The organism is Bacillus sp. PSXD-155 (assembly GCF_049310765.1).
Taxonomy (GTDB): Bacteria; Bacillota; Bacilli; order Bacillales; family Bacillaceae_G; genus Bacillus_A; species Bacillus_A cereus.
Genome location: NZ_JBMOWC010000008.1, coordinates 173,014 through 260,148, shown reverse-complemented (window position 1 = coordinate 260,148; position 87,135 = coordinate 173,014). Strand labels below are relative to the sequence as shown.

Sequence of the window (87,135 nt, the reverse complement as noted above, 5' to 3'; positions counted from 1 at the left end):
TTATCCGGTATTAGCCCCGGTTTCCCGGAGTTATCCCAGTCTTATGGGCAGGTTACCCACGTGTTACTCACCCGTCCGCCGCTAACTTCTTGAGAGCAAGCTCTCAATCCATTCGCTCGACTTGCATGTATTAGGCACGCCGCCAGCGTTCATCCTGAGCCAGGATCAAACTCTCCAATAAAGTTAGTTTGTCTAGCATCTAAAAATAAAAATTGACGTTTCACGTTGTTTGTTTCGTTCAGTTTTCAAAGAACTACTTGGTCGCTCATTTGCGACTTCCTTATGTTAACATCTTCGTTTTTCGATGTCAACTAAGTTTTTCAATTTCTTTTTTTGTCGTTTTCTGCGTTTCCGCATCAGCGACGGTTATTAATATATCATGGTGAAAAATGAAATGCAACACCTTTTATAAACTTTTTTTAAAACTGCCCACATTTCTTTTTTAATATCATATACTTAAACGAAATATCTCTTTCATGTATGAGTAATTCCTACATATATTTTATATAAAGTTACTCTATCAAAAAACGTTTCTTTCTATACTAAGCGTTTTATTCATATACCATATCATACAAGGAGGAATATATATGGACTATACCGATTTATTAATCAAACTAGGTCTCTCGGCTATTTTAGGGTTTGCCATTGGTTTAGAACGCGAATTAAAACGGAAACCACTTGGTTTAAAAACGTGTTTAGTTATTTCTATTATTAGTTGCCTCCTAACGATTGTTTCTATTAAAGCAGCTTATAACTTACCACATACCGATCATATGAATATGGATCCACTTCGACTTGCCGCTCAAATTGTATCAGGAATTGGTTTTTTAGGTGCTGGCGTAATTTTAAGAAGAGGCAACGATAGCATTGCAGGACTCACGACTGCCGCTATGATCTGGGGTGCTTCTGGTATTGGTATTGCCGTTGGAGCTGGTTTCTATATCGAGGCGATTTTCGGAATGTGTTTCCTTATGATTAGTGTCGAACTTATACCACTCGCGATGAAATATGTAGGCCCTAGGTCATTTCGTCAACGTGATATCGCTGTGAAACTTGTTGTACGAAATATGGACAATATCCCAATCGTAATTGAAGAAATAAAGGAAATGGATATAAAAGTTAAGAATATGAAGCTTAAAACATTAGAAAACGGTTCTCACTATTTACATCTTAAACTGTCCATTGATCAAAAAAGACCTACTGCTGATGTTTACTATGCTCTTCAACATCTTGAAAGTGTCCAACAAACTGAAGTGGAAAGTATGTAGCATAAAACAAACTCTCTTTAATTAGAGAGTTTTTCTTTTTTCTATAATGGTAACAATGAATGTAGTCCTGCAAAACAAGGAGGAATTTACTATTGAAATCCCGTCCGAATTTAGTAGATACATTTCGTGATTCCATTATTTTTCGTTTAATTTGTTTTATTATTGTATTCACTGCTTTTTCTGGTTTTCTTATACATAGATTAGAACCCTCTCATTTCACTACATGGTTTGACGGAATTTGGTGGTCAATCGTTACCATTTTTACAGTTGGATATGGCGACTTTGCTCCCCATACAACGATAGGAAAACTAATAGGTATAAGTATTATTTTATTAGGAACTGGCTTTTGTTCTTATTATATGGTTCTATTCGCTACTGAGATGATCAGTAAACAATATATGAAAATTAAAGGTGAAGAAGCCGCTACCTCTAACGGTCATATGATTATCGTTGGCTGGAATGAGCGTGCAAAACATGTTGTAAAGCAAATGCATGTATTACAACCAAACCTTGATATCGTTTTAATTGATGAAACACTTTCTTTACTCCCAAAACCATTTCATCATTTAGAATTTATAAAAGGTTGTCCGCACCACGATCAAACTTTATTAAAAGCTAATATTAAAACGGCACACACCATATTAATAACAGCGGATAAAGAAAAGAACGAAAGCTTAGCAGATACACAATCCATTTTAAATATTTTAACTGCAAAAGGACTCAATCCAAACATTCACTGCATCGCAGAACTACTTACTACTGAACAAATTCAAAATGCAACGAGAGCTGGCGCGTCAGAAATTATAGAAGGAAATAAATTAACGAGTTATGTATTTACCGCTTCTCTTTTATTCCCTTCTATTTCAGGTGTACTATTCTCACTTTACGATGAAATCTCTGATAATAAATTACAACTGATGGAGCTTTCTCCGTCCTGCACCGGACAAACCTTTGCAAATTGTAGCTATACCCTTTTAAAACAAAACATTCTCTTACTAGGTATAAAGCGCGACGATCAATATATGATTAACCCAGTCCATACTTTCATTCTTATCGAAAGCGACGTACTCATTGTTATTCACCATTAAGAAAATGTTTTTCTAGTTCCCGCATGAGCACTTTTCCAATATTGATATATTTTCTTTTCACTTCTGCATCTGGATCTTTCGGTTCAGCAAATTGATCCATCCCACTCGTTCCCGCGGTTAAAGTATTCACATTATCATCTAGTTCGTCTTGATATACGTGCGAAAGAATATACGGCGTTTCAAGACGGACTACTACACCAGGTACATCTAGTTCACCATCTACTGCTGTAAACGGCACTCGTAAAAATTGATACCCATCTTCTTCATCGATTTTGTAATCGAAGCATCCTTTATCATAATCCCAATTACCACCAATACTATATCCAAGTGGTTTCATAACCTCTTCTAATTTATATAACGCATATGTACGTCCTTCTAAATTTGATTGAATCGGAATCAAGTCCATCCCTCCAAGACTTTTCCTTTAGCATACCCACTCTAGTTTGAATATACTGATGGACTTTTCGATAAAATAATAAAAAGCGACCGGAATCCGGTCGCTTTTTATTATTTTAAACGCTCTTCTAATTCTGCTTTTAATTCTTCAAATCCTGGTTTACCAAGTAAAGCAAACATGTTTTTCTTGTATGCTTCTACGCCAGGTTGGTCAAATGGATTTACGCCTAATAAGTAGCCGCTCATCGCACATGCTTTTTCGAAGAAGTATACAAGGTAACCGAATGTGTACTCATTTAATTCAGGAATATTTACGATTAAATTTGGTACTCCCCCGTCGCTATGTGCAAGTAATGTACCTTCGTATGCTTTTGTGTTTACGAAGTCTACAGTTTCACCAGCAAGGTAGTTTAATCCGTCTAAATCGTTGTCTTCTAATTCGATTGTTAGTTCATGTGTAGATTTACCTACTTTAAGAACTGTTTCAAATAAGTCACGACGACCTTCTTGAACGTATTGACCTAATGAGTGTAAGTCAGTTGAGAAGTTTGCTGAAGATGGGAAAATACCTTTTTGATCTTTTCCTTCACTTTCACCAAATAACTGTTTCCACCACTCAGCGAAGTATTGAAGTGCTGGCTCATAGTTAACAAGCATTTCAATTGTTTTTCCTTTATTGTATAAAGCGTTACGAACTACTGCGTATTGGTAAGCTGGGTTTTCTGCTAGTTCTGATGTTCCGAAGTCATCATGACCAGCAGCTGCACCTTTCATCATCTCTTCAATATTTAAGCCACTTACTGCGATTGGTAATAAACCAACTGGCGTTAATACAGAGAAACGTCCTCCAACATCATCTGGAATAACGAATGTTTCGTAACCTTCGTTATCAGCTAATGTTTTTAATGCACCACGTGCTTTATCTGTAGTTGCATAAATACGTTTGCGAGCTTCTTCTTTTCCATACTTCTCTTCTAATAACTTACGGAAAATACGGAATGCTAGTGCTGGCTCTGTTGTTGTACCTGATTTGGAAATAACGTTAATAGAGAAGTCTTTACCTTCTAATACGTCCATTAAATCTTTCATGTAAGTGGAGCTAATGTTTTGTCCAACAAATAGCACTTGTGGAGTTTTACGTTGTTCTTTAGATAGCGTGTTGTAGAAAGAATGGCTTAACATTTCGATTGCTGCGCGTGCTCCTAGGTAAGAACCACCAATACCTACAACAAGTAAAATGTCAGAGTCGTTTTTAATTTTTTCTGCGCATTTTTGAATGCGAGCGAATTCTTCTTTGTCATATTGAAGCGGAAGGTCTACCCACCCAAGGAAATCGTTCCCAGCTCCAGTTTTTTCGTGGATTGCATGATGTGTTACTTTCACTGCATCACGTAAATAAGTGATTTCATGTTCACCGATGAAGGATAACGCTTTAGAATAGTCGAACGTTACATGTGTACTCATCTTTTTCCCTCCAATTATGGATATGTATTTCTGTATTCACTTTAGCGAAACTGAAGTTGTAAATCAAGCGATTCAACCATTGTAAACGTAACCAATATATATTTTTTAGAAAAAGTTCATTTTTTGCATAAAAATTCGCATTTTTCGGTATAGATGTATATACATCCTCTTTCGAACATTTTTTATGTATAAAAACAACATAACTACCCCATTCTATAAAAGAGTTAATTAACTCATCGCTTGCTCATGCTTCACAATTAAGGGGGGCTTTTTCATGAGTACTTTGCAACGTATCGCATTAGTCTTTACTGTAATTGGCGCTGTGAACTGGGGACTAATCGGATTTTTCCAGTTTGACTTAGTAGCAGCCATTTTCGGCGGACAAAATTCAGCTCTTGCACGTATTATTTACGGCATCGTTGGTATATCTGGGCTTATCAACCTTGGTTTACTGTTTAAACCATCTGAAAATCTTGGTACGCACCCAGAAACAAACGAAATTCGATAATCAGTATGTCCTTTCACCTCCGACATACGAATATGATTGCATGCAATCATATTTGCAAATATATATCATAAGATAAAGTAAAAGAGGAACGCTCATATGCGTTCCTCTTTTACTTTGTTAACTCGGACTCTTCAATCCATTCTGCCAACTTTTCTCGCAGCGTATTAAATCCGTTTTCAGATGGGTTCGGTATAAGAATCCTTCCTTGTTTTCTTTTCGCCGCTTTTAACGATAAACTCATTTTTCTGTGCTCTTCATCAATTGAAAGTACCTTTACTTCTACTGTATCGCCGACTTTTAAAAAGTCATGAATATCCTTTACATATCCATTTGTAATTTCAGATATATGCACAAGTCCTTGTGTTTCTGCATCTAACGCTACAAATGCACCGTAATCTTGAATTCCAGTCACTTTCCCTGTTACAACCACTCCTGTTGTATATTGTTCTGACATATGAAACACTCCCATACGTTTACCATTCTCTCTACAATTATAGAGAGCAAAGCAGATATATTTATTTTAAATATCCGATTGGTTAGTACGCATTCTAGATAATGATATCTAGAATGCGTATACCTTATATTAGTAAATTATACCACTATGACAGAACTCATTCAAAATTCATGAAAAATTTCCCTTAAAGAAGTATAATTCTCCAATATTGGGATAGACTACTAACACATGGCTTTCTAGTATTCCCCCCCTTTTATGGACAAAGCGTATTACGTTTTGTCCTTTTTTTATTTTCTACAAATCGTTCCATTCTCTTCATCGCTTCCATAAGTTGTTCAAGCGACGTCGCATATGAACAACGAATAAATCCTTCACCACTTTCGCCAAATACGCTACCAGGGACAACGGCCACTTTTTCTTCCAACAATAACTGTTCTGCAAATTCCGCTGAAGATAATCCGGTTGAAGATATAGAAGGAAAAACATAAAATGCTCCGCCCGGCACATGACACGTTAAGCCCATTTCATTGAAAGATGTCGTCATGAAGTTACGACGCTTCTTATAGCTATCTCTCATTCGAATTACTTCATCGTTCCCTGCACGTAACGCCTCAAGTGCTGCAAACTGAGACATCGTCGGTGCACACATCATTGAATACTGATGGATTTTGAGCATTAATTCTGAAAATTGAACAGGAGATGCAATCATACCGAGGCGCCATCCTGTCATCGCAAATCCTTTTGAAAATCCTGAAATTAAAATCGTATGCTCACGCATATTTTTAATACTCGCGAAACTTGTATATACTTCGTCGTATACAAGTTCTGCATAAATTTCATCAGATAATACGATTAAATTGTACTTCTCAACAATCACTGCTATTTCTTCAAGCTCGGATTTATTTAGCATTGCACCTGTCGGGTTATTTGGTGAACAAAGCAAAATTGCCTTTGTTTTCGCTGTAATAGCTGCTTCAATTTGTTCTGGTTGTACTTTAAACTCGTTTTCTAACGTAGTCGCCACAGGAACCGGAACTCCTCCAGCTAATGTCACAAGTGGTGCATAAGAAACGAAGCTCGGTTCAATAATGAGCACTTCATCATCAGGATTTATAATGGCGCGCATCGCTACATCTAACGCCTGGCTCGCTCCAACTGTAACAATGATTTCATCACTTGGATCATAAGATACTGCAAATTGTTTTTTTAGATACTTTGCTATTTCTTGACGGAGCTCCAATAATCCTGCATTTGCTGTATATGACGTATACCCTTGTTCCAAAGAACGAATACATGCTTGCCTTACATTCCAAGGTGTAACAAAATCCGGCTCTCCTACCCCGAGGGAAATAACACCTTTCATATTTGCTGCTAAATCAAAAAATTTTCGAATACCAGATGGTTTTAAAGATTCTGCTGATCTAGATAGTTCAAATTGCTTCATGGTGTCACCACAATTCGCTTATCATCATCGTCTTTTTCATAAATAACACCCTCATGTTTATACTTCTTCAAAATGAAATGAGTAGTTGTAGAAACAACAGATTCAATTGTTGCTAATTTCTCAGAAACAAACATCGCTACTTCTCCCATCGTTTTCCCTTCTAATGTAATAGAAAGATCATATGTCCCTGACATTAAATAAACGGATTTCACTTCTGAATAACGATAAATTTGTTCAGCAACCGCATCAAACCCAACGCCATGCTTTGGCGTAACTTTCACATCGATCATTGCCGTTAAACCTGTATGTTCTTTCACCTTCGTCCAATCAATATGTGTTACATAATCCACAATAATCTTTTCATTTTCTAACCTCGCAACCATCTTCTTTACTTCTTCTACCTCTATATTTAACAGCTTCGCTAATGTATCTACAGATAATCGACTACTCTTTTCAAGACAAGCTAATAATTCTAATTCTTTTTCTGTCACCATATAAATCATCCTTCCTTTTCGTTTGTGTCTAAATTATACAAATACCCTTTCCAGTTTGAAAAGAAGATTTTTCTATTGAATTATGTCAAAATAAAGTGAAACTTTAATCAGCGGAAAAATGCGTGATAAAGCGAAAGGGGATGGAACCGTGAAACCAAAAGTTTATATTGCTGAACCAGTTCCAACATTTGTAGAAAACTATTTATCAGAACACTGTGATTATGAAAAATGGGATCAAAATGAGAAAGTACCTCGTGATGTTCTATTAGAGAAAATACAAGATAAAGATGGGTTATTAAATTTCGGATCTGCTATTAATGAAGAATTACTGACAGTGGCTCCTAACTTAAAAGTAGTGAGCAACATTTCTGTCGGTTACGATAATTTTGATTTACAAGCGATGAAAAACCGAAATGTTATCGGAACGAATACACCATACGTATTAGATGATACAGTAGCTGATCTCGTTTTCGCCCTTATGCTATCAGCTGGGCGCCGCGTTTGCGAACTCGATTCTTACGTGAAAAATGGTGAATGGAACGCTGAAATCGGAAAAGAACACTTCGGACTAGATGTACACCATAGCACAATTGGTATTATCGGTATGGGCCGAATTGGAGAAGCCGTTGCAAAACGAGCAAAATTCGGATTTGATATGAATGTTCTTTACTATAACCGCCGTCGTAAAGAAGAAGCTGAACAAAAATTCGATGCTACATATTGTGATTTACAAACGCTACTGAAGCAGTCTGACTTTATTGTTCTTCTTACTCCATTAACAGATGAAACATATCACCTTATTGGAGAAAAGGAATTTTCATTAATGAAAGAAACAGCAATCTTCATTAATGCTTCTCGCGGGAAAACAGTAGATGAAGAAGCGTTAATCCATGCTTTAACAGAAAAGAAAATCTTTGCAGCAGGTATCGATACATTTACACAAGAGCCGATTCAAAAAGATAATCCACTCTTATCATTACAAAATATTGTAACTTTACCACACATCGGATCTGCAACATTAAAAACTAGGCAGCAAATGGCTATGACCGCCGCTGAAAATTTAGTTGCAGGATTACAAGGAAAAACACCGCCTAATATTGTTCGCGGGTAATACTGAATAAACGAAAGGCAAGATGACGTCGTCATCTTGCCTTTTTTTGTTAACATATTTTCTTCTTCCTTGGAGATGATATGAACAAAAATCAATGGAGTGACAAAAAATGAATCACGAATATACTTGTCCTTATTTCACTTTTTCCACTCGCGGCACTACTATTCATTACGAATTGTATGAACACGATAACAAAACAGAACGTCCTACTTTCGTACTCGTTCACGGCTTTTTATCTTCCTCATTCAGTTACCGTCGTCTCATTCCCTTACTATCGAAAGCAGGAACAGTGATTGCTCTTGATTTACCACCGTTCGGAAAAAGTGATAAGTCTCATCTGTTTAAGTATTCTTATCACAATTTAGCAACGATTATTATTGATTTAATTGAACATTTATCTCTCTCAAACATTGTATTAGTTGGGCACTCTATGGGTGGGCAAATTTCTCTCTATGTAAACCGTATACGTCCTGAACTCATTTCAAAAACGATTTTACTATGCAGCTCTAGCTATTTAGCACGCGCAACCTTACCTTTACTATACTCTTCTTATTTACCGTTCTTTCATTTATACGTAAAGAACTGGATTATTAGACGCGGTATTGTTCATAACTTAATGAATGTCGTTCATGATCACTCATTAATTGACGATGAAATGAAAAAAGGTTACTCCGCTCCTTTTTATGACGACCGTATATTTCCCGCTTTAACTCGCATGATACGAGACCGTGAAGGTGACTTATCTTCAACTGAATTACAAAAAATCGAAACACCTACACTACTCATTTGGGGTGAAAAAGACCGCGTCGTCCCTGTACATGTAGGTCATCGTCTACACAAAGATTTACCGAATTCAAAATTTATTTCTTACGAAAATACAGGACATTTACTACCTGAAGAAAAGCCTGAACATGTTTATGAAGAAATTATCGCTTTTTCTGCGCAATAAAGTGAAACTTTAATTAGCCCCCACCTAACTTCTTTGCTTCTGCTGAATTTTGAGGTGGGGGTCTTACTCCCCGGCAAATAGTGGGATAATATAAAAAAGGCCGTCGGAAATTCCGACAGCCTATAATGAACAGCTTCCGCCTTCTTTTATTACAAGTAATTCCACAGCTAATTTCTCACATTTTTCAAGCGCAGGTACTTCCTCAAAAGACATAAAGTATATATGTTGAATCTTCTTTGCGATGTATTTTGGATCATCAAACACACTTATGACGTTCACAACATCGCTCGCTTCTGTTTCATAAAACTCCGGTCCCATTTGAAACGGATCCCAATTCTTCACAACCTCTATCATCTTTTCATATGTACCCATTCGCTTCCCGCCTTTTCACTTTTTAATACTTTTCTTTATCCTATCACATCAGCTATTCTATAAGAAGAGAGAGAACTTTCATAACTTATTGGTTTTACAGAAGAAGGGGGCAAACGTATGCAACTATTTCATAAAGCAATCAATCGACGTGGAACGCATAGTATAAAATGGGATACATATAAAAACGAAGAACTTATCCATGCTTGGATTGCTGATATGGATTTTGAAGTACCAACACAAATTCAAACTGCTTTAAAGAAACGTATTGAGCATCCTATTTTCGGCTATACACTTCCTCCCGAAAATATTGGAGATATTATTTGTAACTGGACAAAAAAACAATATAACTGGGACATTCAAAAAGAATGGATTGTTTTTAGCGCGGGGATCGTTCCAGCTCTTAGTACGAGCATACAGGCTTTCACAAAAGAAAACGAATCCGTTCTCGTACAACCACCTATTTATCCTCCATTTTTCGAAATGGTCACAACAAACAACAGGCAGTTATGCGTGAGTCCATTACAGAAACAAAATGATACATATGTGATAGACTTCGAGCATTTAGAAAAGCAGTTTCAGCAAGGTGTCAAACTCATGCTTCTTTGTAGCCCTCATAACCCAATCGGACGCGTTTGGACGAAAGAGGAACTTGTGCAGCTCGGATTGTTATGTACTAAATATGACGTTATCGTTGTCGCGGATGAAATTCATTCCGATATCATTTATGCAGACCATACACATACGCCGTTCGCTTCCTTATCTGAAGAATTAGCAGAGCGCACTATCACTTGTATGGCTCCAAGTAAAACATTTAATATCGCTGGATTACAAGCTTCGATTATTATCATTCCAAACGAAAAACTCCGTCACGCCTTTACAGCTATCCAATATAGACAAGGCTTCCACGGGTTAAATATCTTTGCCTACACAGCGATGCAAAGTGCCTATACAGAATGTAATGATTGGTTAAACGAAATTCGATTATATATAGAAGATAATGCTCAATTTGCTTGTGAATATATTAAAACTCACATACCTGCTCTTTCCGTAACGAAGCCAGAAGGTAGCTTTTTATTATGGATTGATTGTTCTCGTCTAAAGCTTTCTCAAAACGAGCGTACTGCATTACTTGAGGAAAAAGGAAAAATCATCGTTGAACCTGGTGAGAAATACGGGTTAGGTGGCGAAGAACATATTCGAATTAACATCGGCTGTCCACGATCTGTTTTAGAAGAAATTTTGAACAGACTGCGTCATACGTTTTCATAATAATAGAGGAGTCTGTCCCCTAATCATTCTTGGACAGACTCCTTTGTCATATTTTGTCGGTAAGTCGATATATTTCAAGTTACGGTCGATATATTCCAATAATCGCTGATATATTTTCACTTATACTACACAAAAAAAGCTACCAGCACGGTAGCTTTTACTTTTTCTTCATATCCGCTGCTTTTTTTACAATTACACCACAAGCAATTCGATCGCCTGATTTACCTGTCGGTTGTGTCATACCATCATCAGGGTTTTCTGTAATAATAATAGACGCTCCATCTTTTCTATGAATCGTCGTTTTTCCTTCTTCAAGTGTGATGTGAGGTGCATCGATTTCCGCTTTAATCTTCCCAGAACCATCTGCAACTACGTTCGGTAAATCACCGTTTTCTGCACCCTTCGGATTAAGAAGACCATGTTTTTTATCATCAGGATTAAAATGATTCCCGGATGATTCAAAACGAGGTGCCTTACACTCTCCGATTTCATGTACATGTAGTCCGTGTGGTCCTGGCGTGAAACCTTCTCCTTTAATCGTAATTTTCACGCCACTTGTTTGCTGCACTACTTTCGCAGTCCCTACTTCATCTCCTGAAGCATTATGTAATTTCACTTCAATTTCTTTCGGCTTTCCTTGGTCACAACCTGCCATCAGAAATAATAAACAACAACTGAAAAAAAGCCGTTTCTTCATTCCATTCCCTCCAAAATATATTCTGCCCTTAGATTGTCCGAGCATAGAGGGAAACATACAAAAATGCGTTACTGTTTCTTTTCAGCTAATAGTTTTTCTTCAACTTTCTGTAATCGCTCCGCTTCGCGTTTTGATACACGAATGAACATACGCCACGTAGCAACGGCACCAATTATAAATAGCACGCAAACAATCCCTGGAATAATATATTCTGTTTTATCTTCCGGAAAATATAAAGGCATCATATAGAACACTCCTTATTATAGGATTTGTAAAACATCAGAATTTTCTGTTATATAACTTTAAATTATAGTGGAACCTATCCATATTCTCAAGGGGGCGTTCCGAAAGTGAATGATTTCTTTGACTCCTTCTCCTACTTTCCTTACTATAAACTTGAGGTGAAAAATATGAGAGAAACATTTGAAATTGGTGAAATCGTTACTGGTATTTATAAAACTGGCAAATACATCGGCGAAGTTACAAATAGCCGCCCTGGCAGTTACGTCGTAAAAGTATTAGCTGTTTTAAAACATCCGGTGCAAGGTGACTTACATAACGTAAAACAAGCTGACGTACCATTTTTCCATGAAAGACGCGCTTTAGCTTTCCGTGAACAGACGAACATTCCAGAGCAAATGGTGAAAAAATATGAAGGAGAAATTCCGGATTATACCAAGTCACTAAAATTAGCATTAGAAACCCAAATGAATTCATTTTCTGAAGATGATTCACCTTTTGCAGAGCGTAGTCTAGAAACATTAGAACAGTTAAAGAAAGACTACAAACTTTAAAAAACAAAACGACCAAATTACATAATGTGCAATTTGGTCGTTACTGTGTGCTCACTTTCTTTAACACTTTTGAAAAATCAACGAGTTCTCCTAATGTTGGAGGTGCTGGTTTTACTAAATACTCTTTATCTTTTTCTACTAGTTTAAAAATATTGTACGTCGTCATCGCATCATCAAGCGCACAATGATGCTTCCCTGTCCCTACTTTTCCGTACGCCTCAATTGCTTTCCATAATCCTGTTTGATTTCTTTCTCCAAAAAACTTCTTATACTCAAGCGATAAATCACGACACTGTCCGAAGAATGGAAAAGCTATCCCTGCCATTTCACAATTATGCTTCAGCACTTTCATATCCATATTTCCCCACGTTACAATTGTCGGTTTACATTTCGTTTCGTATTCCGCAAGCTTCTTAACGAGTTCAGGAAATGAAATCCCTTTATCCACGACTTCTTGTTTTATTCCTAAAAACTTCTTACATCGATCCGTTAAAGAGGGAAATGTTTTCGGCCTGACATGTGATGAATACGTATCTTCCACCTTACGGCCAGCAACTGAAACGAGTCCTACCTCAATAATTTCCGGAAAAAATCCTTTCGGTTTCTTTCTATGCTGGGGCATCGTAAACTCAAAGTCTAAAAATAAAAATCGTTGTTCATCCATACGATCCCTTCCTTATCATTTTTATCATTCCTTTCTATTTGACACTCCTACACGAACAAGCTCGAATGCTAATTCCATTTTAAATATTCAGATTGGATGTATCTTATATATATGTCAAATGCCCACAAATATTTTAAAAAATAAGAAAAAATGACCTATGCAGAAAATATGACAAAATCCCTCCTTTCATTTACATCCGCAGTTTTTCTACTTTATAATGACGTTATGTGTGTTTCATCTAGTTAATATTTGACACACTAAGAAAAATGAATGAAAGGAGATGAGATTTTTGCACGAAACAACGCAAGAACTCGCTAACTGGCAGTATTATTTTGCTATCGCAGTCTTTTTAATTACATATGCCATTATTATTTCTGAAAAAATTAATCGCGCTGTCATCGCACTTCTTGGTGCAGCATTCATGGTAATTGTGGGGGTCGTCGATTTACATAACGCCTTTACGAAACATATTGAATGGGGAACGATTACGCTACTCATCGGTATGATGATTTTGGTGAACATTACGAGTAAATCAGGTGTTTTCCAATACGTTGCCATTAAAGCAGCAAAAGGGGCACAAGGAAATCCAATTAAAATTTTAATTTCCCTTTCCCTACTTACCGCGCTTGGCTCCGCATTTTTAGATAACGTTACAACTGTACTTCTTGTTGTTCCAGTTACTTTATCTATTACGCGCATACTGCAAGTAAATCCTGTTCCATATTTACTTTCTGAAATTATTTTTTCAAACATTGGGGGAACGGCAACATTAATTGGTGATCCACCTAACATTATGATTGGTTCTGCCAATAAGCATTTAGACTTCAATGCTTTCCTATTGAATCTAGCACCAATCGTAATTATTATTATTGGAGTTACAGCAACAATACTTTACTTCATGTACCGTAAACAATTAATTGCCGATCCTGTACAGGTTAAAAAATTAATGAGCTTAGATGAAAAACAATACATTAAAGATCCAGTATTAATGAAAAAATCTTTAACGGTGCTTGGACTTACGATTGTAGGTTTCATGACTCATTCTATTTTCCATATTGATGCGGCTATCATTGCCTTAACTGGTGCTACTGTACTTATGTTAATTGGTGTGAAAGAGCATGAAATTGAAGAAGTATTTGCAAGCGTAGAGTGGGTAACAATCTTCTTCTTCGCAGGGCTATTCGTACTTGTTGGAGGACTTATCGATATCGGTCTTATTAAAATGTTAGCTCAAAAAGTAATTGGTATAACAGGCGGAGATATTTCTTACGCATCCATCCTTATTTTATGGGTATCTGGTATCGCCTCTGCAACAATTGATAACATCCCATTCGTTGCAACAATGATTCCACTTATTAACGATATGGCAGTCGGGCTAGGCTTATCACCATCTGACGCACAAATCGATGTATTATGGTGGGCATTAGCACTAGGTGCTTGTCTCGGTGGAAACGGAACATTAATCGGAGCTTCTGCTAACGTAATCGTTGCAGGTATTGCGAGCCGCGAAGGACATAAATTTAGTTACATGGAATTCCTAAAAGTCGGTTTCCCAATTATGATCGTTTCATTAATCATTTCTCACATTTATATTTATTTACGCTACCTTATGTAGTAAAAAGAGCGCTCTGATAATCAGGGCGCTTTTTTACTTATATCTAAAATATATCGACTTATCAACAAAACGAAAAATCTACTCTTTATATCTCACCGGTTCATTTCGAATAATAAATAAATGAATCGGTAAGAACACCGAAAATGTGATTACATGAATAATCGTAAATAATATAGAGTTCGTTCCATATCTGTCTAAAATAGCGTAGATAAGATAAATAGACAATACAATCGATACAGCTGTTGCTAGTAAACTTATAATTGGTACGAAATTAAAAATGAAACATGCAACATATATACCGAATACTTTCCACCCTGCTTCTTCTTTCAAAAAATCTGGTAATTTATCTTTCGCTAAGTCACCCCACGTCTTACTATTCAAAAACGGAATAAACGCAAGCACCCCGTCCGTTGCACCATCATTTTTCGCCATCGAATAAAGTGCAAAAGCCGTTAACAAATATGAAATAATTGCCCAAATCAATATAACAAGAATAAACGCAAAACTAAGAGCAAAGAAACCTGCTAGTACGCCTTGATCCTCCATCTTATCCTCTCCTCTCTACTTTCAACATATTTCATTACATTGCAAGTTATGTTTTAAAATTTATCCAAACTCTTTGTATAATAAGAGAAGAAAGAGAATAAGAGAGGAGAAACACTTATGCATCCATTTGTAAAAGCATTACAAGAGCATTTCACAGCTCATAAAAATCCTGAAAAAGCAGAACCTATGGCTCGTTATATGAAAAATCACTTCCCATTTCTAGGTATTCAAACACCGGAAAGACGCCAATTATTAAAAGACGTCATTCAAATACATACTCTCCCAGATAAAAAAGACTTCCAAATTATCGTACGTGAGCTTTGGGACTTACCAGAACGTGAATTCCAAGCGGCCGCACTTGATATTATGCAAAAATATAAAAAGCATATAAACGAAACTCATATCCCCTTCTTAGAAAAACTTATTGTCACAAAATCTTGGTGGGACTCTGTCGATAGCATCGTCCCTACATTCTTAGGTACTATCTTTTTAAAACACCCAGAATTGATTTCTGCTTATATTCCAAAATGGATTGCATCAGATAACATATGGTTACAACGCGCCGCTATTTTATTCCAACTGAAATATAAACAAAAGATGGATGAAGAACTTCTTTTCTGGATTATTGGACAACTACATTCTTCAAAAGAATTTTTCATTCAAAAAGCGATTGGCTGGGTCCTTCGTGAATATGCAAAAACAAATCCGGATGTAGTTTGGGAATACGTGCAAAACAACGAGCTCGCTCCATTAAGTAAGCGTGAAGCAATTAAGCATATTAAAGAAAATTACGGAATAAATAATGAAAAAATAGGCGAGACTCTATCATAGATAGACGCGTTCCTCTATTGAGATTTAAAAAAGAACGTGTTAGAATATGTTCATTATTACTAATATAAGTAGCGATGACGGACTTATAAGTACTTGCATAAAAAGCGATTCAGGGATAGTGAAAGCCTGAAGCCGCAAGGAAACGGCAGTCCCGAGCAATACATGATAAAGTGGATGCACCTTTTGTGTATCAACTAGGGTGGAACCGCGGGCAAACGCTCGTCCCTAGGCAAATAAGCCTTGGGATGAGCGTTTTTTTATGTTCTTTTTAGCTATACTGCTCGTTTCCAAAGTATCAGAGTATGTCATCGCCAATACGTTAACTTTCAAAAGGAGGATTTTCTTATGTATTCAATGGAACAAGTTGTAAACTTAGCGAAACATCGCGGTTTTGTTTTCCCTGGTTCTGAAATTTACGGTGGTCTTGCAAACACTTGGGATTACGGTCCACTTGGAATCGAATTAAAAAATAACGTTAAAAAAGCTTGGTGGAAAAAATTCATTCAAGAATCTCCATACAACGTTGGTTTAGACGCAGCTATTTTAATGAACCCTAAAACTTGGATCGCTTCTGGTCACGTTGGTAACTTCAACGATCCAATGATCGACTGTAAAAAATGTAAAGCTCGTCACCGTGCTGACAAATTAATTGAGGATGCTTTAGATGCAAAAGGCATCGAAATGGTTGTTGATGGTCTTACTTTCGACCAAATGGCTGACTTAATGAAAGAACATGAAGTAAAATGTCCTGATTGCGGTAGTGAAGAATTCACTGAAATCCGTCAGTTCAACTTAATGTTCAAAACATTCCAAGGTGTTACAGAGTCTAGCACAAACGAAATCTTCCTTCGTCCTGAAACAGCACAAGGTATTTTCGTAAACTTCAAAAACGTTCAACGCTCTATGCGTAAAAAGCTTCCATTTGGTATTGGCCAAATCGGTAAGAGTTTCCGTAACGAAATCACGCCTGGTAACTTCACATTCCGTACACGTGAATTCGAACAAATGGAACTTGAATTCTTCTGTAAGCCTGGTGAAGATTTAGAGTGGTTCGCATTCTGGCGTGAAACTTGTAAAAACTGGTTACTTTCACTTGGTATGACTGAAGAGAGCATGCGTCTTCGTGACCACGGTGAAGAAGAGTTATCTCACTATAGTAATGCAACAACTGACATTGAATTCAAATTCCCATTCGGTTGGGGCGAACTTTGGGGCGTTGCATCTCGTACAGACTTCGACTTAAAACGTCACATGGAACACTCAAACGAAGACTTTAACTATATCGATCCACAAACGAATGAGCGTTACGTACCATACTGCATCGAGCCATCTTTAGGCGCAGACCGTGTAACATTAGCATTCTTATGTGATGCATATGAAGAAGAGCAATTAGAAAACGATTCTCGTACAGTTCTTCGTTTCCACCCTGCTTTAGCACCATACAAAGCAGCTATCTTACCATTATCTAAAAAGCTATCTGAAGGTGCTACTGAAGTATTCGCAGAATTAGCTAAAGACTTCATGGTAGACTTTGATGAAACTGGTTCTATCGGTAAACGTTACCGTCGTCAAGACGAAATCGGTACACCATTCTGTATCACATACGACTTCGACTCAGTTGAAGACAAAGCTGTTACAGTACGTGACCGTGATACAATGGAACAAGTTCGTATGCCAATTAGCGAACTAAAAGGTTTCTTAGAGAAGAAAATCCAGTTCTAATTATAAGAAAAAGAGGCTGCTCATAAGAGCGCCTCTTTTTTACTTTTCACGTTTTTCTTTAATTGCTACTGTACATCTTGATATACATAGTAAATCATCATTTTCATCAATAATACGAACATCCCAAACCATTGTCGATTGTCCTCTATGTATCGGTGTTCCGATCGCTGTTACAATTCCATCTTTCTTTGAGCGAATGTGGTTTGCATTAATTTCTAATCCGAAACAAATACATTTTTCTTGATCAATTAAATTGTATGAACCAACACTTGCCACTGTTTCTGCTAATGCAACCGATGCACCGCCATGTAAAAATCCAAATGGCTGATGCGTACGCTCATCAACAGGCATCGTAGCAACCACCTTATCTTCTGTCATCTCTAACAACTCAATTCCAAGTGAATCCATTAAAGTTTTTGCCATATCGCTTCCTCCTTCTCTTGCTTTAATTAAATGTATAATTTTACCTATTTATTTTCAAACTACTTATAACACTTATATAAGGAGGCTTCACCTAAATGAAACAGAAATTTTGTATATTACTGCTTATGTTCTCCTTGCTGACTATTGTACCAAATTGTGCAATAACAGCCAAAGCATCTAACCTGACAATCGATGTTAAGACTGTAACGCAAAAAGGTAAGAAACCTTATATAGAATATCAAATAAATAGGCCTTCTTTTCACAACTTTTCTGACTCTACATTTCAAAATAAGCTCAATTTATACTACAAAAAATCCACTGACAAATTTAAAAACAAATTAGAAAAAGAAGCAAAAAAATACTATAAAGAGACAGAAGGATCTAGTACACCATTTCATCCGTACGTAGCAAATGTTGATTATAAAGTCTCTTTAAACAAACCACCTTTTCTTAGCCTATATGTGAATTACTATCAATATACTGGCGGAGCACACGGTCTTTATACGTGGAAGGCAAATACATTTGATTTAAAAGAAAAAAAGCTACTGCACTTAGACGATTTATTTCAACAAAAAGATAAATATAAAGATGTAATCCGTGCAGAGATTGTAAGACAAATTAAACAAAATGAAAGTATTTATTTTCCTGATGCAACTGAAAAGGTAATGAGTATGAAAAAGTTTCACTTCTTTTTAGAGCCAGACAATCTCGTCATTTATTTCCCTTTATATGAGATTGCTCCGTATTCAAGTGGAATTCCGCAATTTCGTATTCCATATACGTTGTTAAGAGACTATTTAAAGCCTTCTTATCAAAATATTTTGATTGACAACAAGTAAATATTTTAGCTACGATAATGTTAACCTAAAAACAACAGGAGGTTAACATTATGAGAAGATTACATGTTTTAGATTTAGCATTAGCTGCCATGTTCGTTGCTCTTATGGCCATCGGTGCAAATATTGTATCTTGGGCACCTTTCTTACAAGTAGCAGGCATCCCATTATCTATGCAACCATTTTTCGCAATTTTAGCAGGTCTTCTTCTTGGAAGTAGACTTGGTGCCTTATCCATGACTGTATATATGCTCGTTGGCTTAGCCGGCGCACCAATTTTCGCTAACTTCAAAGCTGGATTTGGAGCACTTTTAGATCCTACTGGTGGTTTTATTATCGCATTTATTATCGTTGCTTACGTATCAGGAAAATTAGTAGAACAAAAAGAAAGACCAACATTCATTACATTTGCGATTGCCTCTTTCACAGGAATTATTTTAACTTATATAATCGGTACTACTTACATGTACGGGGCAGTCAATCTCTTTATGGGCGGTAATATGAGCTATAAAGCTGCTTGGATGATTATGATGTGGTTTGCAGTAAAAGATATTGCATTTACAATTATCGGTGCTATTATCGCCCCTCGCATATACTATGCTGTGCGTCGTTCTGCTTATCAGCATTCTCATTCGACGATTTCATAATAAAAAAAATGAGTTATTTCAGTATACTGAAATAACTCATTTTTTATTTTCGACAATATACGACACATATTAAAAATAAATTTTGTTATGATAGTCCAGAAAATCTTATATTTTGTACATTTAATTAAAACAATGTTCTGGAGGAAAGTCAGTGAAACTATCAAAAAACACACTTATTAAAATAGGTGTAGGCGTACTATCTTTACTTTTCATGCTATGTATATACAGAAGTTATACATTATATGGAAACGGCGAGTTAGGAATGAACTATATGCTTGGAAACGGTATAGCATTCTTCTTGCTATTTCTTACTATAATTAGTTTATGCGCGGCTGTAATCTTTATTATCATCGGATTAATTAAGAAAATACGAAAAGTAGCAGCAAAAAAAGTTTTTATAACATCTATAATACTATTTCTTACATCAGTTATATCAATCCTTATTTTCCTCTTCACTATATCAAAAGTAACGAATATAGAGGAAGAATATCAGGCTATTCAAGTTCAAAAGAAAAAAGAAGCTGATTACTTAAAGGCTGCAGCATCTTTTTATAACACCATAGAAACTTTCGAATACTCTGCATCATATGTATTGTCCGAGTATTCAACTACATGGTCAAACGCAATAAATAACCGAAGTGATTTCAATACTGCTCTTAGATCTAAGAAAAAAGAAATTGATCATATGGTTGTAGCTGTAGATGTATTTTATAACGGCATGGGAAGAGATTTAAGGTTGGTCTCTGAGGCTGCAAAAGAACAGCCAAGTAAGTACAAAGAAACCTATGAAGAATATAAAAAAATGTATGGTATTGTGACTGCACTTAATGAACAATCTCAATCTCCAAGCGGTAGTTTAATTACATTTAATCAAAATGTTAATACATTAATTCAAGAATACAAAAAATCTGCCGGAAATATTAATATCGCTATTTCTAATGAAATTAAATCAAAAGCTAATGAATTGAAGCCGACCGATAAAAACTTAAGTTCTAATTAAAGACACTCTCTCTAGAGTGTCTTTTTTTCATAAAAAGTCCCCTTTAGATTGCACAGTAAATTACATATCTCTACTGTACATCCAAAAGGGACTTTACCTATAAATTAAGACTCTTGATTCACTTGTTCTTCTAAAATTTTCTTCATCATTACAACCATGTCATCACGTAATTCTGGGTGTTGCAGGGCCATTTCAATTGTCGTTTGAACGAATCCTAGCTTTTCACCTACGTCGTAGCGCTTTCCTTCGAAATCGTAAGCAAATACACGTTGGATTTCATTTAAGCTTTGGATTGCATCTGTTAATTGAATTTCACCACCAGCACCGACATGTTGCTGTTCTAAGAACATAAAGATTTCAGGCGTTAAAATGTAACGGCCCATAATTGCTAAGTTTGAAGGAGCTGTACCTTGTGCTGGTTTCTCAACGAAATTGCGAACTTGGTAACGACGACCTTCTTGTTCTAATGGATCGATAATTCCATAGCGATGTGTTTCCGACTCTGGAACAGTTTGTACACCAATAACAGAAGAAAGTGTTTTTTCATACTCATCCATTAATTGACGTAAACACGGTTTCTCAGCTTGGACAATATCATCACCTAGTAACACTGCAAACGGCTCATCACCAATGAATTTACGCGCACACCAAACAGCATGTCCTAGTCCCTTCGGCTCTTTTTGACGGATATAATGAATATCTACCATTTTTGAAGAGGCTTGTACTTTTTCAAGCAACTCATATTTTTTCTTCTCTAATAAGTTTTGTTCTAGTTCAAATGCATTATCAAAATGATCTTCAATAGAACGCTTTGTTTTACCAGTAACGATAATAATATCTTCGATACCCGATTTCACTGCTTCTTCTACAATGTATTGGATCGTTGGTTTATCTACTATTGGTAACATTTCTTTCGGCATTGCTTTCGTTGCTGGTAAAAAACGTGTTCCTAATCCAGCTGCTGGGATTATCGCTTTTCTTACTTTTTTCATCACAAAATACCCTCTCTCCTGTCGGAATCAATAGCAATTATTTCCTACATAAAACAAAAGGGAGATTTCGCTCCCTTTTGTTCCTTACTACTTAAAATTACTTTGTATTATAAACGATTCATAATGTCTTCTTTAATAGTAAGTAACTTTTGTTCACTATTTTGTAAAGAACTATCTTTTACACCAAAGTAAAACTTAATCTTCGGCTCAGTTCCAGATGGACGTAGGCAGAACCATGAACCATCCTCTAATTGATATTTTAACACATTTGATTTCGGTAAGTGAATCTCTTCTTTATGTCCATCTTGTAAAGATGTAACGATGCTTGCTTTATAGTCTTCCACTGCTACGACTGTTAAGCCCGCTACTTCTTTCGGAGGATTCTCACGGAACGTTGCCATCATCTCTTGGATTTTTTCAGCTCCATCTTTTCCTTTTAACGTTAACGATACAAGGTCTTCACGGAAGAAACCGTACTTCTCAAATACTTCTAATAGACCGTCATATAACGTTTTCCCTTGTGATTTGTAGTATGCAGCTACTTCACATGCAAATAGGACAGATTGTACTGCATCTTTATCACGGCAGAATGGGCGGATTAAATAACCATAGCTTTCCTCATAACCGAATTGGAATTCATATTGTCCGCTTTCTTCATACTGCCTAATTTTCTCACCGATAAATTTAAATCCAGTTAACGTATCAACTGTATCTAAACCGTATGCTTTCGCAATTGTACGACCAATCTCAGACGTTACGATTGTTTTTAATACGACACCGTTCTCCGGAAGCGTTCCGTTTTCTTTCTTTTGAGATAGTAAGTAATCAAGCATTAATGCACCTGTTTGGTTTCCTGTTAATACTTGGAACTCACCATTATGATTACGCACTGCTACACCTAGACGATCTGCGTCAGGATCAGTTGCGATTAATACATCTGCGCCTACCTTTTCACCATCACGAATGGCATACTCAAACGCTGCGTGCTCTTCTGGGTTCGGTGATTTTACTGTAGAGAAGTTGGGATCTGGTAACTCTTGCTCTTTTACAACTGTTACATCTGTAAATCCAACTTCTTTTAAACCACGGCGTACAGAAATATTTGATGTTCCGTGTAATGGTGTAAAGACGATTTTTAAGTCTTTGCCGACCTTTTGCACCATTTCTTTATTAATGATGACATTGTTCAATTCTGCAGCATATGCATCATCTACTTCTTGTCCAATAATATGTAATAAACCGTCAGCTTTTAATTGCTCTACATCAGCGACTTCAACTGTTAATTCATCTTCTACTGCATTTACGTAGCTAATTAACTCATCTGCTTCTTTTGGAGGTAACTGTCCACCATCTTCACCGTATACTTTGTATCCGTTATATTCAGGTGGATTATGGCTTGCCGTAAGAACGATTCCACTTACTGTATATAAATGACGAACTGCGAAAGAAAGTACTGGCGTTGGACGTAAGCTTTCAAACACATATGTTGTAATACCGCGTGCCCCAAGTGTAGCAGCAACTTCCATTGCGAACTCAGGTGATTTATGACGAGAATCATAGGCTACAACAACACCGCGTTTTTTCGCTTCCTCACCTAATTTTTCAATAAAGCTTGCTAATCCTTTTGTTGCTTTACGAACTGTATATACGTTTAAACGGTTCGTACCAGCACCAAGTTCACCACGCATACCACCTGTGCCAAACTCTAGATTTTTATAAAAGCTATCCTCGATTTTCTTCTCATCTTGCTTCATATTTTCTAGCTGTTCTTTTAATTCTGCATCTAATTGTGCGTAAGAAAGCCAGCGACTAAATTCTTGTTTCCAATTCATTCTTCTCTCTCCTCTCGCTCGTCATACCTTTATTATATGAAAAAAACATGCTGTATCTCAATATTTTATAAAATCTAGCAGGATTTTACTAGGAATATTTGTATACACTATGGTTAAATACTCCACTAAAGGGAATGAGGATTATGCACGAATGGGGCTTGTCAGAAGAGCTCAAAATACAAACAAAGCAAATGATTGAAATTGCTGAAAAAGAACTATCGATTATGAGAAACGCAATCGATAAAGAAGACGAATGTATTTTATGCAAAATGGAAGATATTCATCATATGTTAGCAAATGTACAAACATTGGCAGCTACATACTATATTCAGGCATATTTATCACCTTATACGGAAAGTTCATCTTTTATTACGACAGCTATCCAACATTTAAGCGCTAGAAAACATGGTGCTCTTATCGTTGTGGAACGAAATGAGACGCTTGAAGCTTTCATTCAAACTGGAACGACATTAAACGCTCATTTAACTGCGCCATTACTCGAATCAATATTTTACCCAGGTAACCCTCTTCATGACGGTGCCGTTCTCGTAAAAAATAATCATATAGTCTCAGCTGCTAATATTCTTCCTTTAACGAAAAGTACAGAAGTTGATCCTGAGCTAGGAACACGTCACAGAGCTGCAATAGGCTTATCAGAAAAGAGTGATGCACTTATATTAGTTGTCTCTGAAGAAACGGGCCGTACTTCTTTTGCTTTAAATGGGATTTTGTATACGATTTCTTTATAAACACTTTTTAGCACTTTTTTGAACAGCGCGGTAGTAAATGAAGTTATATCGAATTACCAACAAATACACCTACCACATCAATAAAAAAGGCTGTCTCCAAAATTTGAGACAGCTTTTTCTTCAAAAAATTATTCTTCTACAAAATGCTCGAAAAGTATACGAATTACCTACACCATTGCTCGAGCTGACCTTAAATTATGCGCTCACAGGGATGTCTAAGTACAATAATTATCTCTTCATGGTTTGCTACTCTTGTTGTACTCAAAACATGTTTAGACCTCTTTCATAGCAACTATATTTTTTCTAAAATGCTTCACTTCCAGCTATTATTTTTTATCTATTTTTAAGAAATAGTAAAAAAGGGTACTTTAGAAATCCTATCTAAAGTACCCTTTTATTAAAAATCTATTTTATTATAAAGAATAATTGGAGACTGCAAAATGATAAAAATATAGCATACTTTCAAAGTTATTTATAATTATTAATATTAATATTAAACATAAAGCAACTACTTTTACACGTCTCATCACTTTAAAACCATATGCCAATAATAACGGTATTGTAAACAGCATATGTGCGCCATAAATAAATGCTTCAGATGCCCCAAAACCAACAATTCCATGTAAAACAATATTAAATAGTAAACAGAAACTTAAAAACCTTACGAAAGGCTCTGTTCTAAAGTTTTTCCATACAGCTACTATTATAAAAGCATACACAGATACAATCACAATCCACCCGATCATAGTATGCGATGGAAGCATATTTAATTGTGCGAATTGCTCACCTTGTCTTAAAGTAACTTCCGAGAATGGTCCAAAGATGAATGAAGATCCTAATAATAGATGAAATACTAATATACCTGATGGCTTAACGTATTCTGGTGAAAAATTCTGTCCTTGCGCAGCAAAGTCCATACTACCCTTTAATCCTTCGATAAGAACTACATTATTTGCGTTCATTACTAATACAAACAGGACCACGACAATAACAATCGAAATACCAGTCCAAATAATTTTTTTCCGTAGTTTCTTATAACTCATCACACTACCTAAAAACCACATAAACGAATTGGTTAATGTAACCCCTGTTATTCCTATTGCCAACAATACATTCGCAATACTAAATCCTATTTTCGCTTCTTTTTCCCCTGTAATAAATGGATAGCATACAAAGCACATAAGTACCAATGTGAAATTTGCATAGCTAAAAGATTCTGGTGTCCACGTAATAACTAACATAGTAGCTGAAAATCCATACATGACCGCTAGTAAAAAAGAAACAATCGTATTCTTACAAATTTTACAGCATAATGTATAAATCATCACTACACTGAGCGCACTTAAAAACGTTTGAATGAATATAATACCATGTACAATATTCCCTACTTTTACTGTCTCCAGCATCCACATGAATTGTTGAATAAAATAATAAAGGAATGGATGTCGGAACCAGGTCGCCGCTGCTATATCTACTTTTTCAAGAAAAAAGGAGATGATATAATACCCTTGATCAAAAGAAAAATAGGTATCAACCACCCACGCTTCATTAAGAAGCTTAGAGTGAGTATCCATTTTCCAACCGATAAAAAAATAAAATGACCAATAAAAAATGAAAAGGACAAGGGCTAATATCCCCTTTCCTTTATAACCATTCCAAATATTCAATACTTCTTCTCCTCTCTACGGTAGAAATAACATAATTAGATGTGCCACGTACCCAATAACTGTTCCTAACACAAGTCCACCAAAAATCTCATGCCAATGATGTCCTTGACGCTCTCTTAATTTTTCTTCTTCCGAACTTATATGTTTATTCAACATTCTTGCATGTTTACCAACTGTACGGCGAAGTCCTGTGGCATCAATGATAACAATTGTTAAAATTGCCATCCCGATTCCAAACATCGGTGTATTAAACCCTTCATGAAACCCTATTGTCATGACCATACTTGATAAAATCGTTGTATGCGTACTAGGAAATCCACCATTTCCAACTAAACGAAAAGCATCTTTTCCAGAACGAAGATAATTCACTAAAAATTTCAATACTCCCGAAGCTACCCAAGCTATAAATGGAAGTATACAATATAAATATGTTCCCATTGCTTTACCTCCTATGATTTTGCAATAAATAAGATGCCAGCTACTATACATACCATTCCAGCAATTTTCATGAAATTGATTGTTTCACCAAATAATAATGCTGACGCAATAATAACAAATACATATCCGAAACTCACCATTGGGTATGCATAACTTAAATCAACCTTTCTCAGCACAATCATCCATAATAATGCACTTAAACCGTAAAAAGCTAGTCCGAAAAAGTTCGGTACGTTAATGAAATTCATAATACCTACAGCCGCTGAACTTTGTGATTTCATTGCACCAAATTTTAATAAAATTTGCCCTACAACTCCCATACCAACTGATAAAATAATCATTAAAAATTGTTGCATCTCTATACTCCTTAACTGTTTATATTCAAAAAATGTTTTATTCCAAATAAAAAACGTTTAAGACACTCCTCTTAAACGTTTTAACAAACCCGAATAGAGTAATTAAAAGTTCAATAGTATAATAATAACTGTTATCGCATATAACAACACTGTTATTAAAATATGCTGATCCTCTAATAAAACTTTATCTGGTTCTCCACCTTTATCTTCCATGTGAACTAAATATAAATAACGAAAAATCCCGTAAATTACAAATGGGATTGTCCACATTAAATAGATACTTTTCCCTGCATTAAAAGTAAAGATAGCATAAGTTACAATAGTTGCCGATGTAACAATTGTACTTAATTGGTCTAACAAAGCAGGAGAATAACTTTCTAATACTTTTCTATGAGAACCTTTATTATTCTGTAACAATACTAATTCATGTCTTCTTTTATTAATAGCCAAGAATAGTGACAGTAATAATGTACATAATAAAAACCACGGTGTAAATGGCACTTGAATAACTAATCCACCGGCCAATGCTCGTAAAACAAATCCAGCTGCAATAATTAAAATATCAATGATTACAACGTGTTTTAAACGAATTGAATACGCTACATTTAAAATAAAATAGACTGCTAATACTAAGCACAACAACGGATTTAATATATATGAAACTACTAAAGACGCTACTAAAATAACACAACCTGCCGTAATAGCAAAGTACGGATTTAATGCCCCCGATGCCATCGGTCGATATCGCTTAACAGGGTGTTGTCGATCTGCCTCAATATCCATAAAATCATTTAAAATATAGACACAGCCAGATATTGCACAAAATAGCGCAAAACAAATTGCAGCTTGTGCCACCATAGTTAAAGATACTTGTTTTATTGAAAAGACTAACGCTGCAAATACAAGCAAGTTTTTAGTCCACTGTTTCGGGCGTAACTGTTTAAAAAACAATACAACTATATTTTGTTGAGATAAAGTTCCTTCCCTCATAATAATAAGAGTGCTTCTATTTTTGTCACTCTCTTCTTTCCCTCCCTATTCAATTGTTATTTACTTCTAATACAGGAAAGATTATTTCACATAAGTATAACATTGAAAATCAACTATTAAATACCAATAAAAAAGGCTGCCTCAAAAATTTGAGACAGCCTTTTCTTCAAAAAATTATTCTTCTCCAAAACGCTCCACAAGTGTTGCAAGTGTACGTACCATTGCACCAGTTGCTCCAGCTGGACCTAAGTCGTGCGCGCCTTTTGTTTCTGATGTTCCAGCGATATCTAAGTGTACCCACGGTGTATCTTCAGCGAATTCGCCTAGGAATGTACCTGCCATAACCGCATGTCCTTCACGGCCTGGTGAGTTATTTAAATCAGCAAACTTACTGTTTCTCACACGTTCTTTATCACGATCAAAAATCGGTAGTTGCCAAATTGGTTCATCTGTTTCCATAGAGGCCTCTAGTACTTGCTCAAACAACTCTTCATTATTTGTCATTGCGCCTGTCGTATGGTTTCCAAGTGCAACAATTACACCGCCTGTTAATGTTGCAACATCAACAAGGTAGTTTGCGCCAAGTTTTTTCGCATACGTAATACCATCAGCTAAAGCTAGACGACCTTCTGCATCCGTATTTAATACTTCAATTGTTTTTCCACTCATAGATGTGATTACATCGTCTGGCTTAAATGCCGTACCACTTACAACGTTATCAGTTGAAGGAATAACAGCGATCACATTTTGTTCTGGGCGCAGTTCTCCGATAATTTCCATCGCACCTAATACAGCAGCTGCACCGCCCATATCACCTTTCATACCAACCATGCCTTCACGTGGTTTTAAAGAATAACCACCTGTATCGTATGTAATACCTTTTCCAACGAATCCAATGACATCTGTCCACTCTTCTTTTCCTTTATAAATAAGAGCAATCATTTTGGGTGGCTCTGTACTACCTTGGTTTACTGCAAGTAACGCACCCATACCAAGATCTTCCATCTCTTCTTTTTCAAGAACTTTATAGTCCATATCATACTTCTCCGCTAACTCAACAGCATACTCAGCAAGCTTTGTCGCTGTTAATACGTTTGGCGGCATATTTACAAGTGTACGAGCTGAATTTGTTGCACGTCCATGTACGTAGCCAACTGTTAATGCGGCTTCAATTTCTTGTGCATCTTCCGCTGTAATAGCCGTGAACTTCTCTAACTCTACACGATCCTTTTTATCTGATTTATACGTTTTTAATTCATATGTACCAAGGCCTTGTACCTCTGCTGCAATATGAGCGACATCAATCGCGTCTAATTTCTCTGTTACGAAAGAATCAAGTAAGATTGCTGCATCTTGTACTTTTGCTGCTTGTAGTGTTTTAAACGTTTTTCCAAGAGCCACACGTAACGTTTCTGTCGTATAAGACTCTTTCTTGCCTAAACCAACAAAGTAATACCGTTTCACATTTGTTTTTCCTAAGCTATGTACTTTCGAAATGGCCTTTTTCTTCGTAGATAATTCTTTCTCTTCTAGTAAAACTTGTAATTGTCCTTCAAACGCTTTGTCCAGTTCTTGTACAAAACTACTCATTTTCTCTTCTTCAAATAAAGCGACAATTACTGCTTCGTGACCTGCTAATTCTTTTTGTACTTGAAACATGTTCAGACCCCCTAAATTTCTCTACCACCATTATAACTTTATTTTCGATAAAATGCGACAATTCTAACTACAGTTATATGACGTGTAAAATCTCCTCTATTATGAAATAAGCCAAGAAAAAAAGTCTAGCGTAATTACGACTAGACTATCTTTGCTTTAAATATTGACCACGAAACACTTGCATCGTTTCGTCTTGATTTAACATCGTTAACTCTTCTTCTGTAAACTTACCTTTTCCTACTTTTACTACATACACATTTACTTTTTTCTTACCCCATTGGCTATAAACATCTTTCACCGTATCATAATATAAATCAAGACGGTTTCCTTTTATTGCTCCGCCCTTATCAGCTACTACACCATACCCGTAACCTGGCACGAAGAGAATCGTTCCAATCGGGAATACGCGTAAGTCCGCAGCAATTGTGGAATATAAATCCCTTTTCACTTTAACACCTGAATATGTAATACCATACTCTGGATGCCCTGGCCTCTTACCTGTTGACTCAATCCCCGATGTATAACCTGTTGCAGTCATTTCAATTGAACGATATTTAGACCAGTCGTTTGCCTGCTCTAAAGCATTTATCACTTCTTTACTCGGAGCAACATTTCTCTTAACTTCTGCTGCATGTACTTCTTTTGCACTCATTCCTTCATATGTCTTTACAATCTCTAATAAAGAAACTCCAGTGAAAGCCTTCCATGTTACGCATAATGCAAATGCAAGTAAACAAGTCATCATAATGCGAATACAATATCGTTTTAACATTTTTATATTCCACACTCCTTCATCGTTAATCATTCCCTATACGATGAAGGAATATGCAAAAAATAATCTCCAACTTAGTTGGAGATTAAAACATTTGATATCCGCTTTTCCGAAGTTTCTTGATTACGACTCCTGCTAAAGCAGCCCCTACTAATCCAGTAGATAGAATAAACACGTCTGCTTGTCCTAAGTGCGATACACTTGTCCCAAATGAAGAAAATGTTTCTTTCGGTTTTGAAAAATAATCCCACATACTCGCTTTATTAATAATAAGCATACAAACAATCGGATACACAATAACCATTACCCAAGTAGCTCGCAAAATCATGTTGAGTAAAAATCCAATTCCAAAGAACAAAATAAAAAATAACATCATTGAAATAAGTAGTACCGGTATACTCACTCTTTCTCCCTCTCCTTCGCACGTGCCGTAAATACGTGATAGGCTGTATAACCAAATGGTTCTCCTGGATTTAATGTTTTGTCCACTTCAAGATGTAGTTCTGATCTTCCTTCTAACAAATATTTAATAAGTACAGACGTATTCGGATCGTCCGCAATCTTATCTGGATGTAAGAACGCCACTTCAGACAATTCTTTCTCCTGTACAATAATATTTTCTCCTTCAGGCTCCAAAAGGAAAATAATCATATTATCACTAATTTCATCACGAATAACACCCGATCGAACACCAATGATCCCCTTCACATGAGCGACAATGCCTGTCTCTTCTAACACTTCGCGTTTCACAGCTTCATCAACTGTCTCACCTTCATTTACAAAACCAGCCGGTAAAGACCATTTCCCTTTTAATCCACTGTATTTCTTCTTAACGAATAGCCACCTGCCATCTTTTGTAGCTACTAAGCCACTAACAGCTAACCATACTTTCCCGCGCTTCCCCATGATGCATCCTCCTCCATCCTAACGGACAGAATATTCTTTCTTTTCTATATATTATACTATACTTTTTAATTCGCTGTGAAATTTCCTTTTTTCAAAAAGTGAAAAAACCCATTTTGTCGATATACTGTTAACAAAAAAATATCAAGATGCAGAAATGTAATTATGAAGAAAATAAAACATTGGATTCATCCATTTCATGATACGGCAATGTTCAAATAAAACATTTCTCCCATCTTTCTATTGTTATATCGAAAACATGTATTATATGAAAAAAAGCAGAAACGGCGCTTAGCCGTTTCTGCTTTTTCTACTATATATTAAAAGAACTTTAATTTACCTTTTTTAAGAACTAATAAAGGTCCACCTAATAAGAATAAGTAGCGGTTATCGATTACTTTCTTCATGAAGGAAGCTTTCCAACCTGTTAACTTTTTACCCATAACAACGCCCATTGCATCGTCATGACCTAAAGAACATACAGATCCTTTATTATCGAATGCGAATTTTTTCATTTCGCCCTTGCCACGAACTAATACAGTTAAGTTGTGTGCAATATTGTAACCTTGTTGAATTGCAATTTGTGCTGTTGGTGGATAAGGACGGTTAATTTCTTCGTTAATGATTAACGCTGCATCACCAACCATGAATACCTCTTCGTATCCTGGAGCGTGCATGTACTCATCAACTTTTACACGTCCGCGCATTGCTTCAAAGCCAGACTCTTCCACAATACCATTACCACGAACACCTGCAGCCCAAACTACTGTTTCAGACTTAATTAATTCAGTATCATCACCATTTGCAACAATAATACCTTCTTCAGTTGCTTCTTTAATTGCTGTACCGATGCGGAATTCTACGCCTTTTTTCTCAAGTTGTTTTACAGCATATTCTACTAATGCTGGATCGAAACCTGGAAGTGCTGTTGGAGCAGCTTCTACACAGATGATACGTGCTTTTTCACGTGGTACATTGTACTGTTTGCAAAGTTCAGGAACACGGTTTGCAAGCTCACCTACGTACTCGATACCAGTAAATCCAGCACCACCAACAACGATTGTTACTAACTCATCGCGCTTTTCATCTGCATATTTAGCGAAACTAGCTTCCATATGCTCACGAATTTCACGAGTTGCATTAATGTTAGCGATTGAGAATGCATGCTCTTTTAATCCTGTAATTCCGAATGTTTCTGATTCGAAACCAAGACCGATTACTAAGTAGTCATACTCTAACTCGCCGTCTTTTAAGATAATACGTTTTTCAGCAGCTTTAATTTCTACTACTGTGTCTTGTACAAAGTTCACTTTATTTGTATCAATAACGTCTTGAATATCTAGACAGATTTTTTCATCTTGTAATGTACCAGCTGCGCTCTCGTGTAACCAAGTCGCTTGGTAGTGATAGCTGTTGTTGTTTACTAACGTAATTTCAGCTTCATTTACAGATAATGCTTTTTGCAGACGAACAGTCGTAATCATCCCGCCATAACCTGCACCTAAAACTACGATTTTTGGAGTCTTCACCAAATCACAACCCTTTTCTTTATATAATAGTAATGAGAAATAATACCAAGTACTAAAAACTCTATTTGTCAAGAATGTGGAATTTATCACATTCTATATCATAACAAAACGCAGTCAAAAAATCGTACGAATTTTGTCATAGAAATTTAACATAATACTTCCCTATATTAGTCGGTTTTATTCCAGAATTCAAGCTTCTGGAGAATTATCAATATTTTAAAATAACATAGCGTTTTCAAGGGTTTTTCAGCCTTTTTTTCATGTATTTTCCTTTCTGTATATTTTATACAATACAAAAAGCATCTATGCGAAAACTTACACACAATTCAGTCGTTTTCAGAAGTATTATGAACTCAAATATGCTATCATTTATTTGAAAGTGTCATCATTTGCAGGATTTTCGTGTACATATGAACAATATATGAAATCAATATCAAAATTCCATCTATAGGGGGAATGAAAGTGGCAGAAAATCAAAAAGTTTACGACATAACAATTATTGGTGGTGGTCCAACAGGACTATTCACAGCATTTTATGGCGGGATGAGACAAGCAAGTGTAAAAATCATTGAAAGCCTACCTCAACTTGGAGGACAATTATCAGCACTCTACCCTGAAAAATACATTTATGATGTAGCTGGTTTCCCGAAAGTGCGTGCACAAGAGTTAGTTGATAACTTAAAAGAGCAAATGAAGAAATTTGATCCAACCGTTTGCTTAGAAGAAGCGGTTGATACGCTTGAAAGACAAGCTGATGGTATATTTAAACTTGTTACGAATAAACAAACTCACTATTCTAAATCAGTCATTATTACTGCCGGCAATGGTGCTTTCCAACCACGCCGCTTAGAATTAGAAGGTACAGCAAAATACGAAAAGAAAAACTTACATTATTTCGTTGATGATATGAATAAATTTGCTGGCAAGCGCGTCGTAGTATTTGGCGGTGGCGACTCAGCAGTAGACTGGACGATGATGTTAGAACCGATCGCTGACAAAGTTACAATCGTTCATCGCCGTGATAAATTCCGTGCACATGAACATAGCGTTGAAAACTTAATGAATTCTCGTGCAGAAGTAAGTACACCGTATGTTCCAGTTGAACTCGTTGGTGATGACAAAATTGAACAAGTCGTTCTTCAGCACGTAAAAACTGAAGAAAAAGTTATCATCGATGTTGATGATGTAATTGTAAACTACGGCTTCGTTTCCTCTCTTGGCCCAATTAAAAACTGGGGCTTAGATATACAAAAAAATAGCATCCTTGTGAATTCAAAAATGGAAACAAATATTCCTGGCATTTACGCTGCTGGTGACATTTGTACATATGAAGGAAAAGTAAAACTTATCGCTTGTGGATTTGGCGAAGCACCGACAGCAGTAAACAATGCAAAAGCTTACTTCGATCCAAATGCAAAACTTCAACCGATGCATAGCTCAAGCATGTTTTAATATATAAAATAAAAGCTCCTTCCATACGCGGAAGGAGCTTTTATTTTATATACCACGAAAGCACACTGAATTCGATAAACTATCGAACTCAGTGTGCTTTTCGTCTAAAAAAATTATTGTTTTCTTCTTCTACCTAATACGAATAATACTCCGCCAACTAAGAATGAAATTCCCGCACCAACTGACATCATCCATGGAGACGCTGCCCCTGTTTTCGGTAATTCTCTTTCTGTTTTTACTTGTGGTTCTTTAATTAACTTTTCAAGTCTTACTTCCGGTTTCTTCAGATCTTTCGGGTCTTCCGGTTTCACTTCTGGCTCCTTCGGTTCTTTCGGGTCTTCCGGTTTCACTTCTGGTTCCTTCGGTTCTTTCGGATCTTCCGGTTTCACTTCTGGTTCCTTCGGTTCTTTCGGATCTTCCGGTTTCACTTCTGGTTCCTTCGGTTCTTTCGGATCTTCCGGTTTCACTTCTGGCTCCTTCGGTTCTTTCGGATCTTCCGGTTTCACTTCTGGTTCCTTCGGTTCTTTCGGATCTTCCGGTTTCACTTCTGGTTCCTTCGGTTCTTTCGGATCTTCCGGTTTCACTTCTGGCTCCTTCGGTTCTTTCGGGTCCTCCGGTTTCACTTCTGGCTCCTTCGGTTCTTTCGGATCTTCCGGTTTCACTTCTGGGTCCTTCGGTTCTTTCGGGTCTTCCGGTTTCACTTCTGGTTCCTTCGGCTCTTTCGGATCTTCCGGTTTCACTTCTGGTTCTTTCGGATCTTTCGGATCTTTCGGTTCTTTCGGTTCTTTCGGTTCTTTCGGTTCTTTCGGTTCTTTCGGTTCTTTCGGATCTTCCGGTTTCACTTCTGGTTCTTTCGGTTCTTTCGGATCTTCTGGTATCTTAAAATCTTCTTTTGTTTTCGGTAAAATTGTAACTGTAGGCTCAAGTGGTGGATTTATTCTATCGTCCACTATCGCTCTATTTGTTATCCCTTTACTTGATGCTGCTTTTACCTTCGCTTTAAAAATAATACTACGTTCTTTTGTATCTGTAATTTCTAGATACTTCGCTATTACTTTTCCAAACTCCATTTTTAACTCTACTGGATTTGGTTCAGCCCCTTCAAATCGAATACTATCTTGCACGTACTCTAAACCGGCTGGAATTTCATCTTCTATCTTTACCTCTGCTATTTTTCCGTTTTCTACCGTATTTTCAAAGCTAATTCGGTATTCGATTTCTTCTCCTAGCTTCGGTTCTTTATTACTTACTGTCTTCGTTGCTTTTACCTTACCATCTTTATATTGTGGCTTTATTGTCGCTGTCGGTTCCATAACTGGATGATTTGGATCATCTACGTGAATAATCGCTTTATTTGTTATTTCCTCTCCAACTTTTACTGATTCTTTTACCTTTACTTTAAAGATGATACTTCTTTCTTTCGTATCCGTAATTTCTGGATACTTCACTGTTACTTTTCCATTTTCAACTTTAAGTTCTGTTGGTACAGGCTTATCACCTACAGCCTTCAGACTATCTTTCACATACTCTAAACCAGACGGAATTTCATCTTCAATCTTTACATCAACTAACTTCCCGCCATCTACTATGCCGTTAAAAGTAATTCGATATTCGATTTCTTCCCCTAGCTTTGGTTCATGATTACTTACTTCTTTCCTTGCCTCTAGTTTCCCATCTTTATATTGCGGTGTAATTGGTACAAGTGACTCAATCGGTGGATTTGTCGGATTATTATCATCCACAACCGCCTTGTTTATAATTTCTTTTCCTACTTGTACCGTTTCTTGTACTTTCGCTTTAAAGATGATACTTCTTTTTTTCGTATCCGTAATTTCTGGATACTTTGCTGTTACTTTTCCATTCTCTACTTTAAGTTCCACCGGATGTGGTTCCGGCCCATCAGACTTTATACTATCTTGTACGTATTCTAAACCGGCTGGAATTTCATCTTCTACCTTTACCTCAGTTAGTTTTCCGTTCTCTACCGTATTTTCAAAGCTAATTCGATATTCTACTTCTTCTCCTAACTTTGGTTCATGATTACTTACTGTTTTTTCTACTTGTAATGCACCATCTTTATATTGAGGCTGAATAGAGATATTCGGTTGCTCTGGTGGATTTATTGTATCTTCCACAATCGCCTTGTTCACAATCTCTTCGCCTACTTTAGCTTTTTCTTTCACTTTCACTTTAAAGACGATACTTCTTTCTTTCATATCCGTAATTTCTGGATATTCCGCAAGGACGATTCCGTTTTTCACTTTCACATACAACGGTTTCGGATTCTCTCCCTCGGCTCTTTCACTACCTTCTACAAACTCTAAGCCAGTTGGTAATTCATCCTTAATCTTCACCTTCGCTACTTTTCCATGCTCTACTACGTTACGGAAAGTAATTCGATACTCTACTTCTTCTCCTAATTTTGGAGCTGGATTATTTACTGTTTTCTCAGCTTTTAGTTTTCCGTCCTTATACTCCGGCGTAATAATCGCTTCTGGTTTTTGCGGAGGATTCTTCGGATTGTCATCATCCACAATTGCCGTATTCACGATTTTCTTACCGACTTTTGCTACTTCCGTTACTTTCACTTTAAAGCTAATACTACGCTCAGCTGTATCAGTAATATTTTCATACTTCGCTGTAATTTTCCCAGCTTCTTCTTTTAACTCTACTGGCGCTGGCTCATTACCTTCTGATTTTAAACTATCCTTCACATACTCTAAACCAGACGGAATTTCATCCTCAATTTTCACTTCTGCTAGTTTTCCGTTTTCTACCGTATTTTTAAAACTAATTCGGTACTCTACTTCTTCTCCTAGCTTTGGATCTTTTTTATTTACCTTTTTATCAGCTTTAATTTTACCGTCTTTATGCTGCGGTGTAATATCTACTTCCGGTCGCTCTGGTGGATTTTTTGTATCATCAACAATTGCTTTATTTACAATTACTTTGTCCACTTCAACAGAATCTTTCACCTTCACTTTAAAGATAATACTTCTTTCTTTCACGTCAGTGATATTTTCATACTTCGCACTAACCTTACCAGCTTCTTCTTTCAACTCTACTGGGGCTGGCTTATCACCTTCTGCTTTTAGACTATTTTTCACATACTCTAAACCAGACGGAATTTCATCCTCAATTTTTACCTCTGCCAGCTTTCCATCTTTCACCGTATTATTAAATGAAATTCGGTATTCGATTTCTTCCCCTAGCTTCGGTTTATGATTATTCACCTTTTTATGAGCAGCAATTTTACCGTCTTTATATTGCGGTGTAATTTTTGCTGTCGGATCAATTACTGGATGGTTCGGATCATCAACATGGATAATCGCTTTATTTGTAATGTCTTTACCTATTGCAACTGAATCTTTCACCTTCACTTTAAAGACGATACTTCTTTCTTTCGTATCCATAATCTCTGAATACTTTGCCATTACCTTACCATTTTCTACTTTCAACTCCACTGGTTTTGGCTCTTCACCTTCAGCCTTTTCGCTTCCTTCTACAAACTCTAATCCAGCTGGAATTTCATCCTCAATTTTTACCTCTGCTAGTTTTCCATCTTTCACCGTATTATTAAAAATAATTCGATATTCGATTTCCTCACCTAACTTCGGTTCATGATTACTTACTTCTTTTCTTGCCTCAATTTTCCCATCTTTATATTGTGGTGTAATCGGTACATAAGGCTCTTCTGGCAGATTCTTTGTATCATCTATAATTGCCTTATTTACGATTTCTTCTCCCACTTTTACGCTTTCTTTTACCTTCGCTTTAAAGACAATGCTTCTTTCCTCTGTATCTGTAATTTCTGGATACTTTGCCATTACCTTATTATTTTTCACCTGTAGCTCTACTGGATTCGGTTTAGAACCTTCTGCTGTGATGCTTCCTTCTACATACTCTAAACCATTTGGTAATGTATCCTTTATATTTACCTCTGCTAGTTTTCCGTTTTCTACCGTGTTTTTAAAACTAATCCGGTATTCTACTTCTTCTCCTAGTTTCGGTTTATGATTATTTGCTACTTTCTGCGCAACAATTTTACCATCTTTATATTGCGGAGTAATTTCCACATGAGGCTCTTCTGGCTCATTTTTTGTATCTACTACGATTGCTTTATTAACAATCTCCTTGCCTATTTCTGCCTCTTCTTTTACTTTCACTTTAAAAATAATACTTCTTTCTTTTGTATCCGCAATTTCTAGATACTTTGCCATTACCTTGCCGTTTTCAAATTTCAATTCTACTGGACTAGGCTTAAATCCTTCTGCTTGTAAACTGTTCTCTACATACTCTAATCCAGCTGGAATTTCATCTTCTACTGTAACCTCTACTAGTTTTCCGTTTTCTACCGTGTTTTTAAAACTAATTCGGTATTCTACTTCTTCTCCTAATTTCGGTTTTTTATTGTTTACAAATTTCTCCGCTTTAAGCTTACCGTCTTTATATTCTGGCGTAATTGTTACTTCTGAAGTTGTTGGATCTTTTGTATCATCAACAACTACTTTATTGACAATGCCTTCACCAACCTTAAATTCTTCTTTTACTTTTGCTTTAAAGACGATACTTCTTTCTTCTATATCCGTAATTTCTGGATATTTTGCGATTACTTTTCCATCTTTCACTTTCAGTTCTACCGGATCTGGCTTAGAACCTTCTGCTCGTAAACTATCTTTCACATACTCTAATCCATTTGGTAAATCATCTTTTATTGTTACCTCTGCTAGCTTTCCGTTTTCTACCGTGTTTTTAAAACTGATTCGGTATTCCACTTCTTCTCCTAACTTCGGCGTTTCATTATTTACCGTCTTCTTCGCTTCCACTTTTCCGTATTTATGCTGTGGAGTAATTTCTGCCGTCGGTGTTTCTGGCTCATTTTTCGTATCATCAATAATTGCTTTATTGACGATTTTTTTACCGACTTTCACTTCATCTTTTACTTTCACTTTAAAAGTGATACTTCTTTCTTCTGTATCCGTAATCTCTGGATACTTCGCCATTACCTTACCATTTTCCACTTTCAATTCTACTGGATCCGGCTTAGAACCTTCTGCTTTCACACTGTTTTCTACGTACTCTAAACCTTCGGGTAAAGTATCTTCTATTTTCACCTCTGCTAGTTTTCCGTCTTCTACCGTGTTTTTAAAACTAATTCGGTATTCTACTTCTTCTCCTAACTTCGGCGTTTCATTATTTACCGTCTTCTTCGCTTTCACTTTTCCGTCTTTATGTTGCGGAATAATTTCTGCTGTCGGTGTTTCTGGCGGATGTTTCGTATCGCTCACAATCGCTTCATTAACAATCGAATCGCTCACTTTACCTTTTACTTTCACTTTAAAGGTAATACTTCTCTCTTTTGTATCTGTAATCTCAGGATACTTCGCCATTACCTTACCGTTTTCAAATTTCAATTCCACTGGAGCTGGCTTAGCACCTACTGCTTTTACACTATCTTTCACATACTCTAATCCATTTGGTAAATCATCTTCTATCTTTACCTCTGTTAGCTTTCCATGTTCTACCGTATTTTTAAAGCTGATTCGGTATTCCACTTCTTCTCCTAACTTCGGCGTTTCATTATTTACCATCTTTTTCGCTTCAAGTTTTCCATCTTTATACTGAGGAATAATTTCCGCAGTCGGATTAACTGGCTTATTTTGCGAATCATCAATAGTTGCTTTATTAATGATTTTTTTACCGACTGTTACTCCTTCTTTTACTTTCACTTTAAAAACGATACTTCTTTCTTCTATATCCGTAATTTCTGGATATTTTGCCATTACCTTACCGTTTTCAAATTTCAGCTCTACTAAATCTGTTCCGGCACCTTCTGCTTTCAAACTATTTTCTACATACTCTAAACCTTCTGGTAAAGTATCCTCTATTGTCACGTCTGTTAGCTTTCCGTTCTTTACCGTATTTTTCATACTAATTCGGTATTCTACTTCTTCTCCTAACTTCGGTGTTTCATTATTTACGATTTTCTTCGCTTTAATTTTTCCATCTTTGTGTAATGGTGTAATTTTTGCTTCTGGTTCTTTCGGATGCTTCATATCATCAACAATTGCTTTATTGATGATTTCCTTACCTACTTCCGCTTCTTCCTTCACCTTTACCTTAAAGACAATACTTCTTTCTTTCATATCCGTAATATTTTCGTATTCAGCAATGACTTTTCCATCTTTCACACTTAACTTTAATGGAGCTGGTTTATCACCTTCAGCCTTTTCACTGCCTTTTACATACTCTAAACCGTTAGGAATTGTATCCTCTATCGTTACCTTTTCTAGTTTTCCGTTTTCTACCGTATTTTTAAAGCTAATTCGGTATTCTACTTCTTCTCCTAGTTTTGGTGATGGATTATCTACTGTCTTCTTCGAATCAATTATTCCATCCTTATATTGCGGAGTAATTCTTTCTTCCGGCTCAATCGGTGGATTTTTCGTATCATCAACAATTGCTTTATTGACAATCTCTTTATCTACTTTTGCTTCTTCCTTCACCTTTACTTTAAAGACGATACTTCTTTCTTCCATATCCATAATATCGATATACTTAGCTTTGACTATTCCATTTTCAACAGCTAATTCTACTGGTCCAGGTGCTTCTCCTTCGGCCTTGATACTATTTTCTACATATTCAAGACCTTTTGGAATTGTATCTTCCACTCGCACCTCTTCTAGTTTTCCGTTCTCAACCGTATTATGAAAACTAATGCGGTACTCGATTTCTTCGCCTAGCTTCGGTTTCTTATTATTAACTACCTTTGTAGCAGCAACTTCACCTTTTTTACTTTGCGGTGTAATAACAACCTTCGATTCAACAGGCTCATTTTTCGGATCTTTTGCAATTGCTTTATTTAGGATTGCCTCCCCTACTTTTGCCGAATCTTTTACTTTCACTTTAAAAACAATACTTCTTTTTTCTGTATCCGTAATTTCTGGATACTTTGCCATTACTTTGCCGTCTTCCACTTTTAGTTCTACTGGCTCTGGTTTTATACCTTCAGCTTTCAAACTATCTTTCACGTATTCAACACCTTTAGGTAGTGTATCTTCTACTAGCACCTTTTCTAGTTTTCCGTTTTCTACCGTATTATAAAATGTAATTCGGTATTCCACTTCTTCTCCTAGTTTTGGTGTTTGATTCGTTACGCTTTTTTCAACATCCACTTTACCGTATTTATAATCCGGCGTAATCTTTTCTTCTGGATGCTCAGTTTGTCCATTTGGCTCACTCACAACCGCTTTATTAACAATCGTTTCTCCGGCTTTTGCCTCTTCTTTTACTTTCACTTTAAAGGCAATGCTTCGCTCTTTTGTATCCATAATCTCTGGATATTTGGCGATTACCTTACCATTTTCTACTTTTAACTCTACTGGATTTGGTTCAGCACCTTCAGCTCGCTCACTGCCTTGAACAAATTCTAAGTTAGCTGGAATTTCATCTTCTATTGTAACTGCATCTAGTTTTCCGTTTTCCACCGTATTTTTGAAGCTAATTTGATATTCAATTTCTTCTCCTAGCTTCGGCTTTTTATTTGTTGCTTTTTTCTTTGCAGCAATTTTACCAGCCTTATGCTGTGGTGTAATCTTCTCTTCTAAATCCTTTGGTGGATTTGTTTTATCACTAACGGTTGCTTTATTAACAATTTCTTCACCAATTTTTGCAGTTTCTTTTACTTTTGTTTTAAAGACGATACTTCTTTCTTCCATATCCATAATTTCTGGATACTTTGCAATTACTTTTCCATTTTCAAACTTCAGCTCTACTGGCTCTGGTTTTGCACCTTCTGCTTTCAAACTATCTTTCACGTATTCAAGATTGCTTGGTAATTCATCTTCAATCGTCAATACATCTAGACGTCCATCTTTTGTCTTATTTTTAAATGTAATACGATACTCTACTTCGTCACCTAGTTTCGGTGTTTTATTAGATGCTATTTTTTTAGCTTCTATTTCTCCAGGGATCTCTTTTGGAGTCGTAACCGTAATATCTGCATCATCTGCAGTTTCATAATTTACCTCGGTACTATCTTGTCCCTTTACAACAACGATATTTTTTACTGTTGTATCTGATTGTACAGAAGCTTTCACTTTTACTTTGAATGTAATAATAGCACTCTCACCAGGCTTTAAAACACCGCCGTCTTTAGCATCTGCCCCTTCACCAATACGGAAATCAATTTGATTATTTACAAACTCTGCTTCATCATCGCTTGCACTATCTGTTTTATTTCCTTTATTACTTCCAGAAATATATTGTATAGATTCCGGAACATACTCTAAACGATCATCTAATTTATCAAAGCCTTTTACATTAGATACAGGCGCTTGATTATTTTTCGTATCATTTTTCACTTCAATTTGATACGTAAACTCTTCACCGGCTTTAATTTCCTTAACTTCTTTACCGGTACTATCTAATGCCTTTTTATCAACTTGTAAGTTTGGAGCATTATGTTCTGTAACAAATGTGGCGTTGTTTAATACGTAAATATCACCAGTACCAGCATATGCTCTAAAACGCATTTTTCCTTCTTTCAAATCATTCTTTACTTGAGTCGGTCCTTCAAGATGATACGTATGAATGTCAGTACTGAATGAATTTGTCCAATCCGGGTTATATCCTGGATATTTTTTTGTAACAAACTCGTTAGTACCGTCTACTTGTACTTCTGTCATAGATGAGTCATTAACATCATTATCTTTACCTTTAATATTTTTAAACTTTTGATACCCTAACCCAAAATCATACTCTCCATAATCATAGGCATACACATCATTATCAGCTGGATCACCTTGCGATGAAAAATAACTAAATTTCGCCTTAAAAGCACCTTCTTTTGGTGTGTTTATTTTATTAACACTAATATCTGTCCAAGCTGTACTTTTTTGAGAAACTAAACCTTCCCAAATTTTCATATCTTTTACTGTTTCTTTATAGTTTTCATAAACTAATATAAGATTCCAGTTGCCCCAGTAGTAACCACTGCCCTTTTCAAATTTAATTTGTGGTACATTCGCAACTGTCACCGTTTGAGAAAGACCTTGTTGTGCAATTACATTTGTTACGTCAGCATATGCAACATATCCTGCGCCACTGCTATAGTGATTTGCAATATACGGTAAATAATCCGCTTTTCGTATACTATCAGCACTTACTTCAGCATATTGCTTATTTCCCATCTTCATTTTAACGGGTTCTCTTACATCTTCATCGCTAACTCTATAATCTGTCCTTGCATCACTTGGAGTCCCCATAGCTGCTGTCCAAAATAAATACGCCTTTTTCACTTTACTTCCAGCAGGGATGTTAGGAAAAGCTCCTGTTGATGAATTAAATGTAGTGTCATCATTATCAATATCTACAGCTTTTTTATTTACTTTCCCCCCGACACTTTGCCTCGTATAATAATTATCTGTTAGCCCAAGCGTAACATTACCAGTCTGTACTAAATTTCCAGGAGCAATTGTAGAATACAGTGGATCTCCAAACCCTTGTTTATCTCCTGTTTGGATTTGAACCTTCGAAGCATTTTCTGATGCAGCTTGTACTTCTGCATCACTCTGCTTTACTGCTAAAGGTGATTGCTTTTTCTCTTTTTCTAGTTGCTTCTCAGCTTCAGATTGTTTTATCTTCTCTATTTCTGTTTTTCGTGCAAGTTTATTTTTATCCTCTGCAGATACTTTTGCATCCACTTCTTTAACTTTTGAATCAGTTGTTGATCCGATAGCTTTCTTACTACTGTCAGCCTCATCATCGGTATTAGCTTCTAACTTCTCTTCAGAAGGAAGCCCTTCAACATCTACAGACATGTTTCCTATTTGTAGTTGATCCTTTTGCACACTAATTTTTTGCTTATACTCTTTATTAAAATGTTGTGCACGACGAGCTTTTATTAAAACAGTCATTTTTTCATGTGATTTTAAATCTTGAATTTTAAGATTAGAAGAAAGAACCTTTCCTCCCTTATCTTTTTCCTCTACATAGAAATCCGCTACCTTATTTTCAGGTAACTTCTCTCCGTTTACTTTCACAGATTGCGAAGGGAACGTAATTTCATTTTCATTATTTTGTTTAAGCACCAATTCTTGAATTGGTGTAGCTCCCGTATTTTCAATCGTATATTGAAATACGTGCTCCCTCTCCGCTACTTCTCCCTTATATATTTCAGCATTTACTTGCTCTGCCTTAATTTTCACATCATTTCTTTGTAACTCATCCCAGCTTTTTTTATTTATCTCTGTAGCAAAAGCGCTAGGTGAAGGCAATATGATGGATAGGAGAAGTGTGATCATCGTTACGACATTAAAACACTTCAATACTTGCTTCATATTTTCTACCTTTCTCCTTTCTATATACTTGCTATCCGTCTACTTAATTTCAGTAACCCTTTCATTTAGTAGCCGGAGGCATAGCAATATATATCCACTCGCAACAATCCGCCCTACGAAAATGTATCGTTGAAATCCCAATTTCAACAATATAAATCTCATAGAATATTACTATTTTAATTTATCAAAAATAGCATATATATCGGACACTTATACAAACCTTTACCATTTTCTAATATAGTAAAAACACTCTACTGTATAGGCTTATATAACAGTTAAAGGATACATAAAAATCTTAACATACTCCCTAACCTATTCATACATACAATAGAATTTTTACCATTTTTTAGTTATTTCAGTTTGTTGTTTATGATTAAAATTTTCAAAAAATAATAACCGATACATGTAAAAATATGTTACATTATCAAAGAACGTATGTTCTTAATTTAGAGGAGGAATTGTTAATGATAAACGAACCCATTATCGTAAAAAAAGAAGCTTTCCAAGCAATCGGCGTTTCGATTACGACGACTAACGAAAAAGAGGCATCTACTGAAGGAAACATTCCCGAGCTTTGGAACCGATACTTTCAAGAACAAATGATGCATCACATCCCAAATCAACAAACGAAAGAAACATTCGCTTTCTACTCAAACTACGAATCAGATGAAACCGGTACATATACATTTACAATCGGTATGCCTGTTTCTTCATTAGAAGATGTTCCTGAAAATATGACAACTTTAACAATACCTGCCGCTACGTATGCGGTATTTACAACGAGAAAGGGACCAGTTGCTGAAGTCGTTTGCGAAGCTTGGGAATATATTTGGCAATGGTCGAAAGAAAATAAACGTGCCTTCACAACAGACTTTGAGCTTTATGACGAAAGAGCATTAGACCCAAATCATGCACAATTGGATATTTATATTGCGTTAGCCTAAAAAAAGATGCCCATTCGGCATCTTTTTTTGTCGTTAAATAGCTACTGGGCAAATCCATTATTATTGTCTACAATGAGAAAGTGCAGTATAGAAATATTAGAAACTGTATAAAGTGAAACTATACTCAGCGGAGGGCATCTCCCATTGAGTATTAGCCCTAACCAATCGGGCGTTTACTGGTTTTTCAGTTTAAATTTGTCACATAGAAAGGAAGCAATATGGAGGAACTACAACAAAATAAAACTGCTTTAGAAGGAAGCGGAAAACCGTTATTAAAAAATACGAATTTCCTTTTTCTTTGGGCAGCTACTCTTTTTTCAAGCTTTGCTTTAGCCTTTTTTACTTTTTCACAAACGTGGTACATAGCAAAAACATTAAACCTTGAAGCTTCACTCGGTGTTGTTTTCGTAGCCCTTAGTGTTCCAAGGCTTATTTTTATGATTATCGGCGGCGCTGTAGCTGATAAATTCCCGAAAAAAAACATTATGTTTTACTCCAATATTATTCGAGCGATTCTTGTCGCAACCATTCTCACATGGTTTATCGTTGGTGATGTAACACTATATACATTTGCTTTATTCGCTTTATTCTTTGGACTTGCTGATGCTTTCTTCTGGTCAGCAGATGGATCTATCTTACCTGAATTGGTAGAAAAAAGCCGGTTAACACAAGCGAATTCACTTACACAAATGACGAACCAAGCATCGGTCATCTTAGGCCCTGTACTTGGCGGAATTCTGATCAAATTTACAAACTACGAGACAATATTTTCTATTACAATTTTATTACTGATTGTCGCAGCCATACTCGTTCAAAAAATACAATTTACGATGCCAGAACTAAAAGATACAGATAAAGGTATGTTCACTTCCATTAAAGAAGGAATCTTATATGTAAAGGAATCGCCATTCCTTTCAACTTTCCTTCTTTGTAGCGCCTTTTTAAATTTATTTTTAATTGGTCCGATGCAAGTCGGTTTCCCGCTTTTCGTTAAAAATGTTCTGCACGGTGACTCGCTCCATTTCAGTTACTTAGAAGCATCTGTAGGCGGCGGAATGGCAATAGGCGCTGTCATTGTCGGTTTAAAAAATATTAATCGTAGACGCGGACTATTTTGCATTATCATGATGCTACTGTCTGGTGTATTCTTCTTATCCATCAACTTTAGCACCGTACTTTGGCAAGCATTATTAGCCGGCATGTTTTACGGTATTACAATCGCAATGGCTATCGTTCCGCTTATGGCGATGATTCAATCGACAGTAAAAGAGGAAATGATGGGACGCGTAATGAGCTTACTTATGCTATCATCAATGGGCTTTATCCCGCTCTCTTATGCATTCACATCAATCGCACTTGCAATGGGAATTCCAATCGTAACCGTTATGAAAAGCGGTGCAATTGCTGTTATCGTCTTCGTACTATTTGTAGCGATTCGTGTTCCAGTTGTAAGAAAGTTCGACTAGCTACTTGGAGTCATGTATTATACGCATGGCTCTTTTTTAAATGGGTCAAACAGCACTATCCCCTTACTTCTCCTTAATGCAGCTCCCCACTCTAATCCAACCTCTAAAAATAGATCTCGCACTGTACTATATAAAAGTGCCTTCACATTTTTACGGATTTCCCCATATTTATAAGCTCTCACAACACTCTTCACTCGCCAAATGAAATTTCCATACACTTCTTCATCAGCTAATATTTGCTCTAGTAAAACACCTTGTTCTAGTAACCCGCTCTTTTTATACGCAAGCTCGACCTTACTCCAAAATATATTAATTTTCTGCGGATTACTCGTCATCGGTACCAGTGCGTATATAAAAGGCTTCGGTATATCATGACGGCAATATGTCTCATCAAGCTCGTACGTTATTTTTCTTTTCTCTTTTATTTGTGGAATGTTTTTAGAAAGAATTGTTTCCCTTTCGCTTTTTTGCTCCTTTCCGCTACAGCCAGCTGTATAATCCTCACTTTCACATGCGGACATTTTCATACGGTCATCCATGCGGTCAATTGCAGATATAAGAAAAATATATAAGTTCGCACTATACCCGCCGCGCTTATGTCTTTCTTTTGTTGCAACACGCTTTATAATTCCTAGTTCCTCTAACTTTGCAATTGAACGGCGTACTGTACGAATACTCTTTCCAACATTCTTCGCAATCGTCTCCATTAACGGACAGGCGACTCCTACTGTTTTTTGTTTCTCATTCACCGCATACTTTCCTAAAAAATGAATAATGGTAGCATCCGTTTTATTCAATTGAAATCGATAGCACTTCAAAACTTGTTTTTGATATGTATTAAACTCTTCTTTACTTCGAAATTCACTGTATGGTTTCATTAAATTATATAAGCTTCCCATTTATATCACCTCATTTATAAGTAAGAGGCAGGAAGAGAATTTGGCGTGGAATTTAATATTTTTTTAATGGAGATGAAAATATGATCGTAATTAGCGCTTGTTTAGGTGGTATAGCTTGTCGATATGACGGAAATGACAATCTCGTTTCAAAAATAGAGGAGCTACTACAAAAAGAAGATACAGTCCTCATTTGTCCTGAAGTATTAGGAGGACTGCCAACACCTCGTCCTTCTGCTGAAATTATTGGCGGGAATGGCGACGACGTTTTGGACGGAAAAGCGAAAGTGATGACAAAAGATGGTGAAGATGTCACAGAAGCTTTCGTAAATGGTGCTTATAAAGCATTAGAACAAATTAAAGATTTACACCCAGAATATATTATTTTAAAAGAACGTAGTCCATCTTGTGGCAGTTCTACGATTTACACTGGTGAATTTAATGGCAATAAGCAAACTGGTTACGGGGTAACTACTGCTTTATTTAAAAGACACGGATTTAAAGTCATTTCAGAAGAAGAATTTGAAAGCAAAAAAAGGAATTGACCCTGTTCGTCAATTCCTTTTCTATCTGTCTTATTTCACACTTAATTTTTCTTTCACTTTCGCTGGAAGCTCGTCTTTTTTCACTTCTTCCCAAGCTGTTACACCTTTTTTATCTGAATTGTATACGCGTAAGAATGCATCTTTACGAAGATTTTTTGGAGCTGTGAATTCTAATTCTTTTACTTCTCCACCTTTATCGAATCCTTTTAATTTATACTCGAAATATTTATGTGGCTCTCCGTTATCAAACTTCTCATTTTTTTCAATTCCATCAGTTGTAATTTGAACGTAGTACTCATCTTTACCCATACGGTTTAAATCACAACCAACTAACAAGCTTGCGAATACAACTAAAATACTAAATAGTGCAATGTATTTTTTCATTTCCTTCACCTCATATGTTTTTTCTTATATTCTTATCTTAAAGCCCAGAGCTTAAAGAAGAAATTCAAAAACATGACATGAACATTACACTTTTGTAAGATAATAATTATTTCTTCACTTTAGAAATTGTCATTCCATCACCAATTGGAACGAGTACAGATTCTAAATGCGGGTGGTTTGCTATCATTTCATTAAACTTCTTCATAACTTCTGTATAACGTTTTTATTTCACACTCTCATCAGCTATACTACCGCCAATAACGTCTTTCACGCCAATTTCGCCACTTATCACGTAATTTCCTTATACCGTTTATTACGCCTTCTATTATGCCCTCAATTATAATCTCTATTACAAGATATCTTACTAAAATGATGATAGGTTTAATTACGTATCTCCTTATGAATTCAAAAATATCCTCCATCATATTTTCCTCCTTCTTTCAAAAGGAAGCTGCTACTCCTCCGCGTCCTTTTACGTCCAGTTACAATTGCTGCCCTACTGCGGTATATATCAACAAAAATAATACGACAACAACATCCACAATAACGCTATTGAATTTGGAAGAAACTTCGGTAAATACTAATACTATAGTTAACATGGCTAAGAGAATTATTTTTCCACCTATATTCGGAGATGCTCCCAAAAACTTTATAAAATCAAAGACAACTTTACTACAACTCTTCCCGTAACTAATTTATTATCGTGGTAAACCGTCTTCCACTACATCCGTAACAGTTCCATTCGGTTCAAAGATTACACGTAATGATCCTTCTCCACCATAACCAGTATAGTCATATACTGAATAAGATTTATATTTCTCAATCACATGTGGCTGTCCAATTGTAGCTTTTACCTGATTCGCGGGCATACCTTTTTTTATTTTCAAATATTGATTGTAACTTACTGCTGCCGAATTGTTATTTACATCTTTATACCACGGTACACGATCGTTTTTTTCTTCATATTCCTTTACAGGCTCTTCAATACGTTTCGTAGATACCTCATTCTCCTTATCTGTATCCTTTATAGCAGTACGTTCAATATTCACAACGTAACCATATGTATTTAATTCAACCATAATTTCATATGTACCATCCGTATCTTTTTCAGTATAAAATACGCGTTTTTCATTGTTATTATAATGTTTTATATTCTCACCACCGTAGTCAATCGTATTAAGAATATCCGTATACGTCATACCTTCCTCAATCTTTTGAGATTCGTCATGAGAAATATAACGCTTCTTTGATGATGGAGCATCCTCATTTTTAATACTTTCACGTTTGCTCGTGGTCATAGGTGTTTTCTTCTGATCTTTTAATACTTCACCTTCAGCCTTCGCTGGTTGCTTTGCTCCTACTTTTGTTAATACGTCTGTATCGCTAGAACAAGCTCCCAAAATCGATACTGTAGTCAACGCCATCCCTACTATAAGTACTCTCTTAAATGACTTCACTCTAATCCCCCCGGTATTTTTTAATATCTAGTAATCAACGTATTTTAATTAATACGGAACTATTCAGTTCTATACAATTTGCTATAGCCTTCTCTCTCATGCACCTTTTTTATATAAAGTGAAACTTTAATCAGCCCTCACCAATCATCTTCGTTACAAATATTAACATTAAATATAACTAATAAATAGTATATTTCTGCTATTCATTTACATTTCTGTTGCATAATATTTTCCGAAACGAACAATATGAAACTCGAATTAACAATACTTATCATGAATTACATATATAATAATATTAAAATTTAATTTAAAAGTCACTTTGCATGTATTTTCTGTTTTAACGCCAAAAGAAAAGACCTTTCTAACGATTTTATTCTATCGTTAAAAAGGTCTTTCCTATTTTGGCTAAAAACTTAGTACTCTTCTGGCCTACCAGCATTCGTCGCTGTACGGAAAGATGATCCAAATCTGCATGATGCGATTGCGTTTAGATAATCAATCGTGAATTATGCGTTCAATTTAAAGCAGGTTAAAAAATAATAATTCCTTATTCAATTAACATATGCATTAGTTTAACAGCCTAATGCTGCTGTACCAAATGATAGTTTAGTTTTCAATATGTGAAAAGGGATTTCTAAATGATGAATTGAATATATATTTATTGTTTACGCGTTTTTGAGAGGTTCCTTTATGGGAGATAAGCTTTACTATATTCCTGTACTTCGCACAGTTCTATAATAACTAATAGTGATGCTGTGACGTGATTTTCTATTAGTGAGATAAAGTATTTTTCAATTCATTTATTATAAATTGCAACTCTCGTCCTCCAGAATTATTTCTTTTGGGTGAAAGTTTTTTTATGATATAAGTTTCATTCTGTCCTAATTTAAAGTTTTCGAGAGGAGAAATGATATGAACCCTATTTTATTAGATGTTCCGTTACAAATAGAAACAGACAGACTCATTCTTCGAGCACCACTTCAAGCTGGTGAAGGGGATATAGTACAACAAGCTATTAAAGATTCCATTAATGAATTAAAGCAATGGTTGTCTTTATTTCAGTCCATTCCTACTGTTGAAGAAACGGAAATTCTTCTGAGAAATGCACATATAGATTTTTTGAAAAGAGAAAGCTTTCGCTATCTTATCTATCATAAAGAGACGAATGATTTTGTTGGAACAGCTAGCCTTCATCGAATTGATTGGAAGGTTTCTAAATGTGAAATTGGATACTGGATTAACACGCAATTTAGTGGCAGTGGATATATGACAGAAACAGTAAGTGCGTTAACAAACCTTGGATTTCAGTTATTCAAATTTAGAAGGATTGAAATACGATGTGAATGTAATAACACGAAAAGTCGTGCACTCCCTGAAAAACTAGGCTTTGAACTTGAAGGGATATTACGTAATGAAGATTTTTCAGCTGACGGCAAACAACTAACTGATACTTGCATCTATGCAAAAATAAAGTGAAATATTGATTAGCCTTGGTAATCGGGCTTTTACGGCAAAAGAAAAGACCTCCTTAACGATTTTATTCCATCGCTAAAAAGGTCTTTTTCTATTTCGGCTAAAAACTTAGCACTCTTCTGGCTTACCAGCATTCGTCGCTGTACGGAAAGATGATCCACATCCGCATGATGCGATTGCGTTTGGATTGTCGATTGTGAATCCGCCACCAAGCATAGATTGTTTATAATCAATTTTTACTCCTTTAACAATTGGAGCACTTTCTGTATCGATAACAAATTCAACACCGAAAAACTCAAGAACTGTGTCGTCTTCTTTTGGTTCTACTTCAAATCCTAAGCCGTAAGAAAGGCCAGTACATCCGCCGCCATGTACAGCAAGGCGCACGTACTTCTCTCCATCTTCAGCATCTTTTAACATATCTTTAATTTGAAAAGCTGCCTGTTCTGTTACTTCAATCATGAAATACACCATCCTTTCTGTTCTCATTCTATTATACATCTTTACGCTTCTATCTTGTACTCATACACTCCGCGGCAAATTACTTCCGCAGGTCCTTTCATTAACACGTTTCCTTCTTCTGTCCACGCAATCATTAAATCGCCGCCAGCTAAATGAACGGTAATTTCTTTACCACGTTCCATCTTCCCATTCAAAATAGCAGCTACAACGGCAGCGCATGCCCCTGTTCCGCAAGCTTGCGTTACACCTGAACCACGTTCCCAAACGCGGAAATTCATTTCTTCATCGTTTAAAATCTCGATAAATTCAACATTCACTCGCTCTGGGAACATTTCATGTGTCTCAAGAACTGGACCAAGTGTTGTAAGAGGTGCCTTCTCTACATCCTCAACAAAAATAACCGCGTGCGGGTTCCCCATTGAAACAGCCGTAAATGCATAACGATGATTATTATATAAGAAGTTTTCACGAATAAATGGTGTTTCACCTTCACCGAGCATCGGTATTTCTGCACGTGTTAGACGCGGTGCTCCCATATCAATTTTCGCTAATGTCACGAAACCATCTTCTACTGTTACTTCAGCCGTTACAATACCAGCTAACGTTTCAATTGTGAAAACTGTTTCTTCTACTAGTTTATGCTCATACGCATATTTCGCTACGCAGCGCAAACCATTACCACAGCTCTTTCCTTCTGATCCGTCATTATTAAACATACGCATTTTCACCGGAGCTACATCAGACGGACAAATTAAAATCATTCCGTCTGCTCCAATACCAGTATTAATATTTGAAACCTTTTCCGCCACAAGAGCTAAATCTTCTTCAGGAATTTGCTCTTCAAACATATTTACATATATATAACTATTGCCAAGACCATGCATTTTTGTAAAAGAAAATTGGCTCATTTGTATTCACTCCAAAAATAATTTGTTATTTTAAGTATAGAATGCATGCTTTTAGAACACAATATGAATGTCCCCCGTTTCTCATATTTAACAACGTTTGGCGATGAGCCACTCTTACACAAATTGTGTAAGAAAAAAGCCCTTCTAAAAAGGGCCTTTTTTTATTTATCTATAGTATTAAACTACCCTCCAAAATAACGTTTTATCTAAAATAAAATGAAAAAGGCGTTGCTCATTCGCAACACCTTAAAACATTGGATTTTCATCCAAATACTCATATACATTATTAACAAGCTCTTCTACTGTTGCACCTTGTACAACTTCACCATTTACAAGTGCAAACGGTCCTTCAAAACAAATACCACAATATCCTAAACAACCATACTCCATTACATCTAAATTTGGATCTTTTTCTAACTTTTCTAGAGCTGCTTGTGAACCACTTGCAAGGTTACCTACACAAAATTCAATTAATGGTTTAATCAAAATTCTCCCCCCTGTACTACAAAACAAATTACCTTCTGACTTCATCTATAAGAAGAAAACTAAGCTGTCTCTTGTTGTTTTCGTTATATATCCTAAACTATTTAGTTACTTCACTATTTCACTTCAAAGTAGATGATTTTATTTTATATAACATGCTACTTGCAATGAAATAGTAACTAAAAAGGCAAAACAGTTTACTTTACTTTTCTTCTTATTGTACAACAGAGTATTCATTCATGCATTGTTATTTGTTCACAAATTCGATATAATTTGATTGAGTAAAGTCAAAATATTTTATTAATATAAAATTTTATGATTAGGGGATATTTCAACAGAAAAGGGGTAATCCATCATGAAACACCTCGTAATACTAGGTGGCGGCTACGGTGGAATGAGAATTCTACAAAGGCTACTTCCAAGCAACCAACTTCCAGATGATGTACAAGTGACATTAATCGACAAAGTACCATATCATTGCTTCAAAACTGAATATTATGCATTAGTTGCGGGTACTATTTCAGAAACGCATATTCGTATACCGTTTCCTGAGCACCCACGCCTCAATATTCAATACGGCACAATAACAAATATTGATCTCGAAGAAAAAGCGGTTCATCTCGATGGCGGCGAAGCAATCCAATATGATGATTTAATTATCGGACTTGGCTGTGAAGATAAATATCATAACGTTCCTGGGGCGAAGGAATATACACATAGTCTACAATCAATTGAACAAACACGTAAAACATATGAACAATTAAATAGTCTAGAACCAAATGCAACAGTAGCTGTCGTTGGTGCTGGCTTAAGTGGTGTAGAAGTTGCAAGTGAACTTCGCGAAAGCCGTTCTGATTTAAAAATCTATTTATTTGATAGAAAAGATAGAATTTTATTCCCGTATCCAGAGAAATTAAGTAGATACGTAGAAGAATGGTTCGTAAAACATAAAGTTAATATTATAAGAAACTCTAACATTACAAAAGTGGAACCAAATATTGTGTATAATCACGATGAACCACTTGAATGTGATGCAATTGTCTGGACAGCTGGTATTCAAGCAAATGAAGTTGTTCGAAACCTTCCAGTTGAACAAGATGGTAGCGGACGGGTTGTCTTAACGAAATATCACAATATTCCAAACAACAAGCACGTTTACGTTGTAGGAGATTGCGCAGCACTTCCACATGCACCATCTGCCCAACTTGCTGAAGGTCAAGGAGAACAAATTGTCCAAATATTATTAAAACGTTGGAATAATGAACCACTCCCTGATGAACTACCTGTTATTAAATTAAAAGGTGTTCTAGGATCTCTTGGTAAGAAACATGGATTCGGTTTACTCGCAAATCAACCGTTAATGGGACGTGTACCAAGATTATTAAAATCCGGCCTTCTTTGGATGTACAAATATCATAAAGGTTAATACTTTACAGGCTGTCTACTATGTAGTCAGCTTCTTTGCATCAGTTTTTAAAAATTATCAGACACATCTTTCTCAATATGTATAATGATTTATTTTTCATTTTTATATTAAAAACTATTGATAAACAGTGTATGCTATTTGTAAGTTGTTTTATTATTTCCTTGAAGACCGAATTCATTCGGTCTTATTTTTTATGTTATAAATACTTTTGTAGGAGGCATTACATTCCACTTATGAACTTATCGAAACTAAACAATCGAATAGAAGCGAAAAAGAAAGAGTTAATCTATCTCGTTGAACGATACGGATTCACTCATGATAAAGTGATTTCTTTCAGCCAAGAATTAGATCGTTTACTTAACTTATTAATAAAACTCAAGACGAAGAAAAAACGTTGTTCGTTATAACCATTTCCCCCTCTTTTTTGATACGATATAACTAGAATCAGAAAGGAGCGATTTATGTTTATATTAAAAGACGTTATATATAAAGATATACTACACATTCCTTATTTACAGATTCAAAAAGAAAAGATCACTTGCATTATCGGTGAAAGCGGAAGCGGAAAAAGCACATTGCTTCGCATGTTAAACGATTTACAATCTCCAACATCCGGCACAATTGAATATAACGGAAAGTTAATTTCTGATTATCCGCCTATTCAATTACGTCGTGACGTAGTTATGCTTGGGCAAACTCCACCTCTTTTTGATGGAACCGTTAAAGAAAATCTATTAATGGGACTTCGTCTTTCTGAAAAACCATTTCCAAATGATGATGCCCTGCGGAGCGCACTACAAACCGTTAGCTTAGACAAGCAATTAAAAGATAGCGCCTCCTCATTATCCGGCGGTGAAAAACAAAGACTTGCCTTTGCACGTATCGTACTTATGGATCCGCCTGTCTATTTATTAGATGAACCAACTTCAGCATTAGACAGTGATACAGAACGCCGCGTTATGAAACAATTTACTGAACTAGCACGAAAAAAGAAAAAAACAATTATCTTCATCACACACTCACAACAACTTCCAGAAGAAATTGCAGACGACATTATTGAGATTAGTAAAGCAAACGGTGCAACTAGAAAGGAAGTGCTCTCTGTTGAAGGGCGTTATTGAACTCCAAATTTGGCAACTTGCAGCTGCCTATATTTTTATTCTTATTTTAATTGGACTTGTAAAATTAAAAGGAATACCTCGCGAAAAACAAATCGCGCTCGCAACATTCCGTATGACCATTCAGCTCGTACTTGTTGCATATGTCCTTACATACGTATTTGAAAACAGTAATCCATTTTATACAATTGCTCTCATTACTTCTATTACTACCTTTGCAATTTTTAATATTTATAAACGAGTTAACATCCCGATGTCTAAAGAATTAAAACGAGTAGCCGCCCTTTCCATGGTCGCCGGATCAATTGGGCCACTTCTACTATTTATCTTCGTTATTATCGGTCATGACCCTTGGTATGCTCCGCAATATATCGTCCCTATTACAGGAATGTTAGTTGGGAATGCCATGACTGGTGTTTCTCTCGGCGCAAATACGTTCTTAAACAATATGAAATCGCAAAGAGGTCAAATTGAAGGTGCACTTATGCTCGGCGCAACACCGAAAGAAGCAGCTGCTCCGCTCATTCGAGATGCTTTTGACTCTGCTATTTTACCAACAATTAATTCTATGGTCGGAATGGGAATTATAAGCTTACCAGGCATGATGACTGGTCAAATATTATCCGGTGTATCACCATTCACAGCCATTCAATATCAAATCGCCATCATACTCGGTATTTCTGGAAGTACTGCCTTTGCTGTCATTATCTTTTTACAGCTTGGATATAAAACGTTCTTTAATAAGCGATGTCAATTGAAAGAAATTGACTATGGTGCACGGTGAATCGTGCGTAGTTCACGATGAATGAAATTATATTAACGATTTTTTCAATATATCTATCATAACTTGCAATATATCAACGATTTTTCAAATATATCTATCATAACTCAGAATATATCAACGATTTTGTACGAAATATCGATTTACCGACAAAAAGTGACATAATAAAAAGAGGAGGCTATTCGCCCCCTCTTTTTATTGTCTTACGCCTTCTTAACGAACTGTGATTTTAACTTCATAGCTCCGAAACCGTCGATTTTGCAATCGATATCGTGATCGCCATCAACTAGACGGATACTTTTTACTTTCGTACCGATCTTCACAACTGAAGAAGTTCCTTTTACTTTTAAGTCTTTAATAACAGTAACTGCATCGCCATCTTGAAGAACGTTTCCGTTCGCATCTTTTACAACTTTTGCACCATCATTATTTTCAGCTTCTGCGTCTTGGCCCCACTCATGAGCACATTCTGGACATACGAAAAGAACGCCATCCTCATACGTATATTCTGAATTACATTTTGGACAATTTGGTAAAGTAGCCATAAATTCATTTCCTCCGTTCATTATTTATACGTAAAAATCAAAATTGATGTTTACATCTCGATAAATAAAATTTGTATAGCATTTCTTTATAGTGCCATAGTCTCACGTTATTGACAAGCCTACCTCAAATTCTCATTTTTTATTGTATTTTACAAAATTTCAATTCGTATGCCTTTTTTCTATTTGTTCTTCTACTAATTTTAAAAATCTTCGTTGTGCATTTTTACTTTTTACGAGCAATCGAACTCTTAACTTACTTTGTAAATATGAGCGAACTTTGTAGTTCGTAATAAATAAATTTCGATACTTTTCGTCTTCATATATGATTCGAAACCATTCATACTGCTGCAAGTAAAGTATGTTAGCATCAATCTTTTTCGTGTGTAAACCCGTACTTAAACTAATAGATCCTATTAGAGCTTCTATTAATGCTGAAATTATTTCTCTTCCCCTAATAAATAAAAGAAGAACCTTCACAAGATTCTTCTTTTCAAAATGAACGAGTTCCCTCTAGAAACCCCAATTATTTTCTTCAATGTAAATTTGATATTCTTCTACTTCTTCTTCACTTAACTTCTTATTATTTTCATATACCTCTTGCCACTCGAAATAATCTTCATCGAAATAAACAGCAAATTTAATTTTCACGTTTTTCTTCTCTGTATAATCATAACCAGTAAACTCTACTACATCATAATCTTTTTCTTTCTTCACAAACTTCCAGGTTGGATTATCAGTCATAATCTCTAAAGTAACCCCTTCACCAGTTGAACGAACAACGTTTTTAATATTCGGCTCAGTTGGTAAAAGAGAAAGTCCGAGCATAGCTCCGCCAAACACAATCCCGACTATAACTTGTAAACCAATCATACCAGCTACACTAACGCCGCCCTTTGATTGTAAGAAATACGCCTTCTCATGATCAGACGCATCTTCTCCCTTACGAAAAACACGAACAGCATGCTTATAATATAAACGGTTTCCTTGCCATCCAGTAAATATCATCATTCCTAATTGAAGAGCTAAACTAAATGTTACATAAATCCCCTCTGGAATATCTATAAAAGGGGTTATAACTATACTAGGTATAGCCAATAACGCAAATATAATAAATAACTTATACATTTTACGATAAGCTAACCAAAAGGTTGGGAAGAAAAAGGCTACCCAATTCCACGTATTCCCTTGCGCAGGGTTTTCTACTTTACCCCACTTAAAATCATAATAAGCTGTATTCTTTTGAACAACTTTATGTAATTCTTGTGGAGAAATCGTTTCTTGTAAAACAGTGTCCTTCACGTACATCATCCTTTTCTTATTTCTATATACATTTATTGTATATGCACAAAATAAAGGAATCTAACAAAAAGTACACATATTTCATAAAAATGAACGGAAATCGAATATATTCCGACAATTATCCGTTTCTTATTTCATTTTACTTTTAAATATATTAGAATACTTATGAATGATACGTTTAATACACTAAGTTAATCATTTTGTATATTTGATAATAAAAATGTTTCACATGAAACTATTTATATTTTGTATTACCTTGCCTCTACACAATGAGTGTAAAGCCCTTTCTACTTACTACAAAATACGAAAGACGCCCTTTTCAAAAAGGCGTCTTTTTATAGTTGAAAATTCAATAATAAATAAAACGAATTATTTAATAAATGAATCCCAATTGGAACGAGTAAATTCTTCGTTTTCTTATATGTGTATGCTAAACATATACCCATACCAAAAATATATAAAATACTACCTACTGTAAGGGGATGGCCAAAAGTAAATATGAAAGCACTTATAACGGCACTAGTAAGTGCAGTAAAGCGCTGGGATAATTTCGTAAAAAACATCCCCCGAAATAAAAGTTCTTCCCAAATCGGTGCAAAAATGGTGAGCACAACTACGTATAAAATGATTTCACTTTTAGTAGGCTTTATTACTATACTAGACTCGTCCACACCAATCCCATGTGGTAAAACTAAATTTAATATTGCAAGATATATAAGCATTACAATCGCTGTCATTACTATCATTACATAGTGTTTAAAATTATTGAATTGTAATGATTTTATTAAATGTAAGCAGCAATTTCTTGCCGGTGCATACATTACGATAATCATACAAAACGTGAAAGGTGGAATAAGATGATCTACATACCATGGATATAAGGAAGAATCATATAAAAGGTTCAAAAAACCAATTCCATGCATGACCCCAAAAATAATTACTAGAATGCTAATTACTTGGCGCATACTCATTTGTTCATTCTTTTCTTCATATGTAGCTAATTCTATATTCATCCTATCCCCTCCAGTATAATTAAACCTTTTAAACCATTATATACCAAATTCAACATAAAAAAAGACAATACACCCCACTGTATTGTCCATTTTCTTCCCTACCATTTCTCTCTACACGTCTCAATTAAATGCAGTAAGTACCTCTTCGTCATATCTGCTCTTCTCCACCTTGAGAGCATTCGCTTTTCTTTTGGATTGTGCCGTATTCTCGCTACTTCTTTTAATAAGAGCTCCCATTCTTCCGCTGAACGTTCTGACAAGTATTGCAATCCTCTATCTTTTGAAACGATTGTTTTATAATCTAGTGTATATAAAATGCGTCCCATCGTAACGACAGCTGATTCTACCCACTCTTCTATAAAAAATAAATATGGCTTCTTCACCTTTTCACTCCAGTACTGTTCTACGTTGTATTTCATCGTATTTACTACATCATTCCATTGTATTTGCAGCGGAAGATCTTCTGCTTCTTTTCCTGTAACTGTAATGCCTTGATTTTTCAACGTCCACCATGTGACCGCATTAATGTCCCAATGACCAACATTAGCTTTACCATCTGCACAATACACGTACTCGTTCATTTCATCATTGTATTTCCCTAAGTCAGCAAGCGGAATATACATACCGTCCATTCTTTTACCTAGCGTATTATCACTAAGTTTCTTATGTAGTTCCACAAGCTGCTGTTTTTCGGCTTCATTCACGGAATCACTTATCACTGTAACAAAATCAACATCGCTCGTTTCTGCATAAAATGCACCAAGTGCGATGGAGCCGTAAATATATACCCCTACTATTTTTTCATCTAAAAAAATTTCTTTTAATTCTACTGTGTACCGCTCCATTAACTGTTGTACTTCCGTTGGTAACGCATGCTTCACTCCATTTTTCATATCTATCCCTCCAATAAAAAAAGCCTTTGCAAATTCGCAAAGACTTCTTGTTTTATAAATATTTCTCGATTTCTTCATAAACATCCTTCAAACGAGGATTTCCTTCTCCAACAATTTCTCCATTTACAAGAACGACCGGATAAAATAAATCTTCTTCCACTACGCGCTCTGCGAATGCTTTTTTATCTGCATCTTCTTGTTCTTCTTGGAAATCAATATACTCGAAATTAAATTTATTTTCTTGTCCTTCATATTTACGACCAATTGCCGCTTGTAACCATTCAAACGTTTCTGTTGAAGATGGCATTCCGACGCAGCTCGCACAAATTACTTTCGTCCCATACACTTGAACATTAACCATTTCTTCTCCCCCACTTCTTGTTCCAACAGTATATTCAGATGTCTTATTACATAAGCACATCATTTTACAATCTTATCCCATACCCCTATACTGAAAAAACACGATACAATATTTCGACAATAAAACAAGAAGAGAAAAAATAGATTTTCCCCTCTATCTTGATTATAATAAAACTGATGAAAGGAGTCGATAAAAATGGAAAACCCACATATGCAAGAACAAGTATTAGAAGTATTAGATAAATTACGTCCATTCTTACTTCGCGATGGCGGAGACGTTGAATTAGTAGACATTGAAGAAGGTATCGTAAAACTACGCCTTATGGGTGCATGCGGAAGCTGCCCAAGTTCTACAATCACACTAAAAGCTGGTATCGAGCGCGCGTTACTTGAAGAAGTACCAGGCGTTATCGAAGTAGAACAAGTATTTTAATTAAAAGCGGAAGCGGCTCGTTCAGAACAGGAGGTCATTGGAGCTCCTGACGAAGAGGCGCTTTTTGCCTCACAGGAAGGCGCGAAATGGCCGACTGTTCTAGCCGCTGGAGCTAGATATTAATCTAAAAGCGGAAGCGGCTCGTTCAGAATCGCCTTCTAAAAGGAGACCAAATTTGGTCTCCTTTTTTTATTCAAATCACATTTATCCGTTAACATCATAAAACAAAATTGGAAATCCCTCTCAAAAAATGCGATAATTAATACTATATAGTGAATCGTTCACACATATACAGTAAAAAAACATAGGGGGACGACAAATGCCAAAAATGGGGAACACTTTTGTAACAATTCAAGAACTAGAAAAGAAAAAAGAGTATTTATTAGGCCTTTCATCCGTTATACCAACATGGAATACAAGCTATCAATTTTTATTTAAAGAAATCCAGCAAGAATTATTAGGTAAAGTAAATGAAAAGCTCGAAAGGCATCAATTCGTTTTAAATATATGTACAGATCAGCAGGTAGGGGCATAATGTATTACATAAAATTGTGGTATATAAAAAAGAGACCTCACTCGGTCTCTTTTTTATATTTTTAAGATAGCCAATCTAATTTTCTAATCCCGAGCTTATCTACTGGTAAACGAAGTGAGCCATAAAAATGCTTCATAAATTGCTCTGAGCGGTTCACATCGTGTAAAATGGCTTCTAAGCGATCTCTATATATGCTTTTTTGTTCTTCGTTTCCAGTTTGGTAATATCGTTCGACCGTTTCAAAATAGTGAAGCGGGAACAGGAGCCTTGCAAATAATAAGCGCCAACCAAATGAGGACAGCGAGTAATTTCGTTCATAATCTGTAACAAATTGAACGATTGTTTGATCCCAGTCTTTCTTTTTTTCAATCATCATATAGCGAATCCATTCTGCTATATCTCGAGTTGGGTGATCATACACCCAATCAAAAGGGAGTTTGAGACGCTTCGTTTGATGCCATAATAAAGGTGTGAATCGTTCTTGGCAAATTGTCGCTGCATCCGTTAGTTGCGGCGTATCATCCATTTCTGTATCAACAACATATTGAATGGCATTTTCTGCAACTCCTAAGTAATACGGGAAGGATTCAATAAACAATTGATCGAATACGTCTGTAGGGTGGTTCATCACTTGCGATTGCCAAAACTTTTCTAACTGATCGAGTCTCTTTTCCCATAACGCTTTCCATTCACCAATGCGGCTTAATTGCTCGATTTCTTCTGGAAAGAATGCACCTCGTTTATGGAATATAGAAAGTTCATTTCCTAATGACATAGCATGTCGTTCTAACGTGCGCATACCTTTTAATAAGCAATAATTTTGTTCTTCTATCTCACTTACATAGTAGCCGTGTATAGTCGGAACGAAAGTCGCTACAGTTATATCCCCTTGCTGGTTCATATAATCACTGAGCTTTTTCATCTCTACAAGTACTTCTTCCTCCATTTCTCCAATTGGAACAAGTACATAAATTTTGTTGCGAATCCAAAAGCTTTTATAGGGGCCAAGGGGGATTAATTCTTTAACATGCATGTGATAATGCTCATAAATATGCTGAATCATCGCAGTCGCCACCTATGGTTTTTCTTTATATATATGAGCTTGTGCTCGCCTTTCATTCCTATGCACATGATAAAGCAACGAAACGTATACAAATACTAAAAAGAAAAAAAGGTGATAAACATGAAAGAATCAAATCAACTACAAGAAAGAGCATTACAACTATTACAAGAACGCGGTGTAACAATTGACGATATTGCTGAACTTGTTCATTTTCTTCAAAAAAAATACCATCCAAATTTAGAGATGTCAGAATGCCGTTACAATGTAGAACGTGTACTATCAAAACGTGAAGTACAAAACGCACTGATTACAGGTATCGAACTTGATGTCCTTGCTGAAAAGGGAATGCTAAGTGAACCGTTACAAGATATTGTAAAACGTGATGAAGGCTTATACGGAATTGATGAAGTTATCGCACTTTCTATCGTGAACGTGTACGGCTCTATCGGTTTCACAAACTTTGGATATATTGATAAATTAAAACCTGGTATTTTAGAATACTTAAATGATAAATCAACTGGAAAGGTGCACACGTTCCTTGATGATATCGTTGGCGGAATCGCTGCCGCTGCATCAAGTCGTTTAGCGCACCGAGCTGAGCACTCAGAATAATAATGTTTTCTAGGCCGTCAGTTTCATGCTGACGGTCTTTCGTATTCCATAAGCATAAATTCTCTTCCGCGGCTCAAAAAAATAAGCCCTTGCTTAAATCCGATATTTTTATATAACGTAATCGCTCTTGTATTAAATGTTGCTACACTTAATCGAAACATGTTTGCGTTAAACTCTTTCGTGGCAAACGCTATTCCAGCTTGGAAAAATTCTTTCCCCATTCCTTTCCCAGTTAACGCCGGCTTCATACCAAGTCCGATATCAATCGCTTCTTCTCCACCATATAAATTAGCATCTCTGCCACCTGGTACTTGTGCATTTTCTCCAAAACAAAAATAGCCGATGAACTCTCCTTGATCATCACAACAGCCATAATACGTTCCATCTAATAGCTCTTCTATTACTTCTTTCTCGCCTGAAAAACTATATAAACTATATGGTTCCTCGTACGTCCACGTATTTATCTCATTTGCTTCTTCCTCTGTTAACTTATGTATATCCACATTCTCTTTCCTCCTATTATATTTCTATTAACAATATTCGATATTCATCTTATAATTCATCTTTCTCAATATATTTTTTAATTTATCGCTTCATTTTTATGGAAGATTTTTCTTATTATGTTACGATTAAACAGAATCATTACAAATAAGGTGGTGACAATTTGAATTACTTTTCTTACCTCTCCTTAGAAGAACGGCAAAATTTTTTCTATAAAGAACCTCTTAGTTTTTCAAAAAATATAGGGAAAGAACAACTAGCTTACGCACTAGGCGCCACACTATATACTCCTGGCACGAAAGAAACGATTGCGGAAGATATAATTAGAAAGAAACATGTGGATGCTACCTCAATTATTCTTTGTCTAGAGGACGCTATCAGCGATGAGGAAGTAAAACTTGCAGAGCAAAACATCGTCGTTCAAATACAGCAAATCGCTAACTTAGTCAGTGCCAACATACTAAATCAAGCAGACATCCCGCTTCTTTTTATTAGAGTTCGACAGCCAAGTCAACTGAAGACAATTGTTACTGAATTAGGTAGTGCTGTTCATTGTTTATGTGGTTTTGTCTTTCCAAAATTCACACCGATTAACGGAAAGACTTATATCGATCAGCTTGCATATATAAACGAGGTATACTCATTATCGCTATATGGCATGCCGATTTTAGAATCCCCCGAAATTATGTATAAGGAAACACGGGCAGAATCATTATTACAAATAAAGGATTTACTAGATTCTTATCACGATTACATCTTAAATGTACGTATTGGTGCTACTGATTTTTCAAGTATATTTAGTATTCGGCGTAATAAATACACACCTATCTATCATATTACTGTTGTTCGTGATTGTATTTCGGACATTATTAACGTTTTCTCAAGGGCAACAAATGAATATATTATTTCAGGATGTGTATGGGAATATTTTTCTAATGATTATGAAGAAGGGCTCATCCAAGAGGTATCACTCGACCATGCAAATGGATTAATCGGAAAGACAGTTATTCACCCATCTCATATTAAAGTTGTACAGGCAATGCACATTGTCACAATGGAAGATTATTTAGATGCGAGATCAATTTTACAAAATGCAGATACGTATAATGGAGTGCTAAAAAGCAGTTTTTCTAACAAAATGAATGAAGTAAAACCTCATTATGGCTGGGCTCGCAAAACCATTTTAAAATCTAATATTTACGGGGTGCTACATGAAAACAAACAATTCACCGATCTCCTTATTACAAACGCAAAGCAACACGTATAACGTTTTAAATAATATACAAGTCCATGTAGAAGTACGTGATAATCCATATAATTTAGCGCTAGACAAGCTTTTTCAAATGGCTGCGAGAATAAATAAGAAACGTAGTTTTTTATTTGTGAGTACAATCCTTGGAAAGCATCTTCCTATTAAACCTGCAGTCTCCCTATCAAGTGGAGTTGCTCTCGCTGCAAGATATATGGAAATACTACATAATATTTCTCATCCATTTCAAAAAGAAATTTTAAATCTCATTTCATTAGAAATTGATGAAATCCCAGAGGAAGTATTTCGTTATCAATATCCTCTGCAAGAAGAAGTTTTGTTCATCGGATTCGCTGAAACAGCGACAGCACTTGGTCATTCTATGTTTCAATGCTTTCAAAATGCAAAGTATGTGCATACAACTAGGGAATCGATACCCCACCTAGAATCTGTCATTACATTTGAGGAAGAACATTCTCATGCAACATCGCACCGTTGTTATGTAGATGAAAGCTTTTTTCAAAATAACAATCCAATTGTTCTCGTAGATGATGAGATGACAACAGGAAAAACAGCATTAAATATTATTAGATCTATTCAAAATAAATTCCCAAGAGGAGAATATATAATTGCTTCTTTATTAGACTGGCGTTCTCATACTAATAGAAAACAATTTAAACAATTAGAAGAAGAACTTCAAATTAAGATTCATGTTATTTCTTTATTAGAAGGCAGTATTCATACAACTGGCCAACCATTAAATATTGCAAAAACAGATATTCAAATTAAAGAAATAAAACCTGATTTCAAAAAGCATACCCTTACCTGCCCAAAATCACCCTATACATCAAATTATATAAAATATACTGGGCGATTTGGCATTTCAGCATATGAACAAAAGCACATTCATTCTTTCGCTCAAGAAGCAGGAAAAGCTTTAAAAAGAGAAAGAGTTGGAAAACGAACACTCTGTCTCGGAACGGGTGAATTTATGTATATCCCAATGAAAATTGCTGCTGAAATGGGTGAAAATATTTTATATCAATCTACAACAAGAAGCCCTATCCATCCTGTTTCAAATGATGTGAACTATGCCATTCATAATCATTTCTCATATCCAAGTCCTGAAGATTCTACTATTACAAATTACTTTTATAATATTTCACCTCATGATTACGATGAAGTATTTGTTTTTATTGAGCGTGATTTAGGAGAAAAAGCCCTGTTTCCTCTTCTACAGCAGTTACAAACAGTTATTCCCTTTATTCATATCGTCTCATTTTCAAATAGTATAGAAAAGGAAGGTTGATAATTATGGTAAAAGTAAATTCTCATATTAGTAGTTACAATCCAAATGATGCTATTTTTCTATTAAAAGATATTAGTGATTTAATGAAAGAAAGTTCCACGGAAACTAGAGAACAAGCAATTCAAGCTGGCACACATTATTCCGAAATGTTACCAATGGAATATAAGCCATCTAAAGCGTATATGGATTTATTCTTTTCTTCCCTGCAACAATACAAACACAAACTAGCCATCGCTGTTGGAGTTGTCGCCGAACAGATTATACAAACTAAAGGAACTAACCTTGTCCTCGTTTCATTAGCTCGTGCTGGTACACCTATTGGCATTCTTATCAAACGCTACATACGCTATCAATACAACCTTGATGTACCTCACTATTGTATTTCAATTGTTCGCGGACGCGGTATTGATGAAAATGCACTCCATTATATTTTAGAACATCACCCTAAAGAAACAATTCAATTCATTGATGGATGGACTGGGAAAGGTGCAATAAAAAAAGAATTAGAATATGCAGTACACACATTTAACGAACGAAATAATACACACATTTCTCATTGTATGGCTGTGCTTGCTGATCCCGGTTACTGTACTTCAATTTACGGTACACGTGAAGATTTTCTTATTCCTAGCGCTTGCTTAAATGCAACAGTCTCTGGACTAATTAGCCGCACTGTACTAAATGACACCTATATCGGTCCAAATGATTTTCATGGTGTTAAATATTATAAAGAGCTAGAACAAGAAGACTTATCAAATTTCTTCGTTGATGAGGTAACAGATTTATTCCCTTCTGTTCATTCTCATATAGATAATCAATTACGTTATATTACTTCAACTTACACTGATCCATCTTGGCAAGGATTAAAAGATATACAGTCTATCCAAAATCACTTTAAAATTGACGATATTAACTTAATTAAGCCAGGAGTCGGTGAAACAACTCGCGTATTACTCCGGAGAATACCGTGGAAAATTTTAATACGCCAGCAAAACAATCCCGATTTAAAGCATATTTTACTTCTCGCTAAAGAAAAGAATGTCCCTATTGAAATCTATGAGAATATGGCTTATTCATGTTGCGGGCTCATTAAGCCTCTTAGGAAGGAAACAATATGATTTTCGCCAGTGATCTTGATCAAACGCTTATTTATTCCCGGAAATCGTTTCGTGCCCCTATAGAAGATGAATCAATTCAACTCATTGAAACTTTAGATGGAAAAGAAATTTCTTTCATATCACATAAAACCATTTCACTACTAAAAAAATTAAAACTGCACTCACATTTCATCCCAGTTACAACAAGAACTATTGAGCAGTTTCAGCGTATTGCTTTATTCCAAAACGAAATCATTCCCGAATACGCCATTACAAGTAACGGCGGCAATATCCTTCATAACGGTAAACAAGATGGTACTTGGAACAGGACAGTAAAAGAAAGACTATCGGTTGAATGTATAGAGAGAAACGACATACTAAAGGAATTTGGACAAATAGCTCATAAAGATTGGGTTATATCACAAAAAACAGCTGATGATCTATTCCATTATTGCATTATTAAACGGGAGAACATTCCTTATGATGAATTATCATCCTTCACTTCCTGGTTAGACAAACAAGGCTGGAATCATTCACTTCAAGGTAGAAAGCTATACTTTGTACCAAAACCAATTAATAAATGGGACGCCGTGCAATATATAAAAGAAATTTTGCAAATAGATACGATTATTACAGCTGGGGATTCTTTACTTGATTTATGCATGCTTGAAAAGGCGAACCATGCCTTCGCACCACTTCATGGTGAGTTAGGGGCAATGCATGATAACTTACAACCCCATATTTTAAAAACAGACGCAATCGGCATATATGCCGCAGAAGAAATCGTAAATAAATCACTTCAAATTATTCACAGTTCATTACCTACCTCATGATCATAATATGCACAATTGCATACGCACCGCGATTAAACAGATGGTACAATTTATTTGAATCGCTGTTGCTACACTTCTTGATTAAAGAAAAGGCGTTAACACGGAAATTAGCGTCTTATCAACCTCAAGCAATTGGCACATTTTGTCATCTTAAAAGACACTCGAACGAGTGTCTTTTTTTCTATATCCAACAAGGACTTACTCATTTCAAAGTATAAATACATAAAATAATGTAAATCATTACACGCATGAATCACTTTCTAAAAGTTATAAAGTAGATTCAAAATAAAAAAAGCACTCTTAACTAGAGTGCTTTTTACTTTCAAACAAGGAGGCTACATATATGGATAGTACTCTCGTATTTAACTTTGGCATTGGTATTGTTATCATTTTATTCGTCTTCTTTGTACTTTGTATGAGCGGGGTATAAAAAGGCGATTTTCGAGCGTCTTTTTATACATACATATGTATTACTTGACTTCTATAAAAGCAGTAACCATAATAGTTACAGATATACAAATAGCTATTCACATATCCACAAATAGGAGGAAGAACAATGAAACATGTAATCGTTTATGCACACCCAAATACAGAAAGCTTCAACCATGCGATTTTAGAAACGGTAAAACGTGAATTAGAAGAAAAAGGTCATGAAGTACGCGTTCGCGATCTATACGAATTAAACTTCAATCCAGTATTAGGCGCTTCCGATTTCATCTCATTTTCTCAAGGAAACACACCCGAAGATATTAAAGAAGAACAAGAGCATATCTCTTGGGCTGATAGCATTACATTCATTTATCCAGTGTGGTGGGCGGGACTTCCTGCTATTTTAAAAGGATACGTTGACCGTGTGTTTAGCCATGGATTTGCTTATGCTTACGTTGAAAACGGCATTGAAAAGTTATTAAGCGGTAAAAAAGGATTGTTATTATCTACAATGGGCAATACGAAAGAGGCATACACAGCAGGCGGCATGTTTGATGCAATGAAGAAAACAGCGGATGTTGGTATTTTTGAATTCACAGGTATTGAAACACTTGAGCATACATTCTATACAAGTGTCCCTTCTGTGGATAATGATGTGCGTAAACAATATCTTGAAGAAGTAAAAGACGTTGTGAATCGTGCATTCTAATAAAATTATATCAGCGATTTTTTTAATATATCAGCGCAACTCAGATTATATCAGCGATTTTCTAAATATATCGGCGTAACTCAGATTATATCGGCGATTTTTCAAATATATCGACTTACCGACAAAAATCGACACTAGTCACAACGAAATAAAAAAAGCTGTTCCAAAGTTTGGAACAGCTTTTTTCATTACATCTTCTCAATCCACTCCGTCAAGTTATGCACAACTTGCGTCGGTTGAACTTCGTATTCTGTTAACTTCTCCACAGTTGTGACTCCAGTGTGGACAAGAAGCGTATGCATACCAGCATTTACTCCTGCTAAAATGTCTGTATCATAGTTATCCCCAACCATTAATGCTTCATCTTTTCCTATACCAAGAACTTTTAAAGCTTGTTCCATAATGATTGATTCTGGTTTTCCGATAAAGATTGGATCCACACCTGTCGATACTGCTACAACCGATGTTAATGAACCGTTACCTGGTAATAACCCGCGCTCAGTTGGGATGGCAATGTCCCCATTTGTGGAAATAAACGTTGCACCGTTACGCACAGCAAGACACGCTTTTGCTAACTTTTCATATGTGATGTCACGATCTAAACCAACAACAACGAAATCAGGATTTTCATCCACAAGTTCAAATCCTTTTTCCACAAGTGCATCGTGTAAGCCTTCTTCACCAATCATATATACAGTTGCATCTTGTTTACGTTCATAAATGAAGTTCGCAGTCGCCATACTCGTTGTGAATACTTGCTCTGCTTTCGCTGGAATATCGAAACGAACAAGTTTTTCTGCCACTTGTTCTGGTTTACGCGTTGAGTTATTCGTAACGAATAAATAAGGAATGCCGCGCTCTCCTAAAGCTTTTACGAAGTCGCTCGCTTCTTCAATTTGTTCTTCTCCGCGATACATCGTACCGTCTAAGTCAATTAAGTAACCTTTATACATCATTATGTCTCTCCTTCTATGCTAACGTTCTCACCTATCATACCACTCTTATATTACCCGCTTTTTCCAAAGAAAAAAACGCTTTACCTTAAAGCGCCCCATAACGTTCATTTTTTCTCTTTTATTTGGTAAGAACAACTACAATCGCCCTCGCACATGTTTGCTAGCGTTTTCACATCTGCGTTCGTAAATAAACGCTTATACATCTCTTTTTCATCTTCACATACTTGTGGGAATCTCTCTGCAATTTCTTTTAACGGACAGTTTTGTTTTTCAATTACGAAAGAGTTCTCTCCATCTCTCTTTATTTGAACCATATAACCATTTTTCTCTTGCATAGCTGCTATCTCTTGCACTTTATATGCTAAATTCTTTTGATTACTTACTCTCTTTTGCAACTGTTCTTCCATTCGCTTCGTTCTCTCTTTTAAAACGTAACGAAGTATTTTTTCATCGCCCATTCGAGCTAAATCTTCTAGCATATCAATCGCAAATTGCTTATACTCTTTCGGGAATGTATCTTCTCCCTTTTCACTTAATCCATACAAATAAGTTGGTCTTCCGACATGTTGCCTTACCATCTTAGAATAAATGAGTCCATCTTTCTCAAGATTACTTAAATGTCTTCTGATTGCCATTTCTGTAATCTCTAAAACGTCAGCTAGTTCAGCTACTGTGTGCTCTCCCTTTACTTTCAACAATTGTACAATCTCGTCTTTCGTAGTACGTGCTTCCCCCATACTTCACCCTTCTCCCTTTTCTTTCTCACATACAATATAAGATCCCCAAAAGGTATTCTCTGGGGATCTTATAAGCATAATTATTCTGGTACAAATGCAGATACAGGTCCTAATTCCTTTTCTAAATAACTGCGAATATTTGCTGGGTACTTTTCCACCACTGCAATATGTTTTTGAATCGTCTTATATAATTCATCATGATTCATTTGAATATAATCTTGCGTAAGCATTTTTCGAAGAAGGATAATTTCTTTCATCCCTTGGCCATCTTCTTCACTTATCACTCGCTCGTCCATTAAAATATCAATAATATCTTCATAGCTTCCTGGATCGCGCATAATAAATCCATCGATCATCGCATTTCCTACATCTAATACAGTATCAATAATAAGATGGGCTATGCGCTCTAATGCGTAAAATTCAAACTCGGTTTCATATATCTTTTTCTCTTGAAATGTACTTGTTGCTCGTTCTAAACATACTAGCATTTGTTCTATTTTCTTTCTGTCTACAAAATACATGAATGTCACCTACCTGGAAATTAAAGCATTTACATTTTAATTGTAACGCTTTCTTCTGAAAAAATCGACAATTTTTCGAATTCACCTTTTCTCCGTTATTTGTTATAGTTATATTTGTATGATTTTTGAAATTGGAGGAATGGAATCTTGGAACGTGAACTCGCACTAGAAATTGTCCGTGTAACAGAAGCAGCAGCCTTAGCATCCGCACAGTGGATGGGCCGCGGAAAGAAAAATGAAGCAGATGATGCAGCAACTACAGCAATGCGTGATATGTTCGATTCAGTAAACATGGCAGGTACAGTTGTAATTGGTGAAGGAGAACTTGATGAAGCACCGATGTTGTATATTGGTGAAGAACTAGGAACAGGTAACGGTCCGGAAGTAGACATCGCCGTTGATCCATTAGAAGGTACAAACATCGTTGCAAAAGGTCTTGCAAATGCAATGGCAGTTATTGCAATCGCAGACAAAGGGAACCTTCTTCATGCTCCTGATATGTACATGGAAAAAATCGCGGTTGGTCCAAAAGCAGCTGGTAAAATTAGCTTAGATGATCCAATTGAAAAAACAATTGAAATTGTAGCAGAAGCTAACAATAAAAAGATTCGTGACCTAACGGTTATCGTTCAAGAACGTGAACGTCATCAAGATATTATTGACCGTGTTCGTGCAAAAGGTGCACGCGTAAAATTATTTGGTGACGGTGATGTTGGTGCGTCAATCGCAACAGCACTACCTGGAACGGGTATCGACTTATTCGTAGGTATTGGCGGAGCTCCAGAAGGTGTTATTTCTGCAGCAGCATTAAAGTGCCTTGAAGGTGAAATGCAAGCTCGCTTAGTTCCAATGAACGAAGAAGAAGAAGCTCGTTGTCGTGAAATGGGATTAGAAGACCCTCGTCAACTTCTTATGTTAGATGACTTAGTATCTGGGGATGATGCAATCTTCTCAGCAACTGGTGTATCTGCTGGTGAGTTATTAGACGGTGTTAAATTCCTTGGCGGCGATTTAGCTGAAACATACTCTATCGTAATGCGTTACAAAACAAGAACAGTACGATTCATTAAAACGCATCACCATTTAGATCATAAACCACACTTAAACTTAGATATTTAATAAAGGAGCCATGTGTATGGAAGAACGTTTCTTTCTGTACGACGACACTGTCGCTACAAAAACTCGTTTCGTTAGCTTTATGGGAGAAAATGAGCGTCATGATTTAGCGCTTTTATACTCCGATCGTCATTACGGTAAAACAATTGTACTTGATATGCAAAGTAATAAATTTGCAATTATCGGTGCTGACGATTTAAACGAACCAGGCTACTTAGAGCACGCATTTTCTATGACTGAAGAAATTGCAGAAGAATTACGCTCATTTTTATTTGAACTTATATAATTTATCGTATGCACCAGCTATTTTAGCTGGTGTTTTTCCGCCTTTATTATTTTGAATTTTCAGTATTATATGTTATAATGAAGAATAAATCTATTTGGATAGAAAGGACGTTATCTACGTATGCCAACATTTACTTTGTAATGGACCAGCAATTGGATAGCATTACTCTCAAAAAAGCACCACGCTTTTTCAAGGGAGTAGTCTGCCCATTCCCATTACAAAGGAACGTATTGCATCTGTAGTATGATGTTTACGGAGGTTCCTCTTTGGGGAACCTCCTTTTATTTTTGTCTTTTTCTCATGTCTTCATACTACAAGACATCCAAATAGCTGTATTACGTTTCTTTGCCACTACTATAAGAGGTGAAGGAAAATGCAGAAAGTACAACTTTCTTGGAGTTTATATGAAAATCAGCAACACACAATCGAAAAATATTGTAAAAATTGCGGACGTACTACCCTATTTACTGATACGAATATTCGTAGGCATAACGCCAATGGAAAAAATATATACCGCTTTGCCATTTATAAATGTCCGAAAGATCATACGTGGAATCAAAAACTGCGTATTTATAAATCATTTACTGATCACGTTGAAACGATCGATATGACTCAGCAAGATCAAACGGAAACAAGTACTACTATTTCTATTACGCAACATAAAGAAAGTGGAGTAGCTGAAATCACGATCGTATTAGACCTCATTTTCGGTTCCCACCGCATTGATAAAGCCTTATCCACATATATTTCCGACTGGAGCCGTACACGCATTGTGGATAAAATTAAAAATGGGGATATTCAATTAAATGGACAACAAATGAAACCAAATGCAATACTTTCTGAAGGCGATTCTATTTCAATTTGTTTATAAGGGGGAGTTTCATGCTAAATGTGAGAAAAGGTACGATGAATTTATTAGACGAATTAGATGCAATGTATACAGAATGTAAAAAAGCACTCTTACAAAAGAAAATTTATCAATGGGATGATTCATATCCGACTCGAGAACATATTTCCTATCACTTAGAACAAGGTGAACTCTATTGCCTATTTGAGCATGATTCGCTTGTTGGTGCTGTTGTATTGAACGAATGGCAATCTCCCGAATACGCGCTTATTGATTGGTCAGAAACAGATGGATGTTTTCTTATCGTCCACTCTTTCGTCATCCATCCTTTCGCCCAAGGAAAAGGATATAGCAAAGTACTTTTATCCTTTTTGGAAAGTGAAGCGAAACGAAAAAACTATACCGGCATACGATTAGATGCTTTCACTGGCAATCCTGTTTCATTACGTTTGTATGAAAAGAATCATTATATTTGCCGAGGTGCTGTTTACTTTTCAAGTAAACAGCCTCCTCACAATTGGTATAACTGCTATGAAAAAATCCTCTTACAATTGTAAGAGGATTTTTTTATTTCTTCACTTTTCGTAATACGAAGTGTGCACAACCGAAGTTACAGTACTCGTATAAATACTCCGTTAACGTACTAATTTTCGTATCATATGTCGCACGTTGGTTACTATCATCAAAGAATCCTCGCAGTCTAAGTTGCTCATATCCCCAGTCTCCAACGATATAATCATATTTATTTAAAATTTCTGCATAGCGCTCTTTAAATGCTTCTTCACTAAAACCGTCACGAAAGTTTTTAATTACTTCGTACTGAACATTATTAATGCTCACCGTAGCATGAATCTCTTGCTCTTGCTTTTGCTCCATCATTAACTTCCTCTCTAAGCATTCTTCTTTTTATCGTATCACAAAGCATAACAACCAACAATTTCAAATACAAAAAATTGCAAATTAGTACATGCTATGGAGAAGGAGGTGATACATCGTGAAAAAACAAATTTTACTTTCCCTTCTCACTCTTTCCTTATTTGCAGGCTGCCAATCAGCGAACAAAGCTGAAATGGAACGTGAAGAAGGAAGCCGTGTTCTTGTTTCCAATAAAAACGACATGTATCATACGGAAAATACAAATACAAGACTCACAAGAGTCGGTTATTCTTCTAAACAAAAGCATGAAGTATCTAACAAACAAGTAGGGGCCATTAATCGCGAGAAAGTCGCTGAAATGATTACAAGCATGACAGTCAAACTTCCTGACGTTACAAACGCTGCTACACTCGTTACCGATGATGAAGTGTTCGTTGTATATCGTGCAAACACAACGGATCCAAAACTCGTAGCGGATCAAGTATATAGAGCTGCTTTGTCCATCGTCCCTCGCTATTATAAAGCATATGTATCAACAGACCAAAAGTTGATTTCCCAAATTCAAGGTCTTCAATCTGGCGCATTAAATGATACAGAATATACGCAAAGCCTCGATATGCTAAAACGTGAAATGAGTAAAAATCCTCATTTGAACAATACGGGGGATCAGACTTTAAATAATATGATTAAAAAGTAAAACAGGTGGAGAGAACCTCCACCTGTTTTACTTTTTATTTTTTATTACGATCCGCATAAATCTCCATCGCATCACACATAAACTGCGCTAACCCCTCGCCAAACTTATCGATATTTTTCGTGAAGCGCTCATCAGCGACGTACATTTGACCGAGTCCCTTAAAAGCGTCTAATGAATAGTGACTAAAGTTTTGCAAGTAATCGTACCATACTTTGATAGCTGCCTGCGCCTCTTTAGAATCTGGTGCATCGTGTCTAAGCGTTGCTAAATTTCTATAAATAGCATTAAACTCCTCTTGGTTCTCTTTTGACATACCTTTTGCATATTCGTTCGCTTTATCTACAGCTGCATCTCCCCATTTTTCACGTGCTTCTTCTTCATATGGGTTATGGCTGAAATCGAATCCTTCAAATTTCTCTTTATTCGTCATTTCAATCTCTCCTTTTGTATGCTGAATTGTTTTATCAATCGTCGCAATCACCTTATCTAATCTGGCACGCTTTTCAAGAAGCATCTTCTTATGAAGCTGTAGTGCCTCTTCGCGATCAAATGATGGACTCATGATAATCTCTTTAATTTTCTTCAAAGGGAAGCCAAGCTCTTTAAAAAACAAAATTTGCTGCAATGTCTCTAAATTCTCATTGGAATACAGACGATATCCAGACTCTGTCGTCTCGTCTGGGGTTAACAACCCAATTTCATCGTAATGATGCAGTGTGCGCACACTAATTCCAACTAAATCAGCTACTTCTTTTACTCTCATTGTCATTTGTATCTCCCCCTTAGTACATACGATAAAGTATGACGCAACGTTAGAGTCAATAAGTAAATTCATTTTCTTTCTAAAAGTTTCATCTCTCCCCTATTTCATGCATAATAGATATGTACATATATTAGAAAGCGGTGAAAGTATGGTTTCAAATACTGTAATTGCCAGCATCATTTTTCAACTCATTGTCTCGATTCTGGTCCCAATTATCGTACTCGTTTATTTCCGTAAAAAATATAATATTAATTGGAAAGTAGTCGGCGTTGGTGTTCTTATCTTTATCGGATTCACCCAAATTCTTGAAACACCATTCCACCTATTTATGCGCGGTAATCCAACAATCGCTCCATTTTTAGAAAATCCGTTTGTCTTCGCAATTTATGGCGGATTGACTGCTGGTATTTTTGAAGAATTAGGACGCTTCGTTGCCTTCTTCTTCTTACTAAAAAAATATCTAGAATATAAAGATGGCTTCGCTTATGGAATTGGTCACGGCGGAATTGAATCTATTTTAATTGGCGGTTTTTCTGCATTACAAGCATTAATTTTTGCTAATTCTATTAACGATGGTAGCTTCTCTCGACTGATTGAACAAAAACCCGAGCTCAGTATTTTACAGGACATGTTAATTCAGCAACCTGCCTACTTATACTTCCTTGGTAGCTTAGAAAGAATTATGGCACTCGTGCTTCAAATCGCCTTTACAATGCTTGTTTTATACGCAGTAAAACAGAAGAAATACATCTTCCTAGTATACGCTATACTATTCCACGCATTTGTAGACTTTTTCGCGGCACTTTACCAAACAAAAACAATCAACATCTTCGTTGCCGAAGGAATTACACTTCTGTGTACAATTGGCGCTGTCGTTCTTATTCGCAAAATGAAAGAGAAATTAATGAGTGTACCGGAGTAAAAAATAAACCACCAAAATTGGTGGTTTATTTTTTATATGGATGATAACTTTTGCCCTCTTGCAGCTCCCTCTTTGTTTCTGCATCTATAACGATGTACTTATGAAACGCTTCTACTTCATTTTGAGTAAAAGAAGCGAAAAAATAAACTTGGCGATCAGGGTGAACAAAAAAATCTTGAAGCACCACTCTACTTCGACAACCGACAGCTGTTTTTTGCAGGAAAGAAAGTTCCTCATCAGCCACTTCTTTAAATGAAATTTTTTTACGAACACTATATGCTGCATTTTTGTACTCTTTATAAATTTTCTTATCTAACTGTTTATAAAAAACATCCCCACTCACAAATGACTTATTTTGATTGCTTGGATAATTTAGTTTTCGGTTGGATTCTGCATATGTTGTGGACAATTGCGCAAGAAAACAAATAATGAATACGATACATATCATTTTTTTCATCATTGCACCTCAATTTTTTATTATCCACATTACTTTTCCACATATTTAAATCCATATGCTGTTTCCAATAAAAAGGAATTATTTCCACATTTGTCGAAGTATATAGCGTCAACTTGAAAGATGGGGATGAATTATGAAGAAAATTATTTTAATACGACATTGTTCAGCAACTGGGCAAGAATGTGATGCTGAATTAACGACCGATGGAAAAGACCAAGCAAATACCCTTGCTACATTCCTCTTAGAAAATACTCTACAAATCGATCATATTATTTCAAGCCCATTTGTCCGAGCTATCGATTCCATTCGGCCCTATGCACTCCAAGCTAACTTATCTATCCAAGAAGATGAACGATTAACTGAACGCATATTGAGCAACGTTCCAATGGATGATTGGATGCAAAAACTAGAATCCACTTTTACGAATATAGATATTGCCTTTTCAGGCGGAGAGTCAACAAAACAAGCAACAGACCGTGCCATATCGCTTATTCAAGACGTTTTACAATTAAACCATACGACAACACTACTTGTTACACATGGCAATTTACTTACGCTCATTTTAAAGCATTTTGATCATACGATTGGCTTTAATGAATGGAGAACTTTAACGAATCCTGATATTTACGAAATTACAATCGACGAACAATGTATCATAACACGCTTATGGGAAGCATCGTCCAAGTAATATCCCTTTCCAAAACATTCAGTTGACGCCACGAGAAGAGACTGTTCTAACAATAGAAAGGGGTATCATTTCATATGTACGAAGACGTACTTGCTTTACTACATAAAACAAATGTTTCTTATGAAAAATTCGAACACGAACCAGTACTCGATTATGAGACGGATCGGATCGTACGCGAGAGACTTGGCTTACAAGGCACTCCAAGTAAAAGCTTATTTTTAAAATCAAAGTCTGGAGATTATTACGTATTTTTTACGTTAGAGGGCACAAGGCTCAACCGGGGAGAGATGAAAGAACTAACAGGAGAACGCTTATCTCTCTGTTCTCCTGATGAACTGCGAGACAAAACTGGTTGTACGCCGGGATGTGTGGCTCCTTTCGGATATTCACACGATGTAACAATTATTGTGGATAACGCTATTTATACGTACGATAAAATTTTAATTACACCTGGTGTACCTGAATTTACAATTGAATTATCCACAGAAGAATTAAAAAAGATTTTATTAACATGTACAAATACCGTTTTAGAGTACAAACAAAAAGAGAGCTGATCGTTAGCTCTCTTTTTTCATTATTTAGCTTCTGCTGTTTTTTCTTTTGCAGAACGTACTTGCTCGTCCGCATGGTAAGAAGAACGCACAAGTGGGCCAGCTTCACAGTGGCTAAATCCTTTGCTAAGTGCAATTTCTTTAAGCTCTGCAAATTCTGCTGGTGGATAATATTTAATAACTGGTAAATGCTTCTTAGATGGTTGTAAATATTGTCCAAGAGTTAAAATATCCACATTGTTTGCACGTAAGTCATCCATTGCTTCAATTAAATCTTCTCTTGTTTCACCTAAGCCGACCATAATGCTCGATTTAGTTGGAATATCAGGCTGCATTTCTTTTGCTCGACGTAAAAACTCTAATGAACGGTCATACTTTGCTCTAGCGCGAACTCGGTTAGATAATCGACGTACTGTTTCAATGTTATGGTTTAAAATATCTGGTTTTGCATCCATTAACATTTTTAAGTTTTCTTCTACCCCAGCCATATCAGATGGTAATACTTCGATAGACGTGAATGGGTTTTTACGACGTACTGCTCGTACTGTTTCAGCAAAAACAGCTGCTCCGCCGTCCTTTAAATCATCACGTGCAACCGCTGTTATAACAACGTGCTTTAAGCCCATTTGTACTACTGAATCTGCTACGCGTTCTGGTTCTTGTAAATCAAGCTCAGTTGGTAAGCCTGTTTTAACCGCACAAAAACGACAAGCACGTGTACAAACCGCACCTAAAATCATAAATGTTGCTGTTTTTCTTACAGCCCAGCATTCATGAATATTCGGACATTTTGCCTCTTCACAAACGGTATGAAGATTCTTAGAACGCATCATTTTCTTTAAGCCTGTATAGTTTTCATTCGTGTTTAACTTAATTTTCAACCATTCGGGCTTGCGCTTATATTCTGTTTGTTTTGTCATGGTTATCAACTCCGCACAATATGAAATAGTTTACCGTGTTCGCTTCTTTCAATGTAACATATCTATTCTAACGTATGAAAGCGATTTGCTCAAATGAAGATTCTAAGATTTTTTCCAATCGTTCCCTATAATGAAATACTCCGTATATCCCACACTAAAAAGAGTGATGTTGTGAAAGGAGTCTATTTCATGCTTCGAAAAATTTCTCTTTTGCTTTCTATTTGTTTTCTTCTACACCAAAACATCGCTTACGGTGAAGATAATCAGCAAAGCATATACGAAAAGCGCATGGCACTATATAAAGAAACCGAGCAATCTTCAGGCATTCCATGGTATTACTTAGCTGCAATGGATCAATATGAAAGAAATATACGGAGCGTAAGAAAAGATATTCCAAAAAAACCAGATGCCATCATTTCCCTTTATTTCAAACCAGAAATATGGGCTGGACCTGTTAATAGTAACGATACTCTCCCCCATACAATTTCTCTATTTGGCGGAATAGGTTTAGATGGTGACAAAGATGGATTTGCAAATGCAAATAGCGACCGTGATCTTCTGCATACTGCAGCGACTATTTTAAGGAAACAAGGAACGTCAGAAGACCGTATTAAAATTATGCTTTGGGAATATTATAGACGTGCAAAAACAGTTGATTTAATTAGCGAGTACGCCCAAATTTATAAACATTATGGACGTATTAATTTAGAAGGAAATGCTTTTCCTCTTCCGATTCGTAGTGACCATAGCTACCGTAGTACTTTCGGCGCTGGAAGAAGTTTTGGCGGAAGACGAATTCATGAAGGAACCGATATTTTCGCCGGATATGGCGTGCCAGTAAGATCGACTTGCTATGGCATTATTGAAACAAAAGGCTGGAACCGCCTTGGTGGATGGCGCATTGGTATTCGTGACCTTCATAATAATTACCATTATTACGCTCATTTAGGCGGGTTCTCAAAAGAAATACAGCTTGGACAAATTGTTGAGCCAGGAAAAGTAATTGGATTTGTTGGTAGCACTGGTTATGGACCTCCTGGTACAGCCGGAAAATTCCCACCCCACTTACATTTTGGCATATATAAAGACAATGGCTATACAGAATGGGCCTTCGATCCATACATGCATTTAAGCCTTTGGGAACGCAAAGAACGAGCAAATACAAAAAGATAACCGTAGCTGCATTGCTACGGTTATTTTTTATCCAGTAAAAGCCCGGCTCAGCCGAGCTTTACTTTATATGCAACTAACTATCTGTTTTCTTTTTATCAGGTACAGCAACACTTCCGCTTCCATAATACGTAGGCACTTCCCCTTGAACGATACGCGTCGCAATCGGAACATTTTGTTTCACAGTTATCTCTTTCGTATGAAATGGAATAATTACTTGCAATGTTACTTCCATTTCCATAACAATTTGAATCGCTGTAGTATTAATTCCATGCGGCTCAATTTTTTGTTTAATATCTGTATTCACATGCCCAATTGGCGTGAAATGAATCGGAATATCTGGTCCTATATTACCAAGAAGTGTATTATCAGTTACACGCCCAAAAGGAACTGCCATAGTCGCCCCGTTTTTTTCAGAAATACCTAGCTCCTTCAACTTCCCTTGTTCTACTTGTTGCAAATATTTTTCTATGTACGTGGTCGTTGACGTTACGATTTCATTTACTTGCTTCGTATTTAAATTAATTGTGGATACTTTTCCGTTTTTATCATTCTGTACTTTCATTAATGAATCGACATCGAATCCTTCATTAATTCTATCCTTTACCGCCTTCGTCATAATTGCTGTCGCCATTTTATGTGTCTCTACTTCCCCATATTTAATTAAGGTCGGCTGAATACTATTATTCACAATCCACAACCCTTGCGTAAGTAATATAACAAAAAGAATAAACGACATAAGCAGTATATACCGAAAGGCAATAGGTCCCCTTCGAAACCGCGAGTTTTTCGAGCGAAATATACTCATAAAAAAACCTCCTTCTTATATCATTTCTATGCAAGAAGGAGGGACGATATATGCTTATCTCATTTTTAATAATGCTTCTTTTCCAATCGTTCCTACTGGAATGCCTAACGCTTCAGCTCCAGTCGTTACCGATTCTAGTGGCGCTTCAAGAAGTTGTTCAATCGTTCTTACACCAACCGCACGGCCAGCAATAATTCCTCGATCACCTAATTTCTCATTTAAAAGACCTACATCTAATGCACCACACATAATATATCCTTTATCGCTCATTACAGCTAGCAAATTCGTCTTTGGAAGTTTCACGCTAACCGCAATAAACGTATAATTATCAATTATAATTGGCTCCACATTAACCATAGTTCACACTCCTCTCTTTCTTATCTGTATGACAAGAGAAAAATGAGTGTTACAAGTTAACTAGCCTATAGTTTAACGGAAGTTGTATGAGTTATTAACATATCCGTTAACACATCTCTAAGTAGTTCTGGCATATAATATTGTTTGCCAGAAAGTGTGGATAGCTCTGGGTATAAGTATCCAAACGTAAACATATCGATTGTTCCTACCGTATATATACGGTCTAACTCCAGCGATTCGCCGTTAATCAATACATCTTCTAATAAAATTTTATTGCCAGGAATCGTATCTGGAATGACTTCTACACCAGCATAAATCATTTTCCCCATCACTTTCCCCCGAAATCCGAATCCTTTCACCTCAAGATTCTCCATGTTCGGTTTACGTGCTTTCAAAATAACTTCTCTTAATATCTTTCCTGGAACTTTCAAAGCACACGGATTAATTGGATGTGGACAAATTCTGTGAATATCTCCGCGCGTTACAACACCCTCTTCTAGCCCTTCAAGAAGTACACCGGCGTTCACCATGCCAATCTCTGCATCGCACCATGTTTTCAGCGCACTTGCTAACATATGAGAAAACGGCGTCTCCTGAAACCAATCAACCGGTAATGACTCTTTTAAATGAACGACAGGCTCTGCCATTATATGCTTACTTTCTTCCTGCAGTATTTCAATTGTGGATAACGGATCGCTATAAGCACCTAACCGTTCCGTCTTAATCGCTCTACCGTCCTTTTCCAACAACTTCTTCGTCTCTTTATCCACAGTAAGCTGAACGTGGCCAACGTAACGTCCCCACTTTTCACAACAGCAAAGTAAAGTATTGTTCAGTAGAACACCACGCTCAAATAAATGATGCGTATGTGCACCTAAAATAACATCTATATCATAATGCTCTGCCATATACTCATCCATACTTTTTCCAAGGTGAGATAGGACAACGGTAATATGCGCCTCATCTTTCACTTCTTCTAAAATAGACTCTAAATGGATAAGCGGATCTTCAATATGCCAATCGAGCATATGATAAAACTCTGGATAAGCTACCGTTAATCCGATAAAAGCAATGATAATCCCATCTGTCGTCGTATGTAATTTATAAGGCTTCGCCCACGCTGGACGTACCCCTTCTTTTTCAAATAAATTCGCAACGAGCACCTCAAATCCAGCATCATCATATAGACGATTCAAATGCTCCTTCGCTAACGTAATGCCTTCATTATTTCCGATCGTTACATAATCATATAACGCCTCATTTAAAAGCTTCGTATTCCCAAGGCCATTTGTCGCTTCCGAAATACTATGAAAACGATCCACATGATCACCGATATCAACCGTCAAAACAGTCTCTCCCGCTTCCTGTCTTCGCTTTTTCTCCCCTAGAACAAACCGAGAAATTTGCGGCCAATTTTCAAAATGACTATGTATATCGTTTGTATGATAAAGGTGGATGATTGTTTCTTTATTTGTATTCAGAGAAAAAACCTCCTCTCAGTTCCTTACTGCCATTTACGCTATGCGCACACAATAATCCTGTAAATACTTTTCGTCTTTTCTTGCTATTTTACATTGTACTCGCATTGTGAGAAAAAGCAAAAGATTGTCCTTTTCATATGAGAAACTTTTGCTAATGCAGGAAAGAATTCCAGATAGTGGAGGGAGGGGTGGATTTGTCAAAAAGTTTAATAGAGAATTCAGTGAGTGGTTGTTCAAGTGGATTTGTCAGTATCTTTGTCTTAAACCTAGTCGTTCTCTGTTCTTATAAAATGTTTGGGGTATGTGAGGATTTTCTTTTGTCTTATCTTGTCGACAAATCGATATTCCTTGTCGAAACGTTGATATATTCCCATTTATGATCGATATATTTGAAAAATCGTTGATATATTTAGCTGAACACCCACCCGGGTATCCTCTCCCAAGCCAAGACAAATCCGCAAAACAAAAAAGCGCCCTGCACAGCAGGGCGCTTCTACTTTATCTATTAACCAATAGAACCTTCCATCTCAAACTTGATTAGACGGTTCATTTCAACTGCGTATTCCATTGGAAGTTCGCGAGTGAATGGCTCGATGAAGCCCATTACGATCATTTCTGTAGCTTCTTGCTCAGAAATACCGCGGCTCATTAGGTAGAATAATTGTTCTTCTGATACTTTCGATACTTTCGCTTCGTGCTCAAGTGAAACGTAATCGTTTTTGATTTCGTTGTAAGGAATTGTATCAGATGTAGATTGGTTATCCATGATTAACGTGTCACACTCGATGTTAGAGCGAGAGTTTTTCGCTTTTGGTCCGAAGTGTACGATACCACGGTAAGTTACTTTACCACCATGCTTCGCAATCGATTTAGAAACGATTGTTGAAGACGTGTTTGGTGCTAAGTGAATCATTTTCGCACCAGCATCTTGGTGTTGGCCTTTACCAGCAATCGCGATTGATAATGTTAAACCACGAGCGCCTTCGCCTTTTAAGATAACTGCTGGGTATTTCATCGTTAATTTAGAACCGATGTTACCATCAATCCATTCCATCGTTGCGTTTTCTTCACAAACCGCACGTTTTGTAACTAGGTTGTATACGTTGTTCGCCCAGTTTTGGATTGTTGTATAACGGCAATACGCATCTTTTTTAATGATGATTTCTACTACCGCACTGTGAAGTGAGTTAGTAGTGTAAACAGGTGCTGTACAACCTTCTACGTAGTGTACGTGTGCGCCTTCGTCTACGATGATAAGCGTACGCTCGAATTGTCCCATATTTTCAGAGTTAATACGGAAATACGCTTGAAGTGGTGTATCAACTTTAATACCTTTTGGAACGTAGATGAATGATCCACCAGACCAAACTGCAGAGTTTAATGCAGAGAATTTGTTGTCTGTTGGTGGAATTACTTTTCCGAAATGCTCACGGAAAATATCTTCGTTCTCTTTTAATGCGCTATCTGTATCTTTGAAGACGATTCCTAGAGCTTCTAGGTCTTCTTTCATGTTGTGGTATACAACTTCAGATTCGTACTGTGCAGATACACCAGCTAAATATTTTTGCTCAGCTTCTGGAATACCTAATTTATCAAATGTTGCTTTAATTTCATCAGGTACTTCATCCCAAGACTTCTCAGATTTCTCAGATGGTTTTACGTAGTACGTAATTTCATCGAAATCTAAGTCGTTTAAGTCGCCGCCCCATTGTGGCATTGGCATTTCATAGAACTTATCCAGTGATTTTAAACGGAAGTCTAACATCCACTGTGGTTCTTCTTTCATACGTGAAATCTCTTCAACGATCTCTTTTGTTAAACCGCGTCCAGCACGGAAAATCGAAACGTCTTTGTCTTTGAAACCATATTTGTAATCGCCGATATCTGGCAGTTGCTTCGCCATGTTGGTGTGTCCCTCCTTAGATAACCTCATTTTTAGGAACCTTTAACATTACTTATCTTCGTTTAAGCCCTTTTCTAACGCTTTCCACGCTAATGTTGCACATTTAATACGTGCAGGGAACTTGCATACGCCTTGTAATGCTTCAATATCTCCTAAATCGATGCTGTCATCGTACTCTTTTCCTAGCATCATGTCAGAGAAAATTTTCGAAAGCTGAAGTGCTTCTTCAATTTTCTTACCTTTTACTGCTTGTGTCATCATTGAAGCTGAAGACATTGAGATTGAACATCCTTCGCCTTCAAACTTCGCCTCTTGCACAATACCTTCTTCTACTTTCATCGTAAGTTGAATACGATCGCCGCAAGTTGGATTGTTCAAGTTAACGGTAACACTATCTTCTAACACGCCATGGTTACGAGGATTTTTGTAATGATCCATAATAACTTGACGATATAACGTATCTAAATTATTAAATGACATTTGTGAAATACTCCTTTGTCTTGATTAGCGATTCAACAAATGTATCAATTTCTTCTTTTGTATTATATAAATAGAAGCTCGCACGTGCTGTTGAAGAAGCTTTTAGCCACTTCATAAGCGGTTGTGCACAGTGATGTCCTGCGCGAACTGCAATGCCTTCTACATCTAATACAGTCGCTACATCGTGAGGATGTACGTCTTCAATATTAAATGTAACAAGACCAGCGCGATGCTTTGGACCATAAATTGTAACGCCATCTACTTCTGATAGTCTTTCTAAAGCGTATTGCGCTAATTCATGCTCATGCTTTTCAATATTATCAAGACCGATTTCTTCTAGGAAATCAATTGCCGCACCAAGTCCGATTGCATTACCGATAATCGGTGTACCCGCTTCAAACTTCCACGGAAGCTCTTTCCAAGTAGATTCTTGTAAATCTACGAAATCAATCATTTCACCACCAAATTCAATTGGCTCCATATTGTTTAGCAATTCTTTCTTACCATATAATACGCCGATACCTGTAGGTCCGCACATCTTATGAGCAGATAATGCGTAGAAATCACAGTTTAAATCTTGTACATCCACTTTCATGTGAGGTGTACTTTGTGCACCATCAACGACCATAATTGCTCCGTTTTCGTGTGCGATTGCTCCGATTTCTTTTACAGGGTTAATCGTTCCAAGTACGTTTGATACTTGCATAATAGAAACGATTTTTGTATTCGGTGTAACAGTTTGACGAACATCTTCTAAAGAAATTGTACCGTCTGGTTGAAGCGGAAGGTATTTCAAAGTTGCACCAGTTTTCTTCGCAACTTGTTGCCACGGAATGATGTTACTATGGTGTTCCATGTAAGAAATAACGATTTCATCGCCTTCTTTTACATTTTCAAGGCCATAGCTAGCCGCTACTGTATTTAATGCAGTTGTCGTTCCGCGCGTGAAAATAATCTCTTCCATTGATTTCGCGTTAATAAACTTGCGAACTTTCTCACGTGCACCTTCATACGCGTCGGTAGCTTTTGTACCGAGCGTATGAACACCGCGATGCACGTTAGAATTATATTCTTTATAGTAACGTTCTAACGTTTCAATGACTTG

90 protein-coding genes, 1 rRNA gene and 3 pseudogenes (1 of these 94 only partly in view) are annotated in these 87,135 nt (G+C 36.3%); 40 read left to right on the top strand and 54 right to left on the bottom strand.

Annotation, left to right across the window (positions count from 1 at the left end; all coding sequences use genetic code 11):
• Nucleotides 1–181 (bottom strand): 16S ribosomal RNA (locus ACO6VI_RS12500); the annotation flags it as partial.
• Nucleotides 182–587: 406 nt separating this feature from the next.
• Between ACO6VI_RS12500 and ACO6VI_RS12495 the strand changes: the two genes are divergently transcribed.
• Together ACO6VI_RS12495 and ACO6VI_RS12490 are read left to right on the top strand one after the other, a co-directional pair.
• Nucleotides 588–1,268 (top strand): MgtC/SapB family protein, encoded by a 681-nt coding sequence (locus tag ACO6VI_RS12495; RefSeq protein WP_000386677.1) that lies wholly within the window; start codon nucleotides 588–590, stop codon nucleotides 1,266–1,268.
• A 92-nt stretch (nucleotides 1,269–1,360) separates the two neighbouring features.
• Nucleotides 1,361–2,356, top strand: coding sequence for a potassium channel family protein (locus ACO6VI_RS12490; RefSeq protein WP_000842316.1), 996 nt, complete (start codon nucleotides 1,361–1,363; stop codon nucleotides 2,354–2,356).
• On the opposite strand, the gene ACO6VI_RS12485 is transcribed toward ACO6VI_RS12490, so the two are convergent.
• Together ACO6VI_RS12485 and ACO6VI_RS12480 are read right to left on the bottom strand one after the other, a co-directional pair.
• Entirely contained in the window at nucleotides 2,343–2,756 is a 414-nt protein-coding gene (locus ACO6VI_RS12485) for a YugN-like family protein (protein WP_000612347.1), read from the bottom strand. The genes ACO6VI_RS12490 and ACO6VI_RS12485 overlap by 14 nt on opposite strands.
• A gap of 107 nt (nucleotides 2,757–2,863) precedes the next feature.
• A complete protein-coding gene (locus ACO6VI_RS12480; RefSeq protein WP_000103663.1) occupies nucleotides 2,864–4,216 on the bottom strand; it encodes a glucose-6-phosphate isomerase in 1,353 nt (450 codons plus the stop codon).
• Nucleotides 4,217–4,490: 274 nt separating this feature from the next.
• Here ACO6VI_RS12480 and ACO6VI_RS12475 point away from each other — a divergent pair, with 274 nt between their 5' ends.
• Entirely contained in the window at nucleotides 4,491–4,724 is a 234-nt protein-coding gene (locus tag ACO6VI_RS12475) for a DUF378 domain-containing protein (RefSeq protein WP_000105788.1), read from the top strand.
• A gap of 109 nt (nucleotides 4,725–4,833) precedes the next feature.
• Here the strand turns inward: ACO6VI_RS12475 and yugI are convergent, their stop codons facing one another.
• The 3 genes from yugI to ACO6VI_RS12460 form a co-directional block, all read right to left on the bottom strand.
• Nucleotides 4,834–5,178, bottom strand: a complete 345-nt coding sequence (yugI, locus tag ACO6VI_RS12470; RefSeq protein WP_000003764.1) for a S1 domain-containing post-transcriptional regulator GSP13 — start codon at nucleotides 5,176–5,178, stop codon at nucleotides 4,834–4,836.
• Nucleotides 5,179–5,431: 253 nt separating this feature from the next.
• Nucleotides 5,432–6,622, bottom strand: a complete 1,191-nt coding sequence (locus ACO6VI_RS12465) for an aminotransferase (RefSeq protein WP_063548921.1) — start codon at nucleotides 6,620–6,622, stop codon at nucleotides 5,432–5,434.
• Nucleotides 6,619–7,116 (bottom strand): Lrp/AsnC family transcriptional regulator, encoded by a 498-nt coding sequence (locus ACO6VI_RS12460; RefSeq protein ID WP_000255696.1) that lies wholly within the window; start codon nucleotides 7,114–7,116, stop codon nucleotides 6,619–6,621. The genes ACO6VI_RS12465 and ACO6VI_RS12460 overlap by 4 nt, the downstream gene beginning before the upstream one ends.
• 118 nt (nucleotides 7,117–7,234) lie before the next feature.
• Between ACO6VI_RS12460 and ACO6VI_RS12455 the strand changes: the two genes are divergently transcribed.
• Complete coding sequence (locus tag ACO6VI_RS12455; protein ID WP_063548923.1) at nucleotides 7,235–8,227, top strand: 2-hydroxyacid dehydrogenase; 993 nt, start codon at nucleotides 7,235–7,237, stop codon at nucleotides 8,225–8,227.
• A gap of 109 nt (nucleotides 8,228–8,336) precedes the next feature.
• Nucleotides 8,337–9,176: an alpha/beta fold hydrolase gene (locus ACO6VI_RS12450; RefSeq protein ID WP_001015204.1), complete on the top strand. Its 840-nt coding sequence runs from the start codon at nucleotides 8,337–8,339 to the stop codon at nucleotides 9,174–9,176.
• Between the two features lie 120 nt (nucleotides 9,177–9,296).
• Here ACO6VI_RS12450 and ACO6VI_RS12445 read toward each other — a convergent pair whose 3' ends face one another.
• On the bottom strand, nucleotides 9,297–9,548 hold the full coding sequence (locus ACO6VI_RS12445; RefSeq protein ID WP_000537641.1) for a YugE family protein: 252 nt from the start codon (nucleotides 9,546–9,548) through the stop codon (nucleotides 9,297–9,299).
• A gap of 117 nt (nucleotides 9,549–9,665) precedes the next feature.
• On the opposite strand from ACO6VI_RS12445, the gene ACO6VI_RS12440 reads away from it, so the two are divergent.
• Nucleotides 9,666–10,817: a MalY/PatB family protein gene (locus ACO6VI_RS12440; protein ID WP_001175830.1), complete on the top strand. Its 1,152-nt coding sequence runs from the start codon at nucleotides 9,666–9,668 to the stop codon at nucleotides 10,815–10,817.
• Between the two features lie 157 nt (nucleotides 10,818–10,974).
• On the opposite strand, the gene sodC is transcribed toward ACO6VI_RS12440, so the two are convergent.
• Together sodC and ACO6VI_RS12430 are read right to left on the bottom strand one after the other, a co-directional pair.
• Complete coding sequence (sodC, locus tag ACO6VI_RS12435; protein WP_023523265.1) at nucleotides 10,975–11,514, bottom strand: superoxide dismutase [Cu-Zn]; 540 nt, start codon at nucleotides 11,512–11,514, stop codon at nucleotides 10,975–10,977.
• Nucleotides 11,515–11,582: 68 nt separating this feature from the next.
• On the bottom strand, nucleotides 11,583–11,759 hold the full coding sequence (locus tag ACO6VI_RS12430) for a hypothetical protein (protein WP_000982763.1): 177 nt from the start codon (nucleotides 11,757–11,759) through the stop codon (nucleotides 11,583–11,585).
• Nucleotides 11,760–11,924: 165 nt separating this feature from the next.
• Between ACO6VI_RS12430 and ACO6VI_RS12425 the strand changes: the two genes are divergently transcribed.
• Nucleotides 11,925–12,308, top strand: coding sequence for a kinase-associated lipoprotein B (locus tag ACO6VI_RS12425; RefSeq protein WP_063549376.1), 384 nt, complete (start codon nucleotides 11,925–11,927; stop codon nucleotides 12,306–12,308).
• Between the two features lie 40 nt (nucleotides 12,309–12,348).
• Here the strand turns inward: ACO6VI_RS12425 and kapD are convergent, their stop codons facing one another.
• Nucleotides 12,349–12,972, bottom strand: coding sequence for a 3'-5' exonuclease KapD (gene kapD, locus ACO6VI_RS12420; protein WP_000344360.1), 624 nt, complete (start codon nucleotides 12,970–12,972; stop codon nucleotides 12,349–12,351).
• A gap of 289 nt (nucleotides 12,973–13,261) precedes the next feature.
• Between kapD and ACO6VI_RS12415 the strand changes: the two genes are divergently transcribed.
• The gene (locus ACO6VI_RS12415; RefSeq protein ID WP_000545210.1) at nucleotides 13,262–14,587 is read left to right on the top strand and encodes an ArsB/NhaD family transporter; all 1,326 of its coding nucleotides are present in this window, start codon (nucleotides 13,262–13,264) and stop codon (nucleotides 14,585–14,587) included.
• Between the two features lie 78 nt (nucleotides 14,588–14,665).
• On the opposite strand, the gene ACO6VI_RS12410 is transcribed toward ACO6VI_RS12415, so the two are convergent.
• Complete coding sequence (locus ACO6VI_RS12410) at nucleotides 14,666–15,133, bottom strand: hypothetical protein (protein ID WP_000390061.1); 468 nt, start codon at nucleotides 15,131–15,133, stop codon at nucleotides 14,666–14,668.
• A 117-nt stretch (nucleotides 15,134–15,250) separates the two neighbouring features.
• On the opposite strand from ACO6VI_RS12410, the gene ACO6VI_RS12405 reads away from it, so the two are divergent.
• The gene (locus ACO6VI_RS12405) at nucleotides 15,251–15,964 is read left to right on the top strand and encodes a DNA alkylation repair protein (RefSeq protein WP_000553300.1); all 714 of its coding nucleotides are present in this window, start codon (nucleotides 15,251–15,253) and stop codon (nucleotides 15,962–15,964) included.
• Nucleotides 15,965–16,309: 345 nt separating this feature from the next.
• Nucleotides 16,310–17,686 (top strand): glycine--tRNA ligase, encoded by a 1,377-nt coding sequence (locus ACO6VI_RS12400; protein ID WP_000287154.1) that lies wholly within the window; start codon nucleotides 16,310–16,312, stop codon nucleotides 17,684–17,686.
• A gap of 39 nt (nucleotides 17,687–17,725) precedes the next feature.
• Here ACO6VI_RS12400 and ACO6VI_RS12395 read toward each other — a convergent pair whose 3' ends face one another.
• Nucleotides 17,726–18,109, bottom strand: coding sequence for a hotdog fold thioesterase (locus tag ACO6VI_RS12395; protein ID WP_001140612.1), 384 nt, complete (start codon nucleotides 18,107–18,109; stop codon nucleotides 17,726–17,728).
• Nucleotides 18,110–18,204: 95 nt separating this feature from the next.
• Between ACO6VI_RS12395 and ACO6VI_RS12390 the strand changes: the two genes are divergently transcribed.
• From ACO6VI_RS12390 to ACO6VI_RS12380, 3 genes are all read left to right on the top strand, one after another.
• Nucleotides 18,205–18,948, top strand: a complete 744-nt coding sequence (locus tag ACO6VI_RS12390) for a DUF3298 and DUF4163 domain-containing protein (RefSeq protein WP_000810334.1) — start codon at nucleotides 18,205–18,207, stop codon at nucleotides 18,946–18,948.
• Nucleotides 18,949–18,998: 50 nt separating this feature from the next.
• A complete protein-coding gene (locus ACO6VI_RS12385; protein ID WP_001253379.1) occupies nucleotides 18,999–19,592 on the top strand; it encodes a biotin transporter BioY in 594 nt (197 codons plus the stop codon).
• Between the two features lie 151 nt (nucleotides 19,593–19,743).
• Nucleotides 19,744–20,592, top strand: a complete 849-nt coding sequence (locus ACO6VI_RS12380) for a hypothetical protein (RefSeq protein WP_048538404.1) — start codon at nucleotides 19,744–19,746, stop codon at nucleotides 20,590–20,592.
• A gap of 104 nt (nucleotides 20,593–20,696) precedes the next feature.
• Here ACO6VI_RS12380 and galU read toward each other — a convergent pair whose 3' ends face one another.
• A complete protein-coding gene (gene galU, locus ACO6VI_RS12375) occupies nucleotides 20,697–21,584 on the bottom strand; it encodes a UTP--glucose-1-phosphate uridylyltransferase GalU (RefSeq protein ID WP_000757822.1) in 888 nt (295 codons plus the stop codon).
• A gap of 107 nt (nucleotides 21,585–21,691) precedes the next feature.
• Nucleotides 21,692–23,416 (bottom strand): phospho-sugar mutase, encoded by a 1,725-nt coding sequence (locus ACO6VI_RS12370; RefSeq protein ID WP_001104228.1) that lies wholly within the window; start codon nucleotides 23,414–23,416, stop codon nucleotides 21,692–21,694.
• A 143-nt stretch (nucleotides 23,417–23,559) separates the two neighbouring features.
• Here ACO6VI_RS12370 and cdaS point away from each other — a divergent pair, with 143 nt between their 5' ends.
• The gene (cdaS, locus tag ACO6VI_RS12365; protein ID WP_000545250.1) at nucleotides 23,560–24,165 is read left to right on the top strand and encodes a sporulation-specific diadenylate cyclase CdaS; all 606 of its coding nucleotides are present in this window, start codon (nucleotides 23,560–23,562) and stop codon (nucleotides 24,163–24,165) included.
• A 413-nt stretch (nucleotides 24,166–24,578) separates the two neighbouring features.
• Here cdaS and ACO6VI_RS12360 read toward each other — a convergent pair whose 3' ends face one another.
• The 9 genes from ACO6VI_RS12360 to ACO6VI_RS12320 form a co-directional block, all read right to left on the bottom strand.
• Nucleotides 24,579–25,832 carry a DUF6080 domain-containing protein gene (locus ACO6VI_RS12360; protein ID WP_001028674.1) on the bottom strand — a complete coding sequence of 418 codons (1,254 nt, stop codon included), beginning with the start codon at nucleotides 25,830–25,832 and terminating at the stop codon, nucleotides 24,579–24,581.
• A gap of 15 nt (nucleotides 25,833–25,847) precedes the next feature.
• The gene (locus tag ACO6VI_RS12355; protein WP_000537660.1) at nucleotides 25,848–26,270 is read right to left on the bottom strand and encodes a divergent PAP2 family protein; all 423 of its coding nucleotides are present in this window, start codon (nucleotides 26,268–26,270) and stop codon (nucleotides 25,848–25,850) included.
• 11 nt (nucleotides 26,271–26,281) lie between these two features.
• Nucleotides 26,282–26,626 carry an EamA family transporter gene (locus tag ACO6VI_RS12350; protein WP_001183889.1) on the bottom strand — a complete coding sequence of 115 codons (345 nt, stop codon included), beginning with the start codon at nucleotides 26,624–26,626 and terminating at the stop codon, nucleotides 26,282–26,284.
• Between the two features lie 102 nt (nucleotides 26,627–26,728).
• Entirely contained in the window at nucleotides 26,729–27,616 is an 888-nt protein-coding gene (locus tag ACO6VI_RS12345) for a decaprenyl-phosphate phosphoribosyltransferase (protein ID WP_001206693.1), read from the bottom strand.
• A gap of 174 nt (nucleotides 27,617–27,790) precedes the next feature.
• On the bottom strand, nucleotides 27,791–29,275 hold the full coding sequence (gene pepA / locus ACO6VI_RS12340; RefSeq protein ID WP_063548925.1) for a cytosol aminopeptidase: 1,485 nt from the start codon (nucleotides 29,273–29,275) through the stop codon (nucleotides 27,791–27,793).
• Nucleotides 29,276–29,420: 145 nt separating this feature from the next.
• Entirely contained in the window at nucleotides 29,421–30,047 is a 627-nt protein-coding gene (locus ACO6VI_RS12335) for a 3D domain-containing protein (RefSeq protein ID WP_002094181.1), read from the bottom strand.
• Nucleotides 30,048–30,132: 85 nt separating this feature from the next.
• On the bottom strand, nucleotides 30,133–30,450 hold the full coding sequence (locus ACO6VI_RS12330) for a YuiB family protein (RefSeq protein ID WP_000027016.1): 318 nt from the start codon (nucleotides 30,448–30,450) through the stop codon (nucleotides 30,133–30,135).
• Complete coding sequence (locus tag ACO6VI_RS12325; RefSeq protein ID WP_000517993.1) at nucleotides 30,447–30,953, bottom strand: NUDIX hydrolase; 507 nt, start codon at nucleotides 30,951–30,953, stop codon at nucleotides 30,447–30,449. Before ACO6VI_RS12325 ends, ACO6VI_RS12330 begins: the two co-directional genes overlap by 4 nt.
• Before the next feature lie 317 nt (nucleotides 30,954–31,270).
• Entirely contained in the window at nucleotides 31,271–32,479 is a 1,209-nt protein-coding gene (locus ACO6VI_RS12320; RefSeq protein WP_000856602.1) for an NAD(P)/FAD-dependent oxidoreductase, read from the bottom strand.
• A 462-nt stretch (nucleotides 32,480–32,941) separates the two neighbouring features.
• Here ACO6VI_RS12320 and ACO6VI_RS12315 point away from each other — a divergent pair, with 462 nt between their 5' ends.
• Complete coding sequence (locus tag ACO6VI_RS12315; RefSeq protein ID WP_000829790.1) at nucleotides 32,942–33,931, top strand: NAD(P)/FAD-dependent oxidoreductase; 990 nt, start codon at nucleotides 32,942–32,944, stop codon at nucleotides 33,929–33,931.
• Nucleotides 33,932–34,044: 113 nt separating this feature from the next.
• Here the strand turns inward: ACO6VI_RS12315 and ACO6VI_RS12310 are convergent, their stop codons facing one another.
• Nucleotides 34,045–44,271: an isopeptide-forming domain-containing fimbrial protein gene (locus ACO6VI_RS12310; RefSeq protein ID WP_422423405.1), complete on the bottom strand. Its 10,227-nt coding sequence runs from the start codon at nucleotides 44,269–44,271 to the stop codon at nucleotides 34,045–34,047.
• A 464-nt stretch (nucleotides 44,272–44,735) separates the two neighbouring features.
• Between ACO6VI_RS12310 and ACO6VI_RS12305 the strand changes: the two genes are divergently transcribed.
• Both ACO6VI_RS12305 and ACO6VI_RS12300 read left to right on the top strand, forming a co-directional pair.
• Nucleotides 44,736–45,215 carry a GyrI-like domain-containing protein gene (locus ACO6VI_RS12305; RefSeq protein WP_000606660.1) on the top strand — a complete coding sequence of 160 codons (480 nt, stop codon included), beginning with the start codon at nucleotides 44,736–44,738 and terminating at the stop codon, nucleotides 45,213–45,215.
• A 218-nt stretch (nucleotides 45,216–45,433) separates the two neighbouring features.
• Entirely contained in the window at nucleotides 45,434–46,681 is a 1,248-nt protein-coding gene (locus ACO6VI_RS12300) for an MFS transporter (RefSeq protein WP_000391931.1), read from the top strand.
• Nucleotides 46,682–46,698: 17 nt separating this feature from the next.
• Here ACO6VI_RS12300 and ACO6VI_RS12295 read toward each other — a convergent pair whose 3' ends face one another.
• Complete coding sequence (locus tag ACO6VI_RS12295) at nucleotides 46,699–47,580, bottom strand: helix-turn-helix domain-containing protein (RefSeq protein ID WP_000535246.1); 882 nt, start codon at nucleotides 47,578–47,580, stop codon at nucleotides 46,699–46,701.
• A gap of 80 nt (nucleotides 47,581–47,660) precedes the next feature.
• Between ACO6VI_RS12295 and ACO6VI_RS12290 the strand changes: the two genes are divergently transcribed.
• The gene (locus ACO6VI_RS12290) at nucleotides 47,661–48,122 is read left to right on the top strand and encodes a DUF523 domain-containing protein (RefSeq protein ID WP_078994164.1); all 462 of its coding nucleotides are present in this window, start codon (nucleotides 47,661–47,663) and stop codon (nucleotides 48,120–48,122) included.
• Between the two features lie 30 nt (nucleotides 48,123–48,152).
• Here the strand turns inward: ACO6VI_RS12290 and ACO6VI_RS12285 are convergent, their stop codons facing one another.
• From ACO6VI_RS12285 to ACO6VI_RS12265, 5 genes and pseudogenes are all read right to left on the bottom strand, one after another.
• Complete coding sequence (locus ACO6VI_RS12285) at nucleotides 48,153–48,506, bottom strand: YxeA family protein (protein ID WP_000759860.1); 354 nt, start codon at nucleotides 48,504–48,506, stop codon at nucleotides 48,153–48,155.
• 106 nt (nucleotides 48,507–48,612) lie between these two features.
• Nucleotides 48,613–48,762: pseudogene (locus ACO6VI_RS12280) on the bottom strand (methyltransferase); the annotation flags it as partial.
• A 149-nt stretch (nucleotides 48,763–48,911) separates the two neighbouring features.
• Nucleotides 48,912–49,105 (bottom strand): annotated as a pseudogene (locus ACO6VI_RS12275) (hypothetical protein).
• A gap of 99 nt (nucleotides 49,106–49,204) precedes the next feature.
• Nucleotides 49,205–49,963 (bottom strand): hypothetical protein, encoded by a 759-nt coding sequence (locus tag ACO6VI_RS12270; protein WP_098840336.1) that lies wholly within the window; start codon nucleotides 49,961–49,963, stop codon nucleotides 49,205–49,207.
• A 413-nt stretch (nucleotides 49,964–50,376) separates the two neighbouring features.
• Nucleotides 50,377–50,469: pseudogene (locus ACO6VI_RS12265) on the bottom strand (iron-sulfur cluster assembly accessory protein); the annotation flags it as partial.
• Nucleotides 50,470–50,875: 406 nt separating this feature from the next.
• Between ACO6VI_RS12265 and ACO6VI_RS12260 the strand changes: the two are divergent.
• Nucleotides 50,876–51,439 (top strand): GNAT family N-acetyltransferase, encoded by a 564-nt coding sequence (locus ACO6VI_RS12260; protein WP_001068190.1) that lies wholly within the window; start codon nucleotides 50,876–50,878, stop codon nucleotides 51,437–51,439.
• 105 nt (nucleotides 51,440–51,544) lie between these two features.
• Here ACO6VI_RS12260 and ACO6VI_RS12255 read toward each other — a convergent pair whose 3' ends face one another.
• The 3 genes from ACO6VI_RS12255 to ACO6VI_RS12245 all read right to left on the bottom strand — a co-directional run bounded on the left by ACO6VI_RS12255 (nucleotide 51,545) and on the right by ACO6VI_RS12245 (nucleotide 53,292).
• On the bottom strand, nucleotides 51,545–51,898 hold the full coding sequence (locus tag ACO6VI_RS12255; protein ID WP_000573830.1) for a HesB/IscA family protein: 354 nt from the start codon (nucleotides 51,896–51,898) through the stop codon (nucleotides 51,545–51,547).
• Between the two features lie 41 nt (nucleotides 51,899–51,939).
• Nucleotides 51,940–52,806, bottom strand: a complete 867-nt coding sequence (dapF, locus tag ACO6VI_RS12250) for a diaminopimelate epimerase (RefSeq protein ID WP_000077392.1) — start codon at nucleotides 52,804–52,806, stop codon at nucleotides 51,940–51,942.
• Nucleotides 52,807–53,052: 246 nt separating this feature from the next.
• A complete protein-coding gene (locus tag ACO6VI_RS12245) occupies nucleotides 53,053–53,292 on the bottom strand; it encodes a YuzB family protein (protein ID WP_000595026.1) in 240 nt (79 codons plus the stop codon).
• A 352-nt stretch (nucleotides 53,293–53,644) separates the two neighbouring features.
• On the opposite strand from ACO6VI_RS12245, the gene ACO6VI_RS12240 reads away from it, so the two are divergent.
• The 4 genes from ACO6VI_RS12240 to ACO6VI_RS12225 all read left to right on the top strand — a co-directional run bounded on the left by ACO6VI_RS12240 (nucleotide 53,645) and on the right by ACO6VI_RS12225 (nucleotide 56,617).
• On the top strand, nucleotides 53,645–54,715 hold the full coding sequence (locus ACO6VI_RS12240) for an NAD(P)/FAD-dependent oxidoreductase (protein ID WP_078994162.1): 1,071 nt from the start codon (nucleotides 53,645–53,647) through the stop codon (nucleotides 54,713–54,715).
• Nucleotides 54,716–54,948: 233 nt separating this feature from the next.
• Nucleotides 54,949–55,122: an aspartyl-phosphate phosphatase Spo0E family protein gene (locus ACO6VI_RS12235; RefSeq protein WP_001054089.1), complete on the top strand. Its 174-nt coding sequence runs from the start codon at nucleotides 54,949–54,951 to the stop codon at nucleotides 55,120–55,122.
• Between the two features lie 54 nt (nucleotides 55,123–55,176).
• On the top strand, nucleotides 55,177–55,836 hold the full coding sequence (locus ACO6VI_RS12230) for an ABC transporter ATP-binding protein (protein ID WP_023523331.1): 660 nt from the start codon (nucleotides 55,177–55,179) through the stop codon (nucleotides 55,834–55,836).
• Nucleotides 55,820–56,617 (top strand): ABC transporter permease, encoded by a 798-nt coding sequence (locus ACO6VI_RS12225; protein ID WP_000679254.1) that lies wholly within the window; start codon nucleotides 55,820–55,822, stop codon nucleotides 56,615–56,617. The genes ACO6VI_RS12230 and ACO6VI_RS12225 overlap by 17 nt, the downstream gene beginning before the upstream one ends.
• Before the next feature lie 200 nt (nucleotides 56,618–56,817).
• On the opposite strand, the gene phnA is transcribed toward ACO6VI_RS12225, so the two are convergent.
• From phnA to ACO6VI_RS12195, 6 genes are all read right to left on the bottom strand, one after another.
• On the bottom strand, nucleotides 56,818–57,159 hold the full coding sequence (gene phnA / locus ACO6VI_RS12220) for an alkylphosphonate utilization operon protein PhnA (RefSeq protein WP_000212735.1): 342 nt from the start codon (nucleotides 57,157–57,159) through the stop codon (nucleotides 56,818–56,820).
• A gap of 159 nt (nucleotides 57,160–57,318) precedes the next feature.
• Entirely contained in the window at nucleotides 57,319–57,600 is a 282-nt protein-coding gene (locus tag ACO6VI_RS12215; RefSeq protein WP_024927875.1) for a hypothetical protein, read from the bottom strand.
• A gap of 69 nt (nucleotides 57,601–57,669) precedes the next feature.
• Entirely contained in the window at nucleotides 57,670–58,467 is a 798-nt protein-coding gene (locus tag ACO6VI_RS12210; RefSeq protein ID WP_003272364.1) for a DUF2628 domain-containing protein, read from the bottom strand.
• Between the two features lie 326 nt (nucleotides 58,468–58,793).
• Complete coding sequence (locus tag ACO6VI_RS12205) at nucleotides 58,794–59,471, bottom strand: CPBP family intramembrane glutamic endopeptidase (protein WP_161520110.1); 678 nt, start codon at nucleotides 59,469–59,471, stop codon at nucleotides 58,794–58,796.
• A 98-nt stretch (nucleotides 59,472–59,569) separates the two neighbouring features.
• Nucleotides 59,570–60,364 (bottom strand): nucleotidyltransferase domain-containing protein, encoded by a 795-nt coding sequence (locus tag ACO6VI_RS12200; RefSeq protein ID WP_003272363.1) that lies wholly within the window; start codon nucleotides 60,362–60,364, stop codon nucleotides 59,570–59,572.
• Between the two features lie 52 nt (nucleotides 60,365–60,416).
• On the bottom strand, nucleotides 60,417–60,725 hold the full coding sequence (locus ACO6VI_RS12195; protein WP_000248588.1) for a YuzD family protein: 309 nt from the start codon (nucleotides 60,723–60,725) through the stop codon (nucleotides 60,417–60,419).
• A gap of 195 nt (nucleotides 60,726–60,920) precedes the next feature.
• Here ACO6VI_RS12195 and ACO6VI_RS12190 point away from each other — a divergent pair, with 195 nt between their 5' ends.
• Both ACO6VI_RS12190 and ACO6VI_RS12185 read left to right on the top strand, forming a co-directional pair.
• Nucleotides 60,921–61,157, top strand: coding sequence for a NifU family protein (locus ACO6VI_RS12190; RefSeq protein ID WP_000431159.1), 237 nt, complete (start codon nucleotides 60,921–60,923; stop codon nucleotides 61,155–61,157).
• A 319-nt stretch (nucleotides 61,158–61,476) separates the two neighbouring features.
• Complete coding sequence (locus ACO6VI_RS12185) at nucleotides 61,477–61,692, top strand: hypothetical protein (RefSeq protein WP_001125507.1); 216 nt, start codon at nucleotides 61,477–61,479, stop codon at nucleotides 61,690–61,692.
• A 61-nt stretch (nucleotides 61,693–61,753) separates the two neighbouring features.
• On the opposite strand, the gene yutH is transcribed toward ACO6VI_RS12185, so the two are convergent.
• A complete protein-coding gene (gene yutH / locus ACO6VI_RS12180; protein ID WP_000614216.1) occupies nucleotides 61,754–62,755 on the bottom strand; it encodes a spore coat putative kinase YutH in 1,002 nt (333 codons plus the stop codon).
• A gap of 120 nt (nucleotides 62,756–62,875) precedes the next feature.
• On the opposite strand from yutH, the gene ACO6VI_RS12175 reads away from it, so the two are divergent.
• Entirely contained in the window at nucleotides 62,876–63,367 is a 492-nt protein-coding gene (locus tag ACO6VI_RS12175) for a phosphatidylglycerophosphatase A (RefSeq protein ID WP_000665103.1), read from the top strand.
• Between the two features lie 23 nt (nucleotides 63,368–63,390).
• Here ACO6VI_RS12175 and ACO6VI_RS12170 read toward each other — a convergent pair whose 3' ends face one another.
• Nucleotides 63,391–63,870 carry a GNAT family N-acetyltransferase gene (locus tag ACO6VI_RS12170; protein ID WP_000351152.1) on the bottom strand — a complete coding sequence of 160 codons (480 nt, stop codon included), beginning with the start codon at nucleotides 63,868–63,870 and terminating at the stop codon, nucleotides 63,391–63,393.
• Nucleotides 63,871–64,031: 161 nt separating this feature from the next.
• Here ACO6VI_RS12170 and ACO6VI_RS12165 point away from each other — a divergent pair, with 161 nt between their 5' ends.
• From ACO6VI_RS12165 to ACO6VI_RS12145, 5 genes are all read left to right on the top strand, one after another.
• Entirely contained in the window at nucleotides 64,032–65,135 is a 1,104-nt protein-coding gene (locus ACO6VI_RS12165) for an HpcH/HpaI aldolase/citrate lyase family protein (RefSeq protein WP_078994155.1), read from the top strand.
• Nucleotides 65,080–66,426: a phosphoribosyltransferase family protein gene (locus tag ACO6VI_RS12160; protein WP_069356409.1), complete on the top strand. Its 1,347-nt coding sequence runs from the start codon at nucleotides 65,080–65,082 to the stop codon at nucleotides 66,424–66,426. The genes ACO6VI_RS12165 and ACO6VI_RS12160 overlap by 56 nt, the downstream gene beginning before the upstream one ends.
• A 5-nt stretch (nucleotides 66,427–66,431) precedes the next feature.
• The gene (locus ACO6VI_RS12155) at nucleotides 66,432–67,544 is read left to right on the top strand and encodes a cysteine protease StiP family protein (RefSeq protein ID WP_000241506.1); all 1,113 of its coding nucleotides are present in this window, start codon (nucleotides 66,432–66,434) and stop codon (nucleotides 67,542–67,544) included.
• The gene (locus ACO6VI_RS12150; RefSeq protein ID WP_161520111.1) at nucleotides 67,541–68,356 is read left to right on the top strand and encodes an HAD family hydrolase; all 816 of its coding nucleotides are present in this window, start codon (nucleotides 67,541–67,543) and stop codon (nucleotides 68,354–68,356) included. Before ACO6VI_RS12155 ends, ACO6VI_RS12150 begins: the two co-directional genes overlap by 4 nt.
• 556 nt (nucleotides 68,357–68,912) lie before the next feature.
• Nucleotides 68,913–69,494, top strand: coding sequence for an NAD(P)H-dependent oxidoreductase (locus ACO6VI_RS12145; RefSeq protein ID WP_023523340.1), 582 nt, complete (start codon nucleotides 68,913–68,915; stop codon nucleotides 69,492–69,494).
• A gap of 188 nt (nucleotides 69,495–69,682) precedes the next feature.
• Here ACO6VI_RS12145 and ACO6VI_RS12140 read toward each other — a convergent pair whose 3' ends face one another.
• The 3 genes from ACO6VI_RS12140 to ACO6VI_RS12130 form a co-directional block, all read right to left on the bottom strand.
• The gene (locus ACO6VI_RS12140) at nucleotides 69,683–70,447 is read right to left on the bottom strand and encodes a TIGR01457 family HAD-type hydrolase (RefSeq protein WP_000276470.1); all 765 of its coding nucleotides are present in this window, start codon (nucleotides 70,445–70,447) and stop codon (nucleotides 69,683–69,685) included.
• Nucleotides 70,448–70,554: 107 nt separating this feature from the next.
• Nucleotides 70,555–71,187 carry a helix-turn-helix transcriptional regulator gene (locus ACO6VI_RS12135; RefSeq protein WP_000503347.1) on the bottom strand — a complete coding sequence of 211 codons (633 nt, stop codon included), beginning with the start codon at nucleotides 71,185–71,187 and terminating at the stop codon, nucleotides 70,555–70,557.
• An 80-nt stretch (nucleotides 71,188–71,267) separates the two neighbouring features.
• Entirely contained in the window at nucleotides 71,268–71,708 is a 441-nt protein-coding gene (locus ACO6VI_RS12130; RefSeq protein WP_000274010.1) for a DUF86 domain-containing protein, read from the bottom strand.
• A 147-nt stretch (nucleotides 71,709–71,855) separates the two neighbouring features.
• Here ACO6VI_RS12130 and glpX point away from each other — a divergent pair, with 147 nt between their 5' ends.
• The 4 genes from glpX to ACO6VI_RS12110 all read left to right on the top strand — a co-directional run bounded on the left by glpX (nucleotide 71,856) and on the right by ACO6VI_RS12110 (nucleotide 74,514).
• On the top strand, nucleotides 71,856–72,827 hold the full coding sequence (gene glpX / locus ACO6VI_RS12125; protein WP_000439090.1) for a class II fructose-bisphosphatase: 972 nt from the start codon (nucleotides 71,856–71,858) through the stop codon (nucleotides 72,825–72,827).
• A 16-nt stretch (nucleotides 72,828–72,843) separates the two neighbouring features.
• The gene (locus ACO6VI_RS12120; protein WP_000392611.1) at nucleotides 72,844–73,110 is read left to right on the top strand and encodes a DUF3055 domain-containing protein; all 267 of its coding nucleotides are present in this window, start codon (nucleotides 72,844–72,846) and stop codon (nucleotides 73,108–73,110) included.
• A 373-nt stretch (nucleotides 73,111–73,483) separates the two neighbouring features.
• Entirely contained in the window at nucleotides 73,484–73,981 is a 498-nt protein-coding gene (locus ACO6VI_RS12115; RefSeq protein ID WP_023523341.1) for a hypothetical protein, read from the top strand.
• 11 nt (nucleotides 73,982–73,992) lie between these two features.
• Nucleotides 73,993–74,514: a GNAT family N-acetyltransferase gene (locus tag ACO6VI_RS12110; protein ID WP_063548943.1), complete on the top strand. Its 522-nt coding sequence runs from the start codon at nucleotides 73,993–73,995 to the stop codon at nucleotides 74,512–74,514.
• A 10-nt stretch (nucleotides 74,515–74,524) separates the two neighbouring features.
• On the opposite strand, the gene ACO6VI_RS12105 is transcribed toward ACO6VI_RS12110, so the two are convergent.
• On the bottom strand, nucleotides 74,525–74,836 hold the full coding sequence (locus ACO6VI_RS12105) for a YutD family protein (protein ID WP_000970508.1): 312 nt from the start codon (nucleotides 74,834–74,836) through the stop codon (nucleotides 74,525–74,527).
• Nucleotides 74,837–74,951: 115 nt separating this feature from the next.
• Between ACO6VI_RS12105 and ACO6VI_RS12100 the strand changes: the two genes are divergently transcribed.
• Nucleotides 74,952–75,530 carry a YhcN/YlaJ family sporulation lipoprotein gene (locus ACO6VI_RS12100; protein ID WP_000744133.1) on the top strand — a complete coding sequence of 193 codons (579 nt, stop codon included), beginning with the start codon at nucleotides 74,952–74,954 and terminating at the stop codon, nucleotides 75,528–75,530.
• 34 nt (nucleotides 75,531–75,564) lie between these two features.
• Here the strand turns inward: ACO6VI_RS12100 and ACO6VI_RS12095 are convergent, their stop codons facing one another.
• Nucleotides 75,565–76,299, bottom strand: a complete 735-nt coding sequence (locus tag ACO6VI_RS12095) for a MerR family transcriptional regulator (RefSeq protein ID WP_000178777.1) — start codon at nucleotides 76,297–76,299, stop codon at nucleotides 75,565–75,567.
• A 100-nt stretch (nucleotides 76,300–76,399) separates the two neighbouring features.
• Here ACO6VI_RS12095 and ACO6VI_RS12090 point away from each other — a divergent pair, with 100 nt between their 5' ends.
• A complete protein-coding gene (locus tag ACO6VI_RS12090) occupies nucleotides 76,400–77,215 on the top strand; it encodes a YhfC family intramembrane metalloprotease (protein WP_002094186.1) in 816 nt (271 codons plus the stop codon).
• 25 nt (nucleotides 77,216–77,240) lie between these two features.
• On the opposite strand, the gene ACO6VI_RS12085 is transcribed toward ACO6VI_RS12090, so the two are convergent.
• Nucleotides 77,241–77,672, bottom strand: a complete 432-nt coding sequence (locus tag ACO6VI_RS12085) for a hypothetical protein (protein WP_161520112.1) — start codon at nucleotides 77,670–77,672, stop codon at nucleotides 77,241–77,243.
• 133 nt (nucleotides 77,673–77,805) lie between these two features.
• On the opposite strand from ACO6VI_RS12085, the gene ACO6VI_RS12080 reads away from it, so the two are divergent.
• Nucleotides 77,806–78,360, top strand: a complete 555-nt coding sequence (locus ACO6VI_RS12080; RefSeq protein WP_000720575.1) for a histidine phosphatase family protein — start codon at nucleotides 77,806–77,808, stop codon at nucleotides 78,358–78,360.
• A 74-nt stretch (nucleotides 78,361–78,434) separates the two neighbouring features.
• A complete protein-coding gene (locus tag ACO6VI_RS12075) occupies nucleotides 78,435–78,914 on the top strand; it encodes a YbaK/EbsC family protein (protein WP_000272748.1) in 480 nt (159 codons plus the stop codon).
• A gap of 20 nt (nucleotides 78,915–78,934) precedes the next feature.
• Here the strand turns inward: ACO6VI_RS12075 and lipA are convergent, their stop codons facing one another.
• Nucleotides 78,935–79,831: a lipoyl synthase gene (gene lipA / locus ACO6VI_RS12070; protein WP_000166367.1), complete on the bottom strand. Its 897-nt coding sequence runs from the start codon at nucleotides 79,829–79,831 to the stop codon at nucleotides 78,935–78,937.
• 189 nt (nucleotides 79,832–80,020) lie between these two features.
• On the opposite strand from lipA, the gene ACO6VI_RS12065 reads away from it, so the two are divergent.
• Complete coding sequence (locus ACO6VI_RS12065) at nucleotides 80,021–81,004, top strand: M23 family metallopeptidase (RefSeq protein ID WP_000944681.1); 984 nt, start codon at nucleotides 80,021–80,023, stop codon at nucleotides 81,002–81,004.
• A 73-nt stretch (nucleotides 81,005–81,077) separates the two neighbouring features.
• On the opposite strand, the gene yunB is transcribed toward ACO6VI_RS12065, so the two are convergent.
• The 6 genes from yunB to sufS all read right to left on the bottom strand — a co-directional run.
• A complete protein-coding gene (gene yunB, locus ACO6VI_RS12060; protein ID WP_000021808.1) occupies nucleotides 81,078–81,809 on the bottom strand; it encodes a sporulation protein YunB in 732 nt (243 codons plus the stop codon).
• 54 nt (nucleotides 81,810–81,863) lie between these two features.
• Nucleotides 81,864–82,166, bottom strand: a complete 303-nt coding sequence (locus ACO6VI_RS12055) for a YunC family protein (protein WP_000248467.1) — start codon at nucleotides 82,164–82,166, stop codon at nucleotides 81,864–81,866.
• A gap of 65 nt (nucleotides 82,167–82,231) precedes the next feature.
• The gene (locus ACO6VI_RS12050) at nucleotides 82,232–83,623 is read right to left on the bottom strand and encodes a bifunctional metallophosphatase/5'-nucleotidase (RefSeq protein ID WP_088020161.1); all 1,392 of its coding nucleotides are present in this window, start codon (nucleotides 83,621–83,623) and stop codon (nucleotides 82,232–82,234) included.
• A gap of 529 nt (nucleotides 83,624–84,152) precedes the next feature.
• The gene (sufB, locus tag ACO6VI_RS12045; protein WP_001118824.1) at nucleotides 84,153–85,550 is read right to left on the bottom strand and encodes a Fe-S cluster assembly protein SufB; all 1,398 of its coding nucleotides are present in this window, start codon (nucleotides 85,548–85,550) and stop codon (nucleotides 84,153–84,155) included.
• A 48-nt stretch (nucleotides 85,551–85,598) separates the two neighbouring features.
• Nucleotides 85,599–86,030 carry a Fe-S cluster assembly sulfur transfer protein SufU gene (sufU, locus tag ACO6VI_RS12040; protein ID WP_000009523.1) on the bottom strand — a complete coding sequence of 144 codons (432 nt, stop codon included), beginning with the start codon at nucleotides 86,028–86,030 and terminating at the stop codon, nucleotides 85,599–85,601.
• On the bottom strand, nucleotides 86,020–87,135 hold the 3' portion of the coding sequence (gene sufS / locus ACO6VI_RS12035) for a cysteine desulfurase SufS (RefSeq protein WP_001020767.1). Its footprint extends 105 nt past the window's final position; only the last 1,116 of its 1,221 coding nucleotides appear in the window; its start codon lies beyond the right edge, outside the window — the gene reads right to left on this strand; it ends in the stop codon at nucleotides 86,020–86,022. Before sufS ends, sufU begins: the two co-directional genes overlap by 11 nt.

What these genes read in the sequence shown, in the direction of transcription:
- ACO6VI_RS12150 (WP_161520111.1), top strand. Translation starts at nt 67,541, where the DNA reads ATGATTTTCGCCAGTGATCTTGATCAAACGCTTATTTATTCCCGGAAA.
- ACO6VI_RS12425 (WP_063549376.1), top strand. Translation starts at nt 11,925, where the DNA reads ATGAGAGAAACATTTGAAATTGGTGAAATCGTTACTGGTATTTATAAA.
- ACO6VI_RS12465 (WP_063548921.1), bottom strand. Translation starts at nt 6,622, where the DNA reads ATGAAGCAATTTGAACTATCTAGATCAGCAGAATCTTTAAAACCATCT.
- ACO6VI_RS12090 (WP_002094186.1), top strand. Translation starts at nt 76,400, where the DNA reads ATGCATAATAGATATGTACATATATTAGAAAGCGGTGAAAGTATGGTT.
- ACO6VI_RS12240 (WP_078994162.1), top strand. Translation starts at nt 53,645, where the DNA reads ATGAAACACCTCGTAATACTAGGTGGCGGCTACGGTGGAATGAGAATT.
- ACO6VI_RS12355 (WP_000537660.1), bottom strand. Translation starts at nt 26,270, where the DNA reads ATGGGAACATATTTATATTGTATACTTCCATTTATAGCTTGGGTAGCT.
- yunB (WP_000021808.1), bottom strand. Translation starts at nt 81,809, where the DNA reads ATGAGTATATTTCGCTCGAAAAACTCGCGGTTTCGAAGGGGACCTATT.
- ACO6VI_RS12305 (WP_000606660.1), top strand. Translation starts at nt 44,736, where the DNA reads ATGATAAACGAACCCATTATCGTAAAAAAAGAAGCTTTCCAAGCAATC.
- ACO6VI_RS12400 (WP_000287154.1), top strand. Translation starts at nt 16,310, where the DNA reads ATGTATTCAATGGAACAAGTTGTAAACTTAGCGAAACATCGCGGTTTT.
- ACO6VI_RS12295 (WP_000535246.1), bottom strand. Translation starts at nt 47,580, where the DNA reads ATGGGAAGCTTATATAATTTAATGAAACCATACAGTGAATTTCGAAGT.
- lipA (WP_000166367.1), bottom strand. Translation starts at nt 79,831, where the DNA reads ATGACAAAACAAACAGAATATAAGCGCAAGCCCGAATGGTTGAAAATT.
- ACO6VI_RS12475 (WP_000105788.1), top strand. Translation starts at nt 4,491, where the DNA reads ATGAGTACTTTGCAACGTATCGCATTAGTCTTTACTGTAATTGGCGCT.
- ACO6VI_RS12080 (WP_000720575.1), top strand. Translation starts at nt 77,806, where the DNA reads ATGAAGAAAATTATTTTAATACGACATTGTTCAGCAACTGGGCAAGAA.
- ACO6VI_RS12450 (WP_001015204.1), top strand. Translation starts at nt 8,337, where the DNA reads ATGAATCACGAATATACTTGTCCTTATTTCACTTTTTCCACTCGCGGC.
- ACO6VI_RS12155 (WP_000241506.1), top strand. Translation starts at nt 66,432, where the DNA reads ATGGTAAAAGTAAATTCTCATATTAGTAGTTACAATCCAAATGATGCT.
- ACO6VI_RS12455 (WP_063548923.1), top strand. Translation starts at nt 7,235, where the DNA reads ATGCGTGATAAAGCGAAAGGGGATGGAACCGTGAAACCAAAAGTTTAT.
- ACO6VI_RS12285 (WP_000759860.1), bottom strand. Translation starts at nt 48,506, where the DNA reads ATGAAAAAATACATTGCACTATTTAGTATTTTAGTTGTATTCGCAAGC.
- ACO6VI_RS12230 (WP_023523331.1), top strand. Translation starts at nt 55,177, where the DNA reads ATGTTTATATTAAAAGACGTTATATATAAAGATATACTACACATTCCT.
- sodC (WP_023523265.1), bottom strand. Translation starts at nt 11,514, where the DNA reads ATGAAGAAACGGCTTTTTTTCAGTTGTTGTTTATTATTTCTGATGGCA.
- ACO6VI_RS12105 (WP_000970508.1), bottom strand. Translation starts at nt 74,836, where the DNA reads ATGATGGAGCAAAAGCAAGAGCAAGAGATTCATGCTACGGTGAGCATT.
- ACO6VI_RS12300 (WP_000391931.1), top strand. Translation starts at nt 45,434, where the DNA reads ATGGAGGAACTACAACAAAATAAAACTGCTTTAGAAGGAAGCGGAAAA.
- ACO6VI_RS12440 (WP_001175830.1), top strand. Translation starts at nt 9,666, where the DNA reads ATGCAACTATTTCATAAAGCAATCAATCGACGTGGAACGCATAGTATA.
- ACO6VI_RS12210 (WP_003272364.1), bottom strand. Translation starts at nt 58,467, where the DNA reads ATGATGTACGTGAAGGACACTGTTTTACAAGAAACGATTTCTCCACAA.
- ACO6VI_RS12175 (WP_000665103.1), top strand. Translation starts at nt 62,876, where the DNA reads ATGAAAGAATCAAATCAACTACAAGAAAGAGCATTACAACTATTACAA.
- ACO6VI_RS12085 (WP_161520112.1), bottom strand. Translation starts at nt 77,672, where the DNA reads ATGAAAAAAATGATATGTATCGTATTCATTATTTGTTTTCTTGCGCAA.
- ACO6VI_RS12350 (WP_001183889.1), bottom strand. Translation starts at nt 26,626, where the DNA reads ATGCAACAATTTTTAATGATTATTTTATCAGTTGGTATGGGAGTTGTA.
- ACO6VI_RS12405 (WP_000553300.1), top strand. Translation starts at nt 15,251, where the DNA reads ATGCATCCATTTGTAAAAGCATTACAAGAGCATTTCACAGCTCATAAA.
- ACO6VI_RS12140 (WP_000276470.1), bottom strand. Translation starts at nt 70,447, where the DNA reads ATGTATAAAGGTTACTTAATTGACTTAGACGGTACGATGTATCGCGGA.
- ACO6VI_RS12095 (WP_000178777.1), bottom strand. Translation starts at nt 76,299, where the DNA reads ATGACAATGAGAGTAAAAGAAGTAGCTGATTTAGTTGGAATTAGTGTG.
- ACO6VI_RS12370 (WP_001104228.1), bottom strand. Translation starts at nt 23,416, where the DNA reads ATGAATTGGAAACAAGAATTTAGTCGCTGGCTTTCTTACGCACAATTA.
- ACO6VI_RS12395 (WP_001140612.1), bottom strand. Translation starts at nt 18,109, where the DNA reads ATGGCAAAAACTTTAATGGATTCACTTGGAATTGAGTTGTTAGAGATG.
- ACO6VI_RS12110 (WP_063548943.1), top strand. Translation starts at nt 73,993, where the DNA reads ATGCTAAATGTGAGAAAAGGTACGATGAATTTATTAGACGAATTAGAT.
- yutH (WP_000614216.1), bottom strand. Translation starts at nt 62,755, where the DNA reads ATGATTCAGCATATTTATGAGCATTATCACATGCATGTTAAAGAATTA.
- sufU (WP_000009523.1), bottom strand. Translation starts at nt 86,030, where the DNA reads ATGTCATTTAATAATTTAGATACGTTATATCGTCAAGTTATTATGGAT.
- ACO6VI_RS12430 (WP_000982763.1), bottom strand. Translation starts at nt 11,759, where the DNA reads ATGATGCCTTTATATTTTCCGGAAGATAAAACAGAATATATTATTCCA.
- ACO6VI_RS12205 (WP_161520110.1), bottom strand. Translation starts at nt 59,471, where the DNA reads ATGAATATAGAATTAGCTACATATGAAGAAAAGAATGAACAAATGAGT.
- ACO6VI_RS12335 (WP_002094181.1), bottom strand. Translation starts at nt 30,047, where the DNA reads ATGTTAAAACGATATTGTATTCGCATTATGATGACTTGTTTACTTGCA.
- ACO6VI_RS12115 (WP_023523341.1), top strand. Translation starts at nt 73,484, where the DNA reads ATGCAGAAAGTACAACTTTCTTGGAGTTTATATGAAAATCAGCAACAC.
- kapD (WP_000344360.1), bottom strand. Translation starts at nt 12,972, where the DNA reads ATGGATGAACAACGATTTTTATTTTTAGACTTTGAGTTTACGATGCCC.
- ACO6VI_RS12495 (WP_000386677.1), top strand. Translation starts at nt 588, where the DNA reads ATGGACTATACCGATTTATTAATCAAACTAGGTCTCTCGGCTATTTTA.
- ACO6VI_RS12130 (WP_000274010.1), bottom strand. Translation starts at nt 71,708, where the DNA reads ATGTATTTTGTAGACAGAAAGAAAATAGAACAAATGCTAGTATGTTTA.
- ACO6VI_RS12345 (WP_001206693.1), bottom strand. Translation starts at nt 27,616, where the DNA reads ATGAGGGAAGGAACTTTATCTCAACAAAATATAGTTGTATTGTTTTTT.
- ACO6VI_RS12200 (WP_003272363.1), bottom strand. Translation starts at nt 60,364, where the DNA reads ATGAAAAATGGAGTGAAGCATGCGTTACCAACGGAAGTACAACAGTTA.
- ACO6VI_RS12290 (WP_078994164.1), top strand. Translation starts at nt 47,661, where the DNA reads ATGATCGTAATTAGCGCTTGTTTAGGTGGTATAGCTTGTCGATATGAC.
- pepA (WP_063548925.1), bottom strand. Translation starts at nt 29,275, where the DNA reads ATGTTTCAAGTACAAAAAGAATTAGCAGGTCACGAAGCAGTAATTGTC.
- phnA (WP_000212735.1), bottom strand. Translation starts at nt 57,159, where the DNA reads ATGGCTACTTTACCAAATTGTCCAAAATGTAATTCAGAATATACGTAT.
- ACO6VI_RS12390 (WP_000810334.1), top strand. Translation starts at nt 18,205, where the DNA reads ATGAAACAGAAATTTTGTATATTACTGCTTATGTTCTCCTTGCTGACT.
- ACO6VI_RS12190 (WP_000431159.1), top strand. Translation starts at nt 60,921, where the DNA reads ATGGAAAACCCACATATGCAAGAACAAGTATTAGAAGTATTAGATAAA.
- ACO6VI_RS12135 (WP_000503347.1), bottom strand. Translation starts at nt 71,187, where the DNA reads ATGGGGGAAGCACGTACTACGAAAGACGAGATTGTACAATTGTTGAAA.
- ACO6VI_RS12460 (WP_000255696.1), bottom strand. Translation starts at nt 7,116, where the DNA reads ATGGTGACAGAAAAAGAATTAGAATTATTAGCTTGTCTTGAAAAGAGT.
- ACO6VI_RS12410 (WP_000390061.1), bottom strand. Translation starts at nt 15,133, where the DNA reads ATGGAGGATCAAGGCGTACTAGCAGGTTTCTTTGCTCTTAGTTTTGCG.
- ACO6VI_RS12325 (WP_000517993.1), bottom strand. Translation starts at nt 30,953, where the DNA reads ATGGGGAAGCGCGGGAAAGTATGGTTAGCTGTTAGTGGCTTAGTAGCT.
- ACO6VI_RS12145 (WP_023523340.1), top strand. Translation starts at nt 68,913, where the DNA reads ATGAAACATGTAATCGTTTATGCACACCCAAATACAGAAAGCTTCAAC.
- yugI (WP_000003764.1), bottom strand. Translation starts at nt 5,178, where the DNA reads ATGTCAGAACAATATACAACAGGAGTGGTTGTAACAGGGAAAGTGACT.
- ACO6VI_RS12310 (WP_422423405.1), bottom strand. Translation starts at nt 44,271, where the DNA reads ATGAAGCAAGTATTGAAGTGTTTTAATGTCGTAACGATGATCACACTT.
- ACO6VI_RS12195 (WP_000248588.1), bottom strand. Translation starts at nt 60,725, where the DNA reads ATGGTTAATGTTCAAGTGTATGGGACGAAAGTAATTTGTGCGAGCTGC.
- sufB (WP_001118824.1), bottom strand. Translation starts at nt 85,550, where the DNA reads ATGGCGAAGCAACTGCCAGATATCGGCGATTACAAATATGGTTTCAAA.
- ACO6VI_RS12055 (WP_000248467.1), bottom strand. Translation starts at nt 82,166, where the DNA reads ATGGTTAATGTGGAGCCAATTATAATTGATAATTATACGTTTATTGCG.
- ACO6VI_RS12480 (WP_000103663.1), bottom strand. Translation starts at nt 4,216, where the DNA reads ATGAGTACACATGTAACGTTCGACTATTCTAAAGCGTTATCCTTCATC.
- ACO6VI_RS12185 (WP_001125507.1), top strand. Translation starts at nt 61,477, where the DNA reads ATGCCAAAAATGGGGAACACTTTTGTAACAATTCAAGAACTAGAAAAG.
- cdaS (WP_000545250.1), top strand. Translation starts at nt 23,560, where the DNA reads ATGCACGAATGGGGCTTGTCAGAAGAGCTCAAAATACAAACAAAGCAA.
- ACO6VI_RS12385 (WP_001253379.1), top strand. Translation starts at nt 18,999, where the DNA reads ATGAGAAGATTACATGTTTTAGATTTAGCATTAGCTGCCATGTTCGTT.
- ACO6VI_RS12255 (WP_000573830.1), bottom strand. Translation starts at nt 51,898, where the DNA reads ATGATTGAAGTAACAGAACAGGCAGCTTTTCAAATTAAAGATATGTTA.
- ACO6VI_RS12065 (WP_000944681.1), top strand. Translation starts at nt 80,021, where the DNA reads ATGCTTCGAAAAATTTCTCTTTTGCTTTCTATTTGTTTTCTTCTACAC.
- ACO6VI_RS12160 (WP_069356409.1), top strand. Translation starts at nt 65,080, where the DNA reads ATGAAAACAAACAATTCACCGATCTCCTTATTACAAACGCAAAGCAAC.
- ACO6VI_RS12120 (WP_000392611.1), top strand. Translation starts at nt 72,844, where the DNA reads ATGGAAGAACGTTTCTTTCTGTACGACGACACTGTCGCTACAAAAACT.
- ACO6VI_RS12075 (WP_000272748.1), top strand. Translation starts at nt 78,435, where the DNA reads ATGTACGAAGACGTACTTGCTTTACTACATAAAACAAATGTTTCTTAT.
- ACO6VI_RS12445 (WP_000537641.1), bottom strand. Translation starts at nt 9,548, where the DNA reads ATGGGTACATATGAAAAGATGATAGAGGTTGTGAAGAATTGGGATCCG.
- ACO6VI_RS12235 (WP_001054089.1), top strand. Translation starts at nt 54,949, where the DNA reads ATGAACTTATCGAAACTAAACAATCGAATAGAAGCGAAAAAGAAAGAG.
- ACO6VI_RS12260 (WP_001068190.1), top strand. Translation starts at nt 50,876, where the DNA reads ATGAACCCTATTTTATTAGATGTTCCGTTACAAATAGAAACAGACAGA.
- dapF (WP_000077392.1), bottom strand. Translation starts at nt 52,806, where the DNA reads ATGAGCCAATTTTCTTTTACAAAAATGCATGGTCTTGGCAATAGTTAT.
- galU (WP_000757822.1), bottom strand. Translation starts at nt 21,584, where the DNA reads ATGAAAAAAGTAAGAAAAGCGATAATCCCAGCAGCTGGATTAGGAACA.